The 115343-nt window shown below is 37.7% G+C and carries 101 protein-coding genes, 3 pseudogenes, 1 riboswitch and 1 other annotated feature (1 of these 106 running past the window's edge); of the genes and pseudogenes, 76 read left to right on the forward strand and 28 right to left on the reverse strand.

Annotated features, from left to right (window positions below; translation table 11 throughout):
- The first annotated feature begins 436 nt into the window (after nucleotides 1-436).
- The gene (locus tag ACHABW_RS04955; RefSeq protein ID WP_110934712.1) at nucleotides 437-577 is read left to right on the forward strand and encodes a YrzI family small protein; all 141 of its coding nucleotides are present in this window, start codon (nucleotides 437-439) and stop codon (nucleotides 575-577) included.
- Between the two features lie 236 nt (nucleotides 578-813).
- Here the strand turns inward: ACHABW_RS04955 and ACHABW_RS04960 are convergent, their stop codons facing one another.
- Entirely contained in the window at nucleotides 814-1608 is a 795-nt protein-coding gene (locus ACHABW_RS04960) for a DeoR/GlpR family DNA-binding transcription regulator (RefSeq protein ID WP_435754331.1), read from the reverse strand.
- A gap of 199 nt (nucleotides 1609-1807) precedes the next feature.
- Between ACHABW_RS04960 and ACHABW_RS04965 the strand changes: the two genes are divergently transcribed.
- From ACHABW_RS04965 to ACHABW_RS04995, 7 genes are all read left to right on the forward strand, one after another.
- The gene (locus tag ACHABW_RS04965; protein ID WP_435754332.1) at nucleotides 1808-3877 is read left to right on the forward strand and encodes a bifunctional aldolase/short-chain dehydrogenase; all 2070 of its coding nucleotides are present in this window, start codon (nucleotides 1808-1810) and stop codon (nucleotides 3875-3877) included.
- Nucleotides 3878-3921: 44 nt separating this feature from the next.
- Nucleotides 3922-4290 (forward strand): sensory rhodopsin transducer, encoded by a 369-nt coding sequence (locus ACHABW_RS04970; protein ID WP_435754333.1) that lies wholly within the window; start codon nucleotides 3922-3924, stop codon nucleotides 4288-4290.
- A gap of 383 nt (nucleotides 4291-4673) precedes the next feature.
- A complete protein-coding gene (locus ACHABW_RS04975; protein WP_435754334.1) occupies nucleotides 4674-5630 on the forward strand; it encodes an AraC family transcriptional regulator in 957 nt (318 codons plus the stop codon).
- Between the two features lie 190 nt (nucleotides 5631-5820).
- Nucleotides 5821-7233: a rhamnulokinase gene (gene rhaB / locus ACHABW_RS04980; protein WP_435754335.1), complete on the forward strand. Its 1413-nt coding sequence runs from the start codon at nucleotides 5821-5823 to the stop codon at nucleotides 7231-7233.
- Nucleotides 7230-8486, forward strand: coding sequence for an L-rhamnose isomerase (gene rhaA, locus ACHABW_RS04985; protein WP_435754336.1), 1257 nt, complete (start codon nucleotides 7230-7232; stop codon nucleotides 8484-8486). Before rhaB ends, rhaA begins: the two co-directional genes overlap by 4 nt.
- A gap of 229 nt (nucleotides 8487-8715) precedes the next feature.
- Nucleotides 8716-9594: a helix-turn-helix domain-containing protein gene (locus ACHABW_RS04990; RefSeq protein ID WP_435754337.1), complete on the forward strand. Its 879-nt coding sequence runs from the start codon at nucleotides 8716-8718 to the stop codon at nucleotides 9592-9594.
- Between the two features lie 174 nt (nucleotides 9595-9768).
- On the forward strand, nucleotides 9769-11232 hold the full coding sequence (locus ACHABW_RS04995) for an alpha-glucosidase/alpha-galactosidase (protein ID WP_435754338.1): 1464 nt from the start codon (nucleotides 9769-9771) through the stop codon (nucleotides 11230-11232).
- A gap of 167 nt (nucleotides 11233-11399) precedes the next feature.
- Here ACHABW_RS04995 and ACHABW_RS05000 read toward each other — a convergent pair whose 3' ends face one another.
- Nucleotides 11400-12047, reverse strand: a complete 648-nt coding sequence (locus ACHABW_RS05000; RefSeq protein ID WP_435754339.1) for a YesL family protein — start codon at nucleotides 12045-12047, stop codon at nucleotides 11400-11402.
- 387 nt (nucleotides 12048-12434) lie between these two features.
- On the opposite strand from ACHABW_RS05000, the gene ACHABW_RS05005 reads away from it, so the two are divergent.
- The 6 genes and pseudogenes from ACHABW_RS05005 to ACHABW_RS05030 all read left to right on the forward strand — a co-directional run bounded on the left by ACHABW_RS05005 (nucleotide 12435) and on the right by ACHABW_RS05030 (nucleotide 19649).
- A complete protein-coding gene (locus ACHABW_RS05005; protein WP_435754340.1) occupies nucleotides 12435-13853 on the forward strand; it encodes an ABC transporter substrate-binding protein in 1419 nt (472 codons plus the stop codon).
- 105 nt (nucleotides 13854-13958) lie between these two features.
- Complete coding sequence (locus ACHABW_RS05010) at nucleotides 13959-14900, forward strand: carbohydrate ABC transporter permease (protein WP_435754341.1); 942 nt, start codon at nucleotides 13959-13961, stop codon at nucleotides 14898-14900.
- Nucleotides 14901-14916: 16 nt separating this feature from the next.
- Nucleotides 14917-15777, forward strand: coding sequence for a carbohydrate ABC transporter permease (locus tag ACHABW_RS05015; protein WP_435754342.1), 861 nt, complete (start codon nucleotides 14917-14919; stop codon nucleotides 15775-15777).
- Nucleotides 15777-17090 (forward strand): arabinan endo-1,5-alpha-L-arabinosidase, encoded by a 1314-nt coding sequence (locus tag ACHABW_RS05020; RefSeq protein ID WP_435754343.1) that lies wholly within the window; start codon nucleotides 15777-15779, stop codon nucleotides 17088-17090. The genes ACHABW_RS05015 and ACHABW_RS05020 overlap by 1 nt, the downstream gene beginning before the upstream one ends.
- A 13-nt stretch (nucleotides 17091-17103) precedes the next feature.
- A complete protein-coding gene (locus ACHABW_RS05025; protein WP_435754344.1) occupies nucleotides 17104-18120 on the forward strand; it encodes a glycoside hydrolase family 43 protein in 1017 nt (338 codons plus the stop codon).
- A 21-nt stretch (nucleotides 18121-18141) separates the two neighbouring features.
- A pseudogene (locus ACHABW_RS05030) lies at nucleotides 18142-19649 on the forward strand (alpha-N-arabinofuranosidase).
- 51 nt (nucleotides 19650-19700) lie between these two features.
- Here ACHABW_RS05030 and ACHABW_RS05035 read toward each other — a convergent pair.
- On the reverse strand, nucleotides 19701-20633 hold the full coding sequence (locus ACHABW_RS05035) for an ArsR/SmtB family transcription factor (protein WP_110934742.1): 933 nt from the start codon (nucleotides 20631-20633) through the stop codon (nucleotides 19701-19703).
- A 718-nt stretch (nucleotides 20634-21351) separates the two neighbouring features.
- Between ACHABW_RS05035 and araD the strand changes: the two genes are divergently transcribed.
- From araD to ACHABW_RS05075, 8 genes are all read left to right on the forward strand, one after another.
- Nucleotides 21352-22041, forward strand: coding sequence for an L-ribulose-5-phosphate 4-epimerase (araD, locus tag ACHABW_RS05040; RefSeq protein ID WP_435754345.1), 690 nt, complete (start codon nucleotides 21352-21354; stop codon nucleotides 22039-22041).
- Between the two features lie 77 nt (nucleotides 22042-22118).
- Nucleotides 22119-23609 carry an L-arabinose isomerase gene (araA, locus tag ACHABW_RS05045; RefSeq protein WP_435754346.1) on the forward strand — a complete coding sequence of 497 codons (1491 nt, stop codon included), beginning with the start codon at nucleotides 22119-22121 and terminating at the stop codon, nucleotides 23607-23609.
- Between the two features lie 292 nt (nucleotides 23610-23901).
- Nucleotides 23902-25026, forward strand: a complete 1125-nt coding sequence (locus tag ACHABW_RS05050; RefSeq protein WP_110934745.1) for a GntR family transcriptional regulator — start codon at nucleotides 23902-23904, stop codon at nucleotides 25024-25026.
- Nucleotides 25027-26220: a sn-glycerol-1-phosphate dehydrogenase gene (locus ACHABW_RS05055; protein WP_435754347.1), complete on the forward strand. Its 1194-nt coding sequence runs from the start codon at nucleotides 25027-25029 to the stop codon at nucleotides 26218-26220. It begins immediately after the preceding gene.
- Between the two features lie 12 nt (nucleotides 26221-26232).
- Nucleotides 26233-27723: an alpha-N-arabinofuranosidase gene (locus ACHABW_RS05060; RefSeq protein ID WP_435754348.1), complete on the forward strand. Its 1491-nt coding sequence runs from the start codon at nucleotides 26233-26235 to the stop codon at nucleotides 27721-27723.
- An 11-nt stretch (nucleotides 27724-27734) separates the two neighbouring features.
- Nucleotides 27735-27983: a DUF6171 family protein gene (locus ACHABW_RS05065; RefSeq protein ID WP_435754349.1), complete on the forward strand. Its 249-nt coding sequence runs from the start codon at nucleotides 27735-27737 to the stop codon at nucleotides 27981-27983.
- A gap of 424 nt (nucleotides 27984-28407) precedes the next feature.
- A complete protein-coding gene (locus ACHABW_RS05070) occupies nucleotides 28408-28572 on the forward strand; it encodes a hypothetical protein (RefSeq protein ID WP_435754350.1) in 165 nt (54 codons plus the stop codon).
- An 81-nt stretch (nucleotides 28573-28653) separates the two neighbouring features.
- On the forward strand, nucleotides 28654-29019 hold the full coding sequence (locus tag ACHABW_RS05075) for a hypothetical protein (protein WP_435754351.1): 366 nt from the start codon (nucleotides 28654-28656) through the stop codon (nucleotides 29017-29019).
- Nucleotides 29020-29087: 68 nt separating this feature from the next.
- Here the strand turns inward: ACHABW_RS05075 and ACHABW_RS05080 are convergent.
- A pseudogene (locus ACHABW_RS05080) lies at nucleotides 29088-29317 on the reverse strand (6-phospho-beta-glucosidase); the annotation flags it as partial.
- A 149-nt stretch (nucleotides 29318-29466) separates the two neighbouring features.
- Nucleotides 29467-29721 (reverse strand): ROK family protein, encoded by a 255-nt coding sequence (locus ACHABW_RS05085; protein WP_435754352.1) that lies wholly within the window; start codon nucleotides 29719-29721, stop codon nucleotides 29467-29469.
- A 6-nt stretch (nucleotides 29722-29727) separates the two neighbouring features.
- Between ACHABW_RS05085 and ACHABW_RS05090 the strand changes: the two are divergent.
- From ACHABW_RS05090 to ACHABW_RS05115, 6 genes and pseudogenes are all read left to right on the forward strand, one after another.
- Nucleotides 29728-30441, forward strand: a pseudogene (locus tag ACHABW_RS05090) (carbohydrate ABC transporter permease); the annotation flags it as partial.
- A 344-nt stretch (nucleotides 30442-30785) separates the two neighbouring features.
- On the forward strand, nucleotides 30786-32468 hold the full coding sequence (locus ACHABW_RS05095; RefSeq protein ID WP_435754354.1) for a PucR family transcriptional regulator: 1683 nt from the start codon (nucleotides 30786-30788) through the stop codon (nucleotides 32466-32468).
- A 387-nt stretch (nucleotides 32469-32855) separates the two neighbouring features.
- Nucleotides 32856-34067: a M24 family metallopeptidase gene (locus tag ACHABW_RS05100; RefSeq protein WP_435754355.1), complete on the forward strand. Its 1212-nt coding sequence runs from the start codon at nucleotides 32856-32858 to the stop codon at nucleotides 34065-34067.
- Nucleotides 34068-34088: 21 nt separating this feature from the next.
- Nucleotides 34089-35288 (forward strand): cystathionine gamma-synthase family protein, encoded by a 1200-nt coding sequence (locus ACHABW_RS05105; protein WP_435754356.1) that lies wholly within the window; start codon nucleotides 34089-34091, stop codon nucleotides 35286-35288.
- A gap of 25 nt (nucleotides 35289-35313) precedes the next feature.
- A complete protein-coding gene (locus tag ACHABW_RS05110; RefSeq protein WP_435754357.1) occupies nucleotides 35314-36366 on the forward strand; it encodes a homoserine dehydrogenase in 1053 nt (350 codons plus the stop codon).
- A gap of 88 nt (nucleotides 36367-36454) precedes the next feature.
- Nucleotides 36455-37906 (forward strand): aldehyde dehydrogenase family protein, encoded by a 1452-nt coding sequence (locus ACHABW_RS05115; protein ID WP_435754358.1) that lies wholly within the window; start codon nucleotides 36455-36457, stop codon nucleotides 37904-37906.
- Here ACHABW_RS05115 and ACHABW_RS05120 read toward each other — a convergent pair.
- Nucleotides 37883-38782, reverse strand: coding sequence for a DMT family transporter (locus ACHABW_RS05120; RefSeq protein WP_435754359.1), 900 nt, complete (start codon nucleotides 38780-38782; stop codon nucleotides 37883-37885). The two genes, ACHABW_RS05115 and ACHABW_RS05120, sit on opposite strands and share 24 nt — an antisense overlap.
- 272 nt (nucleotides 38783-39054) lie before the next feature.
- A complete protein-coding gene (locus ACHABW_RS05125; protein ID WP_435754360.1) occupies nucleotides 39055-39912 on the reverse strand; it encodes a DegV family protein in 858 nt (285 codons plus the stop codon).
- Between the two features lie 548 nt (nucleotides 39913-40460).
- Here ACHABW_RS05125 and ACHABW_RS05130 point away from each other — a divergent pair.
- From ACHABW_RS05130 to ACHABW_RS05160, 7 genes are all read left to right on the forward strand, one after another.
- Nucleotides 40461-40592 carry an alpha/beta fold hydrolase gene (locus ACHABW_RS05130; RefSeq protein WP_435754361.1) on the forward strand — a complete coding sequence of 44 codons (132 nt, stop codon included), beginning with the start codon at nucleotides 40461-40463 and terminating at the stop codon, nucleotides 40590-40592.
- 2 nt (nucleotides 40593-40594) lie between these two features.
- Nucleotides 40595-41821: a Mur ligase family protein gene (locus ACHABW_RS05135; RefSeq protein ID WP_435754362.1), complete on the forward strand. Its 1227-nt coding sequence runs from the start codon at nucleotides 40595-40597 to the stop codon at nucleotides 41819-41821.
- A gap of 347 nt (nucleotides 41822-42168) precedes the next feature.
- Complete coding sequence (locus ACHABW_RS05140; protein WP_435754363.1) at nucleotides 42169-43380, forward strand: PQQ-dependent sugar dehydrogenase; 1212 nt, start codon at nucleotides 42169-42171, stop codon at nucleotides 43378-43380.
- Between the two features lie 329 nt (nucleotides 43381-43709).
- The gene (locus tag ACHABW_RS05145; RefSeq protein ID WP_435754364.1) at nucleotides 43710-44144 is read left to right on the forward strand and encodes a DedA family protein; all 435 of its coding nucleotides are present in this window, start codon (nucleotides 43710-43712) and stop codon (nucleotides 44142-44144) included.
- Nucleotides 44145-44649: 505 nt separating this feature from the next.
- Complete coding sequence (locus tag ACHABW_RS05150; RefSeq protein WP_435754365.1) at nucleotides 44650-45423, forward strand: DeoR/GlpR family DNA-binding transcription regulator; 774 nt, start codon at nucleotides 44650-44652, stop codon at nucleotides 45421-45423.
- A complete protein-coding gene (gene pfkB / locus ACHABW_RS05155) occupies nucleotides 45401-46321 on the forward strand; it encodes a 1-phosphofructokinase (RefSeq protein WP_435754366.1) in 921 nt (306 codons plus the stop codon). The genes ACHABW_RS05150 and pfkB overlap by 23 nt, the downstream gene beginning before the upstream one ends.
- Nucleotides 46322-46326: 5 nt before the next feature.
- Nucleotides 46327-48198 carry a PTS fructose transporter subunit IIABC gene (locus ACHABW_RS05160; RefSeq protein WP_435754367.1) on the forward strand — a complete coding sequence of 624 codons (1872 nt, stop codon included), beginning with the start codon at nucleotides 46327-46329 and terminating at the stop codon, nucleotides 48196-48198.
- A 352-nt stretch (nucleotides 48199-48550) separates the two neighbouring features.
- Here ACHABW_RS05160 and ACHABW_RS05165 read toward each other — a convergent pair whose 3' ends face one another.
- Nucleotides 48551-49330 carry an HAD family hydrolase gene (locus tag ACHABW_RS05165; RefSeq protein WP_435754368.1) on the reverse strand — a complete coding sequence of 260 codons (780 nt, stop codon included), beginning with the start codon at nucleotides 49328-49330 and terminating at the stop codon, nucleotides 48551-48553.
- A 145-nt stretch (nucleotides 49331-49475) separates the two neighbouring features.
- Between ACHABW_RS05165 and ACHABW_RS05170 the strand changes: the two genes are divergently transcribed.
- Nucleotides 49476-51146, forward strand: a complete 1671-nt coding sequence (locus ACHABW_RS05170) for an O-acetylhomoserine aminocarboxypropyltransferase/cysteine synthase family protein (protein WP_435754369.1) — start codon at nucleotides 49476-49478, stop codon at nucleotides 51144-51146.
- A gap of 164 nt (nucleotides 51147-51310) precedes the next feature.
- A complete protein-coding gene (locus ACHABW_RS05175; RefSeq protein ID WP_435754370.1) occupies nucleotides 51311-51949 on the forward strand; it encodes a hypothetical protein in 639 nt (212 codons plus the stop codon).
- Between the two features lie 98 nt (nucleotides 51950-52047).
- Here the strand turns inward: ACHABW_RS05175 and ACHABW_RS05180 are convergent, their stop codons facing one another.
- Nucleotides 52048-52827, reverse strand: a complete 780-nt coding sequence (locus ACHABW_RS05180) for a hypothetical protein (protein ID WP_435754371.1) — start codon at nucleotides 52825-52827, stop codon at nucleotides 52048-52050.
- 446 nt (nucleotides 52828-53273) lie between these two features.
- On the opposite strand from ACHABW_RS05180, the gene ACHABW_RS05185 reads away from it, so the two are divergent.
- From ACHABW_RS05185 to ytkD, 5 genes are all read left to right on the forward strand, one after another.
- Nucleotides 53274-54605 (forward strand): arsenic transporter, encoded by a 1332-nt coding sequence (locus ACHABW_RS05185; protein WP_435754372.1) that lies wholly within the window; start codon nucleotides 53274-53276, stop codon nucleotides 54603-54605.
- A 127-nt stretch (nucleotides 54606-54732) separates the two neighbouring features.
- Nucleotides 54733-55524, forward strand: coding sequence for a formate dehydrogenase accessory protein FdhE (locus ACHABW_RS05190; protein WP_435754373.1), 792 nt, complete (start codon nucleotides 54733-54735; stop codon nucleotides 55522-55524).
- Between the two features lie 24 nt (nucleotides 55525-55548).
- Complete coding sequence (mobA, locus tag ACHABW_RS05195; protein WP_435754374.1) at nucleotides 55549-56157, forward strand: molybdenum cofactor guanylyltransferase; 609 nt, start codon at nucleotides 55549-55551, stop codon at nucleotides 56155-56157.
- Nucleotides 56158-56378: 221 nt separating this feature from the next.
- Nucleotides 56379-56588 carry a twin-arginine translocase TatA/TatE family subunit gene (locus tag ACHABW_RS05200; RefSeq protein WP_435754375.1) on the forward strand — a complete coding sequence of 70 codons (210 nt, stop codon included), beginning with the start codon at nucleotides 56379-56381 and terminating at the stop codon, nucleotides 56586-56588.
- Between the two features lie 401 nt (nucleotides 56589-56989).
- Nucleotides 56990-57496 carry an RNA deprotection pyrophosphohydrolase gene (gene ytkD / locus ACHABW_RS05205; protein WP_435754376.1) on the forward strand — a complete coding sequence of 169 codons (507 nt, stop codon included), beginning with the start codon at nucleotides 56990-56992 and terminating at the stop codon, nucleotides 57494-57496.
- Nucleotides 57497-57516: 20 nt separating this feature from the next.
- Here the strand turns inward: ytkD and ACHABW_RS05210 are convergent, their stop codons facing one another.
- From ACHABW_RS05210 to ACHABW_RS05220, 3 genes are read right to left on the reverse strand one after another with little or no spacing between them, the layout of a single operon-like run.
- Nucleotides 57517-58296, reverse strand: a complete 780-nt coding sequence (locus tag ACHABW_RS05210) for an ABC transporter permease (RefSeq protein WP_435754471.1) — start codon at nucleotides 58294-58296, stop codon at nucleotides 57517-57519.
- 4 nt (nucleotides 58297-58300) lie between these two features.
- Nucleotides 58301-59074 carry an ABC transporter ATP-binding protein gene (locus ACHABW_RS05215; protein WP_110934778.1) on the reverse strand — a complete coding sequence of 258 codons (774 nt, stop codon included), beginning with the start codon at nucleotides 59072-59074 and terminating at the stop codon, nucleotides 58301-58303.
- A gap of 24 nt (nucleotides 59075-59098) precedes the next feature.
- Nucleotides 59099-60091 (reverse strand): ABC transporter substrate-binding protein, encoded by a 993-nt coding sequence (locus tag ACHABW_RS05220; RefSeq protein WP_435754377.1) that lies wholly within the window; start codon nucleotides 60089-60091, stop codon nucleotides 59099-59101.
- Nucleotides 60092-60166: 75 nt separating this feature from the next.
- Between ACHABW_RS05220 and ACHABW_RS05225 the strand changes: the two genes are divergently transcribed.
- Both ACHABW_RS05225 and metK read left to right on the forward strand, forming a co-directional pair.
- Nucleotides 60167-60430 (forward strand): YrzI family small protein, encoded by a 264-nt coding sequence (locus ACHABW_RS05225; protein ID WP_435754378.1) that lies wholly within the window; start codon nucleotides 60167-60169, stop codon nucleotides 60428-60430.
- Between the two features lie 273 nt (nucleotides 60431-60703).
- Nucleotides 60704-60824, forward strand: a riboswitch (SAM riboswitch).
- Between the two features lie 160 nt (nucleotides 60825-60984).
- Nucleotides 60985-62196: a methionine adenosyltransferase gene (gene metK, locus ACHABW_RS05230; protein ID WP_435754379.1), complete on the forward strand. Its 1212-nt coding sequence runs from the start codon at nucleotides 60985-60987 to the stop codon at nucleotides 62194-62196.
- A gap of 224 nt (nucleotides 62197-62420) precedes the next feature.
- Here the strand turns inward: metK and ACHABW_RS05235 are convergent, their stop codons facing one another.
- The gene (locus ACHABW_RS05235; protein WP_435754380.1) at nucleotides 62421-62942 is read right to left on the reverse strand and encodes a gamma carbonic anhydrase; all 522 of its coding nucleotides are present in this window, start codon (nucleotides 62940-62942) and stop codon (nucleotides 62421-62423) included.
- 167 nt (nucleotides 62943-63109) lie between these two features.
- Between ACHABW_RS05235 and ACHABW_RS05240 the strand changes: the two genes are divergently transcribed.
- Together ACHABW_RS05240 and ACHABW_RS05245 are read left to right on the forward strand one after the other, a co-directional pair.
- A complete protein-coding gene (locus ACHABW_RS05240; protein WP_435754381.1) occupies nucleotides 63110-63919 on the forward strand; it encodes an alpha/beta fold hydrolase in 810 nt (269 codons plus the stop codon).
- Between the two features lie 155 nt (nucleotides 63920-64074).
- Nucleotides 64075-65139: a tetraprenyl-beta-curcumene synthase family protein gene (locus tag ACHABW_RS05245; protein ID WP_435754382.1), complete on the forward strand. Its 1065-nt coding sequence runs from the start codon at nucleotides 64075-64077 to the stop codon at nucleotides 65137-65139.
- Nucleotides 65140-65330: 191 nt separating this feature from the next.
- On the opposite strand, the gene ACHABW_RS05250 is transcribed toward ACHABW_RS05245, so the two are convergent.
- Nucleotides 65331-65909 (reverse strand): class I SAM-dependent methyltransferase, encoded by a 579-nt coding sequence (locus tag ACHABW_RS05250; protein ID WP_435754383.1) that lies wholly within the window; start codon nucleotides 65907-65909, stop codon nucleotides 65331-65333.
- A 50-nt stretch (nucleotides 65910-65959) separates the two neighbouring features.
- Nucleotides 65960-66979, reverse strand: a complete 1020-nt coding sequence (ltaE, locus tag ACHABW_RS05255; protein WP_435754384.1) for a low-specificity L-threonine aldolase — start codon at nucleotides 66977-66979, stop codon at nucleotides 65960-65962.
- Between the two features lie 569 nt (nucleotides 66980-67548).
- Nucleotides 67549-67769 (forward strand) — a binding site (T-box leader).
- A 92-nt stretch (nucleotides 67770-67861) separates the two neighbouring features.
- Between ltaE and leuS the strand changes: the two genes are divergently transcribed.
- Entirely contained in the window at nucleotides 67862-70279 is a 2418-nt protein-coding gene (gene leuS, locus ACHABW_RS05260) for a leucine--tRNA ligase (RefSeq protein WP_435754385.1), read from the forward strand.
- A gap of 154 nt (nucleotides 70280-70433) precedes the next feature.
- Here the strand turns inward: leuS and ACHABW_RS05265 are convergent, their stop codons facing one another.
- Nucleotides 70434-71699 carry an NAD(P)/FAD-dependent oxidoreductase gene (locus ACHABW_RS05265; protein ID WP_435754386.1) on the reverse strand — a complete coding sequence of 422 codons (1266 nt, stop codon included), beginning with the start codon at nucleotides 71697-71699 and terminating at the stop codon, nucleotides 70434-70436.
- A gap of 335 nt (nucleotides 71700-72034) precedes the next feature.
- On the opposite strand from ACHABW_RS05265, the gene ACHABW_RS05270 reads away from it, so the two are divergent.
- The 4 genes from ACHABW_RS05270 (at nucleotide 72035) to ACHABW_RS05285 (ending at nucleotide 75783) form a co-directional block, all read left to right on the forward strand.
- A complete protein-coding gene (locus tag ACHABW_RS05270; protein ID WP_435754387.1) occupies nucleotides 72035-72727 on the forward strand; it encodes a hypothetical protein in 693 nt (230 codons plus the stop codon).
- 98 nt (nucleotides 72728-72825) lie between these two features.
- Nucleotides 72826-73623, forward strand: a complete 798-nt coding sequence (gene proC, locus ACHABW_RS05275) for a pyrroline-5-carboxylate reductase (protein WP_435754388.1) — start codon at nucleotides 72826-72828, stop codon at nucleotides 73621-73623.
- 45 nt (nucleotides 73624-73668) lie between these two features.
- Complete coding sequence (locus tag ACHABW_RS05280) at nucleotides 73669-74070, forward strand: secondary thiamine-phosphate synthase enzyme YjbQ (protein WP_435754472.1); 402 nt, start codon at nucleotides 73669-73671, stop codon at nucleotides 74068-74070.
- 87 nt (nucleotides 74071-74157) lie between these two features.
- Nucleotides 74158-75783 (forward strand): putative polysaccharide biosynthesis protein, encoded by a 1626-nt coding sequence (locus tag ACHABW_RS05285; protein ID WP_435754389.1) that lies wholly within the window; start codon nucleotides 74158-74160, stop codon nucleotides 75781-75783.
- A 35-nt stretch (nucleotides 75784-75818) separates the two neighbouring features.
- On the opposite strand, the gene ACHABW_RS05290 is transcribed toward ACHABW_RS05285, so the two are convergent.
- Nucleotides 75819-76130, reverse strand: a complete 312-nt coding sequence (locus ACHABW_RS05290) for a winged helix-turn-helix transcriptional regulator (RefSeq protein WP_110934789.1) — start codon at nucleotides 76128-76130, stop codon at nucleotides 75819-75821.
- Nucleotides 76131-76352: 222 nt separating this feature from the next.
- Here ACHABW_RS05290 and wrbA point away from each other — a divergent pair, with 222 nt between their 5' ends.
- The 4 genes from wrbA to ACHABW_RS05310 all read left to right on the forward strand — a co-directional run bounded on the left by wrbA (nucleotide 76353) and on the right by ACHABW_RS05310 (nucleotide 80801).
- On the forward strand, nucleotides 76353-76973 hold the full coding sequence (gene wrbA / locus ACHABW_RS05295; RefSeq protein WP_435754390.1) for an NAD(P)H:quinone oxidoreductase: 621 nt from the start codon (nucleotides 76353-76355) through the stop codon (nucleotides 76971-76973).
- Between the two features lie 320 nt (nucleotides 76974-77293).
- Nucleotides 77294-78499 carry a putative lipid II flippase FtsW gene (gene ftsW / locus ACHABW_RS05300; RefSeq protein ID WP_110934791.1) on the forward strand — a complete coding sequence of 402 codons (1206 nt, stop codon included), beginning with the start codon at nucleotides 77294-77296 and terminating at the stop codon, nucleotides 78497-78499.
- A 26-nt stretch (nucleotides 78500-78525) separates the two neighbouring features.
- Entirely contained in the window at nucleotides 78526-79710 is a 1185-nt protein-coding gene (gene rodA, locus ACHABW_RS05305; RefSeq protein ID WP_435754391.1) for a rod shape-determining protein RodA, read from the forward strand.
- Between the two features lie 365 nt (nucleotides 79711-80075).
- Nucleotides 80076-80801: a pseudouridine synthase gene (locus ACHABW_RS05310; RefSeq protein ID WP_435754392.1), complete on the forward strand. Its 726-nt coding sequence runs from the start codon at nucleotides 80076-80078 to the stop codon at nucleotides 80799-80801.
- 182 nt (nucleotides 80802-80983) lie between these two features.
- Here ACHABW_RS05310 and ACHABW_RS05315 read toward each other — a convergent pair whose 3' ends face one another.
- Nucleotides 80984-81202 carry a DeoR family transcriptional regulator gene (locus tag ACHABW_RS05315; protein WP_110934794.1) on the reverse strand — a complete coding sequence of 73 codons (219 nt, stop codon included), beginning with the start codon at nucleotides 81200-81202 and terminating at the stop codon, nucleotides 80984-80986.
- 435 nt (nucleotides 81203-81637) lie between these two features.
- Here ACHABW_RS05315 and pepV point away from each other — a divergent pair, with 435 nt between their 5' ends.
- On the forward strand, nucleotides 81638-83053 hold the full coding sequence (gene pepV, locus ACHABW_RS05320; protein ID WP_435754393.1) for a dipeptidase PepV: 1416 nt from the start codon (nucleotides 81638-81640) through the stop codon (nucleotides 83051-83053).
- A 331-nt stretch (nucleotides 83054-83384) separates the two neighbouring features.
- Here the strand turns inward: pepV and cysK are convergent, their stop codons facing one another.
- Nucleotides 83385-84317 (reverse strand): cysteine synthase A, encoded by a 933-nt coding sequence (gene cysK / locus ACHABW_RS05325; protein WP_435754394.1) that lies wholly within the window; start codon nucleotides 84315-84317, stop codon nucleotides 83385-83387.
- A 114-nt stretch (nucleotides 84318-84431) separates the two neighbouring features.
- On the opposite strand from cysK, the gene thpR reads away from it, so the two are divergent.
- Nucleotides 84432-85001: an RNA 2',3'-cyclic phosphodiesterase gene (gene thpR / locus ACHABW_RS05330; protein ID WP_435754395.1), complete on the forward strand. Its 570-nt coding sequence runs from the start codon at nucleotides 84432-84434 to the stop codon at nucleotides 84999-85001.
- A 14-nt stretch (nucleotides 85002-85015) separates the two neighbouring features.
- Nucleotides 85016-85966 (forward strand): nuclease-related domain-containing protein, encoded by a 951-nt coding sequence (locus tag ACHABW_RS05335; protein ID WP_435754396.1) that lies wholly within the window; start codon nucleotides 85016-85018, stop codon nucleotides 85964-85966.
- A gap of 137 nt (nucleotides 85967-86103) precedes the next feature.
- On the opposite strand, the gene ACHABW_RS05340 is transcribed toward ACHABW_RS05335, so the two are convergent.
- The 5 genes from ACHABW_RS05340 to glgB all read right to left on the reverse strand — a co-directional run bounded on the left by ACHABW_RS05340 (nucleotide 86104) and on the right by glgB (nucleotide 94305).
- On the reverse strand, nucleotides 86104-88524 hold the full coding sequence (locus tag ACHABW_RS05340; RefSeq protein WP_435754397.1) for a glycogen/starch/alpha-glucan phosphorylase: 2421 nt from the start codon (nucleotides 88522-88524) through the stop codon (nucleotides 86104-86106).
- A gap of 5 nt (nucleotides 88525-88529) precedes the next feature.
- Nucleotides 88530-89960: a glycogen synthase gene (locus ACHABW_RS05345; protein ID WP_110934800.1), complete on the reverse strand. Its 1431-nt coding sequence runs from the start codon at nucleotides 89958-89960 to the stop codon at nucleotides 88530-88532.
- A 163-nt stretch (nucleotides 89961-90123) separates the two neighbouring features.
- The gene (gene glgD / locus ACHABW_RS05350) at nucleotides 90124-91236 is read right to left on the reverse strand and encodes a glucose-1-phosphate adenylyltransferase subunit GlgD (RefSeq protein ID WP_435754399.1); all 1113 of its coding nucleotides are present in this window, start codon (nucleotides 91234-91236) and stop codon (nucleotides 90124-90126) included.
- Nucleotides 91233-92387: a glucose-1-phosphate adenylyltransferase gene (locus ACHABW_RS05355; RefSeq protein WP_110934802.1), complete on the reverse strand. Its 1155-nt coding sequence runs from the start codon at nucleotides 92385-92387 to the stop codon at nucleotides 91233-91235. The genes glgD and ACHABW_RS05355 overlap by 4 nt, the downstream gene beginning before the upstream one ends.
- A 13-nt stretch (nucleotides 92388-92400) precedes the next feature.
- Nucleotides 92401-94305: a 1,4-alpha-glucan branching protein GlgB gene (glgB, locus tag ACHABW_RS05360; protein WP_435754400.1), complete on the reverse strand. Its 1905-nt coding sequence runs from the start codon at nucleotides 94303-94305 to the stop codon at nucleotides 92401-92403.
- A 275-nt stretch (nucleotides 94306-94580) separates the two neighbouring features.
- Between glgB and pulA the strand changes: the two genes are divergently transcribed.
- Complete coding sequence (gene pulA / locus ACHABW_RS05365; protein ID WP_435754401.1) at nucleotides 94581-96698, forward strand: type I pullulanase; 2118 nt, start codon at nucleotides 94581-94583, stop codon at nucleotides 96696-96698.
- A 92-nt stretch (nucleotides 96699-96790) separates the two neighbouring features.
- Nucleotides 96791-97591, forward strand: coding sequence for a phosphotransferase family protein (locus tag ACHABW_RS05370; RefSeq protein WP_435754402.1), 801 nt, complete (start codon nucleotides 96791-96793; stop codon nucleotides 97589-97591).
- A 288-nt stretch (nucleotides 97592-97879) separates the two neighbouring features.
- Here ACHABW_RS05370 and ACHABW_RS05375 read toward each other — a convergent pair whose 3' ends face one another.
- A complete protein-coding gene (locus ACHABW_RS05375) occupies nucleotides 97880-98203 on the reverse strand; it encodes a YtzH-like family protein (RefSeq protein ID WP_435754403.1) in 324 nt (107 codons plus the stop codon).
- A 160-nt stretch (nucleotides 98204-98363) separates the two neighbouring features.
- On the opposite strand from ACHABW_RS05375, the gene trmB reads away from it, so the two are divergent.
- Nucleotides 98364-99008, forward strand: a complete 645-nt coding sequence (gene trmB / locus ACHABW_RS05380) for a tRNA (guanosine(46)-N7)-methyltransferase TrmB (protein ID WP_435754404.1) — start codon at nucleotides 98364-98366, stop codon at nucleotides 99006-99008.
- Nucleotides 99009-99029: 21 nt separating this feature from the next.
- Nucleotides 99030-99893, forward strand: coding sequence for a YtnP family quorum-quenching lactonase (locus ACHABW_RS05385; protein WP_435754405.1), 864 nt, complete (start codon nucleotides 99030-99032; stop codon nucleotides 99891-99893).
- Nucleotides 99894-99958: 65 nt separating this feature from the next.
- Here the strand turns inward: ACHABW_RS05385 and ACHABW_RS05390 are convergent, their stop codons facing one another.
- Entirely contained in the window at nucleotides 99959-100282 is a 324-nt protein-coding gene (locus ACHABW_RS05390; RefSeq protein WP_435754406.1) for a PepSY domain-containing protein, read from the reverse strand.
- A gap of 221 nt (nucleotides 100283-100503) precedes the next feature.
- Between ACHABW_RS05390 and ACHABW_RS05395 the strand changes: the two genes are divergently transcribed.
- Both ACHABW_RS05395 and ACHABW_RS05400 read left to right on the forward strand, forming a co-directional pair.
- Nucleotides 100504-101577: a M42 family metallopeptidase gene (locus tag ACHABW_RS05395; protein WP_435754407.1), complete on the forward strand. Its 1074-nt coding sequence runs from the start codon at nucleotides 100504-100506 to the stop codon at nucleotides 101575-101577.
- 126 nt (nucleotides 101578-101703) lie between these two features.
- Nucleotides 101704-102210: a DUF84 family protein gene (locus ACHABW_RS05400; protein ID WP_435754408.1), complete on the forward strand. Its 507-nt coding sequence runs from the start codon at nucleotides 101704-101706 to the stop codon at nucleotides 102208-102210.
- Nucleotides 102211-102277: 67 nt separating this feature from the next.
- On the opposite strand, the gene ACHABW_RS05405 is transcribed toward ACHABW_RS05400, so the two are convergent.
- Entirely contained in the window at nucleotides 102278-102724 is a 447-nt protein-coding gene (locus ACHABW_RS05405; protein ID WP_435754409.1) for a YtoQ family protein, read from the reverse strand.
- Nucleotides 102725-102916: 192 nt separating this feature from the next.
- On the opposite strand from ACHABW_RS05405, the gene ACHABW_RS05410 reads away from it, so the two are divergent.
- The 9 genes from ACHABW_RS05410 (at nucleotide 102917) to murC (ending at nucleotide 112325) form a co-directional block, all read left to right on the forward strand.
- Complete coding sequence (locus ACHABW_RS05410) at nucleotides 102917-103450, forward strand: hypothetical protein (protein ID WP_435754410.1); 534 nt, start codon at nucleotides 102917-102919, stop codon at nucleotides 103448-103450.
- Nucleotides 103451-103579: 129 nt separating this feature from the next.
- Nucleotides 103580-104593 (forward strand): PTS transporter subunit IIC, encoded by a 1014-nt coding sequence (locus ACHABW_RS05415; protein WP_435754473.1) that lies wholly within the window; start codon nucleotides 103580-103582, stop codon nucleotides 104591-104593.
- 12 nt (nucleotides 104594-104605) lie between these two features.
- The gene (locus ACHABW_RS05420; RefSeq protein ID WP_435754411.1) at nucleotides 104606-104926 is read left to right on the forward strand and encodes a thioredoxin family protein; all 321 of its coding nucleotides are present in this window, start codon (nucleotides 104606-104608) and stop codon (nucleotides 104924-104926) included.
- Between the two features lie 201 nt (nucleotides 104927-105127).
- Nucleotides 105128-105928 carry a DUF1444 domain-containing protein gene (locus tag ACHABW_RS05425; protein WP_435754412.1) on the forward strand — a complete coding sequence of 267 codons (801 nt, stop codon included), beginning with the start codon at nucleotides 105128-105130 and terminating at the stop codon, nucleotides 105926-105928.
- A 250-nt stretch (nucleotides 105929-106178) separates the two neighbouring features.
- Complete coding sequence (locus ACHABW_RS05430) at nucleotides 106179-108494, forward strand: DNA translocase FtsK (protein WP_435754413.1); 2316 nt, start codon at nucleotides 106179-106181, stop codon at nucleotides 108492-108494.
- A gap of 207 nt (nucleotides 108495-108701) precedes the next feature.
- Nucleotides 108702-108890, forward strand: a complete 189-nt coding sequence (locus ACHABW_RS05435; protein WP_435754414.1) for a hypothetical protein — start codon at nucleotides 108702-108704, stop codon at nucleotides 108888-108890.
- 32 nt (nucleotides 108891-108922) lie between these two features.
- Entirely contained in the window at nucleotides 108923-110029 is a 1107-nt protein-coding gene (locus tag ACHABW_RS05440) for a nicotinate phosphoribosyltransferase (RefSeq protein WP_110934818.1), read from the forward strand.
- A 94-nt stretch (nucleotides 110030-110123) separates the two neighbouring features.
- Nucleotides 110124-110786, forward strand: a complete 663-nt coding sequence (locus tag ACHABW_RS05445) for a hypothetical protein (protein WP_435754415.1) — start codon at nucleotides 110124-110126, stop codon at nucleotides 110784-110786.
- 234 nt (nucleotides 110787-111020) lie between these two features.
- Nucleotides 111021-112325: a UDP-N-acetylmuramate--L-alanine ligase gene (gene murC, locus ACHABW_RS05450; RefSeq protein WP_110937553.1), complete on the forward strand. Its 1305-nt coding sequence runs from the start codon at nucleotides 111021-111023 to the stop codon at nucleotides 112323-112325.
- A gap of 201 nt (nucleotides 112326-112526) precedes the next feature.
- Here the strand turns inward: murC and ACHABW_RS05455 are convergent, their stop codons facing one another.
- Entirely contained in the window at nucleotides 112527-113669 is a 1143-nt protein-coding gene (locus ACHABW_RS05455) for a polysaccharide deacetylase family protein (protein WP_435754416.1), read from the reverse strand.
- Between the two features lie 180 nt (nucleotides 113670-113849).
- On the opposite strand from ACHABW_RS05455, the gene ACHABW_RS05460 reads away from it, so the two are divergent.
- The 3 genes from ACHABW_RS05460 to ACHABW_RS05470 form a co-directional block, all read left to right on the forward strand.
- Nucleotides 113850-114053 carry a hypothetical protein gene (locus ACHABW_RS05460; RefSeq protein WP_110934821.1) on the forward strand — a complete coding sequence of 68 codons (204 nt, stop codon included), beginning with the start codon at nucleotides 113850-113852 and terminating at the stop codon, nucleotides 114051-114053.
- A 47-nt stretch (nucleotides 114054-114100) separates the two neighbouring features.
- Nucleotides 114101-114403, forward strand: a complete 303-nt coding sequence (locus ACHABW_RS05465) for a spore coat protein (RefSeq protein ID WP_435754417.1) — start codon at nucleotides 114101-114103, stop codon at nucleotides 114401-114403.
- 615 nt (nucleotides 114404-115018) lie between these two features.
- Nucleotides 115019-115343: the 5' portion of a DUF948 domain-containing protein gene (locus ACHABW_RS05470; RefSeq protein ID WP_435754418.1), read on the forward strand. Its footprint extends 134 nt past the window's final position; only the first 325 of its 459 coding nucleotides appear in the window; its start codon is at nucleotides 115019-115021; its stop codon lies off the right edge, out of view.

A 115343-nucleotide genomic window follows, 5' to 3' on the forward strand; every position in this document is an offset into this window, starting at 1 on the left:
TCTTCGAGTTATTTGGTTCAAAAAAAGATAGTCAACGTAGATATATTTTCTAAAAGGTTATTGGTTTCTGCTTTTTCAAACCTCTTATCAGAAACAATAATGGTTATGTAAACATGTCTTTTTTAAAATTGTTGTTTGGAAGAATCCGCGAGACTCCTGTGGAAGAATGATCCAAGCGAGACCCCGCAGAGCGTTCGTTTTCTCGAGGAGGCTCGCGAATCATCCACGGAAAGGGAGCGGTAATTTTTCCAAACAACCTTCCATGATAACCAAGCAACAAAATAATTACAAAAGGCGCTATGAGTTTTTCTTACACTGTATCGATTTATGTTATGGGGAAAAATCATTTATAGAGAAGACATTAATTAGGTGGAAGAAATCAATCTAAAGAGTTTGTTCAAAAAAATAATTTATTAATTGAAGGAGGTGATATCCTATGCAGATTCATATTTTCTTTTTTACAATTTGGATAAGAAAGCGGAAATATACACAAGAAGACGCTGAACGTGAAAAACATTTTCAAGATTGTGTTGAACGTAAAAGGGCTCTCGATGTGAAGCATTATTTTCATTACTAAGATTTAAAAATACTTAAGAAGAAAGGAGAAGATAGCTATGATTAATTTTATCTTATCGTCATTATTAAAGGTTAAACTGCCAAAGGGGAAGGGGTTTGTTTAGCGAAGTTAAAGTTGAAATCTCAAATCATAAATAATGCACAAATTATAACAGACCAAAAAAAGCAAGGACGTCATATAAGACGTCCTTGCTTTTTTCATTCGAGTCGCTCATTTAGTGTAAAGAAAATATTGCACTAAATTTCGGGGTTTACAACGATGACTTCAGTTACTTTTTCTTGATATCTATCCAGTTGCTCTTCAGATAACGCGGCATCTGTTATCACCATACGGACATTTTCAATAGGTAACCAACGAACTAATGATTTTTGATCAAATTTACTATGATCGGCCAGAACAATGATTGTTTCGCTAAGGTCTGCAATACGTTTCTTTGTTTTTGCCTGCATTTCATGACTGTCGCTTACTCCCCATTCACTGTGAATCGCCGCACTGGAAATAAAAAACTTATCGATATGATAATCATTAATGACCTTATCTGAAGAGATACCGACCAATGACATAGATTCATGTCTTAAATATCCACCAGTTAAGATTACGGTAATCTTTTTTTTCTTCGCGAGTTCAATAGATACTTGAATCGAGTTGGTGATCACAGTAAGTGGTTTATTTTCTATGTTTTTGGCGATTTGCAAACATGTGCTGCTTGCATCGATTGCAATAATTTCTCCCTCTTCAATCAAGCTGCATGCCTTTTTTGCAATGGCATTTTTTTCAGGTAAATATTTTTTTTCGCGTTCTAATGCGGGTGTCTCAAATCCTTCAGATTTCTTTTCGATGGCACCACCGCGAATTCTAATTAAAAAATTCTGCTCTTCAAGGATTTCTAGGTCCCTTCGAATTGTTTCTTCTGTAACTTCTAATGAACTGCTCAACTCTGTAACCTTTAATTTATCTTTATGATCAAAAAAACGCAGAATTTTTTTGTGCCTCTTATCTGCCTTTGATTCTTTACCATTATTTAGAGACATTACTGCCACCACTCCATGCGATTCGTCTTGTTTACTATTATATATCCATAACTAGGTTTAAGCCAAGTATATTACGAAGATTATTTTTGAAAAATAAAAAATAATCTTCGTAATAAAGAAAATAATGTTGTAAACAGAAAATAATAGTTTTATAATAGACGTAGTGAAAGAATCTATTACATTCAAAGCGGAGGTTATTATGGTTAAAAACTTATGGGATAAGCAAGAAGCTACGGCATTGAATACTGGTTTAGATGAGTTAGTGTATCGTTCTAATTTAATTGGTTCTGATCGTGCAGTCTGTAACTGGGGCGGCGGAAATACATCTATGAAAACAATCGAAAAGGATTTCCGTGGACGGGATATCGAGGTAATGTGGGTGAAAGGAAGCGGGTCAGATCTCGCTACCATGAAGCACAAGAATTTTACCGGCTTGAATATGGAGGATATTCGTCCTTTGCTAGAACGTGACGAAATGCCAGATCAAGAGATGGTAGATTACTTGTCTCATTGTATGATTGACAGTAAACATCCGCGTTCTTCGATAGAGACGCTATTACATGCATTTTTACCATTTAAACATGTGGATCATACTCATCCGGATGCAATAATCAGTCTATGTTGTGCGGATAATGGTAAAGAACTTGCGAAAGAAATATTTGGTGATAGATTTGTATGGGTTCCATATGTACGACCTGGCTTTACGCTTTCTAAAATGATTGCAGAAGGTGTGCAAAACAATCCAAATGCAGACTTGGTATTGATGGAAAAACACGGTTTGGTTGTTTGGGGAGAAACATCAAAAGAAAGTTATGATAAAACAATCTCTGTGATTAACGAAGCAGAGGCATTCATTAATGAAAAAGCAAAAGGACAAGAAGCATTTGGTGGAGCGAAATATACGAGTCTTTCTAAAGCAGATCGAGAAGATGTATTAGCTTCGATCTTGCCATATTTAAGAGGACAAGTGTTTGAAGAGAAAGCAATGATTTTGGCTTTTGATGATAATGATGACGTGCTTGAATTTGTAAACAGTCATAATGCGAAATCACTTTCTCAAGTTGGAGCTGCTTGCCCGGATCATCTCGTGCACACAAAACGTGTTCCATTATATCTTGACTGGGATCCAGCTTCAAAAGATATAGACGCATTAAAGGCAACGATTGAAGCAGGCGTTCAGGCTTATAAAGAGGACTATCAAGCATATTTTGAAAGAAATAAAAATGAAGGAGATGTTATGTTTGAACCATCTCCGCGTGTCATTTTAATTCCAGGTCTAGGTTTGGTGAAAACAGGTAAAAACCTTACGATGGCAAATGTAAGTGGTGCTCTTTATAATCGAGCTGTTCAAGTAATAAAAGGAGCGACAGCATTAGGAGAATTTGTGTCTCTCAGTGAGAATGAATCCTATGAAATCGAATACTGGCCACTGGAGCTTTATAAGCTGTCGTTAGCACCTGCTGAAGCAGAATTTTCACGTAAAGTAGCTCTTGTAACCGGTGGAGCAGGTGGAATTGGCAGTGAAACATGCCGTACATTTGTTGAGCAAGGAGCGCACGTCGCGGTTACTGACTTAAATCTAGAAGGTGCTGAAAAAGTAGCACAAGAAATAAATGAGAAGTATGGTGAAGGCCGTGCTACAGCAATTAAAATGGATGTAACGAAAGAAGAAGATATTCAAGCAGCATACAGAACCGTTGCCTTAACTTATGGTGGTGTAGATACGATCGTAAATAATGCTGGATTAGCAACATCTAGTCCATTCGAAGAGACAACGTTGAAAGAATGGGAATTGAATATGAATGTGCTCGGTACAGGTTATTTCTTAGTAGCGCGAGAAGCATTCAAGCAAATGAAAATTCAAGGATACGGTGGAAGTATGGTATTTGTTGGATCGAAAAATTCTGTTTATGCCGGTAAAAGTGCATCTGCTTATAGTTCTGTGAAGGCGCTTGAAACTCATCTCGCACGATGTATTGCTGCAGAAGGTGGAGAACATGGAATTCGTGTAAACTCAGTCTTACCTGATGCTGTTCTTCAAGGCTCTGCTATTTGGGGATCAGCTTGGAGAGAAGAGCGGGCAGCTGCCTACGGTATTGAACCACATGAATTAGAAGACCACTATAAAAAACGAACAATTTTAGGTGTACACATCCTGCCTAAGGATATCGCTGAGACGATCTCATTCCTTGCATCATCTAAATCAGCTAAAACTACTGGTTGTATGGTTACGGTTGATGGCGGTGTGCCAGCAGCATTTACAAGATAAAGAAGTTTTATTCCAACCAGCAATAATAACAGGGGGACAGGATCATGAGTGAAAGACTTGGTCAAAAGAATTGGTTTATTGCCGATGGGTTTATTCCACCAATAAGTAACGGAGATCAAGAAAGTCATGAATCTATATGTGTGTTAAATTGTAATCTCGAGCAAGTTGAACTCGAAGTAATTGTTTATTTTGAGGACCGAGATCCTTTAGAAGGATTATTTTATTCAATAGAAGGAAGAAGAACGAAGCATATACGTACTTCTTGGTTGAAAAATGACCAAGGAGAACAAATTCCACCAGGGGTTCCATATGCGATGGAAATACGGAGTAATCAAGCTATTATTGTCCAATATAGTAGATTGGATTCTACTCAAAAAGAGTTGGCATTAATGACAACCATGGGATATTCGTAAGAAAAACGGCATAGCCGTCTTTTATTAAATACAGCGTTAGCTTCCACCGCTCCGAGTAGCACCTACGTAGTGCGTGTAGGTGCTACTCGAGAGGAGGGTGGGTTTCCCTTGATACTTGCGGTGTGAAGGTAGCTGCCAATTTTATAAATTCTTATTTCTCTAAATAAAAAGAGCTGACATCTTTACGTTGATGTCAGTTCTTTTTTTTGGTTGTTGATTCCATTTACAGAGAATTTGAATTCGAGGTGGACGCTTTCTACCATGATAAGAAGGTAATTAAATAGATGAAAATAACATAGTATTTTTAACCCTGTGCAAATAAAGACTATCTATGCTTCCTATGATAAGATGAGATTAATTGCTCTGACAGGGAGATGGATAGATTGAAAAGCAATCTTTTAGACGAACTAATGACACTGACAGAAGAAGAAAAAGAGATTCTAGAATTTAAAAATAATGTGATGAAGGATATCTATACGAGTCAAACTAATTTTGTTATTGAAAGTGAGAAGTTTCTTTCAAAGGACCATATGATTACGTTGCGTAAACATACACGTTTCATTGATTTCCCTAAACATAAGCATGATTATATTGAGATAAATTATGTGTACAATGGAAGTTTTCATCAAAGAATCGGAAATGAAGAGATTTCTTTAGGAAAAGGAGAAATGGTGTTTTTAAACCAGCATATCGAACATGAAATAAAAGCATGCTCGGAAGAAGACATCATTATTAACTTTATTATTCAACCCCGATTTTTCGAATTTATTTTCTCATATTTAAATTCGGAAAACATGGTTAGTGATTTTTTAATAAATAGCCTTTATAGCTCTACTCAAAAAGGGCAGTACCTCTATTTTCAAGTAGCGCATATCGATAACATACAGGATTTAATGAAGAAAATTATCGACGAAATGATGCGTCCTACGTTATTATCCGACTCTTCCATCAAGCTGTATATGGGTCTGTTTATTATCGAACTAATCAAGAATTCTGATAAAATTGTAAAAAAACATACCTATTCCATGCAGCATTATTTGATTGTAGAAGTGTTGAAGTATATTGAAGAGAATTACCGTAACGCTACACTTTATGAGGTTTCTGATCGTCTTAATCAAACTCATTATTCGTTAAGTAAAGCTATTAAAAAGGCAACTTCATTTACATTTAAAGAACTATTGCAGGAACGCAGGCTTAATAAAGCGAAGGAATTTCTTGAAAATACAACATTACCAATTGCGGAAATTGTAGATAAAGTAGGATATGAAAATATCAGTTATTTTTATCGTATTTTCAAAAAGAGATATCATCTTACCCCGAAAGCATATCGAGACCAATAATGCAGGTAAGTATGGATTTAAAAGATTTAATTCATTCCAAGGATAGCGAGGTAAATCCTATCTCTTTCTTCTAACTATTACGAATGAGTGCAAATAAGGACATAAAAAAGATGAGAGACGTTATTTCCAGATCATGAAGTAGCACGTAAAATAGAGATTAAAGTAAACGTTTGCAATTAGGAGGGTGTTTATGAACAAGACTAGCATAGCCGTGGATATCGGAGCTTCCAGTGGAAGATTAATAGCTGGAAGTCTGGAGGCTGGTAAATTAAAGCTAGAAGAAGTCCATCGCTTTAATAATGAATTAATCAAAAAAGGCGATCATTTCTGTTGGGATATTGATAAACTATTTTCTGAAATCAAAACAGGACTGAAAGAGTGTCACGCCAAAGGTATCACGCCATCTAGTATTGGCATTGATACATGGGCGGTGGATTTTGTATTACTTGATGAGAATGATAACCTTCTGACAGATGCAGTAGCATACAGAGATCCTCGAACAGATGGAATGATGGAAGAAGTCTTCGAAATTATATCGAAAGAAAGACTATATTTAGAAACAGGAATACAATTTCAAAAGTTCAATACAATTTACCAATTATATTCCTTAAAGAAAAACTATCCGGAAGTTTTAAAAAAAGCAAAAACGTTTTTAATGATCCCGGATTACTTAAATTTTTTACTTACAGGCATCAAGTCTAATGAATATACAAATGCGACATCCACACAGCTTGTTAATGCCTTTACGAAAAAGTGGGATATGGAATTAATAGAAAGTCTGGGGATTAACAAGGAAATGTTTCAAACAATTCAACCACCAAAAACAATCCTAGGTCTTTTTAAGGCATCTATAGTTGAAGAAACCGGAATCGATATGGATGTTGTCCTTCCTGCCACCCATGATACAGGTTCTGCAGTTATTGCTGTTCCGGAAATAGAAGGAACCATTTACATTAGTTCTGGAACATGGTCTCTAATAGGGGTTGAAAATCACTTTCCTATCTGTGTGACAAAAGCACTCGATTACAATTTCACCAATGAAGGCGGCATTGATTACCAGTTTCGTTTTTTGAAAAATATCATGGGTCTTTGGATGATTCAGGAAGTAAAACGAAATTATCAGGATCAGTACACATTTGCAGAACTCGTAAAACTTGCAAAGGAACCAGAACACTTTACCTCAACTGTAAATGTGGATGATGAGAGATTCCTTAAGCCAGAAAATATGATTGAGGAGATCAAAAATTATTGCAGCGAAACGAATCAGAGTGTCCCTACAACACCTGGGGAGATATCTAAATGTGTCTTTGACAGTTTAGTTGTTAGTTATCAATCAGCAATTCGTCAAATTGAAGAGATTTACGAGAAGCAGTTTACTAAAGTGAATGTCATTGGTGGAGGCTGTCAAAATGAATTACTAAATCAACTCATTGCTAATGCGACGGGCAAAGAAGTAAATGCAGGACCAATAGAAGCAACGGCAATTGGCAATGTTACAGCCCAACTCTTAGCTTTAGGGGAGTTAAAAAATGTAAGAGAAGCCCGTTCGATAATCAAGGAATCATTTGATGTAAAAACATACACAAGGAGTGAGTTAGGATGACAGTAAAAGAAAATTTTGAACTAGCTAAAAAAGCATATGAAAAATGGGATATTGATATTGATCACGTATTTGCACAATTGAAGCAAGTACCGATCTCGATACATTGTTGGCAAGGAGATGACATTGGTGGTTTTGAAGTGAATCAGAGTGAACTCTCAGGTGGAATAGAAGTAACGGGTGACTATCCGGGAAAAGCTACAACTCCTGAAGAATTACGGCAGGATATTGAAAAAGCATTATCATTAATCCCTGGAAAACATCGGATTAATCTGCATGCGATTTATGCAGAAACAGATGGAATCGCAGTTGAGCGGGATGAATTAGAACCAAAACACTTTGAAAAATGGGTGCAATGGGCAAAGAAAAATGGTTTAGGATTAGATTTCAACCCTACTCTCTTTTCCCATGAAAAAGCATCTTCAGGATTGACATTATCTCATCCGGATAAAGAAATTCGCCAGTTTTGGATAGATCATTGTATCGCCAGCCGAAAAATAGGAGAATATTTCGGGAAAGAGCTTGGTACACCATGCCTAACAAATATTTGGATTCCGGATGGATATAAAGATACTCCAAGTGATCGATTAACACCGCGAAGAAGATTAAAAGAATCTTTAGATGAAATATACGCTGTAAAGCTTGATGAGAAGTTTAATATCGATGCTGTGGAAAGTAAAGTTTTCGGAATTGGTTCAGAATCTTATGTTGTAGGTTCGCATGAATTTTATTATGGATATGCATTGAAAAATGATAAATTATGTTTACTGGACACGGGACACTATCATCCAACTGAAATGGTATCTAATAAGATTTCCTCTATGCTTTTATACAGCGAGAAATTGGCGCTACACGTATCAAGACCAGTTCGCTGGGACAGTGATCACGTCGTCACATTAGATGATGAATTAAAAGAATTGGCACTTGAAATTGTTCGGAATGACGCTCTCAATCGAGTGATTATTGGCTTGGACTTCTTTGACGCCAGTATTAACCGTGTTGCAGCCTGGACGATTGGGACAAGAAATATGATTAAAGCACTGATGCTTGGAATGCTTATGCCAAACGAGCATTTAAAACAGCTCCAGGAAGACGGAAATTTCACAGAACGCTTAGCACTTCTAGAGGAGTTTAAAACATATCCATTTGGTGCCATTTGGGATTATTACTGCGAGACAATGGGAGTACCAGAAAGAGAAAACTGGTTAAATGACGTGAAGCAATATGAGAAAGAAGTATTATCACACAGAGAGTAAATAATATTGTTCAAAACGTTAATTCTGTTACAGGAATTAACGTTTTATTTTAGAAAAGGTAGAAAAGCTATAGATACGGACCGTGTTTTCTTGAGGGAGAATGGCGAAAGCTCACGCTATATTCAATAGAAGATGCTACGCGTTTCCCTTACTTCAATCGGTTCAACTGATTCAAATCAGAACCTTCATAAGGTATGATTAATGAAACGGATGAAAGAGGTGATAGTCAGTGAAGGAAACGAGCTTGTATCAAACTCTGTCAAGAGAAAGAGAAGTCCACCCTGAAGTAACCTTCTATTATTTTAAACAATGGAGTAATTATGAAATGTCAGAGGCCTACGCTCATGAAGCGATTGAGATTATGTATGTACTATCCGGGAAGGCTCAAGTAGAGATCGAACAGGAATCGTTCATGCTAAAAGAAGGTCAGTTCATCTTGATTGATTCCTTGATTGCCCACAGGCTTATCGCTAAATCTTCTATTCCGTGCAGAATGTTGAATGTGGAGTTTACTTGGAAAAGTAAAGAGGGTAGTTTTCCATCTTTGAAGGACTTGGCCAAGGAAAATGATAATCTGTTAGAATTACTAAAAACACCAATATCCTTTCTTCTTCTTCAAGATGGTAATGACATCGCAACGACATTAAAACGTTTAGTCCTCGAATTAGATTCGAAAGGGAGTAACCCAATAATGGTAAAACTGATGTTTACGGAACTCTTCCTACAAATAGCTACATTAAAAAAATCGGACGCTACTTTTTCCTCTCAACTAAAAAATCGAAATGTGTACATAAAAAAAGCTGTTGAATATATTCATCATCATTATGACTGTCCACTCTTAATTGATGATATTGCAGAAGTAATTCATTTGAACGCTAGCTATTTGCAACGTATATTCAAAACAGAGATGGGCTGTACTATTATGGAGTATTTAACGTCGATACGGATTGAAAAAGCAAAAATGCTGTTAAGAAACTCAGTTATTCCAATCACTGAGATCTCGGAGTATATCGGTTTGAATAGTAGACAGCATTTTAGTTATTTATTCAAAAAAGAGACCGGATATAGTCCAAGTAAGTTTCGAGGTGACATTGAGTTGAAACGGTAAATGCAGTTTTAGCAACAAATATTATTGTCTTTGGTCAGAATAAGAGAGTCCTTTGGAATGTCAAATGTCAGAATTTCTTACCTTTGTAATTAAATTAGTTATTATTTTGAAAGCGTTACAACGCCAATTTGAATTAGAATTAAACTAATCTTAATTATAGGAGGAATGAAAAACATGTCATTTAAAGTTACATTTATTGGTGCAGGTAGTATTGGATTTACTCGTGGGTTATTAAGAGATTTACTTGCTGTAGCGGAGTTCAAATCAATTAAGGTAGCTTTTACAGATATAAATAAGCGGAATCTTGAAATGGTGAGGGATATTCAAATCGAGGCGTCGACAGATCGTCGCCAAGCATTAAAAGATGCTAACTATATTTTTAATGTTGTCAGAATTGGCGGATTAGAGGCTTTTGAATCAGACATAGAAATTCCTCTCAAGTACGGTGTTGATCAATGTGTCGGGGACACTCTTTGCGCCGGTGGAATTATGTATGGACAACGGGGGATTGCAGAAGTGTTACGCATTTGCGAGGACATACGTGAAGTTTCTGACCCAGAATGTCTTTTATTAAATTACGCGAACCCAATGGCCATGATTACGTGGGCGTGCAACAAGTATGGTGGAGTTAAAACAGTTGGTTTATGTCACGGTGTGCAAGGTGGGCACAAACAAATTGCTGACGTGTTTGAGCTCGAAAAAGACGAAGTTGATATTATTTGCGCTGGAATTAACCACCAAACGTGGTATATTAGTATTCAACATAACGGGGACGATCTTACAGGAAAGGTCCTAGATGCTTTCGAAAATCACTCGGAATTTAAAGATACAGAAAAGGTACGTATCGATATGATTCGCAGGTTTGGTTATTATAGTACCGAATCTAACGGTCATTTAAGCGAATATCTTCCTTGGTATAGGAAGCGATCAGAGGAGATCAAGGATTGGATTGATTTAGGAACATGGATAAATGGAGAAACTGGTGGCTATTTAAGAGTTTGTACGGAAGGACGTCATTGGTTTGAAACAGACTTTCCTAACTGGTTAAAGGATCCTGCTCTTGAATATAAAGAAGAAAATCGAAGTGAAGAACATGGTTCTTATATTTTAGAAGGGATAGAGACTGGAAGAGTTTATCGAGGACACTTCAATATGGTAAACGATGGGATCATTACAAATTTGCCGAATGACGCAATCATAGAAGCTCCGGGATACGTGGATCGAAACGGAATTAATATGCCAGTAGTGGGTGAATTACCGATGGGACCAGCGGCAGTCTGTAATGTAAGTGTGTCTGTGCAGCGACTGGCAGTAGAGGCGGCCGTTCACGGAGATGATATGTTACTTCGTCAGGCATTCATGATGGATCCTCTTGTGGGGGCTGTTTGCAATCCACCTGAAATTTGGCAGATGGTAGACGAAATGCTAGTTTCACAGCAGCAATGGTTACCTCAATTTAAGGATGCGATAGAATCTGCGAGTATCAGGATGGAATCAGGAGATCTCCTTCCTACGAGAGAATATCAAGGTGCTGCACGCATCAAGACGAAAACAGTAGAAGAAATGCAGGGAAACCGTGACGAAGCGAATCGGAATGCGGGAGAAGCGGATAAGGCGAAGGAAAGACCAGCGCAATAAAAAGTAAATGTAAACAGTAAAAGAGTTCAGAATGTCTCCTGAACTCTTTTACCGTTTTTTCTATACTAATCAATGGATACTTGACTCTAGATAACAGTGGTTTTCACTCGTGAAAGATTAATGAATGATATTTCTTTGCTTTGATTCACAAAATTAGGCAGATATCACTATTCAACAGCTGATTCCATTTGTAGATGTTCTTTCTTTTCTTCAATTTTTCCAAAACCTTGTAAGAAAGACCACATATTAATTGCACCAAAAATACTGAAACCTATGATCGGAAAAAGGATTGGAATAGTAAACAATAATAAAACGATTATTGCGTTAGTAATAAGTAAGAGGAAAAACCTGAAAGGCTGTAATAAACTAAGATAAAAAGCGCGTTTGTAATATTCTTTAAAGGAAAGTTTAAAATGAGTTAAAACTGGAAAAATATTGACGATAACAAATAGATAAACTAGTCCTATCATACCAAGAATAACGAGTAAGGCATTGCTCATCCAGTGTGATATTTCAATTAATATAAGAAAATCCACATATAGAAAGATACCTATCATCAAAAGTGGAATTCCTATTACATTTGAATTCTTGAAATTTAGTTTATACTCGTTCCAATAAGTCCCGAAAACCGGGAATTCTTCTTTACCTCGAAACCATCTTCTAAATAACGAAAGCATGGCTATTGTTGAAGGCATAAAGCCAAAAATAACACCACCCAACAGCGTAAAGACTAACCACAGTACATTTACGTAAGTAAATCGCACGAACCATTCGGCTATACGCATGATTCCTGCGTAAGGGTTACTAGTATTCATAAAAAACCTCCTTAAAAATGTTCTTCATTTCAGTAATATATATACTCTCTATTATAATGTTTACATTTATATAAATGTTAAAGGCGTCAGAGTTTCCGAGCGCAATACTTTTATAAAGATATTTCAAACTGTCTATGAAAAGAAAAAATATAACGGATGCACTCCCTTATAGTATACCTTTAATGGTATTTACACAAGATGAAAATAAAAATTAGTATCCGCTTACATTGTTTTTAAAAATACCATTGACTTTAATGATTAATAAAAATACAATACTAACATAAAACAAACTGATTAATAATAACATTAATTAGTTTGCGAGATGATTTCTCAAAAGGAATTTCATCTTTGTAAAGTATAATTTTATTTTAGATTAAGGGGAGGTCAATGATGGAGATTTCGAAAAAGAAAATGGGTGCGTTTTCAATGATTATGGCATCATCAGCGCTACTATTTGCTTGTAGTGGTAGTGGAAGTACAGGTGGTGTGGAAGATAGTGAGGTTGATGAGGACGGAGTTACACATATCAGTCTATCAACTTGGGGGATCCCAGCGGAATTAAAGGTTATGGAAGAGTTGGTTACTAATTTTGAAGAGGAAAACCCTGATATTAACGTAAACTTATTACACATTCCGGATGATTACACAGGTAAAATGAATACGATGCTAGCAGGTGGAACAGCACCTGACGTTGTATTCGCATCAGATGGAGATTTTGGTGGATGGGCACGTGCAGGATTGTTTTTAGACATTCAAGAAATGGCTGAAGAAAGTACGATTGACCTTGACGATATGTGGGACACAGCACTCGATCGTTATCGATGGGATGGAAGTCGTCGTGGACAAGGTAATTTGCATGCGCTACCAAAAGATATCGGACCGTCTGCTATCTACTATAATAAAGACCTCTTTGATGAAGCAGGAGTTGAATACCCAGATCCAGTAGAACCTATGACTTGGGATGAGTTGTTAGAGACCGCAAAAGCATTAACTGATGCTGAAAAAGATCAATTTGGTCTTGGACCTATCTGGTGGGAAGGCTTTGTATGGTCAAATGGAGGAGAGTTCCTTAGTGAAGATCTAACTGAGTTTATCCTTCATGAAGAAGAAGGTGTTGAAGCATTGCAATTTGTTGCTGATTTAACAAATGTTCACAAAGTAGCTCCGAATTCGCATCAACTTGATGCGATGGATGCAGACCAAATGTTTGAAACTGGACGTATAGCTATGAACATGGCAGGTCGTTGGATGGTTCCAGATTATCGTGAAATGAACTTTGACTGGGATGTAGCTCCAATGCCACAAGGGCCTACAGGAATTTCAACAAACTGGTCAGGTTCTGTAGGTTATGCAATTAATGATAAAACAAATTTCCCAGAAGCTTCATTTAAACTGGTTGAGTATTTAGCTGGTGAGCGTGGTCAAGAGATTCAAACTGAACTTGGCTTTGCAATTCCAACTTATGAATCATTAGCAGAAACAGATGTCTTTCTTCAACCAGATCAAAAACCAGCGAATGCGGAAGCTTTCATTATCGGAGCAAAAACGCAACGCCCTGGACCTTGGAATATCACGCCGAATAATCGTTGGTTAGATGAATTGAACCAAAATTTAGGTGACGTTATGAATGGTGAAAGATCTGCTGAAGAAGTGTTAAATGAAATACAGCCTGCCGTTCAAGAGTTCCTTGAGGCTGGCAACCCTGAAATCTTTGGTGAAGAAGTAACAGAGGAAGATCTTGAACTTCATATTGATGAAGACATTGAACTTGATGATGAACTTAAAGAATTAGAAGAAAGAGAATAGTTAGATAATTACGGACTAAAAGAATATTTTAAATATCTATATCGGGGGGGATAGAACCCCTCGATATTTTCGTAATAAAACGTAATGTAAGGAGAGGTGAGATCTGTGGCTGTGAATACATCAACAAACGAAGAAAAACCGTTAAATAGTGGACCTGAAGTTCCGTTAAATAAGAAAAAAAAGTGGAATAAAGAATATACATGGGGCTACCTATTTATAGCTCCACCGCTTATTGGATTTGTGCTATTTGCTTTTCTACCAATACTTTATTCAGTATATGTAAGTTTTACTAATTATGATTTGTATAATGATCCTGTTTGGATTGGGGCAGATAACTATACGCGTTTGTTTTTTGAAGATGCTCTTTTTAGGAAAACAATTCTTAATACATTTTATGCTGCAGTAGGGATTCCTTTGGGGATGATCGTTTCCTTAGGGATTGCTATGGCACTTAACCAGAAAATTAGAGGGATTTCTATATTTAGAACGGCATTTTTTCTCCCAGCAGTAAGTTCTGTCGTTGCAGTCACTCTTTTATTCCGTTGGATTTTTAATGCAGACTTCGGGCTATTAAACATCGGTCTTGGTTTCATCGGAATTGATGGACCTAACTGGTTAACGAGTGAAACATGGGCGATGCCTGCTTTGATTATTCAAGGTATATGGGGTGGTTTAGGTATTAACATGATATTGTATCTGGCAGCATTGCAAGGTGTAAATAGAGCATTATATGAAGCAGCAGACATCGATGGAGGAAATGGGTGGCAAAAGTTCCGCTACATAACAATCCCTTCGATTTCACCAACAACGTTCTTTATTTTGATTACATCGACGATTGGTGCTTTGCAAGATTTCCAAAGGTTTATGATTATGACAGAAGGTGGACCGAACTATTCAACTATCACCGTAGTTTATTATATTTATAACAATGCCTTTAGTTATATGGAAATGGGCTATGCCTCAGCGATGGCTTGGCTTCTCGGTATTATCATACTGATCATTACACTGATTAACTTTAAAGTAGCGCAAAAATGGGTTCATTACTAGAAAGGGGTGGAGAGACATGGCAGATCAACGCAATTGGTATCAAAGTAAAGAAAAAGTAAGGAAAATGAAAAAATTATTCTCTTACATCTTCCTGACTATTGGTGGATTATTTATGGCTATTCCAGTCATTTGGATGATTTCAACTTCCTTAAAAAATAAAGGTGATATTTTTACAATGCCTCCGGAATTTATTCCGTTGAATCCTACGTTTGACAACTATATACGAATTTTTGTTGAATCGGATATCGTTCGAGGGTTTATGAACACGATGATTATTATTCTACCAACGACGTTTATAGGTGTTTTCGCGGCTGCTTTGGCTGCATTCGCATTTGCAAAATTAAATTTCCCTGGAAGAAACAAGTTATTTTTCTTTCTTATCGCAACAATGATGTTACCTGGTATTGTTGTATTAGTTCCGCAATTTATCCTTTTCCGTACGATAGGATGGTTAGATACGTTCCTTCCACTTATGGTGCCTGGATTCTTTGGTGCTGCAATGGCAGTTTTCTTCTTGCGTCAATTCTTTATGGGAATTCCGGATGATTTGATTGAAGCAGCAAAAATTGATGGACTGAGTTACTTTGGTATCTTTCGCGTCATCATGGTTCCGTTAGCTAAACCGGCCATTGTTACACAGGTCATTCTGGGATTACTAGCTGGGTATAATGATTTTATGGGTCCATTAATCTATTTAAATTCACCAGAAAACTTCACGTTACAACTTGTTCTAGCATCATTTCGAGGTTATTACACTTCCGATTGGGGCCTAATCATGGCAGGTTCTGTATTAGCGTTAATTCCGACGTTACTGGCCTTCTTCTTTGCTCAGAAACAGTTTATTGAAGGGATTACCATGACTGGAGTGAAAGGATAATGAATAAATCGGGTGATGCACTTTCGAGATACCCAATGAACTGGGGAAGTTATAATTGTCATGATCCGTCTATTTTCAAAGCAAGTTCTGGCACATACTATATATTTTCAACAGATACAAAATCTCACTCTAACAAGCATAGCTTTCCTGTAGGGTGTCAGGTCCGGACCTCTGAAGATCTTGTTGAGTGGACATGGCAAGGTACTGCTTTAGAAGGAGTTCCGAGTGAAGCTTATGATTGGACAAGTGCTCAAGGACTTTGGGCACCAGAAGTTGCCTTTTGGGATAATGTATATCACTTGTATTACAGTGCTTCTAATTTTGGCGTAAATCAATCATTTATTGGTTTGGCAACTAGTAATTCTGTTGAAGGACCTTGGGAAGATCAAGGTTTGGTAATAAAGACAAAGAATGGTGTGTCTGCACCAAATGCTATTGATGCGAATATTGTTTTTGATAAACGAAAAGAACCTTATTTATGTTATGGATCCTTTTTTGGTGGCATTTTTTTAAAAGAACTAGATGAACAAACAGGAAAGCCTCTTTACGAAGGAGATGGTTCTTGTATTGCGAAAAGGGACCGGATCACGCGCGAAGGTGCAGTAGAGGGACCTTATATTTATTATCACTCTCAACATGATTATTATTACTTATTTGTTTCTTACGACTCTCTCTTCACGAACTATCATATTCGAGTTGGGAGAGCACGTTCTATTGATGGTCCTTATTTTGATTCTAAAGGTTTCATGATGACAAATGATTCTGAGGAAGTTGCAGACGAAGTTGGAGAAAAAATTCTTGCAGGTTATCGTTTTTCTGATGAAACAGGGTGGATGGCTCCGGGGCATAATTCAATCTTGGATAACGGGGAACGAACTTTTCTAGTTCATCATGCCAGAGAATTAAATAAAAAAGATCTATTTTCTCTTCATATTAGAGAATTAAGATGGCTTTCAGATGGATGGCCTGTAGCAGCAATTGAAAGGTATAAACAAATTCCAGATGACGATATGAATATTCCTCAAGTTGGATGGTATGAAGGCTTTCTTTTTGATAATGCCTTTAACGGTATTCACCAATCAGTTATATTGAACCGTGAATCCATAACTGCTCTTACAATTGATGAAGAGCCCTATGAATTAGTGGGGAACATTGGAGAAAATCAATTATATCGGTCGTTACTAAATGATGAAAATACAATGGAGTGTATTGAATTTAAGGGGTGGGATTGGGAATTACAACAACCTACTTGGCTTATTTCGGGAAGATTATCAAATAAAACCTCCTTTTCCTTTAAAAAGAGGGCTAACTGATGTATTATAGTTAATGAATATATTAATTGATTTATATGAATGGAGTGTATTATATGGTCGCAACGGAAAAAAATCAAAATATCATAATCCAATAGTGAGGCAACGCGCCGATCCATGGATCTATAAACATACCGATGGATATTATTACTTTACTGGTTCAGTTCCTGAATATAATCTTATAGAACTTAGAAGAGCTAAAACAATAAATGGTTTGGCTGACGCAGAAACAAAAGCAGTATGGTATAAACACAGTGAAGGACCAATGAGTGCAAATATTTGGGCACCCGAAATTCATTATATTAATGGCAAATGGTACATATATTTTGCAGCAGCTAAATCCGCTGAAACAAAAGAAGGTCTTTTCGACCATCGAATGTTTGTTTTAGAAACCGATGCAGAAAACCCACTAGAAGGTGAATGGAAAGAAAAAGGGCAAATTAAAACGAAGTGGGAAACATTCGCATTAGATGCAACGACATTTGAACATAAAGGGATATTGTATCTTGTCTGGCCGCAAAAAGATCCAGAGATAATCGGGAATTCCAATCTATATATCGCAGAAATGGAGAATCCTTGGACGATTAAAGGAGAGCAGGTAATGATTACAAAGCCTGAGTATGATTGGGAAATTAAAGGTTTTTTAGTCAATGAGGGACCAGCTGTTATAAAGAGAAACGGTAAAGTATTTATTTCTTATTCTGCTAGTGCAACGAATCATCATTACTGCATGGGACTTTTATCTGCTGATGAGAATGCTAATCTGCTGGATTCATGTAGTTGGGAAAAAGCGAAGCAACCTGTGTTTGAAACTAATGAGACAACGTCCCAATACGGTCCAGGACATAATAGTTTTACTGTATCTGAGGATGGTAATGAAGACGTGATTGTTTATCATGCTCGTAATTACAAGGAAATAGAGGGGGATCCTCTATATGATCCAAACAGACATGCGAGAGCACAAGTATTTAGTTGGGATCAAAATGGAGCTCCTTATTTTGGAATTCCAGAGCCGGACTCAAAGACAAAATAATTTAAGAAAGGATGGGAGAAAATGGCGGAAAACAAAGCAAAAATGATAATCGACAAGGCATTTCGTATTTCCGAAGTTGATGAGCGTATCTATGGATCATTTATTGAACATTTAGGAAGAGCGGTTTATGGTGGTGTGTTCGAGCCGGATCATCCAGATGCAGATGAAAATGGGTTTCGCAAAGACGTCATTAAACTAGTGCAAGAATTACAAGTTCCTATAATCCGTTATCCTGGTGGGAACATGGTATCTGCTTATGATTGGGAGGATGGGGTAGGTCCTAGAAATGAGCGGCCGAAACGTTTAGAACTTGCATGGAGAACAGTGGAAACGAATCAGATGGGCACAAATGAATTCGTAGATTGGTCGAAACAAGTAAATGCGGACGTGATGATGGCGGTAAACTTAGGTACTAGAGGCATCGATGAGGCAAGGAACTATCTTGAATATTGCAATCATCCTGGTGGGACATACTATGGTGATCTTCGTAAGAAACATGGCTATGAGAATCCTCATAATATTAAAACTTGGTGCCTTGGAAATGAAATGGACGGACCTTGGCAGGTGGGACATAAAACAGCTGATGAATACGGAAGGCTTGCATTAGAAACTGGAAAAGCTATGAAACTAGTGGATCCCTCAATCGAGTTAGTCTCGTGTGGAAGTTCGAATACAAAAATGCCAACTTTTCCTGAATGGGAAGCTACGACGTTGGATCATACTTATGAAGTGGCTGATTACGTATCTCTTCACCAATATTACGGAAACCCGGAGAATGATACGGCAAATTACTTAGCGAAATCAATGGATATGGATCATTTTATCAAAACGGTCATCTCTACGTGTGATTATATAAAAGCAAAGAAACGTAGTAAAAAAACGATGAATCTAAGTTTTGATGAGTGGAATGTTTGGTATCATTCTCACCAGCAGGATCAGGAGATTGATCCTTGGTCTGTTGCACCTCCACAATTGGAAGACGTTTATAACTTTGAAGACGCCTTATTAGTAGGATCTATGCTTATGAGCTTTTTGCACACGCTGATCGAGTGAAAATGGCGTGTATGGCTCAGTTAGTAAATGTTATTGCGCCTATAATGACAGAAAATGGTGGAAAAGCTTGGAAACAAACAATTTTCTATCCATATATGCATGTTTCCGTATTTGGCAGAGGAGTTTCTCTTCAGCCGGTCATTTCTTCACCAAAATATGACAGTAAGGAATTCACAGATATTCCTTATATAGATTCAGCAGTTGTCTATAACGAAGAGAAAGAAGAGTTAAATGTTTTTTTAGTGAATCGTCATTTAACGGATAACATAGATTTATCTATTGATGTACGTAGTTTTGAAGAATATCAAATCGTGGAACACATTGTATTGGAACATGACGATATGAAAGCAACGAATACAGTGGTAGAAGAAAAAGTAAAACCGCACACTAAAGGATCTTCTATTTTAAAAGACGGAATGTTAGAAGGAAAATTGTCAAAAGCATCATGGAACGTCATTCGATTGAAAAAGTATTAATAATAGTAAAAATCCCCGGCCTGATAGATTATCGGACTGGGGATTTTTTTCTTACCTTTTTTTAGAATCTGGATTCAAATCTTTAGTATGAAATAGTCTGAAAACGATATCTTGATTATAGTTACCGAAGTTGGAACCGAAAATGGTCACACCACCAACATTTTTGGCTTCTTCCGGTACGGATACTCGAAAAGACCACTGTTTCGAACGAATTTGAACATCCTGAATGGATACATCGGAGAGCTTCATACCATCCATAAAAGTTCCTTCTTCTGTCACTCTAATAAACTTAAGTAGTCCATACTGATTAATAATCTTAGGCCACCAGTCCGGGGTGTATTTACCTGGACTATCACCGAAATCACCGGGACTTGTCCAAGTCCCAAGATCAATATTATTCAAGTAAAAAGTAATGTCAGATGGCCAGTTTTCATTAGTGAAAGGAGCTTCTGAAGACATTTCTAAAGAGATCTCAAGTGCCTTTGGTGTTTCCGTTGACGTCAGGAAATTAGGGATCTTATATTCAATGTATCCTTTACTGAACCACAAGATTTTCGCGTTAACTCTTTCTGGATCCAGAAAATACCTTGGTTCATCAAATTCACCAATAATTTGTTCTGTTGAAGCTAAACCGCAAGTAGGTTCAACATCAAAATCAGTATAATGTCCAACAGATAAAATGGTTTCATGAAATTGCGTCAAGCTTTCTGTTTTTGGGGGGAAATGAATGTCAATGTGGTCTACGTCTAAAATACATAGCTTTTGTATACCGGCTTTTCCCGGAACCATTTCCGTACGTATAATACCTGATTTCTCTAACTTTTTAATATGCATAGTCATAATTGCACTACTTAAACTCACAGCTGCGGCCAATTCTCTAATGTTCATTGAACGCATTGTAAGTTGCTGAATAATGGCTAACCTGACTTTGCTGGCAAGTGCTTCATAAACAGGCAATGAATCAGTCGAAATATCTAATTGCATGCTAGTTCCTCCGTTACAATAGTATGGAATAATCTCCTCTAAAAACAGTGTGTTCTAAGTACCCTTCAATTTCTAGTTATAGCTTATCATAATTTAATGGGCTTAAAAGAATAATGTACATTTTCAGGCTTGTTTACTCACTTTTACCAAAATTAATCGGTCTATACAGTGAGCTATATAAGATAGTGAAGTGATGCCTTATTCATATTTTAATTAGAGTACCTTCCTTATAATATTAACATTTATGTTTACTAAATGAAAGAGTATCTAACAAGGTTTTATCAGTGAATTTTAGTTTAATTAATCTGTACTTGTACAAAAACACCCTTTTATTTAACAAAAATATAAAATGAATTACAAAAATTATGACTAAGTACTTCCAATTGTTATCAATTTCATATAAAATAAACCTTATACGTATAAGTTATTTACTGAGGAGGGATTTTTAAAGGTTAATTTTCATTCTCAATGTAGCGATTTTCTCTAAAAAACAGAGTGATTTGAACAATTCATGCTATAAAGCGGAATAATTAAGCTATGAAAATAAGTATAAAATGAAAGTCTTAATTGATCAATGGTATTACTTGCAGTTTAATGAAAAGTAAATAAATTAGAAAGGGTTTTCATTTATTTTTATAAAAAGGATGAAAAATCATCCGTACAAGTTTATAATGAAAATTATATTATTATTTAATTTCAAGGAAGGGAATGAAGCATCATGCTACAGCAGTTAAAAGAAACTGTATTTAAAGCGAATTTAGCACTTCCGAAATACCAATTGGTAACGTTTACGTGGGGAAATGTAAGCGGTATTGACAGAGAAAATGGTTTGGTTGTAATTAAACCAAGTGGTGTCGAGTATTTTGAGATGAAGAGTAAGGACATGGTCGTTGTAGACTTGGATGGGAATGTGGTTGATGGAGAACTTAAACCGTCATCGGACACACCTACTCATCTAGCATTATATAAAGCGTTTGAAAATATTGGTGGAATTGTTCATACACACTCAGCTTGGGCGACTTCATGGGCACAAACCGGACAAGGCATTCCCGCTTATGGAACGACTCATGCGGACTATTTCCAGGGTGAAATTCCTTGCACGCGACCGATGACAGAAAAAGAGATTAATGGCGATTATGAATTGGAAACCGGTAATGTAATTATTGAAGCTTTTGAAAACATGAATCCTTTGCATACACCAGGAGTTCTCGTAAACTCACATGCTCCTTTTGTTTGGGGAACTGATCCGATGAATGCTGTTCATAATGCAGTAGTTATGGAGGAAGTTGCTAAGATGGCAGCAAAAACCCGATCCATAAAAGCGGACACTCCTCCTATGGATCAAACTTTGTTAGATCGTCATTTTAATAGAAAACATGGTAAGGATGCTTACTACGGTCAAAAATAACAAAAGCGCAAAAAATGGGAAGAGGAAGACAAAACAAACGGACAAAAAAATATATCTAATTCCAGGGAGGAATAACAATGTTAAAGACAAAAAAGTATACATTTTGGTTTATTACAGGGAGTCAGCACTTATATGGAAAAGAAGCAATTGATGAGGTAGAAAGCCATTCACAGGAAATTGTTGATAAATTAAATAAGGAAGCGAATTTCCCTTCTGAAATTGTTATCAAACCGGTTTTAACCAATCCACAGGCGATTCGCCAAATGGCAATTGATGCAAATAGTGATGAAGAGTGTGCGGGAATTATCACATGGATGCATACTTTTTCACCTGCAAAAATGTGGATCGCAGGATTGAAGCAATTGAATAAACCTTTATTGCATCTTCATACGCAATTTAACAGAGAAATCCCATGGGAAGATATTGATATGGACTTTATGAATTTAAATCAATCGGCACATGGTGACAGAGAGTATGGATTTATTGGAGCGAGAATGAATATTGCGAGAAAAGTAGTCGTCGGTCACTGGGAAAACAACGATGTGAGAGAGCGAATTGCAGGGTGGATGCGAACTGCGGTTGCTGTCACAGACGGACATAATCTTAAAGTTGCTCGTTTTGGGGACAATATGCGTGAAGTTGCTGTAACAGAGGGAGACAAAGTAGAAGCACAGATCAAGTTTGGCTGGTCTATTACTGCTTTTGGTATAGGCGATCTTGTAGAGCGTATGAATAAAATCTCGGATGAAGAAGTAAATGCTTTGTTTGAAGAGTATCAAGAGCTATATGTCTTGGATGATGCGATAAAGCAATCCGATGAGGTAAAAGCATCCGTCCTTGAACAGGCGAGAATTGAATTAGGTATGAAAGCATTTCTAGAAGAAGGTGGCTTCTCTGCTTTTACAACTAACTTCGAAGATTTACACGGTATGAAACAGCTACCAGGTCTAGCGGTTCAACGATTAATGGCTGAAGGATATGGTTTTGGCGGTGAAGGCGATTGGAAAACTGCGGCATTAATGCGTATGATGAAGATTATTTCTGATGGTAAAGGTACTTCGTTCATGGAAGATTACACGTATCATTTAGAAGAAGGAAATGAGCTTGTTGTAGGATCTCATATGCTTGAAGTGTGTCCAACAATTGCTGCTAACAAACCTAAAATCTTAGTACATCCTCTTTCTATTGGTGGAAAAGAAGATCCTGCAAGATTAGTGTTTGATGGAGCAAGTGGACGTGCGTTGAATGCTTCTTTAATTGATATTGGCCATCGTTTCCGTCTCGTAGTCAATGAAGTTGAAGCTGTGACAGCACCGAAAGAAACGCCAAAATTACCAGTAGCTAAAGTATTATGGAAAGCCAAGCCATCTTTAAGTGAAGCGACAGAAGCTTGGATTCATGCAGGTGGAGCACATCACACAGTGTTTAGTTTTAACGTTACTCCTGAGCAACTGAACGATTGGGCAACATTAACAGATGTTGAAGTTGTGTTTATTAATGAAAGCACGAATGTAATGAACTTCCAAAATGAATTGAAATGGAATGAAGTGTATCACCGACTTTCATAGACGAGTACTAACTTAGACCCTCTAAAAAGAAAAATAGCTGTTTTCCTAACCTTGTTGTTTTTTGCGGGAAAGGGGTCACTCCAGTGGGACATGAAAGCTTCAAACTCCACAGTGTTATTTTCCTGAGGAGTTTGAAGCGTTGACCACAGAGAGAGTCTGCCCTAAACAAATTCAAAAGATTTCATACCCTTTAGTAAGCAACATATTTTAGAAAACAGCTAAATAGATTGAATAAAATAGTTGATGTACTTAAATCTTATGGTATGAAATGCATCAGTGTGTGAGGTGGAGAATGGGAACAAAATATAACTATGTTAAAAACAATATTCGATCAAAACTTTTAGAGGGCTTTATCATTGCTCATCAAAAAATAGGTTCTGAAAATGAATTAATGAAAGAATATCATGTAAGCCGTCACACCATCAGGAAAGCAATTGATGATTTAGTCAATGAAGGTCTACTTTATCGGAAACAAGGAGCAGGAACTTTTTGTGCGGACAGATCATTGCATGTGGATCGTAGTCAGGAGTCAGGAAAAAATATCGCCGTTATTACTACATATTTCTCGGACTATATTTTCCCGTCGATTATCCGTGGTATTGAAGGTTTCCTTAGTGAAAAAGGCTATCATATGACTGTCTTCAGCACCAATAACAATCCCGAACAAGAAAAAAGATGCCTGGAATCAATCTTGTCTCAGAATTATGATGGATTGATCGTAGAGCCTACGAAAAGTGCGCTTCCTAACCCGAATATTAATTATTACTTAAATATAGAGCGTGTGGGTATTCCTTATGTAATGATAAACGCTTATTATGAAGAGTTGGAACCTGTTCATATCATGATAGACGATATTTTAGGCGGTATGAAACAAACAGAGCATCTCATTGACTTAGGGCATAAACATATTGTTGGTATTTTTAAGAATGATGACATTCAGGGGACCAAGAGGATGAAAGGGTTTATTAAAGCGCATCGAAAGGCTAATCTACCTATCTCTCCTCATAACATCATTACGTATACCACAGAAACAAAACATGAAGAGCCTCACCAGAAATTGAAAAAATTGCTTCAAGGTAAAGAACTCAGCCCCACTGGGATTGTTTGTTATAACGATGAATTAGCCCTTAAATTTCTTGACATTGTTCGTGAAATGGAACTGACAACTCCAAATGATATTTCAATAGTAGGGTATGATGATTCTTTTTTATCTGTAGCATCAGAAGTGAAATTAACGACAATTACACATCCAAAAGTAGATATGGGTGTTGCTGCCGGGAAAAAGATTATCCAACTAATTCAATGTAAACAAGAGAATAGTTCACTAATAAAGGAAGCGGAATCCTCAATTATTTATACACCTGAATTAGTGCTTAGAAATTCAACGAAATCAATTGAGATGATGGAGATGAAGTAGATGCATGGATGGAAGGAATCGTATAACCATTTAGCAAACACGTGTCAGTGTGGGAATACACATTATCCTCTACCCGTTGAAAAGATCATTGTAGAAAACAACGCTATAGGCAAAGTCTCCGAATTTTTAAAAGTGAAAAGGTTTCTAAAGGCCGTTTTAGTCGTTGATCAAAATACGAATGACAAAGCTGGTAAAAAACTAGTTAATCTTTTGACAGATGAAAATATCGATGTGACCATATCGGTGGTAGGTGAGAATGGGCAAGGCGATGTCATTGCTGACGAGCGTTCTATTGTACAAGTATTACTTGATGTACCACAGGATACCGATGTACTAATTGCTGTCGGTTCGGGAACATTGCATGATATTACTCGTTTTGTGAGTTTTAAAATGATGAAAGCGTTTATCTCAGTTCCAACAGCCCCATCGGTGGATGGATTTAATTCCATGGGAGCTCCGATTGTCGTTAATAAGAAAAAACTAACTTTTCAAACGCATGCACCGCTTGCTGTTTTTGCTGATTTAAATATTTTGGCGAATGCTCCTAAAGAAATGATAGCTGCTGGGTTTGGCGATATATTGGGAAAATACACCTCATTAACAGATTGGCGATTTGGTCATCTAGTAAACAATGAACCATATTGCGATGCAGCTGATAAAATGACCCGAGCAGCGTTGAATACTTGTATTAGTAACTTTGATGCTATAACAGAACGAGAAGATAAAGGCATTAAGCATTTAATTGAGGCACTTATTCAATCCGGATTAGCGATGTCATTGTTCGGACATTCACACCCAGCGTCAGGGGCAGAACATCACTTGTCTCATTTTTGGGAAATGGAATACATTCAACAGGGGCGACCGCAACTTTTGCATGGAGCCAAGGTAGGAGTATCAACTAGTATTATTGCTGATTTCTATAAGTCCAAAGTGTTTCCGGAACTAGTGAAATCTTTGCTAGAAAAATCTAAAATTTCAGAGAATGAACTAAAAGAAATGGAAAAGTTAGTTCATGAGATTCCAAGTAAGGTTGAAATGGAACAGATGCTTGAAAAGCTTGGAGGTCCCGGAAATGCAACGGCTTTAGGTATTAGTGATGATCTAATTAGAAGAAGTGTAAAGGAAGCTCATTTGATCCGCGATCGGTGTACGATGCTATATTACTATAATACGAAAGTGACAGAAAAAATTTAGGAGGACGAAAAGATGACAAAACAAATTATTATTAATACAGATATCGAAAAAAGTACCATTAATAAAAATATTTACGGGCATTTTGCCGAACATTTAGGAAGATGTATTTATGAAGGGTTTTGGGTAGGGGAGGATTCACCGATACCTAACACAAACGGCATTCGCAATGATGTTGTAGAAGCATTGAAAAATATTAATATTCCCCTTCTTCGCTGGCCTGGTGGTTGTTTTGCCGATGAATATCATTGGAAGGATGGCATTGGTCCACGTGAAGGTCGTAAAAGAATGGTTAACACTCATTGGGGCGGTGTTGTTGAAAACAATCACTTTGGAACGCATGAATTTATGATGCTCTGTGACATGCTTGGTGCGGAGCCTTATATTAATGGTAATGTTGGGAGTGGTACAGTTCTGGAGATGCAAGAGTGGATCGAGTATTTGACATTCGAAGGTGAATCACCGATGTCCAACTTGCGTAAAGAAAACGGAAGAGAAGAGCCATGGAAAGTGAAATATTTTGGAGTAGGTAATGAGAATTGGGGATGTGGTGGAAACATGCGCCCACAATATTACTCTGATCTTTATCGTCAATTCCAAACGTATGTCAGAAATTACGGTGATAATAAGCTTTATAAAATTGCAGGTGGCGCGAACGTTGATGATTACAATTGGACAGAGGTCCTTATGCGGGAATCTGCTCCTTTAATGGATGGTCTTAGTTTGCATTACTATACTATTCCAGGGGACTTCTGGGAAGGAAAAGGTTCTGCTACTGATCCAAGTGAAAGCGAATGGTTCATCACCATGCAAAAAGCGTTACATATGGATGAATTGATTACGAAGCATTCTACTATCATGGACAAGTATGATCCAGATAAACGTATCGGGATGATTATCGATGAGTGGGGAACTTGGTTTGATGTAGAGCCAGGTACGAACCCAGGTTTCCTTTATCAGCAAAATACGATTCGCGATGCTTTAGTAGCAGGTTTACATTTCCACATTTTTCATGAACATAGTGATAGAGTTCACATGACAAATATTGCTCAAACTATTAACGTTTTGCAGTCAGTGCTGTTAACAGAAGGGGAGAAAATGATATTAACCCCGACTTATCATGTCTTTGAAATGTTCAAAGTTCACCAAGATGCACAATTCCTGTCTGTATCAGCAGATGTTCAGTCTTATAAAATGGATGAGAAAGAACTTCCACAAGTAAGTGTTTCTGTTTCCAAAGCAGCCAACGGAGAAGTCAATATTAGCTTGTGTAATATTGATACTAAGAACGATGCTCCGCTGTCATTACAGCTTCGAGGTTTAACAGAAGGAGAACCTAAGGTAACGGGACGAGTTCTAACGGCAGATAAAACAAATTCTCATAACACGTTTGATCAGCCTGAAAATGTTTCTCCAAAAGAACTTAAAAATATAAATGTTTCAGAGGGTGGTCTTTCTGTCACATTACCGCCGATGTCAGTTTCTGTTATTACGCTAAGTAATTAAGAGGTGGACCGATGCTAATTGCAAATAACGCCACACGAGTGTGTAAAAGCTGTGATAGAGATGTCACAGCAGACATAGAAATAGATGTGTCGGACGAAGAGTCTGTATCAGAAGAAACGTATCAAAAAAGGCTTGGAATCTGCATGGAATGTCCTTCTTTACAATATGGAACGACATGCCAGCATTCAGGCAGTATTGTGTATCATCGGGCTATGTTAAAAGATAAAAAATGTCCTAAACCATTGGATGCACAATGGTAAAATAGATAACCAAAAAGAAGACGAATGTTTTAGTAGTCTTCTTTTTGTTTTTTTCAATCATGGACATAAAATACTCAAATTCTCCCCCGTCTCACGTATATCCCACAGACTATATAGTTAATATATATATGTTAACCAGTGATGATTTACTGACTAGGAATCAAGGGTTATCTTCCAACAATAATGTTTTCCAAATCCCAAAATACATATGTATAGCAAGGTTTTAAGCGCTTAACAGACATAAAACCCTGTTATTTACAATTTAGTTAATTGGAAAAAAATTTGTTAATGATAATGTAATTAAACGGGTTAACGTTTTCATTTTTTAGACATATATTTACATGCGAAACCATGCAAATGCAGGTTAATGAATTATTAAAGGAGGATCGATATATTTTCATTAAATAGCGTAGTTTAACCTTCATTGCATCTTGGAATAACTTCCTATGGCTTTGCAAGTAGTTTATTTGCATTACTTATTACAAAATTTGCAATGAAAGCATTTGAACGGATTGAAAAAAAGCAACATATAGAGGATGCAAAGGTAGAAGCGATTCAATCTAAGTATGTTCCTGCTATTCAAAGATAGCTTAATTCTTCCCTTATGTTGTTTATATTCTCGTATGTAAGGGAAGACAATAAGTAAATAACCAATGAAAGGGTGTTTACAATGAGTCATAAAATTCAAGCTTATTTTAAGACAGAGAATGATGCAGAAGCAGCTTCCGCTAATCTTCAAAAAGTAAACGTTTCCAATGTTCTTATTGATAAAATTCCTGAGGGTTCAAAAGGAGTCATGTTATTGCCGATTACGAATTTAGGAGTAGGTGGAAGCGGTATGGGTACTGCTGCAGGACCACCTGGGATGCTCGCTAGACTAACAAACCTAAAGGATGTCGGGAAATCGGACAGAGAAAAAAGTGATGCCTTTTCTCATCTATTAGATTTCGAAGTTACAGATGAAGATTTTGAAGAAGCATTAGATGTGTTAAGAGAATCTAATGCATATATAGATGAAAGCGTTACTGAAAAATAAACGGTGAAACAAAAAGCAACCACAAGTGGTTGCTTTTTGAAAATACGCTGCGCGTTTTTCTTATATGTTTAGTTCTTAGAGAGAAGCGCCTGCGTGCTTTCTTTGAAAAATTGAGGTAAATGTTCTTTGTGTGCTTCAAGCATTTCATCCAGAATTTTTTTTGCGACTGTATCAGAACTAATGGATTAATCGCCATTGCTAATAATGCTTTTTTATAATCACCGCTTACTGCTGCTTCTGAAGCGGTGCGTTCAAAAGACTTAATTTGTTGTACTAAACCTCGCATGGAAACTGGAACCTCCGCCAATTGTTGCAACTTTAAGCCCTTTTCGTTACTCATAGTGAAAACTCCTTTGTATGATAAGATGGATTTCGATAATCACAGCTTACGACACCATAGCGTCAACAAATTAGTAAAGAGGATAGAGTCTATTTGTGGTGTAAACGTTATTTAGTGACGACACCTTGATATTTAGATAAATGTTGAGCTAGTGCTCCGACAAGTCCAGCATCGTTTTTAAAGTGACATGTGTCTATTCGAGTATTAAAAACTTGATCAATATAATGTAAATGCTGTTCAAGTTCTTTGATGAATGTTGGACGATCCGTGATACCCCCGCCGATAAGTATTTTTTCAGGATTTAAAACGGAAGTAATATTGTATATACCAATAGCTAGACTTTGATAAAAAGTTTCCACCATTTGCGTAGCATGATCAATAAAACTCCACCGGTTGTCATTCCTGGTCCTTTTTTTAAAGAAAACTTTGAAAAAGTGCTAGATAGTATTCCTTTTTTGGAGCAATGCTAAATTCGCTAATTGTAGCATGTAACGTTAGGAGTTATCATTCTCTGTTCACTTGCTGGATTTGCTTTTGCTAAATTAGAGTTTCCAGGCAGGAAGATTCTATTTTTGTTTATTTTAGGGATAATGATGATTCCGCCTCAGTTAGGGTTGATTCCTCAGTATTTTATTATCACAGAGTTAGGGTGGTTAAGCCAATTAAAGGCAGTAATCATACCAGGACTTATGAATGCATTCGGAATATTTTGGATGAGGCAATATATTGCAAGTAGGGTTCATGATGAGATGATCATTGAAGCGGCAAGGATAGATGGTTGTTCTAACTTTAGAATCTATTGGAACATTGTTATACCAATGGTTTTACCTGCTTTTGCAACACTTGGTGTCATCGTTTTTATGACAATATGGGGAGACTACATGTGGCCTTTAGTTGTATTGCAGGACCAATCGATGCATACAATTCAAGTAGCTCTACGATCGTTAATGGATGACCGGGTAAGAGATTACGGGATGATTTTATCCGGAACATTCTGGGCAACCGTGCCTTTAATTATCGTATTCCTTTTATTTAATCGTTTGTTTATTAAAAGTATTACTGATGGTGCAGTTAAAAGTTAATTGGAAGTTTAATCATAATAGAAACGTAAATTCTACTAAATAATCTCACCGGCATCATTGCTGGTGGGATTATTTTTTTCACGATAAATTCCCTCAATAAGCGGACAACATCCAACTGCAATTAGCATAAACAATAAGATTGTCAAAAGTATACATTCGTGAGAAAATAAACCTAACAGAAAATTTAATTAATTTTCTTGAAAAACTTTTGAAGAAGTGAAAGGCGACGAATGTAAGGAAAGTTTAGTTTTAACCATTAGCAAAATCCGAGTAGTACCAACCTATTCTACTTAATCAACAATTTATAATAAAAAAGTATTAGTTTAACAGGATGAGGTGATGGGATGGGTTTAGCGGCAAAAAAAGTTGTTGCACTCTCGATATTAAATGATTCTGTCATAAAAGTAGGAGAAGAGTATATAGATCAAAAATCGGTCGAGTGGATCTCCGTGATCGAAATGCCAGTAGAAAATTTTGTTCGAGAAAATGAATTTGTTCTTACTACTGGAATAGGATGTCATGGGGATCCAAAGTTATTGGAACAATTTGTGAAAGACGTTATTCAATCAGGTGCCTCTATGTTAGGCATTGCAACAGGAAGATATGTTTTCGATTTCCCTGATCAGTTAATTACTTTGGCAAAAAAACATCAATTTCCAATTATCGATATTCCTTGGGATATTCGCTTTGGTGATATCATGCAAATGGTCTTGGAAGAAATAAATAAAGATAAAAAAACAGAACGACAGCAATCGGAGGAAGTGAGACAAGAACTTATTAACGATGTGTTGCAAAGCAAAGGATTGGAAGAGATTGCAGACGGTATTTATAAACATATTAAATTGCCGATTATTATTAATGACTACGTTAAAAAGATTAGAACCTCTAAGCATGTTGAGAAAGATATTATCTCTATTTTCACCCACGAAGAAATGATTCCCACTCAAGACCCAAGTATGTTTGAAGGAACATACGTAGATCACCCCCTTTATCCACATATGGAGGAGTATAAAGTTGGAGAACAAAGATGGTACCAACTTTTAATTGCCACAAATCACCGAAAACAAGGATACCTTTGGTTTCGTTTAGAGAAAAAAGAGGATTTGACTTGGTTTGTTATGAACGTTTTGGAGCATTCATTGACAGCATGTGCCCTTTATTTTTTAAAAGAGAATGCAATAGAAATGACTGAAATCCGATTAAAGGATAATTTTTTGCTACAGTTGTCCAAGGATAAAAAGCCCAACGAACAAGATCTAAAGTCAAAAGCACAGCTTTTAGGCTATGATTTAGATTTAACCTATTTGTGTATAGTGGGTGAGATTAGTTGGAAAGAGGAATATGCGGACTTCCCAAAATTAAAGAAGGATAGTCCAACTACTTCGTCTTTACAAAGTATTAACTATTACATTCAGAAGGAAGTCACAAATGCTGCAAATTTACTCGATAGAAAAACCATGGCTACGTTTGATGAAAATGAGGTCATTATCTATTTAGAAACAGATCACCATTTGCATACGGAAACTGCGAATCAGTTTTTGGATACGATTGATCGCCGTTTAAATGAATTGCTGACAGAAGTAGAGATGTCTTGGGGGATTGCCGCGCGGAAAAATAATAACAGTGGTTTTTATGAAAGTTACTATGAAGCTAAAACGGCCTTAGAGATTGGGCAACAGCAATTTGGGTGCGGAGAACGTATCTTTTTTAAAGATACAAGAATTAATCGACTATTAATAACTGTTTCAAGCGATAGCACGGTGGAGCAAATTGTTCAGGATACAATAAAGCCGTTAATTGAGTACGATAAAAAAAGAAAGACTGATTTGATTCAAACGTTTATGGCTTACAACAAGTATAAAGGGAATGTAAGTCAAACAGCTAGAGCGCTTAACTTGCACCGACAATCTCTTCTTTATCGTTTAAGAAATATTGAGTCTTTAACGCAATTATCGTTGGTCAATTCTGATGATGTTTTCCTTTTGGAATTAAGTATTCGTTTATGGATGTTTCGAAAAATTGAATAAAGATAGTTACCGGCAGCCTTTTGGTTGCCTTTTTTAATGCAGGAAAGTAGGTTTTCTAATGAATGAGTGGATGGAGCGTTGAAATGAACGCGTCGACCTCTCAAATGAGTGGGAAAGGAGCTGAAATGAGTGCGTAATCGGGAAATAATATATCGGGTGTTTGAAATCAACGTGTCACCCCCTCAAATGACCGCAAAATCAGTAAAACAACGAGACGACGACAAACTAAGGAACAAAATGGCAGGAAATCTCTCCTAAAGTTGTATAAAAGGCGATGATAAAACTTCATACACATTGTACATTACATAATGAAGTGAATTGGAATAGACTGAGAGTAAGAAAAAGAAAAGTCCTAATATTCAGACTTAAAAAAGAGAGGTGAATGGAATGCTACCTTTTGATATTTTAGAATATCAAAAACGTATGAATGAAACAAAGGTGAAAATGGAGAGTCGGGGTATTGATGTACTGCTCGTAACCGATCCGGCTAATATGAATTATTTAACAGGGTATGATGCATGGTCGTTTTATGTTCATCAAATGGTAGTGATTATTATTGATGAGCCTCAGCCTATTTGGCTAGGAAGATTTCAGGATGCTAATGGTGCCAAAGCGACAACCTGGATATATGATCAGAATATTATTGCTTATCCTGATTATTATGTTCAATCCGATACACATCATCCGATGGAGTTTTTCGGAGAAATTATAGAGCAAATAGGACATGGGAATCGTCGAATTGGTGTAGAGATGGATAGTTATTATTTTTCGGCAAAAGCTTTTCTTAAATTAAAAGCATCGCTTACAAACGCAACTTTTGTTGATGGAGATCTTCTCGTAAATGAAGTGCGTATTATTAAATCTAATCAAGAAATAGAATATATGAAACGAGCAGCGATTATTGCTGATCAAGCAATGTATAAAGGGGTAGAAAGAATCCGCGCTGGTGTGAGAGAGTGTGATGCCGCAGCCATAATCTACTACAATATGATCTCTGGTACCGATGCTTTCGGCGGCGATTATCCGTCAATTGTTCCTTTGCTGCCATCCGGTAAAAATACGGGCATTCCACATCTCACTTGGACAGATAGGAAGTTTGAAGAAGGGGATTCAGTGATCGTAGAATTAGCAGGCTGTTACAAACGTTATCATGTACCTTTAGCACGAACGATCAATATAGGGAAACCATCTTCCCAGTTAGACGGAATCATTCCGATTGTGCAGGAAGGAATCCATGAAGTTTTGACAAAAGCAAAGCCTGGTGTGACTTGTGGGGAATTAGAAGAAGTATGGCGAAATAGTATTGGCAAGTACGGTATAAAAAAAGAAGCGAGACTTGGTTACTCGGTCGGATTAGGATATCCACCAGACTGGGGCGAGCATACGGCGAGTATTCGAAAAGGGGATCGAACCGTTTTACAGCCAAATATGACCTTTCACTTAATACCAGCGTTATGGTTTGATCGATGTGGAGTAGAAATGAGTGAAACGTTCAGAGTAACGGATGAAGGCTGTGAAACGTTTACGACTTTTCCAAGGGAGTTGGTCATCCAGCATCCTTTTATGATCAGCCAACAGCAAGGTGAGGAAATCAGCTAATAAAAAAGGGGGATATTTAAGATGAAAAACATTAAAAATGGAACAAAATCAATTTGGGCAGGGGAAAAGGATTATCTGGCTTTTGGAGCGACACAAGTACCGGTCGTCCATAGTGTATCGTTTGGTTATGATGACATGGATGAATGGTACGATGTAGCGCTTGGTAAAAAAGAAGGGCATATTTATGGAAGAAACACGAATCCAACGGTTCAGGCTTTCGAGGAAAAGATACGAATTTTAGAAGGTGCAGAAGCGGCAACAAGCTTCTCAACTGGAATGGCAGCGATTAGCAACACACTTGCTACTTTCCTGACACCAGGTGATAGAATTGTTTCGATCAAAGATTCTTATGGAGGAACGAATAAAATATTTACAGAATTTTTGCCAAGACAAAAAGTTGACGTAACGCTATGCGATACAGGTGATCACGAGGGAATGGAAAGGGAAATTGCTAAGGGTTGCGATATTGTTTATTTGGAGACACCAACCAATCCAACTGTGAAAATAACAGATATTGAAAGAATGGCGAAAGCAGGAAAAGCAGTAGGTGCAATCGTCGTTGTTGATAATACGTTTGCTACGCCAATTAACCAAAATCCTTTAGTTTTAGGAGCAGACTTGGTTATTCACAGTGCAACAAAGTTTCTGGGGGGGCATGCCGATGCTCTTGGCGGCTCTTTATGTGGATCAAAGGAATTAGTGGAACAAGTGTATCATTTCCGTGAAATTAATGGAGCCACTCTCGATCCTATGTCCGCTTATTTCTTATTAAGAGGAATGAAGACACTTCAACTGCGAATCGCTCGTCAAAATGAAAATGCTATGAAAGTAGCAACCTATTTAAAAACGATTGATATTGTAGAGGATGTTTTTTATCCGGGACTTGAAGACCATCCGGGACATGATATCGCAAAGAAACAAATGAACGGATTTGGCGGGATGCTTAGTTTTGCAGTGAAAGGCGGAGTGGATACTGTTCGACATCTGCTACCTAAACTGACCTACGCAAATCGAGCAGCAAATTTAGGTTCGGTGGAAACAATTGTTGGGCCGGCCCGCACGACAAGTCATGTTGAATGCACGCCTGAAGAAAGAGCGGCAGTTGGGATTGCTGAAGGACTTATTCGATATTCAGCAGGTATTGAAGACAGTGAGGATTTGCTTGCAGATTTAGAACAGGCTTTTCAAGCTCTTCCTAAACACATTCATGTTCAAGTATAACGATTGAAGTGAAGGGGGATTTAAAATGACAGTAAATTTAGCGTTTATCGGTTTTGGAGGCGTTGGTCAGGCATTAGTGAAAATTCTTATAGAAAGGCGTGGCTCACTTATTTCGGAGCATGATTTGGATACTCGAATTGTAGCTGTGTCTGATGTCATGAAAGGTTCTGTCTACGATCCAAATGGGCTCGATCCCCAAGTGCTCCTGGATACTGTTGAAACTTGGAACCATGTTGAGAAATACCCGGAAAGTCCTACTACAATTAAAGGATGGGATAGTTTTAAGACAATAAAGGAATCAAATGCTGATGTGATTGTGGAGGTGGCATTTACAAATGTCACCACCGGTCAGCCGGCAATTGATCATTGTCGGACAGCTTTTGAATACGGAAAAAGCGTGGTGACGACAAACAAAGGTCCTGTAGCCTTAGCATACAAAGAACTAGCTGCTTTAGCCAAAGATAAACAACGGTTTTGGGGATTTGAAGGAACTGTGATGAGTGGTACCCCTGCATTACGCCTTCCATTTACCACTCTTGCCGGTAATGAAATTTCTGAGATTAAAGGAATTTTAAACGGAACTACTAACTTTATGTTGACGGAAATGGAAAAAGGACTTGAATACGAGGAGGCATTAAAACTAGCGCAAACAAAAGGATATGCGGAAGCTGATCCGACAAGTGACGTAGAAGGTTATGATGCTCGATATAAAACAGTGATCCTGGCGAATGTTGTCTTAGATTATCCGCTTACCTCGGAAGACGTTGTTTGTTCGGGAATGACAAGTATTACCCGGGAAATGTTGCTTGAAGCGATCAAGCAGAAGAAAAGATGGCGACTAGTGTCTAGACTGAAGTCGAACAACGGAACAGTCGATGCAAGTGTTGGACTTGAATTGCTGGATGAGAATGACCCTTTAGCGACAGTAAGTGGTGCTCTTAATGCGATTGTTTACGAATGTGATTTGTCTGGTCCTATTTTATTAACGGGTGCAGGAGCTGGTTTAAAAGAAACAGGATTTTCATTACTCATTGATCTTATTCATTATCAAAAAGAGAGGAAATTACTGAATATTTAATAAATAGACGATGTTATCGATCAGTGCTGATATTAGTAAAATCAGTAAGCTTTAACATACCTAATAAATAAAAGGTGGTGTAATAAGAATGCAAACAAAAATAATGTCAGAAAAAATGTTTATAGCAGGAAAGTGGCAAGCCGGAAAAGCGACATTTGACGTAGTTAATCCGCAAAATAACGAAGTCATTGCGAAGGTGCCTTTAGCGAGTAAGGATGACATGATCTCTGCAATAGAGCAGGCTGATGAAGCGTTTCAACATCTCGCTTCCTGGCCCGTACATGAACGGATTAGAGTATTAACGAGTGCAGCAAATTACTTGCAGGAGCACCACGACTTGTTTGCAGAAACGATTTCACTTGAAGGGAGTAAAACAATAACGGAATCTCGCGGAGAAGTTTCACGGGCAATTCAAACGATAAGGATAAGCGCTGAGGAAGCAAGAAGATTAAAAGGGGAAACCATCAATTTTGATCAAAAGGAAGGCAGTGAAAATCGAGTAGGGTATTACTACCGCTTCCCGATTGGAGTTATTGGAGCAATCACGCCGTTCAATGATCCTTTAAATTTAGTCGCTCATAAAATAGGTCCGGCAATTGCTTCAGGAAATCCAATTGTTTTAAAACCGGCATCTGTGACACCACTAAGTGCGATTATGCTAGCAAAAGCATTTGATCAGGCAGGCATTCCAAAAGGATTTCTTTCGGTAATTACAGGAGCAGGCAGAGAAATAGGGGAAGTGTTGGTGACGCATCCGGCTGTAAAAATGGTTTCGTTTACGGGAGGACTAGAAGCAGGCAAGCATATTGCTCACCAAGCTGGTTTGAAAAAAATAAGTATGGAATTGGGATCAAACTCCCCGGTGATCATTTTAAATGATGCGTGTTTAACTGAAGCAGTTGCTTCAACAGTATCAGGAGCATTTTCAGCCGTAGGGCAAAATTGTATCGGTGTTCAACGAATTTATGTGGAAGAAGCTATTTATGATACATTTCTGCAAAAATTTATTGAGAGGACAAAAGAGCTTCAAGTAGGAGATAAAATGTCAGAATGGACGGATATGGGTCCGCTTATTCAGGAAAAAGAGGCAATTCGAGTCGAGGAGTGGGTGCAAGAAGCATTGATGGAAGGTGCTACACTTGAAACTGGAGGCACAAGAGATGGTGCTTTTTATGACCCAACTGTACTAACAAATGTGTCGCATGATTCTAAAGTTTATTATGAAGAGATATTTGGTCCAGTTGTCATCATTGAATCGATTCAAAACATTCAAGAAGCTGTAAAGCGTGCGAATGAAGTTGAGTATGGCTTACAAGCAGGGATATTCACGAAAAATTTAGATGATGCCTTCTATACGGTTCAAAAACTTCATGTTGGCGGTGTCATGGTCAACGATAGCAGTGACTATCGGATCGACGAGATGCCTTTTGGTGGAGTAAAAGGTTCCGGATTAGGTCGAGAAGGTGTGAAATTCTCTATGGAGGAAATGACAGAGCCAAAGGTTGTTTGTTTTAAGTTAGGTAACACGTGGGGGATGTGATCCCTTGCGTGTTTTTACTGTTAGTAACACAGAAACCAGTACAAGAACAACACCTAATGTTTGCCATAGACTGAGAATATCCCGGAATACAGCTACGCCAATAAAAATGGCGACTACAGGTTCAACGGTTGATAGAATCGCAGCACGGCTTGATTCCACATAAGTGAGACCAAAAGTGTACAATGCATAAGCACCGACTGTGGCAAAAATAGCTAACCCAATACCATTAAAGATTACTGCCGGTTCTGAAAAGAGCTGGGTCTTATTCCATAACTGACTTGTAGGAAGTAAGAATAAAGCTCCAAAAAACATCGAGTAAGCAGTAATGGTCAACGTGTTATATCTCCCACTAACGTACTTGCCAAAGATACTGTAAAGGGCATAGAAAAAACCGGAGGCAATCCCAAATAGAATTGTCGATATTCCTACAGAGGATTGACCGAAAGGGAAAAGTCCAACGGCTAAACTGCAACCTGCGAGCATGACGATTAATGCAGATATTTTATTTAATGAAAAAGGTTCGCCGAAAGTAAACCGTGAAATCAGCGTCACAAACACTGGTCCGGTATATAAAAGCACAACAGCTAATGATAAATTTGCTTCATTCATAACTGTAAAAAAGAAAAAGTTAAAAAATGCAATACTTATGATTCCTGTTCCAACGAAGAATGGAAGATCGCGAAATTGTATGTAAAGAAGAGAACGTTTCGTGAAAAATAAAAAGAAAAAGATAATTATTGCCGAGAAGATGAGGCGAATGCCGACAACTTCCCATGGTGTAAATTCAAATGTATATAAGTTTTGGACAAATAATCCAGTAACCCCCCAAAGAGCTGCACCGAGAATGACCATTAAATATGCGAGTCGTGGACTCATACGCTTCCCTCCTTACAACAGTTCGTTTACTAGATCAAAACTTAGCTTAACAGATAAATTCAAAAAAAGCATGAATAGACTTATCAGTCTGTCCATGCTATAAATAATAGCTTTGTTATCATAAAATTTTCGTCTTTTTGGAAAAGAAACCTGAAAAAAAGGTGGGCGACTCCCACGGAAAAAGTAATGGCTGAGGCGTTGGCCACGGAAATCGTCACACCTAAAGCGAATTCGAGTACGGCCCTGTTCAAACTAAGAACCCATACTTTATTTTATTTCTCCTCGTTAGACCAAATTAAAACAGTCGTTCCTTCCCCGGCATGAACAGCGATGGAAGAGCTGATTTCTCCAACAAAGGTATCCAATTTGGGGAATTGAGTATTGATCATTTCCTTTATTTCGTTTGCCCGGTGAAGAACGTTACCGTGCATAATCTGAACTTGATCAATACGATTTTTTTCTAAAGCTTGTTGGAGTAATTCTAGCATTCGGTTCGTTGCCTTTTTCTCAGAACGAACCTTTTGAAATAATTCAAATTCACCGTTTTTAGTAATACGAATGATCGGCTTGATTTTTAGAATGTTGCCGATTAGGAACTGAGTCCCGGACATACGGCCACCTTTATAAAATTGATCGAGACTTCCTAGTAGAATATAGTTTTCAGATCGCTTTGCTTCTGCTTGAAGTGTTTCTCTTATTTCCTTTGCAGACTGTTCTTTTTCAGCTAGTTTCATTCCCTTATAAATAAGAGTTGTAATCGCGTAAGACATCGAAAAAGAGTCTACTATTTGTACGTCAAATCCAGCCATGTCTCTGCCAGAAGCAGAACTATCAAGAGTTCCACTTAATTTACTTGAAATATGAATGGCGACAGCAGATTCGTATTCCTCGCTTAATTTTTCATATAATTCAGCAAATCTGCCGGCAGCAGGCTGAGAGGTTTTTGGAATTTCCTTATTTGTACGAATACGCTCATATAATTCATCAGTTGATAAATCGATCCCATCATCAAATGCTTCTCCATCGAATATAATGGCCAATGGCAAAACGTACACGTCAGGATGGTCGAGTAGATCCTTCGTTATATATGCAGTACTGTCGGTTACCCAAGCAATTTTCTTTTTAGTCATTACTATATCCTACTTTCTTATAATAGAGTCAGTATATAATGAGATGAAGAGTTTATTAATTAGGTTTTAAGGCTATTCAGCGTGAGTTCTTACAAAATGTTTAATTTCTTATATTATACTAGCTATTTTAATTAATACCAAGTACTAATTACAGGTCCTAATATATTCCTTTTTTGTTACTTTCGTAAACTCCGGTTTTCTATAGCAATGATCGATAAAGCGAAGGGTGTTGCCGATGGATCCGTCTATAGCTGATTCAAGCCAAGCATTTCAAACTAAAACAACAATCTATAAGAAAAAACGCTTTATTTAATATAAAACAAGAAGATTGTTGTTTTATATTAAATTGGTCACATCTGCTACCTTCTTTGTACGATTATTATATGCTAAAATTGTATGCGGATATTTATGTACAAAAAATAGTTTTTGTTACGAATTGAAACGAGAAAAGATGCCATTACATTCATAAAAGAGGAACTGCTTGTTCAAGAATAAGTGGAGCGCTCCCCAAAACATATCAGGATACACCGGTAGAAGATGGAAAGAGAATGGAAGAATTGACCCCTAACGCTAGCTTAGTTGTGTTGAAAAATGCCGGGCATTATGCTTATTTAGATCAGCTGAAACAATTTAATGTGATTGTGAATAAATTTCTTGAAGATGACCGAAGGAGTACGTAAATATGATATTAACGATGGTATTATTTATATTGCTGCTTGTTGCTTGGGGATTACCGGTGACAACAAAGTCAAAACAAAGTGTGCACATGCTTCAACTAAATTCATATCGAAACGAGAGATATGCAAAATGGATGGGGAGTAACCGAGATAAGGTTTTTCACCTTTTAGAAATCAGCTATCTTTTGCCAGTAATCTTAGCAATCATATCTGATTCGATAAACATCACCTTTATCTCTGCAACGGTCGTGTTTGTACTGACATTTGTTGTGTTCTGGAAAACAAAGCCGACTCAGAAAAAGAAGCTTGTTATAACGCCGAGGGTTCAGCGTTTATTTTCCACGACTTATATCATATATGGTCTCATGGCAGCGGCAGCAATTATACTAAGTACGATGGCAAGCTTGGCAGTAACGATAATCTTCCTGTCACTAGTCGCAGTATTACCTTTTTATGTTGTACGTCTGGCAAATACAATTAATGGGCCAATTGAGGCAAAAATCAGCGAGGGTTTCGTAAAAGATGCGAAACGATTGTTGGATACTTCTCCTGATTTAAAGGTTATCGGAATTACCGGAAGCTATGGAAAAACAAGTGTTAAACACTTTGTTCATGCAGTCCTCTCAGATAAATTTAATGTCCTGATGACACCTGAAAGCTATAATACAAAGCTTGGTGTAACGAGAACTATTAATGAGCAATTGAAGCCGTACCATGATATTCTTATTGCTGAAATGGGTGCGAAGCAAGAAGGCGATATTCAGGAAATTTGTGAACTTGTCAATCAGAAGTATGGTATTCTGACAGCAATTGGCGAGCAACATTTAGAAACATTTAAGACATTAGATACGATCAAGAAAACAAAGCATGAGATAGTAGAAACACTACCTGAAAAAGATGGTGTGGCAATATTGAATAAAGATGATGAAAACATCATGTCTCATCAGGCAAAAAACCCTTGTCGAAGGGTATATTACGGAGTGAACGAGGAAGATGTGGATCTTCGTGCTACCAATATTGCCTTCAGTCCGAAAGGTACTTCATTTACAGTACGACTTGTTAATGGGGAAGAGGAGCAGTTCAGGACAAGACTACTAGGAAAACATAATGTTTATAATATTTTAGCAGCTTTGGCAATTGGATTAGAAATGGGTATGTCGTTAAAACAAATGATCCAGCCTGTTAAAAAAATTGAGCCTGTAAAACATCGATTGGAATACGATCATCGATGATCGTTTTAATTCTTTGGTACAGCAGTTTGCTTTAAAGATCGTTGTGGAAAAAATGGTTACGAATATGACAGAAATTAATTGTTCTGTACTTGGGGACTATGAGTAAGTGTGACCGTGTCTATATTAATGAGATCAATACAATACCTGGTTTTCCCTTGACACGCGCGGCGTAAAGATAGTTGTCAACTTATAAATTCTTAACTTTAAATATAGGGACTGGAAAAGTTGATAACTTTTTCAGTCTTTTTTTAGGTCAGAAAGTATAGATTCGGACCATGTTTTCTTCATTCGTTTTAATGGTTACTTTATATGGGTATTGGAAAGTACAAAGGGAGGCGGTTGTTCTTATGATGTTCTATTTTAAAAAAGATGAGAAGGTTATTGATGTATTTAGATTTTTGCTGCCATGTATATCAATACTAGTTTTGGCTGGGTGTACCACGGAAGACCCCGATGATGAAGTGAAGGCACCTACTCTTAATGAGGAAACATCTAGTGAAACAAGCAATGTGCAAACGAATGGAGAAAATAATGAAGGTACTAATTCAGAAAAAGAAGATCAAATAAAGAGTTCTCTAAGGGAAGCTAGTACAGATGATTGGGAGGTGGAAACACTTGCTGAAGATCTAGAGGTACCTTGGGCAATGGAGATTCACGAAGGAACAATTTATATGACAGACCGTGAAGGACATATTTTAGAATGGAAAGATGGATTAATTGAAGAATTTGAACTTCAAACTTCATCAGAAATTACTAGTGAAGGAGAAGGGGGTTTACTTGGTTTTGTGCTAACAGCAGACTTTGAGGATTCTTCTGAAGGCTATGCTTATTACACATTTGAAGGAGAGAGTGGGACCTTACAAAATCGTGTTATATCGATAACAAAAGAGAATGATGAATGGGTGGAGACGGGTATTTTATTAGATGGTATCCCTGGATCAGTCATTCATAATGGTGGAAGGATTGCAGTAGGTCCTGATGATTTATTATACGTGACAACAGGAGATTCAGATGAACCGAGTCTTGCGCAAGATGAAGATAGTTTAGCTGGGAAAATCTTAAGAATGACTGTCGATGGGGATATTCCTGAAGATAATCCAATTGATAATTCCTATGTATATAGCTTTGGTCATCGAAATCCACAAGGATTGGCGTGGAACGATGAAGGGGAACTATACAGTTCAGAACATGGATCAACTGCGAAAGATGAAATTAATCTTATTAAACCCATGACTAATTATGGATGGCCAGTAATTAAGGGGGATAATTCTGAAGATGGAATGCAAACTCCTTTGATTCACTCGGGAGAAGAAACATGGGCCCCATCTGGCATAGCTTTTTGGGAGGATAACTTACTAGTAGCTGGGCTTCGAGGAGAAAGTCTTTATTTCTTTGATCAAACTGAGAATCAAATGAAGGTTGTTTTTGAAGGAGAGGGAAGATTAAGGGATGTTAAAGTCGAAGAGAAAGAGATATACCTCTTAACGAATAATACAGATGGAAGAGGAACACCGAGAACCAATGATGACCGGTTACTTCGTTTGACTTTAAAAGAATAAGGAAAGGTTTAGAGCGTGTAGCAAATGCTAATATAGCTGACATACGCTCTAGACCTTTCCATTTATAACTAGTTATAAATTAAGTTTAAAAGGATTAGTTTTCAAAAAAAAGGGAATTAAAAACGATATATTAAAATTTTAGCTCTTAAAGAGTTTGCTCAAAAAGGTATGCACAATGCTACACACGCAGCTCGCCTGTTATAAGAATACCACTCAGACAAGGCCTAAGACAATACAGCTGCTGCGCTCATTGCTTAGAGGATGTTTATAAAGGAAAAAAACTATCTTTTTGGACATCCTCTTAAAAACAAATATGAGGAGTTTATAAAATGTTAAATTTTATTCTGGATGTTTTACGAGAATTAGGATGGATTGGACTTCTTATCGGTATTGCAATAGAAGCATTGTCATTCCCATTTCCAGCAGCTATCTTTGTGCTTATTTATGGTTATTTATTAGACCCAGGGTGGGGAGAAATCCTCTTTTTCTCCATACTTACTTCTTTGTTTTATGTATTAGTTAGCTTTATTCCTTACTTTTTAAGTATCAGGTATGATAAATTTGTCCGGAGAAAGATTCCTCAGCAAAAGCTTTTGTTTGCTCAGAAATGGATTGATCGCTATGGAGATTGGATGATTGCGGTCGGTCGGTTTATAGGAATGGGTTATATAACGTATATTGCGGGACTTGGCAAGATGAGTAAGTTCAAGTTTGCTGGGTTAACTTTTATCGGATTTTATCCACTATCAGTTCTTATGTTCTAACCCTTGGTAATGTTGTGGTAATGGTTGAACGCTTTCAACAAATGCAATGGTTCGTCTATTCCACTCTTGGAGCAATAATCTTACTGTATATTGTGTTTAGGATATATCGGAAAAAGAAGTATGATCAGTCCAATCAAACATCGGCTAAAATATCCTCATAGTGGAAGGGAATTTTCTTATATTTTTGTTTGTTCATTAGAATAGAGTTACTAGAAGGCCACTCCAGATGGACTCTTTTCACGGGCAATGGTTCAGCTAAAAATAGTATAATGATAAAAGGATTGAATAGAGTGTATTTGGAAGAAAATAGATACATTAATAATTAGCAAGGGCACTGAAAAAGTTGATTTTTTTCAGTGTCTTTTAATTTGTTTGAAACGAACGAATGATAAACCATGAATGATTTCGATCGTTTTTAAAACTTTTTTATTGATATTGATTATTTATGGTTGATTTTGATTGTTTATGCGTGTATTATAAAATTTATAAGAAGGTGTGATCAATAATGCTTACATTTGAACGATATGAGATAATCCTTCAGCTCTTAGAAGAAAAAAAAGTAGCAAATCTCTCTGCCCTTGTCGAAGCAACAGGTGCATCAGAATCTACTATTCGAAGAGATTTGACTATACTTGAAAACGAACAAAAATTAAAGCGTATTCATGGGGGAGCTTCACTCAAAAAACGAAAAGTAGAAGAGCCTTCCATGACCGAAAAAGTTCAATACTTTGCAGAAGAAAAACGTGAAATCGGGAAAAAGGCGGCTAATTTCATTAAAAGTGGTGACTCTATCTATATCGATGCAGGTACATCAACACAAGCGATTCTTCCATACATTGAGACGAAAGAAATTGTTATCGTGACAAATGGTTTTAACATTATTGAAGAAGCCATTAAAAGAAATTTTAAAACATATGTCATTGGCGGTTATGTTAAATCTGGTACTAATGCATTTGTTGGTAAAGGTGCCGTAGAAACGATTCAGCAATTCCGTTTTGACAAGGCTTTTATCGGAACAAATGGAATTGATTTGGATTTCGGGTATTCTACCCCTGATCCTGAAGAGGCTCAAATAAAACAGCTTGCTATTGAACAATCTAACGAAGCTTTCGTACTAGCAGATCCCTCTAAATTTGGTGAAGTTAGTTTTGCAAAGTTCGCCAGGTTAGAACAAGCTTCAATCATTACTTCTGCGGATGAGAATGCCGAATATTTAGAACGACTCGCAAAAGAAACGACAGTGGAGGTGGTAAACAATGATCTACACCGTAACGATTAATCCTTCTGTGGATTATTTAGTTGAACTTAACGACCTGTCGATTGGTAAAACGAATCGGGCAGTAGCGCAACGGACCGTGCCAGGCGGCAAAGGGATTAACGTATCTAGAGTACTTAAAACATTTGATACCGAAACCAAGGCGTTAGGATTTATTGGCGGATTTACGGGAGAATTTATTCAGGACGAACTGAGAAAAGAAAAGGTTACTACTGATTTTATAGAAACTGCAGGTCAAACCAGAATAAATGTAAAACTTCAGATGGATGCGGAAACTGAAATTAACGGACAAGCGCCGGAAATAACAGAAAAGCATATAACAAAACTTTTAGAAAAATTAGATTCCTTAAAAGAGGGCGATATTCTTGTCCTTTCCGGAAGTGTTCCATCAGTATTACCAAGTGATATTTATAAAAGAATGATTGCACGAGTTCAAGAGAAAAAGGTTGTTACTTTTCTAGATACTAGTGGAGCTCCTTTAAAAGAAGCGATTCAAGCATCACCTTTTTTAATCAAACCTAATCAAGCTGAATTGGAAGATTTGTATGGAGAAAAAATTACAAGTGTAACCGATGCAATTAGATTAGCTAAAAGAGCTGTGGAAGAAGGCGTGCAAGCAGTTCTCGTTTCCTTGGCAGGTGAAGGCGCTGTTTTCGTAGGTAAGGACTTTATCTACACAGCAAATGTCCCTAAAGGTACAGTAAGAAATTCTGTAGGCGCAGGTGACTCTATGGTTGCTAGTTTTATCTATTATTATTTGCAAACTTCGTCTTTGAGAGAAGCTTTTAAATACAGTGTTGCTGGGGGAAGTGCTACAGCATTCTCAGAAGGATTTTGTACGTTAGATAAAATTGAGGAACTTGTGCTAGAAATAAGTGTTCGTACTAGAGAGGAAGGGTGAATATAATGAAAATAACGGAATTGTTGAAAAAAGAAACGATGATTCTTAATCTTACAGCAACAACAAAAGATGCTGTCATTGAGGAATTAGCTGATAAACTTGATGGCGCCGGGAATCTTCGAGATAAGCAGGCGTTTATAAAGGAAATACATCACCGGGAAGGCCAAAGTTCAACTGGAATTGGCGAGGGTGTTGCGATTCCTCACGCTAAAAGTAAAGAGGTAATTGAGCCCGCAATTGTATTTGGCAGATCTCAATCGGGGATTGATTATGATGCACTTGATGGCGAGAACAGTCACTTATTTTTCATGATAGCGGCAAGTGCAGGAGCAAATGATGTTCACCTTCAAGCGTTGTCCCGTCTCTCGACATTACTAATGGATGAAGACTTCCGCAGACTTTTGATGGAAGCGCGTTCAGAAAAAGATATTTTAGATGCTGTAGACTTAAAAGAAAAAGAGAAATTAGATTCTGAAGATGAAGAAGAATCAGCTCCAGCAACGACAAGTGGAGAAAGACCTTATATCGTTAGTGTTACTGGTTGTCCAACAGGGATTGCACATACGTATATGGCCGCAGATGGTTTGAAAGCGAAAGCGAAAGAGCTCGGTTTTGATATTAAAGTAGAAACAAACGGTTCTGACGGTGTAAGAAACGGCTTGACCGATGATGATATTAAACGTGCAACAGCTGTTATCATTGCAGCAGATACACATGTGGAGAAAGAAAGATTTGCAGGTAAAAGGCTAATTGAGGCTCCTGTTACAGCGGGTATTCGTCGTCCTGCCGAGTTGTTAAATGAAGCCGTAAGCGGAGATGTACCTGTTTATAAAGGAACAGGTAAAGGTGGCGAAAGCTCCTCAAGTGGAGGAGGAGGGCAGCGTTCAGCATTTTATCGTCATTTAATGAACGGTGTTTCCAATATGTTACCATTTGTAGTAGGTGGCGGTATCCTTATTGCTATTTCGTTTTTCTTTGAAGATCCAGTAGAAGGTACGATTACTCCTTTTGGAGAAATGCTTTCTTACATTGGTGGAGCTAATGCTTTCTTCTTAATGATTCCTGTTCTTGCAGGTTTTATTGCTAGGAGTATCGCTGATCGCCCAGGTTTTGCAGCGGGTATGGTCGGTGGTTTAATGGCGGCAAATGGCGATGCAGGATTCTTAGGCGGTATTATTGCAGGTTTCCTAGCTGGTTATCTCGTCATCGGATTAAGACGTTTGTTCTCTTTTATTCCAAAATCGTTAGAAGGAATTAAAACAATCTTACTATTACCATTATTCGGAATTACAATTACTGGAATTATTATGTTCTATGCAGTTACACCGTTGGCTGCCATTCAAAATGGCTTAGTCGATTGGCTTTCAGGTTTAGGCACAGGAAATATCGTATTACTTGGAATTTTATTAGGTGGAATGATGGCAGTCGATATGGGTGGACCAATTAACAAAGCAGCATTTACATTTGGTCTTGCTATGATTGACGCTGGAAACCTAGCTCCACATGCTGCAATCATGGCAGGTGGTATGGTTCCACCAATTGGAATTGCTTTAGCAACGACATTCTTTAAAAATAAATTTACTGACCAAGAAAGAGATGCAGGGAAAACCAACTATGTGTTAGGTGCTTCTTTCATCACAGAAGGGGCAATACCATTCGCAGCAGCAGATCCATTCCGTGTTATTCCTTCTATCATAGCGGGTTCAGCATTAGCTGGTGGTTTAGCCATGTTATTTGGGGCAGCAACAGAAGCACCACACGGAGGGCTCTTCGTTATTTTATTAGTTAACAATTGGCCAATGTATCTTCTGGCTATTATAGCAGGAGCGGCATTAACAGCAGTGCTTTTAGGCGTATTCAAAAAGAAAACAGTATAAGTTTTAAAAAAGGATGTGGCACTGGTCAATTTGACCGGTGCCACATCCTTTTTAAACAGATAGAATTTATAAAATTAGAAGCTACCTTCACGCCGCAAGTATCAAGGGAAACCCACCCTTCCTTTCGAGTAGCATCTACATAGACTTCGTAGGTGCTACTCGGGGCGGCGGAAGCTGACGCTGTATTTAACAAAAGACGCTACGCGTTTTTTCTTAAGAGATAAGAATTTATAAAATTGGCAGCTATCTTTACGCCACAAGTATCAAGGGAAACCCACCCTTGATACTTAAATGATGGTGGCTAAAGATCACGCTGTATTTAATAAAAGACGGCTCTGCCGTTTTTCTTATATTAAGCCTTCAACAATGAAAATATTTCATGTAACGTTTTTATTTCATAATCAGGCTTTACGTCAGTAGCCTCTTTTTCGAAACGATTCAACCAAACAGAGGGGATTCCCGTTCGATTTGCACCTAGTATATCTGTCATTAAATTATCGCCTACCATCAGAACTTCTTCGGGTTTTACATCCATTACATTTAATGCATACTCAAAAATACTTTTATCTGGTTTTCCTATTCCAAAAGCACCGGAAATAATAACCTGATCAAAATAAGGAACGAGTTCAGGGGTAATCTCTAATTTTATGTTCTGTAATTGAGGTGAACCATTGGTTAACATTAGAAGCTTGTAGTCTTTTGTTAATTTTTCTAATGTTTCAATCGCATCCTCAAACAGGAATGGAAACTTTTTGCGTTCTTTTGGAAAGCGGTGAGCAAGATCTATTCCTAATGATTTATCATCAATCCCGACTGCCTTAAGACCGTTTATCCACGCATTTTTTTGATAATCAGGTGCCATTTCAGCCATCTTTTCAAAATCTTTTCCTTCGTCAGTAAATTCTCCCCATAGTCCTTCAAATGGATTAATGCCAATAAGTTTTGTGAACTCATATGTATCAAAACCGGCATAAAGTGTTCGGGCTTCTTTTCGAACAGCTTCCTCTAAAGTCAAAGCATCTACATCGAAGTCTTTCACAGCATATTCACACGTTGCTTCAAAAGCCTTTTTAACACTTTTTTCATCCCATAATAATGTATCATCCAAATCGAAAAATATAGCTTTAATCATGTTGTCCTCCTATATTGAAACAAATGTCTTAAAGATAGCGTACAGAATTGCACGACATCTGTAAATCATTATTACTAATAAAAAAGGAATTTCTGTTTTTTTGTTGAATATTACGAGTGATACTTATTAAGAGAGGATGGTAACAATGACTGAAAAGTTTAACCAGTTAGGCACTAGTACAAAGCTATTACATGCGGGACAAATTCCGGACCCAACTACCGGTGCGAGGGCTCTTCCTATTTACCAGACAACTTCCTATGTTTTTAATGATGCCGATCATGCTGAAAAATTATTTTCCTTGCAAGAGCCTGGGAATATTTATAGTCGAATTATGAATCCTACTGTTGATGCATTCGAAAAAAGAATGGCAATACTTGAGGACGGAGTTGGGGCTTTAGCAACTTCATCTGGTATGGCTGGAATTACAATGACGATACTAAATATTGCCGGTGCAGGTGACCACATTGTATCAGCGGCTAATTTATATGGTGGAACCTATCATTTATTTAAGGTAACGCTACCAAAGTACGGGATACATGTAACTTTTGTAGATTCAACTAATCCAGAAGAAGTCAAACGAGCAATTACTACAAATACAAAAGCCGTTTTTGCAGAAACGGTAGGAAATCCAAGTCTTAATGTACTAGATTTTGGAGCGATTTCAGATGTTGCCCATGAGGCTAATATTCCCTTAATTGTAGATAATACATTTGCGCCACCGCCACTTTGTAAGCCTCTTCAGCATGGAGCAGACATCGTCATCCATTCTGCAACAAAGTGGATAGGAGGGCATGGCACAACCATTGGTGGAGTGGTCATTGATGGCGGAAGATTTGATTGGAATAAGGAAAAGTTTCCTGAGTTCCATGAACCTGATGAAAGCTATGGAGGTCTTGTATATGCAAGGGATCTAGGAGATATGGCTTTCATTATGAAGTTACGTGTGCAACTCATGCGTGACATAGGTGCATGCCTTAGCCCTTTCAATGCGTTTCAGCTGATGCAAGGTCTCGAAACATTGTCATTAAGATTAAAAAAACATCAAGAAAACGCGTTAGCTTTAGCACGGAAATTACAAGAGCATCCTGCTGTTAAATGGGTCAGTTATCCTGGGTTGGAAGATCATACTTCTCATCAACAAGCAAAAAAGTATTTAAACGATGGATATGGTGCGATTGTTAATTTTGGTATCGATGGCGGATTGAATGCTGGAAGAGAACTCATTAGTAATGTGAAGCTTTGGTCACACGTTGCAAATGTAGGTGATGCTAAAAGCTTGATTATTCATCCAGCGAGTACAACTCACCTTCAACTTTCAAGCGAAGACCTAAAGACAACTGGAGTGACAGAGGATCTTGTTCGTCTATCCGTTGGTTTAGAGGATTTGGAAGATATCTATGAGGATTTGAACCAAGCGCTATTTCAAGCAACTGGACACCAGCCTGCACTTGACCAGGACGATACTCAGAAAATGTTGACGCAAGCAAAAAATTCAGCAATTGAACATACGGACGAAGGTCCACGACGAAAAGTAATTCTAGTTATTTCGGATAACAATACAACTAAAGAGATGAAGCCATGGGAACGACTTGGGTACCGAATCATTACGCTCAACGTATCAGAAGAAAAACATGCACTTTCAGAATACATGACACCACAAAGTGTAAAGATAGATTATGTTTACTTAATGTCGGATCAACTCGATTCTGTTGAACTGACCGATATATTAAAAGGATCAGACCCTGTAGCTGTGCTCGCTAGTGAAAAGGTTGCCTCCACATATAGTCAGACTGAAAAGTCATTTCTGATTTTGTAATACCAAGAAAGAGTTGCCTTTTTGACGTAATGAGTGTGCCTCCGCATCTTAATCGTAATATGTTGTGGGCGCATTCATTGCCAGGTAATTTTCACACTTTATTGGGTCACTCTTCACTGGGTGTCCCTTTTTTTGTATAATAGGTAACAAGGGAAGGGATACACATGTTTAAAAAGATGATAATCAGTATGATGATAATGTCTATTTGTCTTACAGGAGGATTGTTTTTTCTTTTGGAACATTCAGAAGGGGTGATTTCTGATTTACAGAATAATAAGGTAAACGGGGATCTAGTAAAATCATTTGAGAATAAAGTTTACTTCTATCACTTATCTAAGGAAGAGATTAACGAGGCAATCGATAGAGGCACGAATAGCTTGGAACTTATAGAGAATTATTTATTACCGTCGCAATCACAGGAAAATAATGCAGATGTTGCGTTTGCGTACATAGAGACCCCATATCTTACAGTCATGAAGGAATCTCGAGCTGTGTATGATCATTATGGCAGAAAACCGGTAGCTGAGGAGATGACGGAGCGTATTTCAGATCGTTATCTTCCTGTTCATGTTCGATTTAGTGAAAATAAAGGATTGGAGTACCACGTTTCATTCCTGCAAAAAGATGAAGAAATCGAACCCATTACTACAGAAATCCAAGAAAGCGGAATGATGGAGACAATCTTTATTCATACGGATGATTTAGATTTCGCTTCTTCTGCAACTGTTCGTGTTGAACAAGAAATGAATCCTGGTAATGAAGTAGAGTTTGAAATTAACTTTAATAACTTTATTCCTAAATAAGAAAAGGAATTCTCAAGTTTTTTTGAGAATTCCTTTTTGCTTCCTCTTGAACGAAGGGGATCGAATAAGCTCGTCTTCGCTCTTTCGAGTTTTTCAGTTTAGTTGTCATCTTCAATTAATTGAGGATTTTCTTCAAAAATTTTGCCGAGGATTTGCTCCTCAATGTCATTAAAATATTTATTATTGTTGTCTTCGGTATTGCCTTCAGGAGCTATTTCTGATTCAATTGAATCCCAAATAAAAGGTTTCAGGTATTGTAATTCCAATTGTCGATGGTAAAGATCTTCATCGGTTTTTTTTAATTCTTCTAAAAGGATATCATTAGGTTCATTGCTGTCTTCTTCAAGATATTCTTCTTGATTTAAAAACTCTATAAAGTCATCAAAAGAATATGTAAAAGAATAATTTTCTTCCGCATGTTCTTTCCAACCTATCAATTCGAGGGATATCAATTTTGCTTCTGTTTCGATATTCTCAGATCCAATAGTACTTTCCTCCTGTTTCAAGTAATAGGTTTGGGCGAGTTTCGATTGATTTAGCAGGGATTCTTGCGTAAGGTTGCTTGACTCTGAAGTGAAATTAGATTCACTTATTGACTCTTTAGCATACCTTCGTAATGTGTCTTGTCCTTCTCCTTCAATCGTATTATCAGTTACCTGTCCTGTATCATCCCCCTGATTAATGTTCCCCTCCGGAGTTGAGGAAGTGCTTTCTTGTTCAGATGTTTCTTGGTTCTCCTCATTTCCTGATTGAGACACTTCTGGTCCTGTGTCTGAAATACTGTTTGGACCCTGTCCTTCCAGATAAAACATGGCAATGGAAAGAGCAATCAGGATCACCGTTCCAATTGCTAAAATAATAACCTTATTCTTGTGCATATATTCACCTCATAATTTCTGTTAATCATCTCTATTATAAAATAAGCTTCATAAGAAGTGATGGCGATAAGTTTGAATAATTGCCTGTTAACAATCAACCCTTCTTAAAAGAAAAAATAAAGTGATTTCATTATACCATGATGATTATATGTATACCTCAACTATAGAAGAAAATACATACTTACAGGCATAAAGGCTTATGTAGTTATCATTAGAAACTACTTTTATGACCATGATTCAGAGTTATTTCTCATGTGAATATATTTTGAACTACCTTTCATCCAACTATAGTATTTTTTTAGTTAATTAATTAAAAATACAAGGAGACCCTTTAATTTGTACTAGTAGTAAAATCAAAAATACTTTTGTATATAAACAGTTGATTATATAAAGGATTGCTAATATAATGAACAGGGATAAACTTAATAAAGGGAGACGTGGACATTATGACAGCTATTATTCTTGCTTCTGCAATATTTATATTCACCCTCGTGCTGGTTATATGGCAGCCTAAAGGGCTTTCCATAGGGTGGTCAGCGTCAATAGGCGCGATTCTTGCCCTCTTAGCAGGGGTTGTTTCTTTTCAGGATGTCGGGGAAGTGACGGGGATTGTATGGAACGCTACGCTTACATTTATCGCCATTATTATTATTTCCCTTATTCTCGATGAAATCGGATTTTTTGAATGGGCCGCCTTGCACATGGCACGAGTTGCGAAAGGTAACGGCATAAAGATGTTCATACTCGTTTCGCTTCTTGGAGCAGTGGTTGCTGCTTTTTTTGCAAACGATGGAGCAGCTTTAATATTAACACCGATCGTTTTAGCAATGGTAAGAGCATTGAAATTCAAAGATGCGATGATATTACCGTTTATCATGGCAAGTGGTTTTATTGCAGATACTACCTCACTTCCGTTAATAGTAAGTAATCTAGTGAATATCGTTTCTGCTGATTTTTTTGAAATTGGATTTGTGGAATACGCGTCCTACATGATTGTACCGAACTTTTTTGCATTAGGAGCAAGTATTCTTGTACTTTATCTTTATTTTCGTAAGAGCATTCCAAAGAACTATGACATGACAATGCTAAGAGAACCTAAAGAGGCTATTAAAGATCCTAAAATGTTCAAGTTATCATGGTACGTATTAGGTTTATTGCTAACTGGATATTTTATTAGTGAGTTTATCACTATAACAGGTCCGATCTCTGGAGAGCCAACGACTTTTCCAGTATCGTTAGTTGCCGGTACGATAGCCATATTCTTTTTACTTATGGCGAGAAAAAGCCCCGCTGTAAATACTAAAGTCGTTATGAAAGGTGCACCATGGGCGATTGTTGTCTTTTCGATTGGCATGTATGTCGTTGTTTATGGACTTAGAAACGTCGGGTTAACAGATGTATTAGCAGTTGTATTAGAAGGAGCGGCAGATCAAGGAATGTTCATCGGAACCATTTCGATGGGATTCATTGCGGCCATTCTTTCTTCAATCATGAATAACATGCCTACAGTGATGATTAACGCTCTAGCGATACAAGACGCCACCATTACGGGTTCCATGAAAGATGCCTTTATTTATGCAAATATCATAGGATCAGACCTAGGTCCAAAAATTACCCCAATTGGCTCGTTAGCTACATTGCTATGGCTTCATGTTTTGGCTTTAAAAGGAGTAAAGATTTCTTGGGGATACTATTTTAAAGTCGGAATTATCCTGACTATCCCTACACTGTTTATTACGCTAACCGGATTGTATTTGTGGATGATTGTGATAATGTAAAAAGAAAGGCTCTGATAAAGTAAAATTTACTTTTTTCAGGGCCTTTAGATATTATAATAAGAAGAGAGAGAAGATTTTAATATTTCCAGATTTTGCGTAATAGTGCTTCTCTTATAGGAGGTGTTTGATGAATCCGAATGTTGTATCTGAAGAATACATGGAATTACAAAAACAGTTATCCGTTCATCAGAAACAACTTTGCAATTCGATAGTTTTGAGCATGGACTTCACTATTAGACGAGAAGATTTAAATGCAGGACTGCCGGTACTATCACAACTTAAATATACGCCAGTTCCAGCTGGTCTGTATTTGATGGCAGTAAAAAAAGTCGAAACTATTTTAATTTCTCATCAAAATGAGTTGAAAGAGGAATTAAACCGCTTAACAACGAATCTAACAGAGGAAGATGTTTACTCGTGGATTAAACATGCAATCACCTTTAACACGGAATATTTCCAAGGATTAGCTGAAAAAAAACAACTGTCTCCATGGCTTCCTCAATTTTTAGCTGAACATGCGCTACGGCCATTTATGCAAGGGGTTGCTGTATTGTCTCAGTCCTTCATCAATGAATTTGACGTGATGGGCACATGCCCTTGTTGTGGGGAACCACATCGTTTAGCGAAGCTGGCTAGCAATGAACAGAAGTATTTATGTTGCTCACGTTGTGAAACGCAATGGAAGCAACATAAGGTATCTTGTGTTCACTGTGGCGATGACAGAAAAGGAAACCTTTTTTATATAAGTATTTTAGAAGATAACCGAGCAAAAATCGAAGTATGCCGTACTTGCAATAATTACTTGAAACTTATTACAATGATAGATCAAACAGAAGTAAAATCTGCTGCCCTTCTCGATCTTGAAACGCTACATTTAGATTTTGTCGCTCAAGAAGAAGGTTTTGGCAAAGACATATAATGGTTATGGCAAGGTGGTATGTTTATGGAAATTGCGGGAATAATTTTGGCTGGTGGAAAGTCAAGCAGAATGGGAACGAATAAAGCTTTGCTGACAGTTAATGGTGAACAGACGATAGTGAGACTATTGGAGCGACTATTAAACATCGTTGATGAAGTCATTCTTGTGACAAATGACAAGGAAACATATGAATTTCCGGATGTTCAGATAGTAACAGACAATGAAAAGGACAGGGGACCACTTGCGGGACTTGAGGCTGGATTAGCAGCCTCAAGGCACTCCTGGAATTTAATTGTCGCTTGCGATCTTCCTTTTTTTGAGGAGAAGATTGTTGAGGTACTGCTTCATAGCTTGAAACAAACTGCGTGTGATGCTGTCATTCCTTTAATTAATGGGAGAGCACAACCGTTAATGGCTTTGTATCATCGACGTGTCTTACCGACTATTGAACAAAGCTTGAAAGAGAATAAATTGCGTTTACGAGACGTGTTTAATCAGATAAATTCAAGGTTTGTCACTGAAGAAGAATTTCTTAAAGCTGGTTATTCCGAAAAAGAAATTGAAAAGTTGTTTTTTAATATGAATAATCCTGAAGATTATTCCTGGGTTAAAAGCCAAAAGAGTAAGCCTTGAGGAACTAGAAATAAAAAATTATGAGATTCAGTTTAGATAGAGCGGGATAAATAAATGGATATTTTCTATATGAGGATGTTCAAAAAGAAGGTTTTTTTGCCTTTTTAAAAATCCTCTAAGCAACGCGGCGTGTGTAGCCATTGCACAAACCTTTTTGAACAAACTCTGTATGGAAATTTAGCACTGAAGAATGTATAATGAAAAATAAGAGGTGAAGTTATATGGCAAACATAGGCATGCCGGGTTTAATACTTATTTTGGTTGTCGCTCTCGTTATTTTTGGTCCAAGCAAGCTTCCTGAGATTGGAAGAGCTGCAGGAGAAACACTAAGAGAATTCAAGAAATCTACAAGGGAACTAACAAAAGACGTTACAGATCCTATTGATGATATGAAGAAGGAAGCTCGAAAAGTAACTAATGATGAAAAATAAGTATAAAATTCTAAAAGAGGCCAGGAATGGTCTCTTTTGTTTTTGCCTCTTAGAGGAGTAGATACTAGTAAGAAATAGAGTGAAGTCTTATTAAATCAATTTCGAATGGCGTGTTTTAATGGGTGTGAAGAGGGGAAAGATATAATAGGACAAGTTGGACAGGATCTTATTTACTTAAGGTTGTTTTCTTATACATTGTTGCCTCAGTTCGAACGGAAAGAGCTCGAATATGCTGTACTGGTGGACGCATTCCACAGGCACGTTTCAGCTTCCACAGACCAAAAACTTTCTGCGTGGTTCTTCAACTGGTACATAAAATTACAAAGCGGTCTATTAGACAAAATTCGATATGTTGACTAAACTTAACATAAGAATAAGTAAGGTTTTGTTGGAGGGGAAAGATGTTGACCAATCACATATCATTTCAAGATTATTATAACAATACAGTAAACTTTTCCACTGCCAATCATCCTTTTTCCGGAGACCCAAAGCATGTTTGGGTTGTTGCCAGATATAAAGGCAGCTGGCTTCTCACGATTCATCCTTCTCGGGGACTTGAATTCCCAGGTGGAAAAGTAGAACCGGGAGAGGATGCCGAGACTGCAGCTAAGCGTGAGGTATTTGAAGAGACTGGTGGAGTAGTGGAAGATTTGTATTATATTGGACAGTACAAAGTGCTTGGGAAAAGTGAAACTGTCATTAAAAATGTTTATTTTGCGAGTGTTAGCGAACTTATTTCCAAAAAAAATTATTTCGAGACGAAGGGCCCTAAACTACTTAAGCAAATTCCAGGTAATGTCCGTCATAATCATCAGTATAGTTTTATTATGAAGGATGATGTTCTTGAGCTAAGTCTTGATGAAGTAAATAAACGCTTTTTGCATGAAAATCATACGTTAGAACAGTAAAACTCATCGTCACTTAGCTTTTAATGGTGACGGATGAGTTTTTTTTCTATGAGTTCAACCCCTTGATACATACACGTAGCAAGTATAGCAATAATGACGAGTGATAACATTACCAATGTGAAATTGAAAACCTGGAAGCCATAAATGATCATGTAGCCTAATCCTTGCTGCGAAACTAGAAATTCACCTACTATTACGCCAACCCAGGAAAGGCCAACATTTACTTTCAAGGTAGAAATCATCGTTGGATAACAGGCAGGGAAAATTACTGTCGAAAAGGATTGAAATTTTGTTGCCCCAAAGCTTTGAATGACTTTTAAGTAGTTATCATCTACTCCTTTAAAAGCACTATAGATAACCATCGTGGTAATAATGACTGAGATTAAAGCCCCCATGAAAATAATCGACGTAAATCCAGGTCCCAGTCCTACGATTAAGATAGGTCCCAGTGCTACCTTAGGCATGGAATTCAAGATCACTAAATAGGGATCTAACACCCTCGAAAGAAACGGTGACCACCAAAGAAGAGCAGCGATAATGATACCGACACCTGTGCCTAAAATGAACCCTAACACGGTTTCAAACAGGGTGACAGATGTATGGAGAAATAAGCTGCCATCTTGTATCCGATCCAAAAACAAGGCCCAGACACGGGACGGCGAACTGAAAAGAAGAGGATCCAGCCAGCGTAAAGCAGTTGTCACTTCCCAGGCAAGGAAAAATGAAACTAGAATAGTTAGTTGCGATAGTTTTATCCATCCTCTTTTCTTTTTTTCTTTCTTTTTATATTCTTGGAGCATTTCTTTACGATGATTCTTCACTGGATTCCATCTCCTTCCAGATTTTTTGGAATAAGGAGTTAAACGTGTCACTTGTTCGTACTTTAAAGGGGAGTTCCTGCGAAAGCTGTTTTGGAATAATAAATTCATTTTGAATTCTTCCTGGTCTACCAGCTAATAAAATAATTCGATCACTCATCGCAATCGCCTCTCCAATATCATGTGTAACAAGAATAGCTGTTTTTTTATGGGCACGAATGGTCGAAAAAACAAGATCCTCTAATTTTAGTTTTGATTGATAGTCTAAAGCGGAGAAAGGTTCATCTAATAGAAGAAGCTCCGGGTCAGTAGACAACATGCGGACTAATGCCACACGTTGTCTCATGCCCCCGGAGAGCTCATAAGGATAGTTTTTTAGTTTATCTAATAAACCGAGCTGTTCCAGCAATTTGATGGGGCGTTCTTTTTCTTCTTTAGATGTTTTATCTAATATTTTTAGTCCAAGTAATATATTTTCTTCAATGGATAACCAGGGAAACAGATAGTCTTGCTGAAGCATATACCCCGTTTCAGGAGTAGGTTTTTCTATTGGGACTCCATCCAAGATGATTTGACCTTTCGTTGGAAGGATTAATCCGGAAACAAGAGAGAGGAGAGTTGTTTTACCACAGCCACTAGGACCAATAAAAGAAATAAACTCTCCTTTTTCAATCGTTAAATTAATATTTTCAATGGCAGTTGTCATTGTTTCCAAGGAAAAGAATGTTTTTTCTACATCCTGCAATTCTAATATAGCCATGATATTCTCCTCTCTTAACTTCCATTATTCTGACATGATCTGGTCAGCGAATTCTCGATTCACCAATTCATCATAAGGTACTTCTTCCGGTAATTCGCCAGCTTCATCCATAATTGACTGAAGGTTATTCCATCCTTCTTCGTTCACTAATGGAGAAGGTGCATAGGATCCTTGTTCGTTGTAATTGATGAACACTTGTTCAATGATTTCTAAAGAAGTATCTTCAAAAAATGGTTCGATGGATTCGGCAACAGTAGAAGGATCTTCCTCATTGATCCATTGTTGAGCTTTGTAAATAGCTCGAGTAAATTTCTCCATAGTTTCCGGGTCTTTATTGATAAAACTTTGCTTTGCCATATAAACAGTATATGGAACCTCACCAGATTCGGTACCAAACGATTCAATAATATGGCCAACTCCTTCTTCTTGAAGAAGTGTCGCTTGAGGCTCAAATAGTTGCACATAATCACCTGTTCCGGAAGCGAAGGCGGAGGTGATGTTCGCGAAGTCGATGTTTTGAATGAGTTCAAGATCGTTATGCGGATCGATATCATGCTGTTTCAGCACGTATTCTCCAACCATTTGCGGCATGCCGCCTTTTCTTTGACCTAGGAATGTACTTCCTTTTAAATCTTCCCATTCAAAGTCTTCAACAGGTTCACGAGAGACAAGAAACGTACCGTCTGTTCGTGTCAGTTGAGCAAAGTTAATCGGTGGGTCATTTGCTTCTTGGGCATAGACGTAGATGGATGTTTCCGCTCCTACTAGTGCGACATCGGCACCATCAGACAGCAATGTTGTCATCGTTGTATCTCCACCCCATGTGGTTGTTAGTTCAACATCTAATCCTTCCTCTTCGAAAAACCCTTCAGAAATTGCTACGTATTGAGGTGCATAGAAAATGGACCGTGTAACCTCTGCCAATTTTACTTCCTTTAACTCTTCTTCCTGACCACAAGCTGTAAGTATAGCTACCGGTAAACACAATAGTAACAATAATTTTTTAAAACGAGACATGATGCTCCTCCTTCATAAATCTATAGTTATTTGATTAGATAACGTATGTGTGAATGGGCGGATGTGTGCGAAGGAATGAGAAAAAGATCAGACTTGGGTAGGAGACAGAAACAGACTAGAGATCGTTTAGAGAAAGCGGCATTTTCGATAAACTTAAATCAGACAGAAAGAGATGAGTTTAAACGAGGAGACAAGAAAATGACTATTCACATTTTTTTTATTACCATTATTATTTCAAGGCGCAGACGAAATGATCACACGGAATCGCAAGTTGATATGAACAGTGGGGAGGAAAGATTAAGAGAGGAAAAAACAAAACATGGTAAGTTTTTCTTATAATTGTAAATGAACGGGTGGGGGGATCAAATGATTTTGTTTCCCTCTGAAATAATCGTATCTAGGGTTGAATGGAGGTCAGGATAGAGGGCATTGTTACTTAAATATGTACGGAAATGGATTATTTACCCAACCGGTTCATTATCTCGTATAAACTAGCAATAACACCATTTCTATTTGCTATAGACTTGTGCGGCACTACCTAATTTACGTGATAAATCGACATTTGCAGTTGACAGACGATTAAATTTACGGTATTATTTTTGCGAACGGATACTCTTATCCTGAGTAGGCGGAGGGACAGGCCCGACGAAGCCCAGCAACCATCACCACTGTAAAAAGGTGAACGGTGCTAACCTGCAAGACATATCTAACCGTATGTCTTGGTCGATAAGAGGTTAAAGGCGGATGGAACGTAACCTTTTCCTCTATTGGAAAGGGTTTTTTTATATTTTTTTGAGATCATTGGATTGGACCATTCTGCTGGGAGAACGAGTACCGTAGATGATGAAGCACATCCTAAAAATAGGATGGATGATACCAAGGAGGTACGTATTGTGGTAGGGAAAACGCGTTTATTTACATCAGAATCAGTAACAGAAGGGCATCCGGATAAGATTTGTGATCAAATTTCGGATTCTATTTTAGATGAAATTATGAAGAAGGATCCAAATGCTCGAGTAGCTTGTGAGACTTCTGTGAACACTGGATTAGTGTTAGTAGCAGGAGAAATTTCTACATCTACGTATGTGGATATACCAAAAGTAGTCCGAGAAACGATTAAAGGAATTGGTTATACAAAAGCCAAATATGGTTTTGATTTTGAAACGTGTGCTGTATTGACGTCGATTGATGAACAATCAGCTGATATCGCTTTAGGTGTGGATAAATCATACGAAGCTCGAGAAGGGCAAATGTCCGACGAAGAAATTGAAGAAATAGGAGCTGGAGACCAAGGATTAATGTTTGGTTATGCAGATAATCAAACGCCTGAGTTAATGCCATTGCCAATTTCTTTATCACATAAGCTTGCGCGTCGTTTAGCGGAAGTACGTAAGGAAAAAATCATTGATTACTTGCGTCCTGACGGTAAAGTTCAAGTAACGGTGGAATACGGTGAGGATCAAAATCCAATTCGGGTTGATACGATTGTCATTTCTACTCAACATCATCCTGAAATTGAGTTAGCTCAAATCAAAAAAGATTTGAAGAAGGAAGTTATCGATTTTATTGTCCCTGAGGAATTATTAGATGAAAATACAAAATACTTTATTAACCCAACTGGTCGATTTGTCATTGGTGGGCCTCAAGGTGATGCAGGACTTACAGGACGTAAAATCATTGTAGATACTTATGGAGGATATGCTCGTCACGGTGGAGGAGCATTCTCTGGAAAAGACGCTACGAAAGTAGATCGATCCGGTGCTTATGCGGCTAGATATGTAGCGAAAAACATCGTTGCCTCTGGTTTAGCGGATCGTTGTGAAGTCCAAGTAGCTTATGCAATCGGAGTTGCACAGCCAGTTTCCATTGCTATTGAAACATTTGATACTGGAAAAGTAAGCGAAGATGTTTTAGTGGAAGTCGTAAGGAAGAATTTTGACCTGCGCCCCGCTGGAATTATAAAAATGTTGGACTTACGTCGCCCGATTTACAAGCAAACGGCAGCATACGGTCATTTCGGTAGAACCGATATTGAGTTACCGTGGGAACAAACAGATAAAGCCAACTTGCTAAGTGAACAAGCTTTAGAGTTAGCTAGTCAATAAAATAGGATAAAGGGTGACTCCATAGGTAATAAAGACCTATGGAGTCACCCTTTTTTGCGAGATAATTTATAACGTTGACAGCTATCTTTAAGCCACGCTTGTCAAGGGAAAACCACCCCCGAGTAGCACTACACACACTTCGTAGGTGCTACTCGGGGGTGGCTAAAAGATCACGCTGTATTTATTAAAAGACGTTACGCGTTTTTCTTAACTGCTTATATTCACTATACATTCTTCTGGAGTGATTTGTAATATTGGCCTTTTTCTACATAACCTTCGCGAATTCGCTTCATCTCAGCGATATCCTCGCTTGTTAAATCTCGGACAACTTTCGCTGGACGTCCAAGTGCTAATGTTCTTGGCGGAATTTTTTTACCCGGTGGCACAAGGCTGCCGGCGCCGATAAAAGCATCCTCCCCAATTTCCGCATTATCTAAAATAATCGAGCCCATGCCAATTAAGGCATTCTTTTCAATCACGCAGCTATGCAATACGCACTGGTGGCCAATCGTTACGCCTTCTTTTAATATTAATGGGTTGTTAGGGCTTTGGTGAAGTGTACTATTATCTTGAACATTTACTCCCTTTTCTATAATTGTTGGAGCAACATCACCACGAATGACAGTGTTAAACCAAATGCTTGCCTTCTCATGGATTGTTACGTCCCCGGTAATCACAACATTGTCAGCTATGTAGGCACTCTCATTAATGACAGGCCACTGTTCTTTATACGGATATATAGCCAATATAGGTCACTCTCCTTATTTGAAGTTTATACTGCTAGTGTATCAAACGTAGGCTCATGAAAGGAATAATTCTGACATTTTCACTGGACTACTGATACCCTATTACTTGACTATCAAACAGATCAGAGGGGAAAATACAGGGAAGTAAATTTTATGGAGGGATCGAGATGTGGAAATGGGAGTTCCAAGGTGATCTAGTGAAAGGTGTGTTTGTTATTGTTCATGGTGCAGGGGAGTATCATGCACGTTACAAGTGGATCATTAGCCAATTGAATCACGCGGGATATCACGTTTTAATGGGAGATCTGCCAGGACAAGGTGTAACTCAAGGACCTAGAGGACACATCAAGAATTTTCATGAATACATAGAAACAGTAAATACATGGTTAAAGAAAGCAAGAGAATATGATCTACCAGTGATACTTTTAGGGCACAGCATGGGAGGATTAATTTCAACTAGGGTACTGATGGAAATGCCAGCAGCAAATTTGCCAAGTCTTGTAATTCTATCTTCTCCTTGTTTTGGTTTATACAATAAAACTCCGTTCAGTAAAAAACTCGTAGCAAATCTTTTACATCGGGTCATACCGACTTATCGTGTTCCAGCAGGACTTAAGAAAGGGACAGGCACAAGAGATGAAATCATGCGAAAAAGAGACGCTGAAGATGATCGTTTAGTTAAAAGAGTAAGCTTACGTTGGTACACGGAATTAGAAAAATCGATGAAATTAGTCCACGAACAGAAAGAAAGTTTTCCACAGGTTCCTCTTTTAGTCATGCAAGGAGGAGATGATCGGATCGTCAATAAATTCGAAGTGGAAAAATGGTTCAACAACATAAATACAAATGATAAGTATTATAAGGAATGGAAAGGACTTTACCATGAGGTGCTTAACGAACCGGAAAGAGATCGTGTGCTAGCACATATGCTTGGATTTGTGACGATTCATTTACTAGAAAGAGATAAGAATTTATAAGTTGACAGCTATCTTTACGCCACACGCATCAAGGGAAGTTCGCTCTTGATGCTTAAATGATGGTGGCTTTAAAGATTACGCTGTATGTAATAAAAGACAGCCCTGCTGTTTTTCTTATAGGATCTAAAATGATAAGAATTGACGGAGGAAAAGGAATGAATTTACCGAAGAAATCTTGGACGATGATGTATAAAATTTACAAGCACGTCATTCCTACAGTGCACGAGTTTATAACTGAGTGGCGTGAGCTAGCCGAGAAAATCCCAAATGAGGAGTTACGCTCGCAAGCGCTAATGAGTATTGACTCAAAAACGTTCCATTGCGAAGGTGGAGCAGTGTATGCACTGTTAAGTGGAGAAAACTTTCGCGAAGCCGTGCGCTTTATCGTTGCGTACCAAACAATCAGTGATTATCTTGATAATCTTTGCGATCGGAGTACTTCGCAAAACCCGGATGATTTTCAGGCTCTACATGAGTCGATGCCGGATGCACTAACTCCTGATGCACCAACGAGAGATTATTATCGTTTTCGTGAAGAAAAAGACGATGGAGGTTATCTAAAAACGCTTGTAAATACTTGTCAGGAATGTATCAAACGATTTCCTTCCTACTCTGCTGTTCATAGTGAGAATGTATCCTTATCAGAGATGTATAGTGATTTGCAAGTACATAAGCATGTAAAAGAACCCGACCGTGTTCCTCGACTGACGGCTTGGTTTCAAGGGTATCGCTCTAGGATGCCTGATATGGAATGGTTTGAGTTTTCAGCCTGTACGGGATCTACTCTAGGTATTTTTTGTCTGACTGCCTATGCTGCTGGCAAAGATACAATGACTAAAGAAGAAGCAAATGTTATTAAAAATGGTTACTTTCCGTGGGTACAAGGCCTCCATATATTAATGGATTATTTTATTGATCGAGAAGAGGATAAAGAAGGAGGCGATTTAAACTTTTGTTTTTACTATGAAACCGAAGAGGACATGCTTCGCAGAATGGAACATTTTTTCCATGAGGCAGAGAAATCTTTGAAAAGTCTTCCTGATAGTGCCTTTCATCGTCTTATAAACAATGGTCTCCTTGCAATCTATCTTGCTGATGCAAAAGTGAAGCAGGACCCGCAATTAAGAAAACAAGGTAACCGACTTATCCGAAGCGGCGGCGCCTCAACAGTGTTTTTTTATTTAAATGGGTGGGTGTACAGACAAGTAAGCAAAACATAAAAGTTTCTACGGGTTCTCAGGATTCTGCACAATCATCTTTTTGTAAGGAGTAACAGCAGGAGAATCTTCAGACCCCAAGGGCGAGTTTCCCGAGGAGACTGAAAAAGGTGCCCGCACAGAGAGCATCCGCTAGTAGCAAATACGAGCATTTCCCTGGTTATAGTGAACGAATGATCTCGTCAAAACCTGCCCTATCGTTTCTCTATAGCAATAATAAATGGCGGATTGTTTCGTTGATTGGTAAATTGGTATTCTAGCACGTGGTACTCATCTTGGCGAAGACCTCTTACAAAAGGTAATAGCGCTTCTTTTTCTCGTTTTCCTCCTTCATGTCCGTGATAAACAACGAGAACGATCATTCCCTCAGGAAGGAGGTTTTCCATTATGTGATGAAGAGCGCTGATGGTTGACTCAGCTGCAGTGACCACGTTTTTATCCGTGTCTGGACCGGGGAGGTAACCCAAATTAAAGATAGCTCCGCTAATGTTTTTATGATGGTTCTGTTCTAAGTGAGCGGTCAAATGATCATGACTATCATGAATTAGTTTGACCTGTTTTTCCACTCCTTCGTTTTCGAGCCTTGCTTGCGTAGACTTTATCGCTTTCTCTTGGATATCAAAGCTGTATACTTTTCCGTTTTCGCCAACGAGTTTAGCCAAAAACAACGTATCATGACCATTTCCCGCTGTAGCGTCAACCACGATAGCACCTTTCGAAACAGATTTCATTAACAGTTCGCGTGCAAAAGGAAGGACTCCAGATAGTTTCATCCTCGTAGACCTCCGTTTTTTGTTTCTCGTCTCATTATTTGTCCTCTTTTCTAGCTAATCTCTTTTAATACTTCTATTACTTTTTCAATGTCTTTTTTCGAAACATCTAAATTCGTTGTGAATCGAAGTGACTCTGCCTTGTACTGAATAATTTTCACATTCTTTTGTGCTAATAGTTCGACCCACTCTTGAGCGGTTCTTGAAGATTGATCTGTTTCCGCAATGACGATGTTCGTTTCAACAGGGTGATTAACGGATAAGTCTGTATATGTGTTAATGGCCTCGGCTAACAGCACAGCATTCTGATGGTCCTCTGCTAATCGGTCAATATTGGAGCGTAAAGCCAGTAATCCGGCTGAAGCTAAAATACCTGCTTGACGTAAACCACCACCGAGCATCTTTCGTTTCTTCCGTGCTTTATGAATGAAAGATTGGTCCCCCGCGAGAATAGAGCCTACAGGTGCTCCAAGGCCTTTCGATAAACAGAATTGAACGGTATCTACATGTTGGGTGATTTCCTTTACAGCAACACCGCTAGCAACAGCTGCATTGAAAATTCTAGCTCCATCCATATGTACGGGAACTCTAACCTCTTTGGCAAATTGATGAACTTCTTTCAGATATTCGATTGGGAGAACCGCTCCGCCTCCACGGTTGTGCGTATTTTCGAGCCATATTAATCCCGTTTCCGGATGATGAACATCATCAGATCGAATGGCCGCCTTTAGATCTTTGATGGCTATTTGGCCACGATCGTGAGGTAATGTCCTGGATTGGACGCCGGCAAAAGCGGAAATAGCGGCACCTTCATAGATAAATACATGAGCATCTCTATCCATAATGACTTCTTGACCTAGCTGCGTATGTGCTAATACCGCTGCTTGATTTCCCTGTGTTCCACTAGTGACAAAAAGAGCGGCCTCTTTTCCGGTTATTTCTGCAGCATAAGCCTCTAATTCATTGACCGTAGGATCTTCTCCATATACATCATCGCCAACTTCTGCACGCGACATCATATCTCTCATTATTTGGCTGGGTTTTGTTAACGTATCACTTCGTAAATCAATCATTGTTTCACACACCTTTTATTTGTTTTTTATAGAAGGACACCAAAGAAAGCCTCTGTCCGGAAAGACATCGAGACCCTCTGTCCAAAAGGAAAAATTCTTTAAAAACTGAGGATTTTATAAAATTATCTTTCAATCTTAACAAAGCAAATACGGCTTTGTCTTTTATATTATCCTATCACAATACGTTTTAAGGAAGAGGAGAAAAGTTTAGTTTGTAAAAGAGAAAACATTTTTTATAAGACCAGAATTTATTAAAACATCGATTTTTTGGAGATTGTTATATTCGTCAAACAGAGATGCTTGAATCCGCTTTAGGGGGAAGCTTTCCGCGGGTTTTGGAATGGCCATTAAATTTTATATAATTATAGTGTTATTCGCTATTCCATTCATCACGATGAAAATATTTAATCGCAAATTCCATATATTGAGTTTGTCAGAGATGAAGTAATAAAATCAGTATCTTAATTGTATAGTTTTGCCATGTATTGGTGATAAATAAGAGAAAGCTTTCTTGACACAGAGCGTTTGCATGCATACAATAGCAATTAATGAAGAGAATCTATGATGATCGAAAAATGTTGATAAGGATTAGTAATGATTGATCTGTGTTTCAGAGAGTTAACGGCTGGTGAAAGTTAACCATGGATCTTCATGAACTCACCTTGGAGTTGCAAAGGGGAAGACATTACCTTTTGTCGTATCGCCGACGTTACTGGCTTGGAGTGAGTGCATCAGATGCACTAACGTGGGTGGTACCGCGGGAAGGATAAGTCAACCTCTCGTCCCTAGTAAAGCTAGGGATGGGAGGTTTTTTTACTGTTTTACACTGCAGTGATAAATCGATAGGATAAAATATTTTTAGTTTTAAGGGAGGTTGTTGAGTTGGCTTTTAACCATCAACAAATAGAAGGTAAATGGCAGCAATATTGGGAAGAAAATAAAACATTTAAAACAGAAGATGATATGTCGAAAAAGAAATTTTATGCTTTGGACATGTTTCCATATCCATCAGGAGCTGGACTTCACGTTGGACATCCAGAAGGGTATACGGCAACAGACATCGTTTCACGTATGAAGAGAATGCAAGGATATAATGTCCTTCATCCAATGGGATGGGATGCTTTCGGCTTGCCTGCAGAACAATATGCTCTAGATACAGGGAAGCATCCGAAAGAATTTACGGAACAAAATATCAACACCTTCCGGCGACAAATTAAGGCACTTGGTTTTTCCTATGATTGGGAAAGAGAAATCAATACAACGGATGAATCTTATTATAAATGGACGCAATGGATCTTTTTACAGCTTTATAAAAAAGGATTAGCGTACGTAGACGAAGTAGCTGTTAATTGGTGCCCGGCACTGGGAACTGTGCTTGCGAATGAAGAGATTATTGATGGCAAGAGTGAACGGGGAGGGCACCCTGTTGAACGTCGTCCGATGAAGCAGTGGATGCTTAAGATTACGGAGTACGCCGACCGCTTGCTTGAGGACCTGGAAGATCTTGATTGGACGGAGAGTATCAAAGATATGCAACGAAATTGGATTGGTCGTTCAGAAGGTGCTGACGTACATTTTACACTTACTAGCACTGGCAAAACGATAACCGTCTTCACGACACGCCCTGATACTCTCTTTGGAGCTACTTATCTTGTACTGGCTCCTGAACATAAGTTTGTGGAGGAAGTAACAACCGATGCTCAGCGAGATAAAGTGAAAGCTTATCAAAAGAAAGTAGCCACGAAAAGTGATCTTGAAAGAACAGAATTAGCCAAAGAAAAAACAGGTGTTTTCACAGGCGGTTACGCCACACATCCAGTAACGGGAGAAAACGTACCTGTATGGATTGCCGACTATGTTCTAGTTAACTACGGAACAGGGGCGATTATGGCTGTACCAGGACATGATGAGCGCGACTATGAATTTGCGAAAACATTCGATCTTTTAATTGAAGAAGTGGTTGCTGGTGGCGATATTTCCAAAGAAGCATATGCAGGAGATGGTCCTCACATAAATTCGAAATTTCTTAATGGACTGGAAAATGAAGAAGCTATTTCGAAAATGTGTGACTGGCTGGAAAAAAGCGAAAAAGGAGAACGAAAAGTAACGTATCGCCTTCGTGACTGGTTATTTAGTCGTCAACGTTACTGGGGAGAACCGATTCCGATGATTCATTGGGAAGACGGAACGATGGAGCCTGTTACTGAAGAGGAACTACCATTAACCCTTCCAGAGATGGAAGAATTCAAACCATCGGGGACAGGAGAATCTCCTCTAGCTAATAATGAGGAATGGCTTTCAGTAACTGATCCTAAAACAGGGATGAAAGGTCGCAGAGAAACGAACACGATGCCGCAGTGGGCAGGAAGCTGCTGGTATTACCTTCGCTATATTGATCCGAACAATGATGAACAGCTTGCCGATCCGGCAAAATTAAAACATTGGTTGCCGGTTGATACGTACATTGGCGGAGCGGAGCACGCGGTACTTCACTTGCTTTACGCTCGTTTCTGGCATAAGGTTCTCTATGATATTGGTGTAGTTCACACGAAAGAGCCGTTCCAAAAATTATATAACCAAGGAATGATTCTTGGTGAAAATAACGAAAAAATGAGTAAATCCAAAGGGAATGTGGTTAACCCGGATGATATCGTGGAGTCGCACGGTGCTGACACGCTTCGCTTGTATGAAATGTTTATGGGACCATTGGATGCTTCGATTGCTTGGAATGATAACGGTCTTGACGGAGCACGTCGATTCTTAGACAGAGTTTGGCGCTTAATGATCACTGGTGAGGATAACTTGAATCCATCTATCGTAGATGCACAAGGCACGGTTGAGATGACAAGAGTTTATCACCAAACTGTGAAAAAAGTGACGGATGATTTTGAATCACTTCGTTTTAACACAGGTATTTCTCAAATGATGGTATTTGTGAATGAAGCGTATAAACAGGAGAAACTTTCAAAGAGTCATCTTGAAGGTTTTGTGAAACTACTTTCTCCGGTAGCGCCTCATGTGTGTGAAGAACTCTGGACGCGTCTTGGTCATATGTCTTCATTAGCATACAGTACATGGCCTGTGTATGATGAATCGTTGCTTGTTGAAAACGAAGTCGAAATTGTTGTCCAAGTGAATGGTAAAGTTCGCTCCAAGCTGAAAATAGCCAAGGATGCAACTCGGGAATTAATGGAAGCGGAAGCGGTAAAAATCGATAAAATTCAAGACGAAATTAACGGTAAACAAGTACGAAAAGTTATTGCTGTACCTGGAAAACTCGTTAATATTGTAGCAACGTGATAAAAACCTAACTAAAACCCCCAATGGCCATTGCGCCATTGGGGGTTTTAAATGTAAATAAATGGGGGGGCAGTCCCCCAGTATTTGGGATCTGTCGCCAGCTCATTTTTATCACGATTATCTTCGCATTATATTTATTCGGAAAGTCTTCAGGTTATAAACTCCATGCTGCCGACTGTCCAGCTGTGTAACCTGTGGAAAAGGCAACAGTAATATTATATCCACCTGTGTATCCGTGAAGGTCTAGCACTTCTCCGCAAAAAAATAATCCTTCCATTAGCTTTGATTCCATTCTTTTTGGATGAATTTCTTTCACACTAACTCCACCGCCAGTAACAAATGCTTTCTCAATCGATAACGTACCTGTAGCGGTTAAATAAAATCCTTTCATCCGGCTGACTAATAAACGAAGTTTTTCGTGAGGGATAGAAACAAAAACGTCTGAAGGATCAATGGCTGCCTGACTCAAGAGGATTGGGGCTAATCTTTCCGGAACAAAGCCCGAGATACTATTTTTGATAGCCTTTTTAGACTGTTCGCCAAGTTGTCCAAGTAATCGTTGAAAAACCTCTTCCAAGCTTTCTTCAGGAAACAAATCCAATTGTAGGGGAACATGGCTTCCTTTGTATTTCTTTTTTGCCTTCACGACATATTGACTGCATCGAAGTCCAATAGGACCTGAGATGCCGAAATGTGTAAAGATCATATCTCCTTCGTGCGTTTTAATTATTTTTCCTTTTTCCGGATCAAGCACACTCAGCTCGACATTCCGTAAAGAAAGTCCCTGCAATGTTTTATTTTTTATGATTGCATCGCTACATGTAATGGGAACTTCGGTCGGATAAAGGTCTGTTATCGTGTGTCCGGCCGCTTTGGCCCATGGATAGCCATCTCCCGTAGAACCAGTATGAGGTACGGACATTCCGCCAACAGCTACAATGATTTTTTTCGCTTCAAGCTTCTCTCCATCTACTAGTTTAATTCCAGTAACTTTTTTCGCTTCCTGATCAAATAGAAGCTCAGAAACTTCTGTGCTCTTTCGAATATCAACGTTTAAAGTTTGAATGCGGTTCAATAAAACTCGAACAACTTCCACAGCTTTATCATTTACTGGAAACATCCGGCCTCGATCTTCTTCTTTCAGTTTAATGCCAAGTCCTTCAAAGAAAGTGATGATATCTTCATTATTAAATACGGAGAAGGGACTGTACATAAAGCGACCATTACCGGGAATATGGCGAATCAGTTCTTCAGCTTCGGCACGGTTAGTAACATTACAACGTCCTCCGCCAGAAATAGCAAGTTTTCTTCCTAGTTTTTTCCCTTTATCCACGAGCATTACTGAAGCTCCGTTCTCAGCAGCAGCAACAGCTGCCATTAGTCCAGATGGACCTCCGCCTATCACAATTACATCTGTCATTCTCAACACCCTTTATAGTATGAGGCTCGCTTCATCCAAGCGTTTAAATAAAAAACTTGCGTAGCAACTCATTTATTCGTTCTAGTTGATTCTACTCGGACAAGGGAGTTTAATTCAAGTTTCTAAAAAATAAATAATAAATAGCCCATAAATAACAGTAAATACTCTTGAATATGTCCAAATATGCTCATTTATATGGATGAGAAGACGTCACGTTTAAAATTGTACAACATTTTTCGTGAAACTCTATTTTAATTCTATTTTGGATGTGATACACTTCATGAGGAAGAAAGAATGACACTTAATTTTAAAATTACTGAGAGGAGGAGATGCAAATGTTTCAAAGCTTGAAAAGTAAGCTAGAAGCAAAGCGAGCAGTTTGGTCAGAGGGTACTCAGCAACGGATCGCAAAACATGCAGAAAAAGAAAGAAATGAAGCACTATTTCAAATGAAAAAAAATGAGAGAGTGCAAACTTTACTAAATACGGAGGTTGAGAAGTACCTGAGAACGGTGCATCCTACTTTTTTACTCAAGCCAGAAGTTCACCGAGCTCTTTTAAACATGTTGCATGCTCGCTCTGAAGGTACTGTTAGTATAAGCATGACAATGACAAGCGAAATGAGAAAAGCTTACTCTTTTTATCACAATGAGCTCAAGATATTTATTAGCTTGTTGGAAAGAAAAGGATTCGCCTTAGCAGGATATGAAGACACATTCTTAACGACTTTGTTGACGAAACTAAGAGAAAATAATTATCGTTCGTGTCTGGAATTGTACGGAGATTTCGTTCCAGAAGGTTCAACGTTAACGAAAGCTTTTGATCTATATTTTGAAGTTGTCGAGAAGGAATTCAAGTATAACAGTGGAAGTGTTGATTTCTTTGCGATCTACTTGAATCACAAGAACATCGTTGATTTTACGTGGACGAAAAGTCGTTTAAAGCGAAAGCTTAAGCAATATGAAAAAGAAAATAAACAAGAATTTAAACTGAAGCAATTAGAAAGAAAGTTGAAGGATATTAGCTAATAGTTGAAAGACACCCTTAAAGGGGTGTTTTTTTATGCTCTTTTTACTTCGGAATCTTATCGTGTTACATTTAATGTGTACATAAAGGAGTGGTGAAAATGACAAGATCAAAGTTACTCATGGTCGGTGCTGGCAGGATGGCTGAGGCTATTCTTTCGGGAATTGTCAAAAATAAAAAGAATAGTTTTGAGATAATAACAGTAACAAATTCCACGGATAAAAAGAAACTGGAGCAACTGAAACATAAATATTCCATCCAAGCTACCGGAGATTGGGAGAGTCAATTGGCTTCTCATGATATTATTTTACTTGCTACACCACCTCATACACATGAAGACATTCTAAAGAAATTAGCCTCTAAAATCGATGGACAGTTAATAATAACGGTAGCAGCCGGAATCGATCCGAGTTTTATGGAAGAACGTCTTCCTGCAGGAACCCCAGTATGTTGGATCATGCCAAATACGGCTGCACAAGTAGGTCAATCAATGTCGACGTATTCTTGTGGGAAATACGTGGATAAATCACATAGAAAGATTCTCTCTGAAATATTGTCTTCCATTGGAGTTTCGGAAGAATTTTCAGAACAGCATGTTCATGACTTAACGGCTATCACTGGAAGTTCACCAGCTTTTGTATATGCATTTGTGGAAGCTTTGGAGGAATCGGCTCTAGGATACGGTGTTTCGTCCGAGCAAGCGAGAAAACTTGTGGTCAATATGTTCAAGGGATCGATAGCGATGTTGGAGGAAGGTCATGATCTAAAAGATCTTATCCAACAGGTTGCATCTCCTGGTGGATCAACTGCGGAAGGGTTGGAATTATTAAAAAAACAAGATTTTTCTGAAATTATCAAGCAGGCAATTACTGCAACAAATAATCATGCACGGGGATAAGGAAGGCGGATTTGATTACCGTTCTGCCGAGAAGGAGGAATAATGATGTTAAAAAAGATTTCTTTATCTACTCAATCGAGAGATGAAATGAAAGATGTGACAATGGAAGTAAAACAAGTCATCAAGGAAAGTGGCATTCAACATGGTGTCGTCTATGTATTCTGCGCTCATACAACCGCAGGAATTACGATTAATGAAAACGCCGATCCAGATGTGAAATCAGATATGCTTATGCGCTGGGATGAGATTTATCCGTGGAATCACGCTAAGTATCAGCATGCAGAAGGAAATACCGCTTCACATCTTAAAGCGAGTACGGTTGGTACTTCCCAAACGATTATTCTTGAAAAGGGTGAACTTATTCTAGGAACATGGCAAGGGATTTATTTTTGTGAATTCGACGGTCCAAGAAATAGAAACATGTTCGTGAAAGTGATGGAGGGATGATAGGAGGGTTTTCATACCTCTTACTTGAAATATATGATAAAATGCTATCAGTGTATTTGAATTTATCATAGTGGGAGTTTACTAAAGATGTCTGATAAGCAATTAATTCGTGGGACCATGATTTTAACAGCAAGTATTTTTTTGACAAAGATGCTCGGACTTATTTATATCTTTCCTTTTCAGGCGCTTGTAGGCCTTGAAGGACTGGCTTTATATGGATATGGGTATACCCCTTACACGGTACTCCTGAGTCTTGCTACTCTTGGGGTGCCTCTTGCAGTTTCAAAATTTGTATCCAAGTACAATGCTTTAGGCGATTATCGTACAGGACAACGCTTATTAAAATCTGGTCTGATTGTTATGACGATTACAGGATTTATTGCATTTCTTATATTATTTTTTCTGGCTAATCCCATAGCAAATCATATTTTAGATCCAAATGACTTAGAGGGAAATTCGATTGCGGATGCCGTGTTTACGATCCGAATGGTGAGTGTAGCCTTAATCATTGTTCCATTTATGGCGATTATTAGAGGTTATTTTCAAGGTCATCAATCCATGGGACCGACAGCTATTTCTCAAGTAGTCGAACAAATCATCAGGATTATTTTTATCCTTGTACTTGCTTATTTAATTCTCGAAGTTTTCGGTGGCAGGATGGCTACCGCAGTTGGCTTTGCGACCTTTGGAGCATTTGTTGGAGCGTTGGGTGGACTTGCTGTACTTCTTTTTTATTGGAAAAAACGAGCGCCAAGTCTGCAAAAGCAGATAGATGAGAGCACAATTGATCATCAAATCCCTTTACGTAAAATGTATAAAGAATTATTTGCGTATGCACTGCCAATCTCGTTTGTCGGCTTAGCGATACCATTATACCAGACAGTGGATTTGATGACGTTTGTTCCAGCCATGCAAGAGTTAGGATTTACCCAAGATGTTGCAGAAAAATATTACGGGGCCTTCTCGCAAGCATCTCATAAACTTATTTTAATCCCTGTTTCCGTTGCAACAGCGATGTCTCTGACTATTTTACCTACCGTAACAAATGCTTTTATAAACAATGAAACAGATAGGCTGCAACGAACGATTACACAAACCTATCAAATTATTTTATTTTTGTCGATCCCGGCTGCTGTCGGTTTAATGGTTTTATCAGAACCAGTATATGCTGCTTTATACCCCGGGACTCCAAACGACTTGGCGGTCGGATCAGAAATATTACGAGTTTACGCACCAGTTGCCATAGCATTTTCTATTTTTGCTGTTACAGGAGCATTATTACAAGGAATTAACCAACAGAAATATGCAGTACTCGGTTTGGTTCTAGGGATTGTTTTTAAGTTTGTCTTTAATGGTATTTTCATTTCCTTGTTTGCGGCTACCGGAGCAGTAATGGCGACGGCTATTGGTTATTTGCTCGCAATTTCAGTAAATGTGTGGGCTATTGGAAAATTTGCGGAGTTTAATTATTCCTATGTGTTAAAACGATTTATGCTTATTTTAATTTTCTCCGTCATTATGGGAGCGGTAGTTGCCTTCTTGAATTACGGATTTCAACAACTATTTCCGTTAGAGACTTGGTTAAACGCCTTGTTAGTTCTTCTGATAACTGTAGGATCAGGTGCTGCCGTATATTTCAATTTAAGTATACGAACAGGAGTGGCTGGTCAAATTCTAGGAGACAGATTTACGATTTTAAAAAATAAGAAATAAAAAAATGCTTCAAGCGTATTTGCTTGAAGCATTTTTTAGTTCATCCATTGTTCTGCCCAGGTTTGCACTTGATCCATCGTGGATTCAAGGGCTCGCCCTTTTTCTGTGAGTTGGTACTCAATTCGAACAGGTGTTTCCGGGTACACACTGCGTGCAACCAAACCGGCCTCTTCAAGTTCTTTTAACCGATCAACGAGCATTTTATCGCTCATACTAGGTATTATTGCAGATATATCACGAAAGCGTTTTGAGCCTTGTAGTAGAACACGAATGATTAATCCATTCCATCGTTTTCCTAATAGCTGAAACGCGGATTCAAACTTTGGACACATTTTAGTTTGTTCCATCATCTCACTCCTTGTCTAGAAGATCTTCAGCATAGTATATCATAGTTTACTTGACTTTAGTAAGTAAATGGGTTAACGAACTAACTAAATCATAGTTATGCAAGATTAATTCATTAATTAAAAATAATAAGTAGTTTAAGTTTTAAAAAATAAAGGAAAAGCAAATATGACAGATCAGTTTTCAAACGTTTAATTATTATTTTCAAAGGAGCAGGATAGAAAATGACAAAAGTATTAATTCCTTTTTACAGCACTTACGGACATATTCACACGATGGCAAAAGCAGTAGCTGAAGGCGCGGCAGAAGTGGAAGGCGCAGAAGTGAAAGTTGTGAGAGTAGAAGAATTTGAAGCTGTTAAGCAAGCAATGTCAGCTCAAGATGCTTATGTGCAAGCGCAGAAAGCACAGGAAGATATTCCTGTAGCAACGCATGACGACTTAAGATGGGCGGATGGCGTAGTATGGGGAATTCCAACACGTTACGGTTCGATGCCTGCTCAAATGAAACAATACTTAGACTCTGCAGGTGCTTTATGGATGAATGGAGAACTTGAAGGAAAAGCAACAGGGATTTTTACAAGCACAGGCTCTATTCACGGAGGGCAAGAAACAACGGCCATCACTTCACTAATACCGTTATTGCACTTTGGATTTATTTATGTAGGTCTTCCTTATGGGGAAAATCCTGAGCAATTAACTACAGACGGTATTGGCGGCTCTCCATACTCTGCATCAACTGTTGCTGGGGCAGACGGCAGTGCACAGCCGGACGAAAGAGATCTAACGATGGCTAGACGCCTTGGTAAAAGAGTTGCAACGGTAGCTAAAGCATTAAAAGAATAATGAAAGAAATGTCATAAAAAAACGTAACACTTATTTTAGACGAGGATGAACCAAAAGTAGTTTCTTACTTTTTGGTTCATCCTTATTTTAATGCTTTTTAGGAAACTGGAAACAAAATAATAAAATATATAGTATGATTTCGTATTTTACATAGATAAAGGTATATAATTATCGTATAAATTAGAAGGATAGATTCTTTTGTATTTAAGAAAAGACGCTACGCGTTTTTCTTAAAGGAAGGAAGTCTCTTTTAGACTTGAAGACTCTCTGCTATAATGTAAGAATTAGTATGGGCGATGCTCATCGTGGAGGTGAACGCCTTGGAAGATGAAAATTCCAGAAAGCTTTTTATAGATTGGTATATTATTGCAAGTATTCTTACGCTCGGACTTTTTGGATTAGTGATGGTGTATAGTGCTAGTTTTGTGCAAGGGTATCAAATGTCTGAAGACAATATATCGTATTTTTTTGATCGTCAGCTACTGTGGTTAATCATTTCTATCATATTTTTTACTATTTTTATGTTTTTCCCTTATAAACATTACCGGAAACTTTCACCATGGATTGTGATAATAGCGATATTTTCGTTAATATTAGTAATGATTCCAGGTGTTGGAATAGATGTTAACGGAGCGCAGCGGTGGATTTCAGTGGCTGGATTTCGGATTCAACCGTCGGAATTTGTCAAATTAGGCTCTATTATTTATTTAGCTTATGTTTATTCACGTAAACAAGCTTATATAAATAAATTTTTAACGGGGGTACTTCCGCCTTTAGTGGTCGTCATTGTCTTTTTCGGACTGATCATGCTGCAGCCGGATTTAGGTACAGCAACCACCATTGTACTCGTAGCTGGTTTATTAGCATTTTGCTCCGGAGCCAGAATGCTACATTTGATTTCTCTTGGTTCTCTTGCATCTTGGGCGCTATTTCATTATGCGCAGTCCGAAGAATACAGGATGAATCGATTAATAGGTTACAGGGATCCATTTGAACTAGAGCAAACAGAAGGGTTTCAGTTAGTGCAATCCTATATTGCCATTGCGCACGGTGGACTTTCCGGAACGGGATTAGGGCAAAGTGTACAAAAGTTATTCTATTTACCGGAAGCTCATACAGATTTTATATTAGCAATTGTGAGTGAAGAGTTAGGAGCCACTGGAATCTTGTTTGTCTTTACATTTATGTTTTTTATCATCGGGCGTGGTGTGTTAATTGGTGCACGATGCAAGGATACCTTTGGCAGTTTGTTAGCGTTTGGTATCGTATTTCAGTTGGCTATTCAAATGATTTTCAATGCTTGTGCGGTTAGCGGACTTCTTCCAATTACAGGAATACCATTTCCATTTCTCAGTTATGGAGGATCGTCGTTATTGGTGACATTTGTTTCGATGGGAATACTAGCAAATATATCGAGGAAGACGGAAAAGGATCGGCAAGAAGAACCACTTGACAGAGATGAGATTCTTGCTGGGGAAGTTACTAGTGATGTGACACGAATGGCATCATCACATAGAAGTAGATAATTTGGAAAGTTTTAGAGGGTGAAAAGATGCAAGAGCGAAAGAGTGCGTTTCAACAATTAGATTATTCATTATTGTTTTTTTTGTTTGTGTTAATGTGTTTCAGTTTAGTAGCAATATACAGTGCCAGTACTTCGACTGTAGAGCAATATGGTATGGCTCCAACGCATTATGTTAGACTTCAAATTATTTGGTTTGGGATTGGCGTCATTTTAATGCTTGGCGCGATGTTAGTAGATTATGATTTATTTAAGAATTTCTCGATTCCCTTGTATATACTAGGGGTGGGATTGTTATTAGTTGTTCATTTTTTTGGTGACGAGATTAACGGTGCTCAGCGGTGGATTACCGCACCTGGTTTACCCAGATTTCAACCATCCGAATTCGTTAAAATATTTGTAATTATAGCTTTAGCACATTTGATTTACACGATAACTAAAAAACCGAAAGAAAAGTCTTTCAAGAATGATCTCCTTGTCGTCGGAAAAATTCTTGCAGTAGGTCTTCCGCCTTTTGCATTGATTTTAGTACAACCTGATTTAGGAACTGCATTAGTTATTGCAGCAATTATTTTTATTATGATTTTAATGGCCGGAGTTACTTTTAGAATGTTAGGGTTAATGGCAGCTTTAGGAACTGGATTTATTGGTTCTATGGTATGGATGCACAATAATCACTTTGCTTTCTTCTCAACATATCTCATTGAGCCTCATCAACTTAGTCGAATCTATTCCTGGCTAGATCCTGGTGCCAATATAGGAGCAGCTGGGTACCAACTGTATCACGCGATGCAAGGTATTGGTGCTGGACAATTATACGGAACTGGTTTATTTGAAGGAGTTAAAGCACAAAGTGGAGCTATTCCTGAATTGCATACAGACTTTATCTTTGCAGTAATAGGAGAAGAATTTGGTTTTGTAGGTGCTACAGTGCTTATCGTAGTCTATTTTCTGCTACTATACAGACTAGTGATTATTGCTTTTACTTGTAACAATACCTTTGGGACTTATCTAGTTGCGGGAACGCTAGGTCTTCTTGTATTCCAAATTTTTCAAAACATTGGAATGACAGTTGGATTAGTTCCTATAACTGGACTTGCGTTACCTTTTGTAAGTTACGGTGGAAGTGCATTGATTACTAATATGCTAGCGATCGGGATCGTTCTTAATGTAAATGTCAGGACGAAGCATTATATGTTTGGTGAAGAGGAATAGAGGGGGGATGACTCAATAGGTCTTTAATGACCTTTAGAGTTATCCTTTTTTCATGTATTATAATAGCAGGACGATGGAAAGGGAGCGGTAATTCTTCCGAACAGACTTCGATGGCAACAAAGCAACAAATTCACCAAATTAGATATATAAGTTTTTTAAAGATTGCAATGGAGTTTCTAAAAAGATAAGAAAGTATAAACTGACAGCTATCTTTACGCCACACGCATCGAGGGAAGGGCGCTTCCTTTCGAGTAGCACCTACACGCACTAAGTAGGTGCTACTCGGGGGTGGCTTTAAAGATTACGCTGTATTTAATAAAAGACGCTTTGCGTTTTTCTTAAGTTAAAGAAATGAGGGATTTATTTTGCGTACGGACAAGCTTTTAGCAACAATGGGATTTGGATCTAGAAAAGATGTAAAAAAGATTCTTAAACAAGGGCTATTTTCTGTGAATGGAGAAATTGTGAAAGACGGAAAAAAGCATGTGAATACAGTGACAGATATTCTCAAGTATTCTGGCGAGGTTATTGAATACAGGGAAACGATTTATATTATGTTGAATAAACCAAAAGGTTATGTTTCAGCGACAGAGGATAAAACTGAAAAGACGGTTATAGATATTTTACAGCCTGAAGATGCATTGTTTGATCCCTTTCCGGTTGGAAGACTTGATAAGGACACAACAGGCTTATTGTTGTTAACGAATGATGGAAAACTGGCACATCAGCTTCTGTCTCCAAAGAAGAAGGTTGATAAACGGTATATAGTACATTTAGATTTACCGATTAATGAAGAAGATATTTTAGCTTTGGAGCAAGGAGTTACATTAGATGATGGGTATACAACCAAACCAGCAAAAGTAGAATATAAAGCGGAATCTAATGCTTCAGTCGCTTATATTACAATCCAAGAAGGGAAATATCATCAGGTAAAGCGAATGTTTCAGACTAGGGGAAAAAAGGTCATCGAGTTAAAACGGGAGAGAATGGGGTCTCTTGTTCTGGATAATGAGTTGGAACTTGGAGAATATCGTGAATTAACTCCTGACGAACTTGAAGAACTAAGAAGTCATCAAGGTCATGAATCATAATGATTGAACATTAAGCAAGTTTGTTTTCTGTGACTTATGAATCTAAACAGTGCTAGGCTCAAGGAGAAAAACTCCTTGAGCCTTAACATGATAACTGTGTATAAAATTAATCATACTTTTAGAAGATTAGAAAGCTAGCTATCCTATTATTAAAAAGATAATAGCTCTAATTAGGGGTTCTTTTATGAAACCTTGATTTTCCTGTTCGTAGTTGTCCAAACACCGCGTTGATGACTGGCAACCAGATCGTTATATTCTAAAACATTAAGATCGCGTTGGACAGTTCTTTCGGTGATGCCGAATTCTTCCACTAATTCTTTTGTGGATGCACTTCCTTGTTTTCTAATGTAAAGGTAAATGGATTTAATCCGAGTCAACATTCTATTCGTTGATGGCTTCAAAAAACCACTCCTTCTCCTCAGTGAAAGTCAAATACTCCATGTTCAAGGTTTCAGGTCAATGTTTCTTTCGGCATTTAGATGAGAGGCGCATATAAAAATTCTTTTTTTTAGTTGTAGCTTTAATTATTAACACTTCATTTCTCAAAAGTATAAAAATACATCTAGCATGATTATTAATAAAAAGCTTTCAAAAAAACCGAAGAAGTATCAGTAAAACTCCAGGCAAGTAGCCTGTATTTAACTGATGTTTAAAAGCATCTCCACCCTCCTTTGCTTTAAGTTTACCCGAACACGGAATCGGGGTAAAGTAATCTTTGTTTGAATATTGTTAATTGTTTGTAATGTTTTTTAACATCACTTATATTTGGATTCTTTTTCTTATCATTAGAAAAGAGTATACTAATACTTGGAATATCCTAGTTAGGACGTGAAATCATGATAGATTGGAACCAGGAAGTCTCAACAAGAAAAGCAGAAATTATCAAGGAAACCCAAACATTTCTTCAAATAGAAAGCGTCTTAGATGAAGGGACTGCAACAGAGAATGCTCCTTTCGGTCAAGGGATTAGAAGAGCTTACGATTGGCTTTTACAGAAAGCAAAAAATGATGGTTTTACAGTGAAAGATTTGGATGGTTACGCAGCACATATTGAATACGGAGAAGGTGCTGATATTGTTGGTGTCTTATGTCATATTGATGTGGTTCCCGGTGGAGACAATTGGACGACTCCTGCTTTTTCAGCAACCATTCGTGATGGAAGCATATTCGCGCGGGGAGCATTGGATGACAAAGGACCGACAATTTCTTGCTATTATGCGTTAAAAATTGTTAAAGAAGTTGCAAATAATTTTGGAAAAAGAGTGAGAATAATTATTGGAACCGATGAAGAAAGTCAGTGGCGATGTGTTGATCATTATTTTAAACATGAAGAAATGCCTTTGATTGGATTTGCACCGGATGCCGACTTCCCTATTATATATGCGGAGAAAGGTATTTCTAATATTGAATATTCAATGAAAATGCTTGGCAAAGGAAAAATATATTCATTTGAATCAGGAGATCGATTAAATATGGTACCCGATCGAGCAAATGCTAAGCTTGATCATTTATCAAATGTAGAAGAAGAACAAAAACTAGAACAGAGTTTTTATGAATTTCTGCGTGAACATGAAATAAGTGGAAAGTTTTCAAAAAGTAAAGGTTGGTTGGATGTGTTCGTAGAGGGTGTTTCTGCACACGGAGCTGAGCCTGAGGAAGGGGTAAATGCAGGGATTTACCTTGCATACTTCCTAACAAAATATGTGTCATTAGCTGAACAAGAGAAACGCTATTTTAAGACGTTAAAAGATTACTTTTTCAGAGATTCTCAAGGGGCAAAACTAGAAGTTTCTTTTAAAGATGAGGAATTAGGCGATCTAACAATAAATGTTGGGAGGATGAGTTATTTCAGCGGAAAAAACGCTAGTATAGGAATAAATGTCAGGTATCCGGAAGGTGCCTCGTATGAAGTATTAAAAAAAATAATAGATGAGAAGCTCGGCAAAGAAGGATTACATTTTATCACTCATAGTCATGAGGAACCCCATGCTTTAAATAAAACGCATGAGCTTGTTCAAAAGTTGTCTAAAGTATATGAGAGACAAATGGATAAGAAGGCATCCCTAATAGCAATTGGAGGGGGGACATACGCAAGGTCTCTAGATGCTGGAGTTGCATTTGGACCGCTTATGCCAGGTGAAAAGGATACTGCTCATCAGGCAGATGAATGTATATCGATAGACAATCTTTTAAAGATGACCGCTATTTATGCCGATGCTATTTATGAACTAGCTAAAAAAGAAGAGCAATAGATATAGAATGACAATCTCTTTATAATGTTGTTTGGAAGAATCCTCTAGACCCCCCGAGCGTTCGTTTGCTCGTGAGGCTCGTGGATCCATCCACGGAAAGCAAGCGGTTATTCTTCCAAACAACTTTCGATAATAACGAAGCAACAAAATAGTTATAAAAGACTCTAGGTTTTTTAAAAGGGACTAGGCATTTTTCTTACAAGGTAAGAATTTATAAAATTGGCAGCTATCTTCACACCGCGCGTATCAAGGGAAACCCACCCTTGATACTTAAAACATGGCGGTTTGAAGCTGACACTGCATGTAATAAAAGACGGCTATGCCGTTTTTCTTATTCAAATTGAAATAAATCCGTTGAGAGATATCTTTCACCTGTGTCACATGCGATGGCCACGACAACATCATCTGGTGAGAGGCGCTTTGCTACTTCCAAAGCAGCAAAGCATGCTGCCCCAGAGGAAGGTCCGACGAGAATACCCTCTTCTTTAGATAAACGATGTGTTATGTTATAGGCATCTTCATCAGAGATTTTAAAAATCTCTTGATACACGCTCTCATTTAAAATTGGTGGGATAAATCCTGGGCTAGTGCCTACAAGTTTATGTGGTCCAGGCTTGCCGCCGGATAATACAGGAGATCCTTTAGGCTCAACTACATGAATAGTTGCGTCAGGATATTCCTTTTGTAATTCTTCTCCCGTGCCAGTAATTGTTCCACCAGTTCCAGAAGCAGCAACGAAGGCAGATAACTTTTTGCCTATCTGATTCATTCCGTCTTTAATTTCAGCAGCAGTCGTATGGCGGTGAGCATCTGGATTAGCTGCGTTTTCAAATTGCATCGGCATGTAACTATTAGGAATCTCTTTCACTAGTTCATGTGCTCGTTCTATCGCCCCAGGCATTTTTTTGTCACCAGGTGTTAGTTCAACTTTTGCGCCGTATGCTTTTAAGAGATTGATTCTTTCTTGTGACATCGTGTCAGGCATGACAAGAATTGATTTGTAACCTTTAGCGGCTGCGACCATTGCTAAGCCAATACCGGTGTTACCGGAAGTAGGTTCAATGATTATTGATTGATTATTGATAAGCCCTTGTTTTTCAGCATGATCAATCATATTAGAAGCCGCTCGATCTTTTACACTTCCACTCGGATTCATAAATTCTAATTTCAAGTATACTTGTGCTCCAGTTGTAGGAGCTAACTTTTGCAACTTAACTAAAGGAGTTTCTCCAATTAGTTCTGCCATATTATTTACTACTTTCACGCGTGTCATCCTTTCTTATTTCAACGTTACGTATAATTGACTATACATATTTATAAACTATGATTAAGCTATATTGTATCACAGCTTTTTAGACTATAAAAAGGAGGAGACATCATGGCTACATCACATACATTTATTGGTATTCCAATTAACAAGAAACTACAGGAAGAAGCGAAAGAATTACAAGAAACATTTCAATTATCCACATATTTCAAAAAAATCGTGAATAAATACGATTTTCACGTGACATTATTATTTCTAGGTGGTTGGAATCCAGAGAAAAAGGTATTATTGTGGGAAGGTCTAAAAAAAACACTTGCAAATAAAGAAGAATTCACACTAGACTTCTCTAAGATAGAAACTTTCGGAAGGTCTAATAAACCAAGTGTTTTTCATCTATCTCCAAACTATTCAGACCACCTTTTCGAGATTCAATCTCTCATACATAAGGAAGCCATTCAACTTGGGTTTGAAAGAGAAAAACGAAAATATAGCCCACATGTAACGTTAGCGAAAAAATGGAAAGACTCAGGGCGCTCCTTGCCTTACGAGTGGAACATCCCATTACAGATAGAATTAATAAAGAATTCCGTGGAAAAAGTTTCTTTATACGAGGTACATCCCTCAAAAGAACCTATGTATAAAGTTCTTTCCTCAATAACACTGCAAAAGAGGATTCAATGAGAGGATGAAATACGATGGCGCAGCTTTTAAAATTGGCTGATTATGTATCACGATATGAAATAGATATTTACAGATACCCAAGCCGGTATGTTCGCTTGAAAAAAGAGCGGTGGCAAAGAGTTCAAAGAGAATGGGCAGTGCAAAAAAATATATCTATTGATCGTCCTTTTTGGGAATCTTATGAGGAGGAAGTAAAAACATTTTTTCAGAAATCTTGGAACAAACTAAGAAGAAAAGCAAAAATGGAGTTAGATGATGAAATAGAATTACCGTCTGAACAGGAAATGCCGCACCAATCAAAAGAACAAATGAAAGCATCTTTTCTAGAAGAGCTTTTTAAATTTCAAATAAACTGGGTAAGTTCGACAGTATCAGAGAGATCGGCTGTTAAAAGAAGTTATTATTACGATTCATTGCTAGAGTTTCTTGTGAAAAAGTTGCCGGATTCTTTTTTCATATTATATGAGCCAGTTTTCTTCTTAAAAAAGGCAACGGTTGATTTAGATGTCATTATATTAACTCCTTCTGAAATATGGCTAATAAAACCTTTATTAGGAAATGAAAATACTATTTTTCAATTTGATTCAGACCGCTTTTGGTCAAAAAAGGATGGAAAAAGAGAATCGAAATTTCTTCATCCAATCATTTCTTTGAACAGGATGAGAACGGTAATAGAAAGTATTCTAGAAGAGAAGAACCTTTCAATGCCTATGAAACAAGTCATTGTCGCAAAAAATAGTTATATAGATATTCCACAACACAATCAACGTGCGAAGCTTATAGATAAACGTAATTTTCACGAATTTCATGAACAATTTTTAAAAAATAAATCTCCAATAAAGCATACGCAGCTAAAAATTGCTGATGCTCTGCTTGCAAAATGTATGACAAACTCGAGTTCAAGACTTATTACTGAATCAGAAAATGCTGAAACTATAGATACCTTTGATGAATATAAGGAATGATGAATGACCGAAGAAAGGGTGTGTCAACAATGGCTAGTTACGCCTTGCTGACATACCCTTTAAAATTATAAACTAATATTAGTGGCCACTACCTCCACGCTGCAAGTATCAATGGTAGAGAACCTTTTAAAGCAGCGTTATAGTTTCCAAATTTCTGAAGCGTACTCTTTGATCGTACGGTCACTTGAAAACTTTCCTGAATAAGCAATATTTGTTACGCTCATTCTCTGCCACGTATTTTTGTCGCGGTAAGAACGTTCTACAAGTTCGTGTGATTCAATATAAGGATCAAAGTCTTTTAAAACAAAATAGGGATCATTATGGTACATAATGTTATAAAAGATATCTTTGAATTCAATTTCCTGTTGACCAAATTCTCCAGAATTCAATTGATCTAAAATACGTTTTACTCTATCGTCTGTGTGATAGATATCCTTCGCTACGTACCCGCCATATTGGTAATAATCATGCACTTGGTCTGACGTCAATCCAAATATGAAAATATTGTTATCTCCCACTAGATCTTTAATTTCAATATTAGCGCCATCCAAAGTGCCCAGTGTAAGTGCACCGTTCATCATCATTTTCATATTTCCCGTTCCTGATGCTTCTTTACTTGCAGTGGAGATTTGTTCACTAATATCAGCAGCTGGAATAATTTTTTCAGCAAGACTGACATTATAATTCTCCAGGAAAATAACCTTTAATTTAGAATTAATCTGTTTATCATAATTCACTGTAGCCGCAACATGGTGAATCAATTTAATAACTTCTTTTGCTAAATGATAGCTCGGTGCGGCTTTGGCGGCAAAGATAAATGTTCTAGGTGTTATATCCAGAGAAGGATTTTCTTTTAATTCATTATAAAGATAGATGACATGGAAAATATTCAAAAGTTGTCGTTTATATTCATGGAGTCGTTTAATTTGAACATCAAAAATAGAACTTTCGTCAACTTTGATACCGGTTTGATTTAAAATTAATTTTGCTAACGTTTCTTTGTTTTGTTTTTTTACCTTGCCTACTTTTTCTAGAAACGGTGCATCATTTGAATAACGAAGAAGACCGATTAGTTTGTTTGGCTCTTGGATCCACTTGGGTCCAATCGCTTCGGTAATAGTTTCAGATAAACACGGATTTACTTGCAAAAGCCATCTTCTATGTGTAATCCCGTTAGTCTTGTTATTAAAACGGTTTGGGTACAACTTATAGAAATACTTCATTTCCTTATTCTTTAAAATTTCTGTATGAAGACGGGCAACTCCATTCACACTAAAACTGCCTACGATAGCTAGTCTTGCCATATGAATTTGGTCATCAGCAATCACAGCTAGTTCCGGTATTTTATCACGGAGATCCGGGTGATCGAACCAAATACCTTTGCAAAAACGTTCGTTAATTTCATTGATAATCATATAAATTCGAGGCAGGAGTTTTTGTATCATCGAAGTCGGCCATTTTTCCAAAGCCTCACTTAATGTCGTATGGTTAGTATAAGCGATCACACTTGTCGTAACTTTCCAGGCTTCATCCCAACTGAAGTTTTCGTCGTCCATTAATATGCGCATAAGTTCAGGTACCGCTAAGCTGGGATGCGTATCATTAATTTGAATAACTACTTTTTCAGACAGGTGAGCAAGAGAAAGATCATGAGTAGCTTTAAAGTTTTTTAAGATCCCTTGAATAGTTGCAGAGACAAGAAAGTATTGTTGCTTTAACCTTAATTCCTTGCCTTCGAAACTAGAGTCATCTGGATAAAGAAACCCCGAGATTTGCTCAATGGAATGGCTATGGTCTAAATGGTGATAATATTGACTGCTTGGATCTGACATAAGTTTGGATTCATTTTCAGTCACTTCGGCACTCCACAGACGTAATGTATTCACAACTTCATTTTGATAGCCGATTACTGGGACATCATAAGGAACTGCCATTACTTTGTCTTGATCTTCATAAGAGAATTCAAAGTCACCATTGAGTTTTGTATGCATATTTATTTTACCACCGAATCTAACTTCAATAGCCTCATCTGCTTTACGGGTTTCCCACGGATATTCCTCTTTCAGCCAGTAATCAGGAAGCTCAATTTGGTTTCCGTGAATAATTCGTTGTTCAAACAAACCATATCGGTATCGAATTCCAGAGCCTTGCCCGGCATATTTCAAAGAAGCGATCGAGTCTAAAAAACATGCTGCTAAACGCCCTAATCCGCCATTACCCAGCGCAGCATCATGCTCATGTTTATAAATTTCCTCTGGATTTCTGCCAATATCTTTTAAAACCTCGTTGCAAATATCAAGCATTCCACAGTTAAGCAGGTTGCTTTGCAACAACCTCCCAATAAGGAATTCCATGGAAATATAATATACTTGCTTTGTTTTATTTTCTTGATATTTTTCTTGAGTTTTCAGCCATTTAGGCGTTATTTCATCTTTAACAATGGATGATATAACATAATACAAATCTTTATCGGAAGCATCTTCTAAATGTTTTCCTCGTTTTCTTGTCATTTTTCCTTCTAATAAAGCCAGAAAGGATTCTTTACGATAATCTGACAAAACTTTCACTCCCTATCTTCTAAAGTTGTTAGTGATTTATAAATGTTAGTATATGCTTTTGCAGATTCACTCCAACTAAAGCTGCTTTTATTGACGTTTTTCATAAGTTTTTTCCATAGAGAGCTATCATGGAAGACGTCAAGAGAATAACGTAGAATGGAAAGAAGTTCATGGGCATTGTAATTTGCAAAACTAAAGCCATTACCTTCACCAGTTTCCGCATTGAAAGCTTGCACTGTATCTTTGAGTCCTCCGGTTTCTCTAACAATAGGTACTGTTTTATATTGCAAAGCGATTAATTGAGAAAGACCACATGGTTCAAATTTAGAGGGCATTAAAAAGAAATCAGCACTTGCATAAAGTTTTCTGGCTTGTCCTTCATTAAACTGTAATAACATGTGCATTTTAGTAGAGTTACGGATGGCAATGTGCGAAAAAGAATGTTCAAATTCATAATCACCAGTACCGAGAATAACAACTTGAATATCTTCCTGTAAAAATTCATCTAAAACTCTTTCTAATAAATGAAAACCTTTTTGCTCCACTAAACGTGAAATGGCAATATACATAGGTATATCTCCATTAACCGGCAGTCCGAGCTCTGCTTGTAAGGCTTCTTTATTTTCCTTCTTTTTTACACGTGAAGATTTGTAATTCACATGAATATATGGATCCTTCATTGGATGATAGTCCTCCAAATTGATGCCATTTATCACGCCTGAAAGGTCACCTTCTCGTTCATGGAGAATAGAATCAAGCCCCTCACTGTAATAGGGCTGCCTTATTTCTTCTGCATAAGTTGGGCTGACGGTCGTAATTTTGTCTGCGTGAAAAATTGCAGCCTTCATGCAATTAAGCATGCCATTCCATTCTAAGCCATTGAAATGCTCTCTTGATAAATTGAAAAGGTTATCGAAAGAATCGTGAGAAAGTAAGCCTTGGTATTTAATATTATGAATCGTAAATACGGTTTTCAATCGTGAAGCTGGAAGATATATATTTGCGAAAGCAACCGCTAGTCCGGTTTGCCAGTCGTGAGCATGGAGGACATCAGCATCGAAATCAAGCAAAGGAAGGCCCTCGATAATAGCTTGGCTAAAAAAGACAAACCTTTCCCCGTCATCGTAATAACCGTAAACTCCTCTTCTGGAAAAATAAAAGTCGTTTTTAATAAAATAATAAAGGATGCCATCGTTTTCAAGTGTATATAGAATAGCCTCATGTGTTCGCCAGCCAACTTCTACTTTGAATGATGTTTTCTTTTCCATCTTATTCTGCCATTCTAGTGGAATCTCATCGTATAAAGGTAAAATTACTCTTACGTCAGCTAGATTATCTTTCATCAAAGCTTGCGGAAGAGATCCAATGACGTCAGCAAGTCCTCCTGTTTTTATAAATGGCACACATTCAGATGCAGCAAATAATATTTTAGTCATCGCTTGAATCTCCTCTCTGAAATCAGTGAATATTTTTAACATAAGTCTATAAGTGACAGTTAGCTTTCAAGGCACAGGTGATGGCACCTGCCTCATGGTTGAGTAGAGGTATAAATTGCGATGAAAGCTCAACTGCTCGAATTTATTAATATTGTAGATTTTCTTAAATAGTTTGACGTTTTGCAACGACAAAAGGTTTATCTTTTGAACCTATAAATGTTTGTCCTGCTGTAATTCGAACATCCTTGTCTAGAATGACATTTTCCAGATGGACACCTTCTTCAATGATACAACGCTGCATGACAATGGAATTTTTTACTTTTGTCCCCTTATGAACTTTCACTCCCCGAAATAGAATACTACCTGAAACCTCACCATCAATCACACAACCGTTGGCGAGCATAGAAGTGGTAACCTTGGAAGACTCTCTATATTTTGCAGGAGGTTCATTACTTATTTTTGTACGTATAAATTCATTTTTAAAGAATAAAGAGCGGTAATTATCCGGTTGTAATAAGTTCATATTGTGTTTATAGAAGCTTTTGATGGAATTTATAAAGATAGAACAACCTTCCGAATTAATATATTGAACGGCGAGACTGTCCAGGTTTTCTTTCACTCCGCCTAGAAAGAAGTGGTCTTTATGATAGGCGATGCACTCATCTACGAGTTTTAGAAGGACTTCTTTTTTTATGATGTAGGCATTGGTGAATACATGTTTATTTTCATGGTCGTTTGTAAATCCTGTCACCCATCCATCATTATCATGTTCGATACGAAGTTGCGACATATGTTCAGGTTCTAACGTGTCAACCTCGGTAGTAATACACGTAACATCGGCATCACGTTCAAGATGAAGCTTAAATGCTTTTTTATAATGAGCGTTTGAAATAAACTGACTGCCGCTAATGACTACATGGCTCGCTTTTGAGCGATGGAAATAGTCACGGTTATTGTGAAAGTGCTTTAAATCTCCTCTGGAAACATCTGTCGGATCATTCCAGTCAGGCGGTAGAATAAAAAGACCGCCGTGACGTCTGGCAAGTTCCCAGTCGGCCCCTGTTCCAAGGTGATCCATTAGAGAGCGATATTTGGAATTAGTGAAGATAGCCACTTCACTTACTCCGGAATTAACCATATTGGAGAGGGTGAAATCTACTAACCGATAACGCCCAGCAAACGGTGCTGCAGCACCACAACGAAAATAAGTTAGCTCTTCTAAAAAATCTTGTTCATGCTCTAAATTAATTAAACCCATTAAGTCTCCCATCATCATCGTTCCACTCCTTCCTTTTGAAAATCAACGATATTTTCACTGTTGATGACAAGTGGTTCGTCATATTTTTCTCCGTCTATGATCGTTCCTTCGGGAATTTCAACCCCCTCCATAATAATTGCCTTTTTGATAAGACAATTACTATTTATTCGTACTTCAGGATGAATAATGGATTCATTAATACTCGAGTTTGCACCCACATCAATTCTTTCAAATAGAATCGAGTTCGTGACCTTTCCGTTAATCCAACAACCTGAATTAATGAGGGAATTTTCTATGATGGCATATTCACCGATAAATTGAGGCGGATAATTCGTATCATGAGAATACGTACGCCATTCTTTACTGTTCAGAGAAAGAGATAAATCTTCTTCTAGTAGATCCATATGCGCTTCCCAATAGCTTTGAATCGTACCGACATCTTTCCAGTAACCTTCAAACTGATAGGCATACATACGCAAACCATCGTTTAACATAGCTGGAATAATGTCTTTCCCAAAGTCGTGGTCTGAATCTGTTAAATTAGCATCTTCCATTAAATATTGTCTAAGGGCTTTCCAATTAAACACGTAAATTCCCATGGAAGCTAAATTATTTTTCGGAGTTTCCGGTTTTTCATCAAATTCATAGATTTCCAGATTATCGAGTGTGTTAAGAATTCCAAATCGGGAAGCCTCTTTCCATGGAACTTCTATGACCGATATCGTAGCATCTGATTGTTTCTCCTTATGGTGCTCGATAAGCTTTGCATAATCCATTTGATAAATATGATCGCCGGAGATGACAAGTATATACTCGGGATCGTACTGATCAATGTAATGAATGTTTTGATAGATAGCATCAGCTGTTCCTTTATACCAGCTGCCACCTTTTTTAGCGGTATAAGGTGATAAAATAGAGACTCCATCTTCCTGTCGATCTAAATCCCACGGTTTACCTATTCCAATGTGCTTATTAAGGAGCATCGGAGAGTACTGTGTAAGCACGCCTACAGTATGAACGGAAGAATTGGAGCAATTGCTTAACGTAAAATCGATAATTCGGTATTTACCACCGAAATGTACTGCTGGTTTAGCAAGTGTTTTTGTTAGAAGACCTAGACGTTTACCTTCACCACCAGCTAGAAGCATAGCGACACATTCTTTTTTCATTGAGAATCCTCCTTTATTGTTTGGTTTTATCTATTTGTTTGAAAAAGGTAACCGCTAGAGGAGGAACCATGATTTTTATATGTTGATCGAAACCATGCCATGGCTCTGGAAAACTAAAATGGGTACTGAGATTACATTGGTTTGATCCGGCAAAGTCTTCGGAATCAGAAGTGAAAATTTCCTTATACTTCCCGGGAACGTCTACTCCAATTTTATAATCGTAATAAACATTCGGAGTGAAGTTCATAATGATCACCAGACTTTCTTCTTTTCGGGCATCATGGCGATAAAAGGCAAGAATACTTTGGTCGGCATTATCGGCATCTATCCATTTGAATCCATCCGGATCATGGTCTAATTCAAATAAGGCAGGTTCTTGTTTGTAAAAGTTATTTAAAGCTTTTACATAATTAAATATGCCTTCATGCAAAGGATATTCTAATAGATGCCAATCAAGCTGCTCTTTATCTTTCCACTCCGCGTATTGGCCAAGTTCTCCACCCATAAATAAAAGTTTCTTTCCGGGATGCGCAAACATATATCCGTAAAGAAGGCGAAGTTGAGCAAATTGTTGCCACTGATCACCAGGCATTTTATTTAATAATGACTTTTTCCCGTGAACTACCTCATCGTGGGAAAGTGGTAAAACAAAGTTTTCAGAAAAAGTGTACATAAAGGAAAACGTTAGCAAATTATGATTTCCTTTTCGATAAAGGGGATCGAGTTCCATATATTCCAGAGTGTCGTTCATCCACCCCATGTTCCATTTGTAATTAAATCCTAATCCTCCTTCATGAATAGGATAAGTAACTTTTGGTAAATCCGAGCTGTCCTCTGCCATCATAAGTGTATTCGGGAAATATTCGAAAACAACTTTGTTTAACTTTTTAATGAAAGCGAAGGCTTCTAGATTCTCATCGCCACCAAAAGAATTTTGTACTTTTTCCTCTCCGTCATGTTTATCGAAGTTCAAGGAGAGCATGCTTGCTACAGCATCTACGCGAATACCATCAAGGTGATATTCTTCCAGCCAGTAAATGGCGTTGGAAACGAGAAAGCTTTGTACTTCGGGACGTCCAAAATCAAATGTTAAGGTGCCCCAGGATGTTTTCTCGGCTTTTCTGGAGTCTTCATACTCATATAAAGACTCTCCGTCAAATTGACGCAAGCCATGGTCATCTTTGCAAAAGTGTCCAGGTACCCAGTCCATGATTACTCCTATGCCTTGTTGGTGACACATATCAATAAAATACTTAAAATCTTCCGGAGAACCGTAGCGGCTAGTAATAGAATAATATCCGGTAATTTGATATCCCCAAGATAAATCAAAGGGGTGCTCAGATATTGGCATTAGCTCTATGTGGGAATACCCAAGGTTTTTCACATAAGGAATAAGTTCATCTGCTAATTCTCTGTATGTTAATAATTCTTCATCGTCTTTCTTTTTCCATGTGCCCAGATGTACTTCATATACAGTAATGGGTGATTTGTAAAGGTTAGTTGATTTTTTTTGTTCTATCCATCTATTATCTTTCCAATCATACTTATTTTGTTGAGGTGTGAGTGAAGCCGTGGCAGGTCGGAGTTCTGATTGCTTAGCATAAGGATCTGCTTTTAAGATATTACGGCCATCCGGGTGAATAATATTATACTTATATGTTGAATCTGGCGGTATATCTGAGAAAAAAGCGGTCCATAAGCCTTGTGTACTAACTCGCTCGAGTGGGTGGGCATTACCTTGCCATTCATTGAAATCGCCGACTAGTTCGACCTTTGCAGCATGAGGTGCCCAAACAGTAAAACGAAAACCTTTTTCTTTCTCCCACGTTATTTCATGGCAGCCTAAAAAGGAATAACTGTGATAATTCGTCCCTTGATGAAATAAATACATGTCATCTTGCGTAAGATGATAAACCAATGAGCATCAATCCTTCCTTTATGTCCAATTAATTCTTGTGTATTATAAAAATTCGCTAAGATAGCAACAATATCCTTTCTTTTTTAAAACAAAATTCAAAATTATCAAAAGGTTACAAATAATGATAAAATGTACTAGTATACGACAGGGAAGATAACTTAAATCGATGGTTCTCCGACGTTTAAAGAACGGAATAAAGGTTAAGAGATAAGAATAACCAATTAGTTTTTTTGTCATAACATATAGTGGCTAGAGGAAGAAAAGAGGGAATGTATATGAAAGAGTATAAAGCCTGGATAGATAATTTTCATTCTTTACAATTAGAAGGTCCGATCGTAAATGACATCGTTACAAATATAGATCGTGCTTATGCAATTGGTAATGGCGAAAAGATCCACTTAATATCAGAGGGTCATACAATAGATGAAAATACGGTTCGTTTTTACTCGGAAGATTCCCTTCCAGTCGATCAAGATATGTTTTTATATTTGGGAGAACTGGAAATCCCTATTTATGTAAGAGGGGTCGTAAGGACGGAAAAATTTGATGAAAAATATGATGGATCACGTGAAGATTTAGGAGCCATTTATAATGATATAGAAACGATTTTTCGAGTTTGGAGTCCTGTTGCAACAGAAATGAAACTACATGTGAATGAATCGGTTTATGAAATGAAAAGAAAGAAGTTCGGAGTTTGGGAATATACTCTGACAGAAGACTGTCATGGTTACAGCTATTTATTCATCCCTACGCTAAATAAGGAGACGTATGAAGTTGTTGATCCTTATGCGAAAGCAGTCACTACGAATGGGGAATATGGAGTCGTAGTGAATCTGGAAACTACGGATCCAGATGAATTTAGAGAGACACCAAGACCGGACATAGAAAATTTGCAAGATAGCTCTATTTATGAAGTGCATATACGAGATGCTACTATTGATTCGAGAAGCGGAATTGTTGACAAGGGGAAGTATTTAGGCTTAACGGAAAAGGATGCTAAAACAGTTCACCAGTATTCATCCGGCCTCTCCTATATTAAAGAATTAGGTGTATCACATGTGCAATTATTACCAGTGAATGATTTTGGCAGAGTCAATGACCTAGAGCCGAATAAACAATACAATTGGGGCTATGATCCACTGTTTTTTCAAGTTCCAGAAGGAAGTTATTCTGTAGATCCAACAGATCCTTTTGCAAGAATTACGGAATTAAAAGAGCTTATTCATTCGTTTCATCAAGAGGGCTTATCCGTCATTATTGATGTTGTATATAACCACGTTTTTGTAAAAGAAACGTCTTCGTTTGAAAAGCTTGTACCAGGATATTACTTCAGGTATCACGATAATGGAACTGTAAGTAATGGAACTGGTGTAGGGAATGATATTGCAACAGAAAAAAGAATGGCTCGAAAATTTATATTGGATACAATTGGATATTGGTTACGCGAGTATCGGGTGGATGGTTTTCGCTTTGATTTAATGGGAGCAATTGATCTTACAACCATGCAGCAAATTCAGAATTCCTGTAAAAAAGAAGAGACACCTATTCTACTTTTAGGTGAAGGATGGGGACTGCAAACAGCATTTTCTTCTGAAAAGCTTTCGACAAGTTTCAAGTCTCATCATTTACCGGGGATCAGATTCTTTAATGATGTTTTTAGAGATACAATAAAGGGGAATTTATTTGAATCACATGATCATGGTTTTGTTAATGGTAAGGGAAGGTATATTGAACGATTAACACAGCTTGTGAAAGGTTCTGCTGCACAGAATGAAGATATACCACCATTTGTTCATGAAGTCACACAAACGGTTAATTACGTAGAATGTCATGACAATCACACACTTGCGGACCGCCTTGAGATCACTAATAGCTCTGACACAAACGAAGAGCGAATGAAAATGCATAAGATGGCCACTGGATTAACGATTGTTAGTCAGGGAATTCCCTTTATCCATGCGGGGCAGGAATGGTTCAGGTCAAAAAGTGGAGATGAAAATAGTTATATTTCCGGTGATAAGATAAACCAGCTTGATTGGAAAAGACGTGGAGAAAAAGAAGAGGATATTCAATATGTCAGAGATCTTTTAAGCATTAGAAAGGAATATTCTGTTTTCCGTATGACTAAACAAGAAGATATAAATCGTCATCTACATGTTTTAATAACACCACCTAAAGTCTTTGGTTTTACACTTCTCGCTTATAAAAATGATCTTTGTATTTACGCGAATCCTACTGAAAAGGATGTTAAAATAGAACTGCCTTCTTCAGGAGATTGGGAAATGCTAGTGACGAGCCTAGGAAAACATGAACGAACTTACTTCTCCGTTAGAGGCAAAGAATGTGAGTTAAGACCATATGAATTTATTATATTAAGAAAATCGAGACTTTAAGTTGAACAATAGAGTAATCTTCTTTACAATGAATAAAGGCTTTATTTTATAGTGACGTATTTTAAATGAAATCATTTACTGATAGATGAGATATGAGGGTGAAACGATTGGAACATTTCATGGGTGAAGGTTGGCAGCTGCGTTCCGCTGGTGGAGCAACAGGGGAAGCGTATATTGCTGAACAAGGAGAACAAAAGCTGTTTATAAAAAGAAATTCTTCACCTTTTTTAGCGGTGCTGTCTGCAGAGGGAATCGTTCCTAAATTACTGTGGACGAAACGTCTGGAAAACGGAGATGTTATAACTGCTCAGCAGTGGGTAGATCGTCCGGAATTAAAATCATATGAAATGAATCATGATAGCGTTGCTTCCTTGCTGTCAAAAATCCATCGTTCAAAAGAACTGTTGGATATGTTCATGAGAATGGGAAATCGCCCTTTATCTCCTACCGAAATATTAGCTAACTTGGATTTGAGAACAAGACATTTACAAGAGTCATTGCTGTATGTAAAAGAAGCAATGCAATGGTTAACTGATAACTTCCCGGTATTCTATGAGGAGAAATGTGTAGTTTGTCATTCTGATGTTAATCATAATAATTGGATTAATAATGAGGATGGAAGTTTATTTTTAATCGATTGGGATGGTGCACAAGTTGCTGATCCCGCGTTGGATCTCGCTCCATTACTGTATCTGTACGTACCGAAACAGGATTGGGAAGAGTGGTTAAAGGGATATGGGGAAGAGTTAAGTGAAGACTTAACTTTAAGGATGCAGTGGCACATGGTTGTTCAATGCATAGATAATATTCTTTGGTTTTGGAAACGTGAGGAAACGGCTAACATTACAAAGTGGTCTCATTTGTTGGATGATATTTTACAAGCAAGAACATAAAAACACTGCAGCTTAATTTAAAGGGCTGCAGTTTTTTTATGTTCGTAGATAATTTTTTAAATAGTAGAGATTGTTGTTTTCGTCGAACAGAAAGGCTCGAATGGAGGCTTTAAAGATCACGTTGTATTTAATAAAAGACGCTGCGCTTTTTTATTATTAAATAAGATAGATAAGATGACAACTACCTTCATGCCGCGCGTAGCAAGGGAACCCCACCCTTGCTACTTAAATGATGGCGGCAGAAGCTAACGCTGTACTTAACAAAAGACGGCTATACCGTTTTTCTTATCAAATCTCTCGGCCTTTTCGTTGTTCGTAATCAATGGTGACCTTGCCGCCGCCCTCATTTAAAAGATGAAGTTCTTCTACCCAGCGAGAAAGGTTCAGATGGTGGTGTCTTACCAATTCATTTCTATTACTACTTTCTCGTCCATTCTCCACATACGTATGAATTTCTTGTATCGTTCCTAGGAAGTTTTCGTTAATGGATTCTTCTCTTAGTGTCGCTAAAACTCCATCCATTTTTGTGAATTCTTCTATTGATGCAGTCTCCGTTTTTTTTTGGTGATCCAATAAAGACTGAAGCAAATCAATTCTTTGTTTTACATCCATACTCTCATACACCTCCATTTTAAGTTAAGGCTGTTTTACTCTTCCTCTTCCCTAATTTTGATAAAGTATACATGTTTTTCAGACTTCTTAATTGGTTAAAATGTGATATGATATTTTTGATGTACAGATTATGAATTAGAACAATGGAGAGTGACAATATATGCGTTTAAGAAATAAACCGTGGGCGATGGAATTTATCGATAGTCACCCGGAAATAAGAGAAAAGAATCCAAAAAGTTGGCAAGGGAGATGGGATGAGCGATTTAATAAGGCTCAACCATTGTTTGTCGAGGTTGGTACTGGGAAAGGCAAGTTTGTAACTGATATGGCGAAAGAGTATCCAGACACAAATTTTATTGGAATAGAAAAATATGAGAGTATTATTGTCAGTGGAGTTCAAAGAGTGATCGATGAGCCAGTAGACAATCTTTTATTCTTACAGGAAAATGCTCACAATATTACTGATTTTTTTGGAGCGAAAGAAGTAGACCGCATTTATATTAATTTTACCGATCCTTGGCCTAAGAACAGACATGAGAAGCGTAGACTGACAAATAAATTTTTTCTTGAAAAATATGAGGAAATTTTGAAAGAAAATGGGGAGATTCATTTTAAAACCGATAACCAAGCTTTGTTTGAATACTCGATTGAAAGTTTGACAGACTATGGTTTTCTATTAAAGAATGTAAGCTTAGATTTACACAATAGTGACATGAAAGACAATATCATGACCGAATATGAAGAGAAATTCAGTGAAAAAGGTATGAGAATATATCGATTGGAAGCAAGTTTGCGCAAGAAGTAATCTTATCTGGGAGGAATGTTCATGGCTCTAGAACGCTGGAACGTAACCAATGATTTGACTCTTACTTGGTTGAATGGAGGGGTTACACACATGGATGGAGGGGCAATGTTTGGCGTTGTCCCTAAGCCCCTTTGGTCGAGGAAGTACGAAGGAAATGCTCATAATCAAATTGAACTTAGAACGGACCCTATTCTCATTCAAGTGGATGGTAAAAATATCTTAGTGGAGTCCGGGATAGGTAATCAGAAATTCTCCGATAAAGCAAAACGTAATTTTGGTATCACTGAAGAATCAAAAGTAAATGAGAGTTTAAATGATTTGGGACTATCTTGCCAAGACATCGATCATGTGTTAATGACTCATATGCATTTTGATCATGCTTGTGGATTAACGGTGTGGAATGGGGATGAACTCACTTCCGCTTTCCCAAATGCTACAATCTGGGTACAAGAGACGGAATGGATGGAATTAAAGAACCCGAATATCCGTTCCAAAAACACGTATTTTAAAGAAAATTGGCAAGAAATCCAAGACCAGGTGAAAACGTTCCAGAAGGAGATAGAAGTTGTAAACGGTATTAAGCTTATCCACACTGGCGGGCACAGTGCAGGACATTGTATCCTTCATATCACCCGTGGAAAGCAGGATATTTGGCATTTAGCAGATATTATGCCTACTCATGCTCATCAAAATGTTTTGTGGGTACTAGCGTATGATGACTTCCCAATGGATTCTATTGCAAAAAAACAAGAGTTTGTGCTTTCAGCAATTGAGAAGGAGTCATGGTTTATGTTTTATCATGACAAAAATTATCGTGCGTTAAAATGGGATAAGACAGGGAAGCATATTATAGAAAGTATTACACGTAATAGAGATAATGAATAAATAAGTGGGTAAGACGACCAATTACAAAAACACTCTCACGATTCAAGAATCATGAGAGTGTTGGATTAATCTCCTTGTTTGTTTAAAGCGAGGATGGTCCCCGATGAGGCGTCTACAAAAAATTCATATGCTTCCATTTTTCCTGATTCATCGGTAGCGGTTATTCCACCACGGTATACTTGATAAAGTAACTTGTCTTGTTCGAATTCCTCGGCAATCATATGAATCCAGGATCCTTCAATGGTTCCAAGATGCGTTGCCTTTCCTTTGACGAGTTTAAGTGCTTTTTCGGGAGACAGCTTTCCTTCGGTTTTATCAAGTTGGTTTTTTGCCAGTAAAGTTACAGCAACGCCTGCACCAATACCAACAGCAAAGTTTTTCCAGCTCATGAACACACCTTCTTTCGTTGTCGATTAGTGGTTATTTTATATTGTATAGCTTCTCCACCTCAGTATATAGAAATGCAAACGAAAAGCCAATTGTATCCGCTTAAATTTCAAAAAAGTTATAGGGAATGTTTTTCGCTTCATGAAAAAGTGGAAAGGATTTTAACTATTCGATAAGATAGGAAGGTCCCATACATAATACAATTATAAGAAAGGGGATTTGTATGAATAAGGAAACATATCAAATGTTTGAAACGTTAACTCAGTTACCGGGAGCTCCTGGTTTTGAGCATCAAGTAAGAAATTATGTCAAAAAAGAATTAGAGAAATATAGTGATGAAATAATTCAAGATCGACTTGGCGGCGTTTTCGGGGTAAAAAAAGGAAATCAACAAGGACCAAAAGTAATGGTTGCCGGTCATATGGATGAAGTTGGTTTTATGGTTACATCCATTGATGAAAAAGGTCTTATCCGCTTTCAAACACTTGGAGGATGGTGGAGTCAAGTGTTGTTAGCACAACGATTACAAATTATCACAGACAATGGTCCTGTTACCGGAGTAATTGGTTCTATTCCTCCACATCTACTTGATGAAGCTAAACGCAGCAAACCGATGGAAATCAAAAATATGTACATTGATATTGGTGCGGATGACCGTGAAGATGCTGTGAAGATCGGAATTAAACCCGGACAGCAAGTTGTGCCGATATGTCCGATGGAAACGTTAGCCAACAAGAAGAAGATTTTAGCAAAAGCGTGGGATAATCGCTATGGTGTAGGTTTGTCTATTGAATTATTAAAGGAATTGAAGGACGAGAAAACTCCGAACATTCTTTATTCTGGTGCGACTGTACAAGAGGAAGTCGGCCTGCGAGGTGCTCAAACCTCAGCAAATATGATTCAACCAGATATATTTTATGCATTAGATGCAAGTCCAGCAAATGATGCATCCGGTGAAAAAGATGCTTTTGGTCATTTAGGAAAAGGGGCTTTACTTCGTATTTTTGACCGTACAATGATTACCCATCGTGGTATGAGGGAATTTATTTTAGACACGGCAGAGACGAATAAAATTCCATATCAGTATTTTATTTCTCAGGGTGGAACAGATGCAGGGCGAGTTCATATATCTAACAGTGGTGTTCCTTCGGCTGTGATTGGAATTTGTTCAAGGTACATCCACACTGCTGCTTCTATGATTCACATTGATGACTACGCAGCAGCAAAAGAGTTAATTACGACACTTGTGCGTCATACGGATTCGACGACATTGCAAACGATTCGTGACAATAGTTAATGAGTCTGAATGACCTATTTAGTCCCAATCGAGCATGATTGGGGCTATTTTTCTCTTTAGCAAGTTGCCTTTCGTTATTTCAAAAATAAATATAAAACATTTATAATAATACAAGGGGGAAGTTTTATGAAGCAGATCGTATACATAGGTACTATGAATCAAGCAAAGATAAAAGCAGTGGAAGCAGTTTTTAGCGAAGGGTATGAGATTAGATGCTGTGATGCTCCATCTGGAGTGTCAGGCCAACCATACTCTGATGAGGAGACGAGAACAGGAGCAGTTAATCGCGCAAAGTATTCAGTGAAAGAATTAGATGCTGGTTTTGGGATAGGGTTAGAAGGAGGTATTATGAAGATAGAAACGAGGATGTACCTTTGTAATTGGGGGGCGCTTGTTACAAACGATGGAAAAGTGTTTGAAGCAGCTGGTGCAAGAGTACCTTTACCGGAATCAGTTGAAAAAATGCTTGATGGTAACCTAGAGTTGGGAGAAGTAATGGACATTTGGACGAACGAAAAAGGTATAAGGCATAGAGAAGGTGCTATCGGGAATTTCACAAACGGTCTCGTTAGCAGGGCAGAGATGTTCGAGCATATTACTAAAATGCTCTATGGACAAATGATAATTGAATAGAAAATGTCTCAAAAGTTTTGAAAACCGTTGAGACAATGCAAGAATAAACAACCTAAATAATGGAATATTAATTTTCGTCAAAAATGTAAGATAGGGCTTGTAAAGCTTGATCGACAGTCTCAACAGTAACCTGTGCTTTTTCAGAGAGCTCTTTTAAAGGATGATGAAGCTCCTTAGGTCTTATTAGAATAAGTGGTTTATTCCATGCAATTGCAGAGGTGGCATCAGCTGCACTGTTCCACTGCTTATACTTCTCACCAAACAGAGCAATAACGATATCGGATTTCACCATTAAAACGCGTGTTCTTAAATTATTCATTTGGGAAGCAACTTCGTCTTTGTAGATTGCATTTGGCTGCTCACCAAGGATCTCCTCACCAATATTGTCAGAGCGATTATGATTCTCCATCGGACCGACAAAATGAATAGGAAGATTTTGGTCACTAGCTTTTGCTTTGAGTGTTTTTCGCCAATCATCGTGAATTTGACCGGCTAAGTATACCGTTAGTTCCAAGCTGATCATCTCCTAATTATCCTAGTTTAATGTTAAACATATATGTTTATACCCTAACTATTTTTTGATAAAACTTTTAATTAAAAAACGACATGTCGGAAAAAGTCGAATTTTAGCTATTTGGTTTTTTAAATTTTGTGGTATCATATACATTGGGATAAGCTTGGAAAATAGTTAGGGGTGTTTTAAGAAATGAAAGTCGTAAAACGATATTTAATTCCTTTAAGTTTGGCTTTCATTGTGGGCATGTTAAGCGCGTGCTCTATGTCAGAGGAATATGTGGTGGATGAGACTAAAAAAAACTTGGAATTAAAAATGGAACAGACCCCTCATGAGGCAACCTTTCAAGATTCAGGTATTTCTTTTTATTTACCTGAAGATACTGAGGTTGAGTTAGTAGATGAATATAATTATGTGTTAGATCACGATGGGCAAATGTCTTTATTATTTTTAAATGACTCAAGTCAACATGAAGATATTGATGCTATACTTGATGACCTTTACTTAATGAATGAACCAGTTATTGGAGAGCTTAGAGAGAAAAATGGCAAACAAGCTTATTTTGTTGTGGCCGAGTTTACAGAAGGAAACTATAAAGTAGTAGTTGGTTATGATGGCGTTAAATTATCATCTTTTATGAATATGAAAGATATACCTGATCGGGCAAAGGTAATGTTTGATATTGCCCAATCGGTAGAAAAACAATCGATTTTAGAGAGTTCTTAGGAGCTCTCTTTTTTTTAAAATTGTTGTTGCCGCTCGAAAAGAAAGGCTCAAATTTGCTCTAGGCGCTGCTTTTAGTTTTAATAAGTTATACATACTTCGAACGTGATGAAAGGATAATTAATCATGAAGATGAGAAGTTTTTTTAAGAAAAAAGGGATCGAACCTTCTTTCCAAAACTATGTTATTAACGCACTGAGTCATATGGCATTAGGGTTGTTCTCTTCGCTAATTATTGGACTTATTATGGAAACAGCAGGTAATCAATTCGGGATAGATATTTTAGTGGATATGGGTGTCATGGCTATGGATCTATATGGTCCAGCTATCGGTGTAGCAGTTGCTTATGGGTTAGGTGCCCCGAGACTTGTTTTATTCGCTGCGGTAGTAAGTGGAGCTGCTGGAGCTGCGTTAGGTGGCGGTCCAGCTGGAAGTTTTTTAGCGGCGTTGATTTCTACTGAAATAGGAAAGATGGTATCGAAAGAAACGAAAATAGACATTATCATCACGCCGTTCGTAACAATTGTTGCTGGTGTTGGAAGTGCGATGCTCATTGGTCCGAGTGTTTATTTAGGGATGACACAACTGGGTGCCTTTATTATGTGGGCAACAGAACAGCAACCTTTCGTTATGGGAATTTTGGTAGCTGTATTAATGGGACTTGCTCTAACGGCACCTATTTCAAGTGCGGCGATAGCATTTATGCTGGAGTTGGAAGGAGTTGCAGCAGGTGCAGCAACGGTGGGCTGTGCCGCGCAAATGATTGGTTTTGCTACCAGTAGTTTTCGAGAAAATGGCTGGTCAGGACTTGTTTCTCTTGGAATCGGAACATCTATGCTGCAAATTGCAAATGTGATGAAAAATCCGTACATCCTTATCCCACCGACATTGACAGCTGCAATACTTGGTCCAATTTCAACAGTTATTCTTTTGATGGAAAACAATCAAGCTGGGGCTGGTATGGGAACGAGCGGTTTTGTCGGACCTATTATGACGATTCATACGATGGGGAGTGATGCATCGGTCCTCATATCTATTGTTGTGTTGCATTTTCTTGCACCAGCTGTCCTAAGTTTGATATTCTCGGAGTGGTTAAGAAAAAAGAATGTGATCAAGTATGGAGATATGACGATCGAACAATCCTAGGAGGGTGCTACTTTGAAAGAAATTCAATCACAAGAAGAGTACAATAGTGCGATCAATGGCAGTGGAACTGTATTAATGTTTTCAGCAGGTTGGTGTCCAGATTGCGTAGTTATTGAGCCTGTGTTACCAGAACTTGAAGAAAAACATTCCGATCTTGCTTTCTACAAAGTAAACCGGGATAATTTTATGGAGTTGTGTCAGCAATTGGATATTTTTGGTATACCGAGTTTCCTTCTTTTTAAGAATGGAGAAGAAGTTCAACGCTTTGTTAGTAAAGATCGTAAATCAAAAGAAGAAATAGATGTATTTTTACAAGAGGCTAAACAAAAATAATGTTCAGGAAGTGGCCAAATGCTACTTCTTTTTTTTAGAGATAAGCGAACTGTGGTTAAATACAAGTGAGCTTTAGCGACCGTTTAAGTGTCAAGGATGGGTTTCCTTTGTCTAAACTAAAATCAAAAGCCCGAGTTCGTTGGTGATCTAAGCTAGAAATGTTAAACTAAAAATGGAATTACTGGAGGGAGACTTCATATTATGAAACCAATTCAAATGAAACGTGAAATAGAAGCACATTTAACAGATGAAAATTGGGTAATATCGTTTGACCGTGAGCAAAGTACCCTTAGAGTCGTTGATAAGCGTGTTGACAAAGGCGTAACTATTCAGTTGTCAAATTTAACAGAGAAGTTCGAAAGTGATAAAGAAAAAATGTTGACTGAGACTGTTCATTCTATTAAAGAGGGTTTGCGTTTGTTAACCGCAAAGGTGCAGATTGCTGGAAACGAAAAAAATATTTTTCCTGTTGTCAGATCTACGTCGTTCCCAACAGAATTGGAAGATGGGCGAAAACTTATATTTACTGAGCACACGGCAGAAACTAAGATATTCTATGCTGTGGATCAGGGGGCCTCTTATTCTCTTATAGACGAGGGAATGCTTGAAGACGCTGCAAAAACAGTCAAGGAAATTAAAGAAACAGGTATGTTTAATCTTCGGTCATTAAATAATCCGATGAAAGAGGATAATGTTGCTGGCAATACATTTTATTTTATAAGAACTGATGATGGATATGATGCAAGTCGAATTATGAATGAAACTCTATTAAAAGAGATGAACGATAAAGTGTTGGGAGAACTTGCGATAGCTGTTCCTCACCACGATGTTCTCATTTTTGCGGACATCCGAAATGAAACCGGGTACGACATTTTGGGTCAAATGACCTTTCAGTTTTTCTCTGAAGGAAGAGTGCCGCTCACAGCTTTACCGTTTATGTATAAGGATGGAGAACTAGAACCGATTTTTATTTTGGCTAGAAAAAAACCAAAAGAGACGTAAAAAGAATGATGAATTATTTGTTCATTCGAGTTACTATAGAGGAAAGAGAAGGATCACCATTACAGGTGATTCTTTTTTTGCCAAAAAAGAATCTGTAAAATTGGCAGCTACCTTCACACCGTTATCTAGTATCGAGGGAAACTCATCCTTGATACTAGATGGCGGTGGAAGCTGATGCTGTATTTAATAAAAGACGGCTATGCCGTTTTTCTTACGGATATAACGCTCGAAAAGGAATAGGTGGATGAACATGTTTGGTAAACGTTTTGGTAACTATCTTTCAGATTTGAAAAATTTGGTATTTCCCCAGGATCAGGATGAGGAGATAGATCAAATAAGTAAAGATGCAGTAAAAAGGTATTCTCAAGCAACAAGCGAGAGAAATGAAAATGTAAAAGTCATTAATCAATATCCTAAACAAGGAGCTTTTCGTTTTCCTTTAATAAAAGATGATCATGAGAAAGAATCACCTCCATCAAAAAAGTCAACATATCCGAAAAAAGAAATGACAACAACGAAAAAGTATAAATCGTCAGTTAATCCAGAGAAGCCAGAGGCAAGGAAAAAGTTTCAAGGACAACATTTTTCTGCAAGCACCATTCCATCACCTGTATATGGTTATCAGGCTCATGAAAAAAGGCTGACTAAATTACAAAAGATTGCAAGACAGTCACAAACCTCAGATAAATTGTCTTTAGTTCCTTCAGAGGACATTGGTGAAGATCAACCAGTATCCGAGGCGGTTATGGAAAGGCCTCTAGAAAAACAAGAATATCAGCCAGTAAAAGAAATCGAGGGAAAAGTAAAAGAACTGTTTGAAGGCACTGAAACAAATAAAGTGTATGACACAGAAAACTTACCGGAAGCAGATTCAGAAGTGACTAACGTTACGGAAGAAAGCGAAGAGTTATCTACCATAGAGGATAACCGACAGTTTAGGGATCAAGAAAATGTTACTCCTATTAGAAAAGAAAATGGTGGTAGTGAGATTTCTTCTATTCAGCGTCCAACTTTCACTAGAGAGAAAAGGTCAAAACCCAAGGAAATCAAGACTAGTAACCGTGAGAACAAACAAATGGAAAATGTTCCGTTTAATGTATTAATGCATTCAAAAGATCGTGTTAGGATGAAAAAAAGAGAAAAAGATCGTCAAGCGAATTACTCTTTTCCTCCATTACATCTATTAAGCGTGCCTAAAAAATTAGGCGAGGATGATAATCAGTGGCTTGAAGAGAAAAAGAATCAATTAAATGAGACCTTTGAGTATTTTCATATTAAAGCAAAGGTTGTTCATGTAACGAAAGGACCAAGTGTCACAAGGTTTGAAGTTCAACCTGATCCAGGTGTTAAAGTCAGTAAAATCGTTAATTTAACAGATGATTTAAAATTAAGCTTAGCAGCAAAAGAAATTAGAATAGAAGCACCAATTCCCGGCAAAAACACAATCGGTGTGGAAGTGCCAAATCTTGTTTCTTCTCCAGTTTTTTTAAGAGAAATCCTTCATCATCCAAGTTTCCAACAATCTGAATCCCCACTAACTGTGGCTATGGGTATGGATATTTCAGGGGAGCCAATTGTCATGGACCTTCAGAAAATGCCTCACGGATTAATTGCTGGGGCGACAGGTTCTGGAAAAAGTGTTTGCGTAAATTCCATTTTAACGAGTCTTGTTTACAAAGCCTCACCTAGTGAAGTTAGGATGTTGTTGATTGATCCAAAAATGGTTGAGTTAGCGCCATATAATAACATTCCTCATTTAGCAGCACCAGTTATAACCGATCCAAAAGAAGCAACAGAAGGTTTAAAGTGGGCAGTGAGTGAAATGGAAAGGCGCTACGAATGTTTGGCGGAGGCAGGGGCAAGAGATATCGCTCGTTATAATGAAAAAATGAAACGTTCCGGAGAACTTAATAAACATATGCCATACCTCGTTATCGTCGTAGATGAATTAGCAGATTTAATGATGGTCTCGCCTCATGATGTGGAAGAGGCAATTTGCAGGATTGCCCAGAAAGCTAGAGCATGTGGAATTCACCTTTTAGTTGCGACACAAAGGCCATCGGTTGATGTAATAACGGGATTAATAAAAGCTAATATTCCAACTAGAATAGCATTTTCAGTATCTTCTCAAGTGGACTCAAGAACAATTCTGGACGGTGGAGGTGCCGAGCGGCTGTTAGGAAAAGGAGATATGCTTCTGCTCGAAAACGGGTCCTCAAAACCAATTAGAATTCAAGGTACGTTTGTAACTGATGATGAAATAGACCGTGTAGTTGAATTTACAAAAAAATCAATCCGACCAGACTTCTTATTTGAACAAACACATTTAAAGGAACAAATTGCTCATGAAGGAGAAGATGATCTTTTTGATGAAGCATGTGAATTTGTAACGGAACAGCAGGCTGCATCAGCATCTCTACTGCAGAGAAGATTCCGAATGGGGTACAATCGAGCTGCCAGACTTATAGATGATATGGAGGAAAAAGGTATCGTTTCACCTGCAAAAGGAAGTAAACCGAGAGATGTTTATTTGACAAAACATGATCAAAAAGAAGAGAATAGATAAAAGGAGAAAATTTCACTCTACATTTCTCCGCATTTTTTATATACTATTGTAGAATGATTGCAATTTTATTATTTCTCACAATTGAATAGGGATCCGTGAGGACTTCGTTACAGAAATGGAAAGCAAGCAGAATCCATCTATTACATCGATGTCGTTAGCTTCACGATTCACGGCGAGATCGAACTAATCCCAGGAGGCGATGTTCTTATGCAACAGATGTCTTTGGAAAATTTGGTTCAATATATATCTCCGCAGTGGCTTCACCTTTTAAAAACGGTAGAAAGATCTCAATTCGTTGTGTTAAGAAATGGAATTCAAAAAGTAAATGAAGCAGATGTAGCAGAAATTATGGGTGCCGTAATACAAAAGCACACGAAAGAAACCCTATACCAATAAAACCAACTGGGACACATTCAAGGAGAAAATTCATGAAGGAAATTAGTCTTAAACTACAAGGCAAATTAAAACGATTGACCAATTACACGTTTAAGTTTGATGAACGTGTAGGAGATGGCTGGTTTTCAGCCGTTTATTTCTTGAAAACAAAAGAAATTGCAGAAAAGTATAAACCGAATAACACAGTTACAATGCAGTTTTTTCAAAAGAAACGAGCAGTTCTCTGTGGGACAGATGAAGTGATCGCATTATTAGAAACATTCGCTACAAAACCAGAGGAGTTAGAAGTTTACTCGCTGGAAGATGGAGATAAAATTGAACCATTTGAAACAGTAATGACGATCACTGGACCTTACCAGTATTTTGGATTTTTAGAAGGTGTGATTGATGGTATTTTCGCTCGTCGTACCTCTGTTGCTACAAATGTTTATGAAGTTGTAAAAGCTGCAAAATCATCAGGAACAGAAAAACCGGTTATTTTTATGGGTGATCGTGATGATCATTTCATGATGCAAGCAGGAGATGGTTATGCTGCATTTATTGGTGGTTCGAAAGCCCAAGCTACGCATGCGATGAATGAATGGTGGGGGAAACGTGGAATTGGAACAATGCCTCACGCGCTAATTCAACTCTTCCAAGGTGATGTTGTTGAAGCGACCAGAGCTTACAAAGAAACATATCCTGACGATGACTTATTAGCTTTGGTTGATTACAATAACGACGTCATCACAGATTCATTGAAAGTAGCAAGAGAATTTGGAAATGAATTAGAAGGTGTAAGAGTAGATACTTCTAATCACTTAATAGATCAGTATTTTAATCGTCATCCAGAAGTATTGGGTACTTTTGATCCTAGAGGAGTAAATCCTAAAATTCTTTTTGCTCTCCGTGAGGCTTTAGATGCAGAAGGTTTCCAACATGTTAAGATTGTCGCTTCCGGAGGTTTTGATGCAAAACGGATAAAGCGATATGAACAAATAGGTGCGCCAGTAGACATGTATGGTGTCGGGGGAAGTTTGTTGAAAATTCATATCGGCTTTACAGGTGACAACGTTATATTGGACGGCGAGCCTCAAGCTAAAACTGGCAGGAAATTCAGAGAAAACCCGAGATTACAGAAAATTCATTTCGGTCAATAATAGATGAGGCTGTTCAATTATTATTATGTTGAACAGCTTTTTCATTTTGATTTAATAAAGATTTAAAGGTGTAAAAGTTAGGAGGATGATCGTAATGAAAGGAAAAAAAGCCGAATTTATCGTGGATTTTTCACGAGTAAAAGAAGATAAGCAAAAACGAATTCATAATAATTTTACAGAATTATATGCATGGATGTTTACTTATTTACAATCGGAAGCGAACTTAAGGGAAAAAGTACGAGCAAAACATTTATTTCGGCATAAATTAGGCCTTCCAAAGGATGCTGTATTAACGGATGATCTACAAGTCCATTTCGAGCATTGGTTACTATTTGATTATGTGACGGTTATTGGTTCTAGAGTTTTTGATATGTTTGTCAGAGCGAAAAAAAATGAGCTTTCCAAACAGCAGCTTGAAATTTGTGGGATTATGATGTTGATGCATCTTGAGCCTATTCAGATAATTGAGAAAAAAAAGAACAAGATAATGTATACACCTTTGTTTGAAACAAAGAATAAACAGATAGAAGCTACTCCGTATCTGTTCCCGGGAAAATTCCACGAAGGAGATCTTGTCCTCTCCAGGGTATTAAAAATGGGAATTGAAAATAAACTTATTGGACCATCCATTCAAGTTTCTCCAAGCTATTATAAGGATGTCGTCAAACGGTTGGAGAAAAATTATGCGGAAGGGCCATCTGTATACCGGAGATACTTGAAGGAATATGGTATAGATATGCTTCAATATAAGCATTGATCCTTTAACGAATCTTCGTTACCTGTATTTTAGGGTTAATAAACCTAAATAAGGGTACTAAAACAAGGACGTCTGTTTGATGGTTTGCTCTTTTCATTTTTGATATAATAAGCTAACATATTTAATTGTGCCTATAAAAAGAGGCATAATTTAATGATGCATAGGAGTATCATGAAGAAAGACATGAGAATGCAAACACAAATAGATATTAATTGGAACGTGGAGGTTCAACAAATGACTGTTTACCATTTTATTGGCATAAAAGGCTCTGGAATGAGCGCTCTGGCTCAAATTTTAAATGATATGAAGTATGACGTTCAAGGATCAGATGTGGATAAAGTATTTTTTACCCAAAAACCTCTTGAGAAAAAGGGGATCCCTATCTATTCTTTTAAAAAGGAAAACATTGAGGTAGGTCAAACATTAATAGCCTCACCGGCATACAATTCAACAAATGCTGAGATTCAAGCAGCAGCAGAAAAAGATGTGCCTGTTCATTTTTACCCACATTTTCTGGGGGAATTTATTCAAAAATTTACGAGTATTGCTGTCACAGGATCTCATGGAAAGACATCGACCACCGGATTATTATCACATGTCCTGGGCGAGGCGCGTCCGACATCTTATCTAATTGGAGATGGAACTGGTAAGGGAAGAGAAAACAGTGAATATTTTGTATTTGAGGCCTGTGAATATCGTCGTCATTTTCTAAATTACCATCCCGATTATGCAATCATGACAAATATTGATTTTGATCATCCTGATTATTTCAAGGATGTAGAGGATGTTTTTCATGCTTTTCAACAGATGGCAATGCAAGTAAAAAAGGCAATTATAGCATGCGGAGACGATTCACACTTACAAGGCATTAATGCACAAGTACCGGTAGTCTATTACGGATTTAACGAAGATAATGATTTCTATGCGAAAGACGTTCGATCAGATGATCTAGGAACCCATTTTGACGTTTATGTACGAAATTCTTTATATGGGTCTTTCACGATTCCAGGCTATGGCTCCCACCATGTTTTAAATGCATTATCAGTAATTTCAATATGCCATTATGAAGATATAGAGATAGAAACAGTGCAAGAACAATTGAAGACTTTTGGTGGAGTGAAACGGCGGTTTACAGAGAAAAAACTTGGGAATCAAATTTTAATTGACGATTATGCGCATCATCCTACTGAGATTTCGGCAACGATTGAATCTGCGCAGAAAAAATATCCATCGAAAGAGGTGGTTGCTATTTTCCAACCTCATACTTTTTCGAGAACAAAAGCTTTTCTTGATGACTTTGCTCAGAGTCTACTTGAAGCAGACCGTGTTTACTTATGCGATATTTTTTCTTCCGCAAGGGAAAAAGACGGTAAGTTGTCTATAGAAGATCTTCAGGAGAAAATTCCCCAGTCTTCATTAATACAAGAAGAGTCGATTGAAAAGCTACAGAAGCATTCAGATGCTGTCCTAATTTTCATGGGCGCTGGTGATGTACAAAAGTTCCAAACGGCTTATGAAAAAACAATGGTGACAAAGTAAGAAAAACGGCAAAGCCGTCTTTTATTAAATACAGCGTCAGCTTCCACACCGATTAGCACCTACGAAGTGTGTGTAGGTGCTAATCGAAAGGTAGTGGGTTTCCCTTGATACTTGCGGTGTGAAGGTAGCTGCCCATTTTTATAAAACTTTTAATAGAAGGACACTGAAAAAAGTAATTTAAACTTTTCTCAGTGTCTTTTTTTAGAAATCGCTCTCTTTTTTGATGTTTTGATTTTTCTCATCTAACAGTGATTCAACAGTGACAAAAGTATAACCGCGTGATTGAAGATCATCAATAATACGTGGAAGAGCTTCTATGGTCCCATCTAATTTACCTGGGTTACCATCACTATTGTGCTGTAAGGTTATTCCACCTGCTTCAATTTCTTTAGACACGGTCGAAAATATCTCATCCGCTGATGCTCCTGTCCAATCTAAAGTATCCACAGACCATGTGACGATACGAAATCCTTTTTCACTAGCTAACTCTTCATCACCTCTTGATAACGCCCCATAAGGCGGACGAAGCAGATTTGGTTTCGTTCCTACTATTTTTTCAATAGCTAATTGTGTCTTTTTCAACTCTTGAAAGACCTGACTTGTGGTGATGCTTGGAAAAGAAGCATGAGAATAAGAATGATTTCCTAAAGAATGACCTTCATCTACAATCCTTCTCATTATTTCCGGATACACTTCTACTTGCTTTCCCACTACAAAAAAAGTAGCCGATATTTCCTTATCCTGAAGAATATCAAGTATTTGTGGTGTATAAGTGGACTCTGGACCATCATCAAAAGTTAACGCTACCTGCATGTTCTTAGGGTTAGTTGACCCAATTCGTTCGGTTTCCCTTTCTACAGGGTTTTGAATCGATACATGATCCTCTTCATCATGTACCACTTCAAGGCCCAGGCTTTCAGCTACACATTCTAATGGTATGAATAATTGACCCTCCACATAAATTGGAATCACAGGTAAAGTCTTACTTTGTGTTTCAAGATCACTATCAGTCACATTAATTAATGATTTTTCCAGCAAGACGGTAACGTGTGTTGAATTTAAATTAAAAGCCATACTTTGGTGATCTTGATACCAATCAACGGAGGCGCCTGTATTCTTAAGAAATAAAGATGGCACCATGACATGATCATCTTTTAAAATGATTTCTGTTTCAACGGCGACATCGTCAACGTAAATAGTTCCTTTTACTATTTCAGATTCTTGAGCATAAACAGGTCCTGGAAAGATTACAGTGAAGAAAGTTAGCAATAAAAGAGAGGTTTGTATTCTATTATTTATCATGTGCATGATTGCGTTCGAAAATAACGGCTGATTATTATACATGTTGGGATAGCTCCTATCATCCACTTTGTCCATTCTCTATTGTGCCAACTATTTGTATTTTTACCCATAATTGTAATATAGATCTATATTAAACAAAATAATCTCTCCTTTATGAAACGGATAAAAGTTTGCTGATGGTTACAAACTATAATAACGAAGGCAAATTTTAGGAGGGAAAGAATGGCGAAATTAACAACAAAAGAATTAAGCTATATCGAAGATGAGGTACGAGCAGAAGAAATAACCGCCAAAACAATGAATTGGTTTGCTTCTCAATGTAAAGATGAAGAGATTAGCAATATGCTGGAGAACCTGGCAGAGAAACATCAGTTAAAGGTTGCAGAAATATCACAGTATTTTAATCGGTCCGGAAATATTCACTGATCAAGAGTATGGAGTAAACATTTAATAATGGGAAAGGGGATTCACTAATGCCTAATAACATGATAGGACGGGGATTAACGGATCGTGAAGTACTTCATCTTTGTATAGAAATAGAGAAAGGACGTTGTATGAGTATCGCTAATACAATGATGGAAACAAGCCACGAGGAGTTGCGGAATATTTATCAAAATTGTTTAGAAAATGCTAGTAGTAACCAATACTCGTTATATGAGATGATGAAAGATAAAGGATGGTATCAATCACTATACGCTTCCAAAGAGCAAATAGGGGAAGTCCAGGAACTAATGCAAAACAACTTGAATCCCGATTCTGAAAGTTACGAGCTTTAACTACATAACAAGACCAATAAACCAAAAGGATTCTCCCACTAGCGCACTTGCATCAGTTGAGTCTATTTGAAGTCTATGGTGTCGATTATGCCCGTGTCTCATTGGACCTTGGTCTATCGGCTTAATAGGCTTCAAAAATTAATTGTCTGAGTAAATGTCTGCTCTAAAGGGAAAAGACAGTTAACAAAAAAAAATGGCTAATAGTCTATGTTTCTAGTGATGCTTTTAGCTTTAATATTTGTTTTAGTTTAAAAAGCTTAACTATTTAAGTGTTAATAGTAACTTTACGTGTATTACTAATTAATAACTTTATTTCCACTATCCTTTGATAAGTTTAGTTACATGCGGTAAACTGGAGTTCTTCTAGTTCTGCATTCATTTCCTCAGTTTCGTATTGTTTTCAAGGTGTATTTTCTTGTAAACTTCGGTTTATTTCATCCTCATAGAGGGAAGTGAAAGATAGGACATCAGCTATATTCTTTATGCGTCTACTAAAGATTTTTCAGAAAATTAGTATGTAAAAAGCAGGACTTTGACGTTTTTTGTGGAATATGATTTAGCATGGAGTCTTTTTATCAATTATAATAATACTTAGAATTTTAGGAGGTGTCGGTCATGGAATGGTTATTATACGTAAGTTTAGCAATTATAGCGGTTGCCTTTGCAGTACTTGTTTATTATTTAATTCAAACTTTACTATCCATGAAAAAAACGGTTGAAAACGTATCCGCAACAGTAGAGGGATTACAGAAACAGGTTGATGGTTTAACGAAAGAATCAGAGCAATTATTACATAAAACAAATCGACTTACAGATGATTTGCAGTATAAGTCAGATTCATTAAATTCTGTTTTTAATGCTGCGAAAGACCTTGGAGATTCTTTCCAAACTATGAATCGTTCTGTTAAGAATATGTCAAATACGGTTTCTCAAAAGGCAG

The organism is Salipaludibacillus sp. CF4.18, from assembly GCF_051262595.1.
Lineage (GTDB): Bacteria > Bacillota > Bacilli > Bacillales > Salisediminibacteriaceae > Salipaludibacillus > Salipaludibacillus neizhouensis.

Excerpts from the sequence above, each read along its gene's own strand:
- ACHABW_RS05370 (WP_435754402.1), top strand. The coding sequence starts at position 96,791 with ATGAGGGTGAAACGATTGGAACATTTCATGGGTGAAGGTTGGCAGCTG.
- ACHABW_RS05095 (WP_435754354.1), top strand. The coding sequence starts at position 30,786 with ATGGGTTTAGCGGCAAAAAAAGTTGTTGCACTCTCGATATTAAATGAT.
- ACHABW_RS05335 (WP_435754396.1), top strand. The coding sequence starts at position 85,016 with ATGGCGCAGCTTTTAAAATTGGCTGATTATGTATCACGATATGAAATA.
- ACHABW_RS05440 (WP_110934818.1), top strand. The coding sequence starts at position 108,923 with ATGAAGGAAATTAGTCTTAAACTACAAGGCAAATTAAAACGATTGACC.
- ACHABW_RS05075 (WP_435754351.1), top strand. The coding sequence starts at position 28,654 with ATGAGTCATAAAATTCAAGCTTATTTTAAGACAGAGAATGATGCAGAA.
- ACHABW_RS05280 (WP_435754472.1), top strand. The coding sequence starts at position 73,669 with ATGTTAAAAAAGATTTCTTTATCTACTCAATCGAGAGATGAAATGAAA.
- ACHABW_RS05250 (WP_435754383.1), bottom strand. The coding sequence starts at position 65,909 with ATGAAACTATCTGGAGTCCTTCCTTTTGCACGCGAACTGTTAATGAAA.
- ACHABW_RS05265 (WP_435754386.1), bottom strand. The coding sequence starts at position 71,699 with ATGACAGATGTAATTGTGATAGGCGGAGGTCCATCTGGACTAATGGCA.
- ACHABW_RS05085 (WP_435754352.1), bottom strand. The coding sequence starts at position 29,721 with ATGGTGGAAACTTTTTATCAAAGTCTAGCTATTGGTATATACAATATT.
- ACHABW_RS05035 (WP_110934742.1), bottom strand. The coding sequence starts at position 20,633 with ATGCAATTAGATATTTCGACTGATTCATTGCCTGTTTATGAAGCACTT.
- trmB (WP_435754404.1), top strand. The coding sequence starts at position 98,364 with ATGCGTTTAAGAAATAAACCGTGGGCGATGGAATTTATCGATAGTCAC.
- ACHABW_RS04960 (WP_435754331.1), bottom strand. The coding sequence starts at position 1,608 with ATGTCTCTAAATAATGGTAAAGAATCAAAGGCAGATAAGAGGCACAAA.
- ACHABW_RS05115 (WP_435754358.1), top strand. The coding sequence starts at position 36,455 with ATGCAAACAAAAATAATGTCAGAAAAAATGTTTATAGCAGGAAAGTGG.
- pepV (WP_435754393.1), top strand. The coding sequence starts at position 81,638 with ATGATAGATTGGAACCAGGAAGTCTCAACAAGAAAAGCAGAAATTATC.
- ACHABW_RS05455 (WP_435754416.1), bottom strand. The coding sequence starts at position 113,669 with ATGTATAATAATCAGCCGTTATTTTCGAACGCAATCATGCACATGATA.
- ACHABW_RS05465 (WP_435754417.1), top strand. The coding sequence starts at position 114,101 with ATGCCTAATAACATGATAGGACGGGGATTAACGGATCGTGAAGTACTT.
- ACHABW_RS04955 (WP_110934712.1), top strand. The coding sequence starts at position 437 with ATGCAGATTCATATTTTCTTTTTTACAATTTGGATAAGAAAGCGGAAA.
- ACHABW_RS05400 (WP_435754408.1), top strand. The coding sequence starts at position 101,704 with ATGAAGCAGATCGTATACATAGGTACTATGAATCAAGCAAAGATAAAA.
- ACHABW_RS05060 (WP_435754348.1), top strand. The coding sequence starts at position 26,233 with ATGACAAAACAAATTATTATTAATACAGATATCGAAAAAAGTACCATT.
- ACHABW_RS05130 (WP_435754361.1), top strand. The coding sequence starts at position 40,461 with ATGGAAGAATTGACCCCTAACGCTAGCTTAGTTGTGTTGAAAAATGCC.
- pfkB (WP_435754366.1), top strand. The coding sequence starts at position 45,401 with ATGATCTACACCGTAACGATTAATCCTTCTGTGGATTATTTAGTTGAA.
- ACHABW_RS05170 (WP_435754369.1), top strand. The coding sequence starts at position 49,476 with ATGACTGAAAAGTTTAACCAGTTAGGCACTAGTACAAAGCTATTACAT.
- ACHABW_RS05145 (WP_435754364.1), top strand. The coding sequence starts at position 43,710 with ATGTTAAATTTTATTCTGGATGTTTTACGAGAATTAGGATGGATTGGA.
- ACHABW_RS05225 (WP_435754378.1), top strand. The coding sequence starts at position 60,167 with ATGAGAAAAAGATCAGACTTGGGTAGGAGACAGAAACAGACTAGAGAT.
- ACHABW_RS05385 (WP_435754405.1), top strand. The coding sequence starts at position 99,030 with ATGGCTCTAGAACGCTGGAACGTAACCAATGATTTGACTCTTACTTGG.
- ACHABW_RS05175 (WP_435754370.1), top strand. The coding sequence starts at position 51,311 with ATGTTTAAAAAGATGATAATCAGTATGATGATAATGTCTATTTGTCTT.
- ACHABW_RS05015 (WP_435754342.1), top strand. The coding sequence starts at position 14,917 with ATGGCAGATCAACGCAATTGGTATCAAAGTAAAGAAAAAGTAAGGAAA.
- ACHABW_RS05375 (WP_435754403.1), bottom strand. The coding sequence starts at position 98,203 with ATGGATGTAAAACAAAGAATTGATTTGCTTCAGTCTTTATTGGATCAC.
- ACHABW_RS05460 (WP_110934821.1), top strand. The coding sequence starts at position 113,850 with ATGGCGAAATTAACAACAAAAGAATTAAGCTATATCGAAGATGAGGTA.
- rhaA (WP_435754336.1), top strand. The coding sequence starts at position 7,230 with ATGACAGTAAAAGAAAATTTTGAACTAGCTAAAAAAGCATATGAAAAA.
- thpR (WP_435754395.1), top strand. The coding sequence starts at position 84,432 with ATGGCTACATCACATACATTTATTGGTATTCCAATTAACAAGAAACTA.
- ACHABW_RS05210 (WP_435754471.1), bottom strand. The coding sequence starts at position 58,296 with ATGCTCCAAGAATATAAAAAGAAAGAAAAAAAGAAAAGAGGATGGATA.
- ACHABW_RS05245 (WP_435754382.1), top strand. The coding sequence starts at position 64,075 with ATGAATTTACCGAAGAAATCTTGGACGATGATGTATAAAATTTACAAG.
- murC (WP_110937553.1), top strand. The coding sequence starts at position 111,021 with ATGACTGTTTACCATTTTATTGGCATAAAAGGCTCTGGAATGAGCGCT.
- ACHABW_RS05415 (WP_435754473.1), top strand. The coding sequence starts at position 103,580 with ATGAGAAGTTTTTTTAAGAAAAAAGGGATCGAACCTTCTTTCCAAAAC.
- ACHABW_RS05150 (WP_435754365.1), top strand. The coding sequence starts at position 44,650 with ATGCTTACATTTGAACGATATGAGATAATCCTTCAGCTCTTAGAAGAA.
- ACHABW_RS05425 (WP_435754412.1), top strand. The coding sequence starts at position 105,128 with ATGAAACCAATTCAAATGAAACGTGAAATAGAAGCACATTTAACAGAT.
- ACHABW_RS05105 (WP_435754356.1), top strand. The coding sequence starts at position 34,089 with ATGAAAAACATTAAAAATGGAACAAAATCAATTTGGGCAGGGGAAAAG.
- ACHABW_RS05055 (WP_435754347.1), top strand. The coding sequence starts at position 25,027 with ATGCATGGATGGAAGGAATCGTATAACCATTTAGCAAACACGTGTCAG.
- ACHABW_RS05125 (WP_435754360.1), bottom strand. The coding sequence starts at position 39,912 with ATGACTAAAAAGAAAATTGCTTGGGTAACCGACAGTACTGCATATATA.
- ACHABW_RS05180 (WP_435754371.1), bottom strand. The coding sequence starts at position 52,827 with ATGCACAAGAATAAGGTTATTATTTTAGCAATTGGAACGGTGATCCTG.
- ACHABW_RS05290 (WP_110934789.1), bottom strand. The coding sequence starts at position 76,130 with ATGGAACAAACTAAAATGTGTCCAAAGTTTGAATCCGCGTTTCAGCTA.
- ACHABW_RS05110 (WP_435754357.1), top strand. The coding sequence starts at position 35,314 with ATGACAGTAAATTTAGCGTTTATCGGTTTTGGAGGCGTTGGTCAGGCA.
- glgD (WP_435754399.1), bottom strand. The coding sequence starts at position 91,236 with ATGATGATGGGAGACTTAATGGGTTTAATTAATTTAGAGCATGAACAA.
- ACHABW_RS05285 (WP_435754389.1), top strand. The coding sequence starts at position 74,158 with ATGTCTGATAAGCAATTAATTCGTGGGACCATGATTTTAACAGCAAGT.
- ACHABW_RS05240 (WP_435754381.1), top strand. The coding sequence starts at position 63,110 with ATGTGGAAATGGGAGTTCCAAGGTGATCTAGTGAAAGGTGTGTTTGTT.
- ACHABW_RS05355 (WP_110934802.1), bottom strand. The coding sequence starts at position 92,387 with ATGAAAAAAGAATGTGTCGCTATGCTTCTAGCTGGTGGTGAAGGTAAA.
- wrbA (WP_435754390.1), top strand. The coding sequence starts at position 76,353 with ATGACAAAAGTATTAATTCCTTTTTACAGCACTTACGGACATATTCAC.
- ACHABW_RS05395 (WP_435754407.1), top strand. The coding sequence starts at position 100,504 with ATGAATAAGGAAACATATCAAATGTTTGAAACGTTAACTCAGTTACCG.
- ACHABW_RS05185 (WP_435754372.1), top strand. The coding sequence starts at position 53,274 with ATGACAGCTATTATTCTTGCTTCTGCAATATTTATATTCACCCTCGTG.
- ACHABW_RS05160 (WP_435754367.1), top strand. The coding sequence starts at position 46,327 with ATGAAAATAACGGAATTGTTGAAAAAAGAAACGATGATTCTTAATCTT.
- pulA (WP_435754401.1), top strand. The coding sequence starts at position 94,581 with ATGAAAGAGTATAAAGCCTGGATAGATAATTTTCATTCTTTACAATTA.
- ACHABW_RS05100 (WP_435754355.1), top strand. The coding sequence starts at position 32,856 with ATGCTACCTTTTGATATTTTAGAATATCAAAAACGTATGAATGAAACA.
- ACHABW_RS04995 (WP_435754338.1), top strand. The coding sequence starts at position 9,769 with ATGTCATTTAAAGTTACATTTATTGGTGCAGGTAGTATTGGATTTACT.
- ACHABW_RS05345 (WP_110934800.1), bottom strand. The coding sequence starts at position 89,960 with ATGACTAAAATATTATTTGCTGCATCTGAATGTGTGCCATTTATAAAA.
- ACHABW_RS05430 (WP_435754413.1), top strand. The coding sequence starts at position 106,179 with ATGTTTGGTAAACGTTTTGGTAACTATCTTTCAGATTTGAAAAATTTG.
- ACHABW_RS05435 (WP_435754414.1), top strand. The coding sequence starts at position 108,702 with ATGCAACAGATGTCTTTGGAAAATTTGGTTCAATATATATCTCCGCAG.
- araD (WP_435754345.1), top strand. The coding sequence starts at position 21,352 with ATGCTACAGCAGTTAAAAGAAACTGTATTTAAAGCGAATTTAGCACTT.
- ACHABW_RS05025 (WP_435754344.1), top strand. The coding sequence starts at position 17,104 with ATGAATATATTAATTGATTTATATGAATGGAGTGTATTATATGGTCGC.
- ACHABW_RS05140 (WP_435754363.1), top strand. The coding sequence starts at position 42,169 with ATGATGTTCTATTTTAAAAAAGATGAGAAGGTTATTGATGTATTTAGA.
- ACHABW_RS05220 (WP_435754377.1), bottom strand. The coding sequence starts at position 60,091 with ATGTCTCGTTTTAAAAAATTATTGTTACTATTGTGTTTACCGGTAGCT.
- ACHABW_RS05120 (WP_435754359.1), bottom strand. The coding sequence starts at position 38,782 with ATGAGTCCACGACTCGCATATTTAATGGTCATTCTCGGTGCAGCTCTT.
- ACHABW_RS05050 (WP_110934745.1), top strand. The coding sequence starts at position 23,902 with ATGGGAACAAAATATAACTATGTTAAAAACAATATTCGATCAAAACTT.
- proC (WP_435754388.1), top strand. The coding sequence starts at position 72,826 with ATGACAAGATCAAAGTTACTCATGGTCGGTGCTGGCAGGATGGCTGAG.
- ACHABW_RS04970 (WP_435754333.1), top strand. The coding sequence starts at position 3,922 with ATGAGTGAAAGACTTGGTCAAAAGAATTGGTTTATTGCCGATGGGTTT.
- ACHABW_RS05200 (WP_435754375.1), top strand. The coding sequence starts at position 56,379 with ATGGCAAACATAGGCATGCCGGGTTTAATACTTATTTTGGTTGTCGCT.
- araA (WP_435754346.1), top strand. The coding sequence starts at position 22,119 with ATGTTAAAGACAAAAAAGTATACATTTTGGTTTATTACAGGGAGTCAG.
- ACHABW_RS05445 (WP_435754415.1), top strand. The coding sequence starts at position 110,124 with ATGAAAGGAAAAAAAGCCGAATTTATCGTGGATTTTTCACGAGTAAAA.
- mobA (WP_435754374.1), top strand. The coding sequence starts at position 55,549 with ATGGAAATTGCGGGAATAATTTTGGCTGGTGGAAAGTCAAGCAGAATG.
- ACHABW_RS05005 (WP_435754340.1), top strand. The coding sequence starts at position 12,435 with ATGATGGAGATTTCGAAAAAGAAAATGGGTGCGTTTTCAATGATTATG.
- ACHABW_RS05000 (WP_435754339.1), bottom strand. The coding sequence starts at position 12,047 with ATGAATACTAGTAACCCTTACGCAGGAATCATGCGTATAGCCGAATGG.
- ACHABW_RS05410 (WP_435754410.1), top strand. The coding sequence starts at position 102,917 with ATGAAAGTCGTAAAACGATATTTAATTCCTTTAAGTTTGGCTTTCATT.
- ACHABW_RS05215 (WP_110934778.1), bottom strand. The coding sequence starts at position 59,074 with ATGGCTATATTAGAATTGCAGGATGTAGAAAAAACATTCTTTTCCTTG.
- ACHABW_RS05065 (WP_435754349.1), top strand. The coding sequence starts at position 27,735 with ATGCTAATTGCAAATAACGCCACACGAGTGTGTAAAAGCTGTGATAGA.
- ACHABW_RS05190 (WP_435754373.1), top strand. The coding sequence starts at position 54,733 with ATGAATCCGAATGTTGTATCTGAAGAATACATGGAATTACAAAAACAG.
- ltaE (WP_435754384.1), bottom strand. The coding sequence starts at position 66,979 with ATGATTGATTTACGAAGTGATACGTTAACAAAACCCAGCCAAATAATG.
- ytkD (WP_435754376.1), top strand. The coding sequence starts at position 56,990 with ATGTTGACCAATCACATATCATTTCAAGATTATTATAACAATACAGTA.
- ACHABW_RS05270 (WP_435754387.1), top strand. The coding sequence starts at position 72,035 with ATGTTTCAAAGCTTGAAAAGTAAGCTAGAAGCAAAGCGAGCAGTTTGG.
- ACHABW_RS05020 (WP_435754343.1), top strand. The coding sequence starts at position 15,777 with ATGAATAAATCGGGTGATGCACTTTCGAGATACCCAATGAACTGGGGA.
- rodA (WP_435754391.1), top strand. The coding sequence starts at position 78,526 with ATGCAAGAGCGAAAGAGTGCGTTTCAACAATTAGATTATTCATTATTG.
- ACHABW_RS05135 (WP_435754362.1), top strand. The coding sequence starts at position 40,595 with ATGATATTAACGATGGTATTATTTATATTGCTGCTTGTTGCTTGGGGA.
- ACHABW_RS04965 (WP_435754332.1), top strand. The coding sequence starts at position 1,808 with ATGGTTAAAAACTTATGGGATAAGCAAGAAGCTACGGCATTGAATACT.
- rhaB (WP_435754335.1), top strand. The coding sequence starts at position 5,821 with ATGAACAAGACTAGCATAGCCGTGGATATCGGAGCTTCCAGTGGAAGA.
- ACHABW_RS05390 (WP_435754406.1), bottom strand. The coding sequence starts at position 100,282 with ATGAGCTGGAAAAACTTTGCTGTTGGTATTGGTGCAGGCGTTGCTGTA.
- ACHABW_RS05165 (WP_435754368.1), bottom strand. The coding sequence starts at position 49,330 with ATGATTAAAGCTATATTTTTCGATTTGGATGATACATTATTATGGGAT.